Below are 105,639 nucleotides of genomic sequence, written 5' to 3'. Positions count from 1 at the left end.
CGGAGATCTTAATTAATGGTAAAGTTACTCACTATCAAACGCTTAAATATGAAAATTGCGTATAACAAGCCATTCAAGCAGGACAAATAACAGCTGGCTATTTGCTCCTTCGTCGCTTATTTTAGTCAACTATCATTTGCCTCTTAATGGGGCGTTATATTTTTTGGTCGCATCAGGTATATCTTACACATTTTTACATTTCCCCAACATTAATCGAACATTTTAAAGTTCAACTCTAGATATTATGCTCTAAGTTATTTAGTCAACAATTTTTAGCCGCTTAACAGGGGCGTTATATTTTAAATCATCATATGGAGTAATTATGAAAAAAAATAGTTTAATTTTAAGTGTACTTTTAGTGGGGATCACTGCTTGTTCAACGGTTACTATAAAACCGGAAGGGCAAAATAAACTTGTCAATAAACCCACATACCAAGATTCAAAACCATTTTATTTATGGGGGCTATCTGGAGAACATCGTGTTGATGTCCTGAAAGTTTGTAACAAAAATGAACCATTGCAAATGCAATCACAACAAACATTTTCTGATGGTGTTTTAGCATTAATTACACTAGGTATTTATGCACCACATACAGTGAAAGTTTGGTGTCCTAAGGAAGAATCATAATGAAAAACATACTGTTAGGCGTTTTATGTGTTACTTTGTTTTCCGGTTGTTCAACAATCCATTTTGATAAAGGTGATCAAGTTAAATCAAATCAAACCACTCAATTATGGCATCATAACTTCGCCCTTTCTTTATATGAGGGCTCGCCAGTTGTAGACCTCCAAAAAGAATGTGGTAACACGCCTTGGGCATCAGTAAAAACCGAATTAACTTTTATAAATGGTTTGGCTAGTGGTGCAGTAAATATGTTGGGACCAATTTGGTACCCAAAAACGGTTGAAGTATCGTGTAAATAAAATATAAAAAGCCATTCAATTAGGGCTTTGACAGTTGGTTAGGTTCCGCTTCGCTACACATTATAACCAACAATTAAAAGCCTCTTAATGGGGCGTTATAACTTTGGGATATCCAGTGTCTAATTTTAAAATTTGTTTTCTTTTGGTAATCATTATGGTTTATTCCTCACATGCACATGCACATGCACATGCTTATTCTGATTCTCAAGTAGTTGCTGATGGATTGGCAATCGATCTAATGGAAACTTTAGATCTAACTTTTCAGGTAATCCCAGAATATGATGAAACTGAAAATGTTTTAGCTGGTTGGAATGGAGATGAATTCCAGTACTTTGTCGCGTTTAGTAAATTACCGGCTGGTTGGCTTAATGCCGAAAAATGGATTTCTGGTTTTATTAGAGATATTCATGCTGCAAGTGAAACTGGTTCTTACAATCTATTAGATAAAGGTAACTACAAATCAAATGGGAAGTTTGATTTAAATTATATTGAAATTTCATTTATACCAAAGGGTGAACAAGAAACAAGGAAACAACTGGTTCATTTTATTACAGACCACAAAAATTCCTATTTAGCCTTTGCAACACCAACTTCGGATAACGGAGCGAACGTTCTTCAGTCGGAAGTCATTAGCATACTTAAAACATCACATTTACCTACTTCAAATATAATCCCTTTAGTTATTAAAAATGAAGATAAATACATTGGAATATGGAATGGGCAATATGTAGACAAAGACGATAAAGTTGTTCAAGTCATTTTTGAGTTAAAGGCAGATTTAACGTTTGCCCGTAAAGATTCAATAGAGGGCAAACAAGATAGCGTAAACTCAGGGGGGTTCTTTATTTCAAATAACAAAATTAGTTGGACGTACCTTTATGGTAAACCGACAAATCAAGAGAGCAGAACCAAAGAAACCAATACTATTTCTTCTTTCTCAGGAGATACTATGATATTAATCTTGGATAACTCAAATATTGAAATTGTGTTAAAGAAAGAAAGCTGATTGGTGTATAAAAGTTATAACAAGTTACTCAAACGGACGCTAAACAGTTGGCTAGCACTCGTTCCTCCTACATTTTAGCCAACTATTTCGCGCCGCTTAGCAGGGCGATATTTCAATAGGGACATTATGCGTATTCTGGTAGTTTTAATTTCATTACTCTTTCTTTCTGGTTGTATCGGTTTATCCGTTGGGTCATATGGAACATTCGAGTCTAAAAAAGAAAGTTTTAATCTTTCAGAGCAGCGTAACGAACAAGGATACGGTGAAAATAAATCATATTCTAAAGAGGAAGTAACATCTCTTTGGGGAAAACCAGATCAAATTAGTACCAATGGTTCTTGTGACGTACTCACATATCACGATGGTTATAATTGGTCTGGCGTTGGTGCTTTTGTTTTAATTGTACCAATTCCATTGGCGTTACCTACTGGAAATGACGAAACTAAAATTTACTTTCAAAACAACCAAAGCATAAAGTTAACTTCAGAATATGGGGAAATAACTGGGATGTTTGGTTATATGTGCGGCAGTAATAAGTGTGGTTTTCATGCAGGTGCTGTTAATACGGATAAAACTCGTATAATCCCTGTAACCTGGTGTAAGTAATTGAAATATAACAAGCCATTCAAGCAGGACTTTTAATGGGGCGTTAAATTTTTCTAGATAGCAGAGTTAACATCCATACTTTTATGCAGCACACGTACAATTAATATTTGATTTACTTTATGTTCTTTGTAATAAATTACGTGGCTAGCTTGAGGATATTTACTGTAACCCTCTCTGATGTAATCACAGTCTATTCCTAACTCTGGCTCCTCAGCCAATAATCGAAATGTGCTATCTAATATTTTTAAATAATCATTTCGTTGCGTGGTTCCCCATGTAAGTTGAGTGTATCGAGCTGTTTTAATTAAATCTGATTTCGCTTTAGCGGATAATACTAATTTTTCCATTAGTTATTTTCGTTATCTAATTCTGTTAATAAAGAATCATAACTGTAATCAGCTATACCGCTTTGTTCACCTTGAATAAGCATATTGCGTAAATTTAATAGTTTAGTTTCTTGATCTTCTAAAGCTCTTAACCCAGCTCGAACAATTTCACTCGCTGAACCGTAACGACCTGTGTTAAGTTGTTGGTTAATAAACTGATCAAAATGATCGCCTAGTGTGACGCTAGTATTTTTAGCCATAATAAAACCCTTGTTTGTACCAATATATATTAGATTATGGTATAAAAAATATAACAAGGCAATTAAACGGACAAAAAACAGCTGGCTGTTTCACTTCGTTCACATTATAGCCAAACATTTTTATCCTATTATTTGGGTGTTATACACATATGGAGTTAGCAGATGAATTCAAAGTTTAATATATTATATTTAGTTATCGCTTTAGTTGTTATGAATGGATGTAGCATTTATAGTGAAGATGATTATGGTGAAGCAGAAACAAATAAAATAGAATCATCATGCATCAATATGGAACCAGCTCAAGAAGCTAAATGTAAGGAAAGAGAGCAGACGTTAATAATCAGTTTAGGTGCTGATGAAAACTGTAATCATCCCTATGAATATGAAAGAAACAAATGTAAAAATGAAAAAGTAAAACAGAAAAAGCAACTTGATGAGTCACTTAATAAGCATGTGAAATAATAGGTATAACAAAGCATTCAAAAGGATTTGAGTATGTTGAATTAAAGGTGTTTATAAAGCGATTTATTGCTTTAGCTGTTCTATTTAATTTACCGCCAGTGATTACCCCACTTTTTGTATCTATTGTCACTTTTTGGGTCATATGTGCTGCATTTCTAGCTGGTATTAGCTTAATATTTTCACACCGTGGCAAAAATGCCTAACAATAAAATCATCAAGGACAAAAAACAGTTGGTTTTTTCTCCTTCGTCGCTTATTTTAACCAACTATTATTTGCCTCTTAATGAGGCGTTAGCTATACAGATCATATTTTGTGGCACTAGCTAAAATTTACAAAGGACAGCATGAACAATGAATACGAAAAATAAAAGTACAAAATTACCTCTAAATATTCGGCTTCTACTAGGTGCTTTTGCTGTTCCTTCATTATTTTTAGCGTATATGATTGGCACAATGGCATTGAAAGGTAATTACCAAGAGGTTGATTATTTCGAATGGATATATTCATTGCTTGGTTTTGTTGCCATTTATATCGCAATATCTGGAAAACGAGTGTTTTAGTTTTCGTCAATTGGAATGTGTAAATAGTGTATAGCTAAGAAGGCTTTCAAACGGACAAAAAACAGTTAGCTGTTTTAACTCCGTTCAACATTTTCGCCAACAATTTTTGCCCATTAACAGGGCGTTATGTGTTTAATGTGTATCGACTATGGATTGTCCAAATTGCAACGAAAGAGCTATCAATTTTACAGCTTGGATCAGAGCTAGAAATGCATTCTCAACAAGGTGTATCAACTGTAATGTTCATCTGAAAGCTAATGCTTTTGTATATTTCAATTTTATAATTACTCTACTCGTTATGTTTTCATTATTTCCATATGTTAACGATGCATTAAATTATTTTGATTTACACATTGAAGTTTCAAAATTTAAAATTGTTGTTTTGCTACCTGTTATCTTTATAGGTACTGCTTTATGTTGGTTTTTTGGCGGTTACAAGGTCAAAGTAAACACATAATAAGCAACTCAATACGGACACAAACAGTTGGTTTTGCTCGTACCTTGCAAACTATAGCCAACTATTTTTAGCCGCTTAGTAGGGCGTTATGTAATTAGAAGAGTATCGTGATGGAATTAAAATTTGTTTCAGAAAAAACTATTAACGGGCTTAGTATCCGAACTGATAACGCAACAGAGATGGATCCTAATAAAGGTAAAATAGGAGCTTTGTGGCAAGCTTTTGATGAATTGGTTCCAGTGGATTATAAAAGTGGCGAAAGAGTATACGGTGTATATTCTAACTATGAATCAGACCACACAGGAAAGTTTACTGTTCTTGCTGGTTTTGACGGAACGTCTTTTCCATCGAATATAAATATGGAAAAGATAACTATTCCTGAAGCAAAATATCTTGTGTTTACGCATAAAGGCGAAATGCCTCAAATAGCTATTGATGCTTGGACAGAAGTTTGGAATTATTTTTCTAACGTTAAAGAAGAACATATAAGGCTTTATACAACGGATTTCGAGTATTACCCAAACGGAAATGAAATAGAAGTCCATGTAGCGGTTAAATAGTTACATAGTAAGCCATTTAACAAGGACAAAAAACAGCGGGTTTTTGTCACTTCGTTCGTATTTTAGCTCGCTATTTTTTGCCCGTTAATTGGGTGTTATGTGCCAAAAAGGATTTAGGTTATGCCTGTAAATTTAAAGTTAAATTATGTAGAGTTTCCTGCTACAGATATTCCAGCTACAAAAAAGTTTTTTGAGGATGCCTTTGGTTGGAGTTTTATCGATTACGGTCCCGATTATACTGCTTTTGCAGATGAAGGATTGGACGGTGGTTTTTATAAATCGGACTTATCATCAGTAACCTCAAACGGTTCTGCCTTGCTCGTATTGAAAACGAATGATTTGGAGCAAGCTCAATCAATTGTAGAGTCTTTTGGTGGCAAAATATCTACTCCAATTTTCTCATTCCCTGGTGGTAGTCGTTTTCACTTTATTGAACCTAGTGGTAATGAATTTGCTGTTTGGTGTTTATCTGGCACATAACAGGCGATTTAAGCAGGAATTTTATCAGTTGGCTAGGTTCCGCTTCGCTTCACATTTTAACCCACAATTAGAAGCCTCTTAATGGGGCGTTATGTTTACATTCAATTACCATCATAGTTAAATAATAAGGATATTATGAATCATTTAAATAAATTACACATATCATTGCTATTAGGCATGACAATCTCAACTTTATCTTCCCAATCATTTGCTAACAATAATATTGTAAAGTTCATTGATGAATTACCTCAAGAAATAGAGAACTTTACACCTGATAAATTGGAAGAAATGGGAAGCCCTTACGACAGAGATATTTTAGTTTTATCTACAAAATATTCGTACCAGCAGGATAAGTGGCCTAGTGATGCAATAAAGGTAGCCTCAAAGCATATTAGGTTTAATATTTGTAAAGAAAAAGCAGGGCATTATGTTGACTTTCTAAAGGATACAATTAGAGCTAAAGAGTTCGGAGAACCATTTACTTTCAAGGATATTGTTAATTCAAATAATGGTTCTTATTTTATTTCAATCCCACTAACAGATATACAACGAGAACATCCAATTAAAGGACCAATACAATTAGCTTTTGAACATGGGTGGAAAGATCAAGGTACATATAAAATAAATGATTATTTCAGCGCTTGTTTATCTATTCCTCTATCAGGATATATAAATGCTTTCAAACAACATGGTTTTTTTGTTGGTGCTTATTATAATTTGTAGATAGTGCTGTAAACATAACAAGTCGTTAAAACAGGACAAATGATAGTTGGCTTTTCACTTCGTTTAACATTATAGCCAACTATTTTGACCCGTTAATGGGGCGTTAGTTGCACAGGACGTGAGGCGTATTCATCATGAATCGTATATTGATTCCAATAGTTATTCTTTTTGTTTGGCTTAGTCAAGCAGGCTCAAGTAGTTTAAAGAACATTGAATATGCAGAAATAGTTTCTGAACTATCGCGTACCTCGGAGCTTGGAGAATGCAAAATATCTGTAGATATCACCAGATCTTGGCCGTTCTCTTGGACAGCAAGGTCTGCGAGTATAAATGTAAAGAGTCAGGATGTGGCTTTAACTTCTTTTACTAGTAAGTTTAACGCGCCAGACAGATCATTCCTAAAATCCCATAATACCAATTATCATTTTACTTGGAGTCGTCAATTAAGAGACAGGCTTGTTGCATCTTTTGTCGATGTAGAGATACAACCAAATGGTAGCGTTTATGCTGTTACTATTGGTAATTGTCCTAACTATGCAGATAATAACGAATTAATAGGGAAATTAGAGTATTGTAATTCCCCCGTACAGGTAATAAAGTGCACATAAAAGCTGTTTAAGCGGGACAAATTACAGTTGGTTGGTTCCGCTCCGCTTCACACTTTTGCCGCTTAACGAGGCGTTATGTGAATCTCATACTAAGGAGCACAAATGAATAAATTTATATCAATCGTAGCTGTTTTAATTACTTGTCTTTCAACAAATGTGGTAGCCAATGAAGATATGGTTGATTACGATAAATTTTTTCAAGCATACTATAAAGCAAAGGTAAAAACTCAACAGCCTAATGCTTCTAAAGAAGATTTAGAACATTACTTATCATTCTTAACTGATGATGTAGGCAATCAGCATTTCCCTAATGCTCCCGATGATTCTAGAGAACCGGATGGGAAAGAAATGATGCGCAAAGGGATGACTCGTTATCTGGGTGTCCATACTAGTTATGATTCAAAATTAATAGCGTATATTGTTGGTTACAACTCAATTGCATTTAAGCATAAATTTTCTGCTAAAGGTCTACGCTCAGATGGTTCAGAATTTAGTTATAGCAAAGTGGTACTGGATGTTATTGAGTTAGAAAATGGTCAGGTATCCGTTATTCGCAGGTACGGTAAATAATTCACCTAACAAATTATTCAAACGGACAAAACACACTTGGCTCTTAATGGGGCATTTTATGTTTAAACTTTTATGAAATTACTTGCAGGTTTTTGGTACACACTTGTTGTCGTTGTAATTCTTATTGCAGCTCTAATGGGGTATTTAGATGAATATACATATGTTAATTGGAATAAAGCCCATTTAGTTGAGAAAATCGGTATCCCTATATTATTTATTACTGTTATTGGCTTTTGGACGTTAATGTTAGAAGACTTTATTGAAAATGATGATACTGATCATCGGATGCTAATTGGTTTTCTTTTGTATTTTCTAAATTTAATTGCCATATTAGTATACTTTTGGGTTGTAGTTTATCGCCGAAAAAACATATAACAAAGCATTAAAACGGACAAAAAACAGTTGGCTGTTTCACTGCGTTCACAATTTTAGCCGCTTAATGCGGCGTTATTTTTATTAATCAAGGATGGTGTTATGTTCAAAAAATCACTGCTTATTTTATTATCTTATCTCCCTATTTCTGCTTTTGGAGCTGAATTTGAGTTTTCACTTGGGGCAGGTTTTCAATATAGTGGAATTATTGGGACTCAGTTTTCAGTAAAACATCAAGATAGTAAATATTTCATGTCAGTTGGGTTACCTGGATATTCAGTAGGAATGCAAACAATTGTTTCAGATGATGAATATCATTCTGTTGGTTTTTCACTTGGTGAAATTCAAGGTATCTTTGATGGAGATAGCCGATATGGTTTTATAACTTATAATTATCATTTGGAAGGCTTTAAAGACAGTGGCTGGGTTTTAGGAGCTGGAGTGGGTGTCTATGATGAAGAATCATATACACCATTATTTAGTAATCAGCGTATCAACCCTTCAAGAAAGGCTATGTTTACATTAGATGTTGGTTATAAATTCTAAATATAACAAATCACTTAAAAGGACAAGTTACTGTTGGTGGTCTCGCTCCGCTCACAGTACGCCAACCAAAGTTAGCCCCTGAACAGGGCCTTATACGTTATCGAAAATATGGAGTTTTGAATGAGTACAGTTAAAAATAATACGGAAGTTTATGAAGATTTTAAAATTAATGTAAAATTAAAGATTTCTGCGCTTTGGGTAGCGGTAATGTTTTGTTATGTTTACGGTGACTATATACAGATTTATGTACCTGGAATATTAGCAGATGCTATGGCAGTAAAAGTAACAGCTGAAACTCAATTAGAGTTTTTTGCAGTTGCTTTATTAATGGCAATGCCAAGTGTGATGATATTTTTTACCTTAGTGGTGCAACCTAAGATAAATCGTTGGTTGAATATAATATTGAGCACGCTTTATATAGTTATTCTTATTGCAACTAATTTGACAGAAACCTGGGTGTTTTACTTATTTTTAACAGCGATAGAGGTTTTAATCTCATTGGCGATTATTTGGTACGCGTGGAAATGGCCTAAAGCCGAAATACCACTAGCAAGTAATGCTTAGTTTCAAGTTTGAAGTGCGACAAAAGTAATTATTCATTAAAGCATTCCTCCGGTGTTTTATATCCCAATCTCTTTCTTGGTCTTGTATTTAATTTAGCTGCGATGGCATTACATCGTCGCTGAGTTAAGCCCTTCATTGAGGTTCCTTTAACTAAATATTGTCTGATTAAACCGTTAGTGTTTTCGTTCGTTCCACGCTCCCAGGAGTGGTGTGGGTTAGCAAAATAATAAGGGCAATTAGTGGCTTCTTCTACTTTCTTATATTGATGGAACTCGGTGCCGTTATCAGAAGTAATTGTCTTAAATTGCCTGGGCATTTTATTCATGAGTTTAATCGTTCTCGTGTTCGTTGATTTAGTCGTCCTATCATTTAATTGACCTATCAATGTGTAACCCGTTTTCCGTTCAACTAAAGTCACAATACAGTGCTTAGAGCCTTTTCCCATCACGGTATCTATTTCCCAATGACCTTGTGTTTTTCGTGTTTCAACTTCCGCTGGCCGGTCAGCTATATTTCGTTTACCGGCAAGCCTGCCGCGGCTATCGTAAGCCTTATACCGTTTACGTCTTTGCTTATTAGCACATCGCAATTGCTTCCATAACTTACCGCCACTTTTCTTATCTCGTCAAATATAACGATAAATAGTTTCATGACTGAAGCAGCGAAGACCTTGCTGCTTGAGGTGCCCCGTTATTTGCTCAGGGCTCCATTGTTTATGCAATAACCGCCGAACAATGGCGTAATCTTTCTGAGTAAAGTGCTGATTTCGTCTAGAGCGACTACGCCGAGCTTTTGTCCGTCGCTGTGCTTTACTTGGTCTATATGAGTCATCAATAATCCAACAACTATTACGATTTACCTCTCGATAAATAGTACTTCTGTCTCTATTCATTGCTTTTGCAATATTAGTAAAGCTTAAGCCTTGCCTTTTTAAGGCGGCTAAAGTATATCTATCACCCTCGGTGAGCTGCTTGTATTTCATAGTGTTTTACTTCTTGGCGGGAGCAAAAAACTAAGGATATCGCAGTTCATCGTTTTTATTAACTTGGGTGTCGCACTTAGTATATGAATTCGGCATGTATAACAAGCTAATCCACAGGACTGAAAAGTGCAGGCTGTTCGCTTCGCGTCATTTTAACCAACAATTTTATTGTCCGTTATTAGGGCGCTAGGTGAAATGGAGTTTACATGAAACTACTGGTAATATTATCGATTTTTGCATCATCAACATTCGCATCAAAATTTGACGTAGATACTTATTCTACTTCTTTGGATTTTGCTCAGGTTACACAGGTTCTCGCTACTAAGAAATCAAACGGTAGTTGGTGCTTTGCCACCTCAGTTCGGCACAATGACCAAGGGTGGGGGCATTACGCAGATGGTTGGGAAGTTATAGATTTAGACGGTAATAAACTTGGATACCGTCAACTTGCTCATCCTCATGATAATGAGCAACCATTTACTCGTAGCCAGTGTGATATAAAAATTCCATCAGAAATATCTAAGGTAATAGTAAGAGCCAAATGTAATGAACATGGTTTTGGCGGTAAGCCAATGGTTGTAGAATTGAGTGAAAATTAAGGTATTAACCTAGAAAGTGACTCAAACGGACGCTAAACAGTTGGCTAGCGCTCGTTCCTCGCGAATATAGCCAACAATTTTTAGCCTCTTAATGGGGCGCTATATTTTAAGGATAAAATCTACCATGAGAGTATTAATCACAATTTTGTTAACTATGTTTTCTTTCTATACTTTTGCAGAGGAGCAAGGTGAAAAAGGTTTTAAAATGGATGTAAATGTATCTGGATTTTTTAGTCCTGAAGTAACTAAAGCTACTATCAAATCAGTTGTTGAAGGTTCTTCCGCTGAAAAAGAAGGGCTTAACGTTGGCGATGACGTAGTTGCAATTGATGGCTGTAAAATTCCTGGCTGTCCAGCTTCAACAGCTAAGAGCTCTTTACAAAAGAAAGTTGGTGATAATGTCGTTTTGAGTATGTTGAAGCCTAACGGTGAAACATATGAAGCCAATATCACTCTGCAATAAAAATATAACAAGTCGTTAAAGCAGGACAAATAATTGTTGGCTTTTGCTCCTGCGTCGCTTATTTTAGCCAACATATTATTTGCCTCTAAAAGTAGGCAATAGGTTTAACCATACATTGGAGTTCTTTTTAAATTATGGAAGAAGTAATAGTAGAAAAAAATATCGAAGTCGAATCAGTCGGTACAAATAAAGCGAAGAATGAAACATTGACAACAGAGCTTCATTTTGAATTATTAAAACAATATGCGTGGCTTTCATCTGCTGTCATTGGTGCAATAATAATTCTTATACAATTAAACGTTGTTGTAATTGGAAATGGTATCTATGTTTCATTAGCTTTTTTAGCTCTATCAATATTTTTTTCTTTGGTTGGGCAAGACCATATTGTTGATTCACTGCTCAAAGGTAAAAACATATATGAAATGTCTAAAATTTTAAAGGTTATTCGTGGAGCTTCTATGGGGTTTTTGGGGCTTGGTGCAGGTATTTTTTCTGCAGGATTTCTTTAAACCTAACAGAACTTCAAACGGAAAAATTACAGTTGGCAGTTTCACTCCGTTCACATTTTAGCCAATTATTATTTGCCACTTAATATGGCCGCAAGGCATTTCGATAATTTTGGAGCAGTCAAATGGATGAAATCAACAATTTTATATCGTGCATTGAAAATGAGACCAGAAAATCGGATTCATTTGCGTTGTTATCTTTTTTGGAAAGAGTATCTGGGTATAAGCCTTATTTAAGTGGCAGCATAATTGGCTTCGGTAAATATCACTATAAATACGATAGCGGTCGTGAAGGAGATTCCGCAGTAATCTCGTTCTCTCCTAGAAAACAAAACTTAGTGGTTTATATAATGCCTGGTTTTGACAAAATCGAAGACTTATTACAGGAACTAGGTAAACATAAACTGGGCAAATCTTGTTTGTATATTAATAAATTATCCGATATCAAACTGGATGTTCTCGAAAAAATAGCTAAGTTATCCGTTCAGTATATGCAGCAAAAATATAGGTGTAAAAATGCCTAAGAAATTAAACAAGGACAAAAAAAATTGGCTATTTCACTCCTTTCGCAACATTAACCAACAATCTTTTGTCGCTTAACGTGGCGTTTGGAGTGTCTGGATGGTTCTAATCTACATGTTCTTTGTTTTCTTGTATCTTGCACCAATTGTAATATTTGTTTATCTTAAATTATCAAGAAAAAAATTAGCGTTTCCATCGAAAATCAGTCTTTATATTTTTGCCATTTCATACGGCTTAATAATATATTCAGTCTTTGGATATGAAGTTTACTTAGAATTTCAATTAAATAAGTTCGATCTTAATAATGACGGTATGTTTAATGGTTTAGAAATTACCGCATCTCAAGAGCTAGCGATGAGTAAGGTCATATCCGATACGGGAAGAACATTTGCTCCGCTTACAGGCTTTATATGTTCTGGTCTTATTAGTTTATTATCACTTTTAATACTTAAGTCGCTTGGTTTGGGTAAAAGCACCTAATAAAAAAATCAACAAGGACTAAAACAGCAGGCCGTTCTCTTGGCTCCATTTTAGCCCACTATTTTTAGCCTGTTATTTGGGCGTTATATTTACAAGGACGAGCATGGCACTTTTTAAACTATTTAAAGGCAAAGAAATTGGCGCATTAGGTCAAGTAGATGCGTTAGCTAAAACTTTAATAAAAACTAAGGTTAATGTACATAAGCTAGGCTTAGAAGACGGTTCCGTTGGTGTTGGTCTAAACATAGTATCTAAAGGTTTTTTGTCTTATTCTTCTTTACCTATTTCACTTAATGAAGCTCAAGCTAAAGAATTGGTTAATAAAATTAATGAAGCATTCAGTTTGAAGTCACTATAAGCCATTCAAGCAGGTCTTTTTAACAGTTGGTTAGGCTCTGCTCGCTTCACGTTATAACCAACAATTAAATTTCCCCTTAGCGGGACGTTAGGTGTACCTAAAATTGAAAGCAATAATAGAGTTAACGTTTCTGCGTGATGACACAGCAAAGGTTTGGATTACTGCCAGTAATGGACGTTTTTCGGGGGAAACTGAACAGTATATAAATGCGGATGTTTTACAAACACTATCTGAACAACTAGTTGGATTCCCGAAATCAAATTCTGATGAAGTGATATTTGAAATTGGAGAGAAAGGCTCAATTTATGGACATTGTAAATTTAAATTTTATTGTTTTGATTCCGCTGGTCACACAGCAGTTATAGTGTCAGTATCAAACGAAATAGCTGGTAATGAATCTGCTGATAACATTTGCTTTGCCAAATTTAAGATCCAGTTTGAGGCATCATCATTGGACAAATTTAGTTCTTCCATAAAGCGTGCTCTAAATTCTGGTGAAGGTAAGTCAGTATTATTGGGTATCAATACTTACACACAAAACATACCGAGCCATTACTCCTAACAATGCGATCAAGAGTGAAAACTTACAGTTTGCTGTTTTCTACTCCTTTCAACATTTTAGCAAACTATAAATTTCCCTTAGCGGGAGGTTAGGGAGCAGAGATAGTCTCTGCGAATTATCAAGGAGTTGCGAAATGATTAAGTTTTTATTTTTGTGTTTGTGCATAATACCTACTGTTGTATTAGCTGCTAGTGATGAATTTTATGACACAAGTACGATTCAAGAAGTAGAAACTATTTATTGGCTAAATCAAAAGCAAGATAGTGCAATTATTTATGCTAGATGGGCAAACTTTAAATTAATAAAAAATTTTATTGATACCGTAGTATTAACGGCTACAACAACCAAAAATCCAGTCAACCTAGAAAGTGCTGACATATTGTTGTTAATGTCTCCAAATCAGAATGAATTGTTTAAAGTGTACTTTACTGATGGCTTCATCACTATAAATGGACAATCATATACTGCAGATTCAGCAGTAATATCTAAGTTTAGAAGAATTAATAATAGTAGGATTGTTAAGGGGGATTCAATAATTCCCAAGGCATTAAAACGCGTTTTTAAATCAAATAGTTAGAGGTGAATGGTGTTAACTGCTCTCTGACAAGCGCTCAAGCGAGTGTTAAATGTATAGGATAGTCATGTTCAAACTGATAGTTTTAAGCTCAATCTTTATAGTCTCAATATTTTCACCTAAGGCGAAAAGTGATGAGTGTAATCTTACTGGTATTTGGGATCACTCAGCTAAACCGGCAAAACTTTTTATTGATTTAACTAAAGGTGAAATCTCAGTTTATTCTCATAACTTAAACCCTGAGTCCATTGGTTTAGTTGTATTAAAAAGTCTTAAGATAGACTCAACGAAATCTTCTTGGGATGCAAAAATGTATAGTGCAGCTGAAGGTTCATTTGTCGATGTCCAAATAACGGCAAAAAGCTGTAATCAATTAAGTGTTGGGTTTCAAGGCGAAGAAGTATTAGGACTAGTTAGGTAATTTACATATAACAAGCTATTTAAGCGGGAAAAATTGTAGTTGGCTGGTTCCGCTTCGCATCATATTTTAGCCAACTATTATTTGCCCGTTAATATGGGCGTTAGTTGCTTAGGAGATTTCTGTGTATTTCATCACTGCGTTTGGTTTAATAATGATCTGTCTAAGTATCGTCATGATTGTTAATCCAAATTATTGGTCAGATGGGATCGTAAGTTTCAGTAATAGAAGTTATTTCCATTGGTTCGAAGTTATTAGTCGGTTAGTTGCAGGGGTTGTCTTTGTACTTTTTAATCAATCTACACTGTATCCTCAATTAATACTTAGTATTGGCTATTTACTAATCGCTGTTGGTATTGGGCTTGTAATCATGGGTTCTGATAAGCATCGTAAATTTGCTGTTTGGTCAGCTCATAAATTTAAAAGCACATTCAGGCCTGCGGGGGTTGCTTCTCTTATATTTGGTATCTTTCTGATTTATGTATCAACTATTGGTGTGATCAGCAACTAAAAACACGTTCAAACGGACAAAAACAGTTGGCTGCTGTTTGTTGCTCACCTATAGTCAACTATTATTTGCCGCTTAATATGGGCGTTATAAGTTACAAGGATTGTATGAAGATCGTTTTAAAGTTTTTAGGGTTTATTTGGACAATTGCCTTCGTTTCATTTTTTGTACTTTCTCTTTACTCTGGATCTGGAGGTGAAATCCCACCTATAGCGAAAGAGTATATTGTTAGTTTCCAGCACCTATCAGAACAGTTTTTAACATCTTATTGGTTTTCTGTTGTTTTTGTTACCGGATGGTTTGGGGTTTCATATACGTTAGGAAAACAGAGTGGTTGGCAAAAACTAGCTAAAGAATATGGTAATAATCAACAGAAAAACTCAGTTGTAAAATTCCACACAGGAAATGGTTATGTGGGTAAAATTAGGCACAATGGTATTTTAAGAGTTGCCGGAAATAAAAGTGGGCTTTACTTAAGCGTTATTTTTCCTTTTAAGTTTGGTCATAAAAACCTGTTTATTCCTTGGGCTGATATTTCGGTCATTACATTAGAAAGTGGCTTATTTGCAGACAAAACTCCTGATGTTCTTAAGAAATTTGGTAAGTTGCTAACTAAGAATGAATATTTAAATATTAAATTTCATAAATTTCCAGAGCAACGTCTTATGATTCAAAGCTTTCAAGAGCTGACAGGTTTAATACCAAATTACTTAGAAAGATAGGTTTAGAGTTAAGTAGCTTATAACAAGCTATTCAGAGGCAACACAATTTCTTAACTATTATCGGTGTGTTTGTCCCTTAACATCAAAGGATTAGTGTTTGCTTCCTTCCTTTTTTGTTGTAATTATTTTGTTTATAATTTGTTAAGCATTCTGTGTTATTGTTTAACTATTAAGTTTTGTGGCTAAGTGATGCGGTAATTTATGCTTATCACTTCCATCAGTACAGTGCAAAAGCTTGTTTTTTAACTAAATTGTTTGCTAACAAGACATTCAAACTACAAACAACAGTTGACTGTTATCTCTGCGTTGTCAATTTTGGCCAACAATATTTTTACCGCTTAACGGGCGTTAGACATTTAAGGATAAATCATAGTATGGAGTTTCTAAAAAAGTTAATGATGTGGCTTGGTGGTCTATTTACGCTGATTGTAATCTTAATTATATTTTTAGCGGCAGGTTCATCTAGCTTTAAGGACGAACAAGAGCCATTTGTGCAACAGTTTATGGCTGATTTCAGTGAGCGCTGGGAAACACAGGACATATATGCTCGTTTGAGTAATGAATTTATTGAACAAATCAATACTCAAGAGAGTAAAATAATACTGGCCCAATTCAAAACGATGGGAAAAATTAAAAGTATTTCAGATTTTGAAATTGGTAATTACAATGCTCACACGTCTGGTACAACAGGCGAGTTTTCGTTCAAAGGCACTTTCGAAAACGGTGATGCTTTAATAAATATTACCATTAAAACTTCAGACATTGGTGTTCGTGTAGTATTTTTTAGGTTAACACCTTCAACACCATTTATTGATGTTGAGCCAATAAATCAAAAAGCTTAACAATAACTTCAAACGGATAAAAACAGGTGACTGTTTAACTTCGTTCAACATTTTCGCGAACTAAATTTTGCCTCTTAATTAGGCGTTATGCTCAAGGATTATTATGAAGTTTCTGCCCTTAATTTTACTTACCCTTATTAGTTTAAATTCATATGCCAAAAAGAGCTTTGAAGGTGTTATCACTTATTCTATTTCGGCAATCTCTCTGAATAAGAGCGTCTCAGACTCTGAAGTCCAAAATATTTATGGATATGAAATGAAGACTTATTACAAAGAGGGTTTTACAAAAATTGAAAAGAGTAATGACAATGTATGGGAAGTTTATATTTCAAAAGAAAACAAACAATACGTACGCTTTCGGAATTCGAATAAAGTAGAGACTTTCGATGGTTCAGATGAAACCAGAACTTTAGCCAGTATCAAGATCAAATCGTCCGATCTAACTATATTAGGATATAAAACTCAACTATTAACCATTCAGTATCAAGATGGAAGTATTTCTAAATATTGGTATTCATCGGACATTTACGTAGAGCCTGAGCAATTTAAAAAATTAAAGTTTGCCTTTCTTAATAAGTATTGGGAGAAGGCTCAATCTCCTTACCTGAAACATGAGCGTATTTCAGATGTTTCTAAAGTTGTTTATTTGGCAACAAATGTTAAAGAACAAGCTATTTCTAACGAAAAATTCAGAGTGTTTTGAGCATAAAAAGTCAATTAAGCAGGACTAATTACAGTGAACTGTTCGCTCTGTTCTATTATATCCCACAATTTTTAGCCCGTTAATAGGGCGTTATATTACAAGGAAAGTTTGTGCGCAAAATAACATTATTAACTTTAGTACTTATTTCTATTTGTGGCTGTTCTACAAAGCAGATAAATCTGGAACCTTCACCATTTAATTACCTTAAAGCTGATCAAAGTTTAATTGAGTTGCTCATTCAGAAAGGATCTAATGCTAAGAAAGTACACTGGGTAAGTTTTATGGTTGACTGCAAAAGTCAGCAACAAGTTGCTGAAATAATATCAAGAGCAAAAGTTGTTGGCTTTGACGATGATTACATATTCTATTCTGAAAAAAGGAAACTTTGGTCTTCATCTTTAAGCGCTTATATGAAGTTGAATTTAAGTGAGATTTCTTCATTTAGAGCTAAATTAATGCCCTTAATTCCATCAAACTCATGCGAAACAGTAGGTTGGGGCGCATCGGTAGAAATGTAATATAAGCTATACAAGCAGGAAAAATAACAGTTGGCTATCTGCTCTTTCGTCGCTTATTTTAGTCAACGATCATTTTCCACTTAATGGGGTGTTAAACGCACTGGGTTATCTAATATGGTTTGGAAGAAGCATCTCAAAAAAATACTATTTTTTCTATTGGCACTAAATATAAGCAGAATGGCATACAATGATTTAATGCAACCATCTCAGGAAGAATTAAAGACATCGTTTGAACAATATTTTACTGAAAATGATAATCGTATAAAAATGACATATTTTCACGTAGATAAAAATACTGTAGGTTTAGCATTAGAATTAAGTGGTATAGGTGAAAATCTTGATTCAAATGATAAAACTAAAATAAAAACGAACTCTGGTAAGTACATAAAAGATAAAGTTTGTAGGGACGCACAGCTTGTAGAATATATAAACGCTGGCAACTATGTTTCTATAGATATTAGGAATGGAGATAGTGATCGATTAGAGAATATTATGAATTTAAGCTTTTCAAAAGGTTCGTGCGTATAAGCCATTCAAGCAGGGCGTTAGGCTTTTATTGATGTTTAGAAATTAATTAAAATTCATCACAATTAAAGGAAAAAATAGATGAGTGAAGTAACAGTGGAAAATAGACCTACAACGAAAGGGTCTGCCAAAATAGTTTACATACTTTATATGGTCGGCTTAATCTTTGGTATAACTGGGATTATTGGCGTTGTAATGGCCTATATCAATAGGGACGAAGCACCTGAATGGTTAAAAACACATTATCAATTCCAAATTAGAACTTTTTGGATTGGTGCTCTTTTTATCTTTTTAGGTTCAGTTTTATCTGTGATCTTAATTGGTTGGTTTGTGCTGCTGTTTTGGATGGTTTGGCTAATAATTCGTTCGGTTAAAGGCATGAAAGCGCTTGATCAGGAAAAGGCTATTGATAATCCAACGGGTTGGTTTTTTTAAACGCCTCACAAGCTGTTAAAGCAAGACAAATAACAGTTGGCTCTTAATAGGGCGTTAGGTATCAAATATATACAAGGACAGTGTATGAAATCATATTTAGCATTTATATTTCTCTTGGTAAACTTTAGCAGTACAGCCAACGATGAAACTCTATTACCAACAAAGAAAGGACTTTATGATGTTGGTGGTTTTAAACTTTATTTAGAATGTTATGAAAACGATAAACCTAAGCTTATTTTAGAGCAAGGTTATAGCAGAGCAGGCTCGGATGGAGCTTGGATGAATAATGTTAAGCGGTTAAATAAAACTTTCAGTATTTGTTTATACGATCGTTTAGGGTTGGGGAAAAGTGAGAAAGGGCCTGTACCTTTTACCGTTTTTGATACGGCAAACTGGTTACATGAATTATTATCTGTCGCCAATGTTAAACCTCCATATTATTTTGCTGGTGGTTCCTATGCATCCTACATTATTCGAGCTTACAATCATTTATATACCAGTGATGTTTTAGGTGCTGTATTCATTGACCCAGGTATTTATGGGTATTTTCATACAATGGCTACAAGATGGCCTGATGGCTTTGAAACAGAAAATAAAGATTTGCAAGATATAATGGAATTTGAGTTAGGTGTAAAAGACCCTATGTTTAAAAACATGGCTGAAAAAGTAGATCACCTTAAAAGTTATGAGTTAATCACAGCTTCCAAAACTTTTGAAGGTAAGCCTCTTATTGTTCTTTTTTCAAAAACAAGTAAAGATTATATTAACCAAACACCTAGATATGATGAACCTTTTGTTCCCGACAGTATTGCTAAGCCTATGAATGATTTATATGCTAATGCAATTAACAGTTTTAAAGCTTTATCGACTGATACTAAAATTATTTTTTCTGAATCAAAAAGACATCATCTACATATAGCAGATCCTGATCTAGTTGTTAGTAATATTGAATCATTGATTGGTGGTAATTGATTCATAGCAAGGCATTCAAGCAGGCATTTAAACCATTGGTTAAGTGGCGTTAACATTGTAATCAACAATTAAAAGCCTCTTGATGGGGCATTAGCTGTATTTGTAGTATCCAGCTATTTTTTTGAATATTTCTGTTATTTCAGGAGATTGCTCAATTTTTCTTAACTCCAATATTTTATTTTGAGCCTTAAGATATGCTTGTTCAAAGGTTTTATTATCAATTGTGATATCAGTTTTTTTCTGTTTGCCATTTACGATAATTTGAATATGTAAAATTTGCTTTATTGAACCACTTTTATTTTTTAATGTTCGTTTTAGTCCAATAACGGTTCCATCAGGATGAAATATCTTATTTATATCTAACTGCATACGTATTTGACGATATAGTCTTTTTTGAGAGATTTCTTTTTGTCTTTTCTCTGCTAAAATTTTAGCTTTGTCACCATGCTTGGCAATAGAAAAGTATTCTTGAATACCAAAAACCTTATCTTGAACTCTATATCGCTTAACATTTTGTAAATTTGGGTGTGCCATGACAGTCATAATTGTAATATTTACCTGCGTTTAATGGAGTTAATTATAAATCGTTCATTCCTTAAACTTATTAGCCAGCAGGATTATAGATATTTTAATGTAATATTCAAGCTTAAATAGAAGACAAAAATGTAGTTTTTTTCTATGTAACAAGTAGGTAACATAAGGCTAACAAGCCATTTAACAAGGACAAGTAAGAGTTCGCTATTTGCTCCCTCGTCACTTTTTTAACCAACAATTAAAACCTCTTAATGGGGTGTTAGGAAGCTAAATGAAGGTTCAGCATATCATCGACGATTTAGAGTCTGTCTTTAGCAAGCAGCCTGAAACAAAAGACTATGATGTCGCCTTTGCATGTTACTCAGAAGATGGGTCAGGAAGTATAGAAATTGACTACGTGGAAGCCTTTGATTGGGATGAAGATGAAGAATTTTTTCTTATTCCTGAAAACTGTGCGAAACACTATGAGCGAGAAGCCGTTAAGTATAAAGCAGCGCACTTTGTAGAAGAATTAAAAAACATTAAAATTGAGAACTTTTCAGAATTTGAAACTTATGTAAGAGAAAAGATTAAAATAGCAAAGGACGGTTCTGTTATTTCATTAAACTCACCTATGTGGGGAACAGGCGTTCACGATATTGAGAAGTTTGTATATTTCTATCACGGTAAAGAGAGAGCATAGCTAAAGTAATACTGTGATCTCTTTTATCCATTATCTTTTCTTGGTGTCATTTGTAAGCCTAAAGTATCAGTAAAATTATAATTTTTGTCTTTTGCGGCCTTAACTTAAATATTGCCTAATGGTTATGCTATTTTGCTATGACACATCAATATTATAATAATTAAACAATCAGGTCTTTCTAAATAACATCATAATCATGAGTAATAGATAGTGTTACTTAGAGTGTTAATTAGCGGTGGGATTTCATAACACAATATAGGTCTGTAAAAAGCGTTATAATTTTGCTGATTAGTCGTTTAGATTGGTCTTTAGGCATAAAAAAAGACGTCCTAGGACGTCTTGATTCATTAATATGGTCGGAGTAGCAAGATTCGAACTTGCGACCTCACGTCCCCCAGACGCACGCGCTACCAAGCTGCGCTATACCCCGAATCAGTAAACATTAAGAGGGTTAATCTGTTTACTGCCTGTATAATAATGGTTTAAATACTGATTGCAATATAAAATATAGAAAATCAATCTGTTAGTTTATTTATTGTTCAATTTCTCTGCCTGCTTACTAAACTGCTTAATAAAGTTAACCCCATCAATCATTAATGGAAAATCAGAGTTTACCATTATGGGAGCCGCTAATTGTCGAGAGTAGCTTTGGAAATTACCGTTTTGATCAATAAACACCGATTTGTCTTTACTAAATACCATCATGCCATCGTCCATGGTATTGGCAATAATACGGTCTTTGGATAACCGCAGAACATTTTTACCATTACTATAGGTTGTTTCATTAATGTCACAGTTTAACCATTCCTGTATAAGGGTTGGTTGAATATCCATGTGACTGGTTAAATGGCTCACTGTTTTACTTTTACTTTCAGGTAAAATAAGTAACGAAGGTTTAATAGATAAACTGGTCGCCTTGGTCTTATTGCCAACGGAAGTGATCCAAATAATATCTTTAGTTTGTTTTGTTTTTTGTGCTAGTAGCAAAGCATCCATAAACAATTCAAATTGGTAAGTATTACTGTCAGCAAAATAAAATAAATGTAAGCCTACAGGTAAGCTATTAAGCTTATCAGCAAAGACTAGTGATGAAATATTATCAAGTGTCGTTTGCTGGCTAAATAAATGTTCAAAACCTTGTGATTCTGAAACTAGTTCTTTATTTATCTTGTCATGGATCATTGTGTAAGAACTTGCCAACTTATTTCTGTCTAATAATTGAAAGAGTAAAGGGATCGCCTTTTGTTCTTCCAAGCCTTCTTGGTAAATACTAGGCAAGCTGTAAAACAAGTTAAACCACGCGTTTTTGTGTAAGGCGTTATCTATATGATGTTCGAGCGTTAACTGGTTTTGGGTGTTTCTCTGCTTGAATTGCTTGATCTGCTTATCTGTTAAGCTTACATCGTTAACCACCATAAATACTGATTTTTGTATTGGTGTTTGTGATACACACGCTTCATTGAGCAGCGGGTATTGAGGAATAGCATTGGTAAAGGCTAGTGGGCTTGTTGTTCTTTCTATGTATGCTTCACGGTCAAACATACCGTATTTGGTGAGTAATGTTTTTGCCGTCGAAGGGTATGACAAAGGTAATACTGTGTCTTGCCTTAAAATATCATATTCTAAGTTCGCATCAGCCCAAATATGTAATAAGTGGCTAAAGAAAAAAGAACAGACTAAACCAATAACAACAAATTTTGCGAAGACGACTTTCTGTAAGTCTCTTAAATGTTTCCACGCATAATTACTCAGAATTAATTCAAAGGCTAAAATAAACAAGGTTAATACGATACTAACAAACCAAAACATACGGCTGTTATGTTGTATTTGCGTGCTAATTAGATCAACAATTTGTGCGCTTGAAGAAGCATTTAGATGGTAACCCAAACTGTTATATATATAAGCATCTAGCAGTAATATTAACAATTGCAGGGTAAAGACCACAGAGGCTGTTGCTCGAATAAAACGGGTATGTGGAAATATTAAGGTGATCGGGAATAGTATTAAAACAAAAGTCATAAAGGTTAAAAAACCCATATGACTAAACCACGTGGTGATTAAATAAAATTGTCCAAGGAATGTCTCGGGACCTCCTTCACTAAAAATATAAAAGGATGATAATCCAATGGCGGCAATTATATTAAAAAAAGTGAACCAATGGCTCCAACTGATCAGGTGTAACAGGCGCTTGCTATACGTTTTTGAATCAAATGCAACCATAGTTAATTATCATTCTCTTATTATTGTAGTTTATCAGTTCTATATTTTATGAATATAGTGGTAATTATAGGACTGACTTTTTTAAAGCATTAGTGAAATTGGTTACAATATCAGCTCTTTTTGCTTCAGGAATATTTTTATTAATAATTTCTGTTAAGGTATTTCCTAAGCACATTAGCGCTAGATCAGGGGTTGCAGACTCATTAACTAAAACATTATGTAAATCTTGGATAATTTTTTCTACACGTTCATTCGAATACTTGGATACAATAGGCATCTTAAATACTTAATAGGTTATTTGATAGATTGGTACAAGTTTATCAAATGCCTGAACAATATAAAACTGGCCTTTAACTATGAGCTTAATTATTTCAAACATTGCCCTACATTTTTTAACCAAAAAAGAAGAAACCGGTGAAGTTGTGCTGCGTTTAGGGCCAGAATCTATCGAAATCAGCAATAAGATTGAAAATTTTGTTGATGGACTTCATAAAATCTATAATGCTAAAGCGAGTAAAGCCTACGGACATTTTACCACTATGCCTGCAGCAGGAGATACTGCTCGTTTTGTTGATATTATGGAAAGCTATTTAGGTGAATCACAAAGTTTTTATGCTTTTAGTAGTCAGGCGGCTAATTTATTAAAAAATGAATTGGAAAAATATAACCTGGCAGAAACAGGCTACTTAGTTGTTTGTCACTATGAGTACATGGGCGGTCGTTATTTACTTGCTACAGTGATCCCCGTTTCTGAACATTATTCTGTCGATGGCGAATTAAATATTTCTGCTGACAAACACCTTGATACCGCGCGTATGCAATTAGCAGCGCGTATCGATTTATTTGATTATAAAGAAAACCAGCAAGGTAATAAGTATGTTTCGTTTATCAAAGGTAGAGCGGGTCGTGTTGTTTCTGATTTCTTTTTAGACTTTTTAGGTTGTGAAGAAGGCTTAAATTCCAAAGAACAAACACAAACGTTAGTGCAGGCCGTTGAAGATTATGTTGCTGTTAATCAACTTGATGCGACAGAAAAACAGAATACTCGCAAAGAATTATTGAGTTACTGTAAAGAACAAAAAAGTGCTGCTCAGGATGTCTCCATTCAAGAAATAGGGCAAGTGATCAAGCAAGAGGGCGCCACTCAAGATTTTCACCAATTTTGCCAAGAGCAATCTTATCCGTTGGAAGAATCTTTTCCACATGATCAAACGGTTGTTAATAAAGTCACTAAGTACTCAGGGTATGGTAACGGGATCAGCTTGAGCTTTGAACGCAGTCACTTTGGCGAAGACGTTGTTTACAATGCGGCAAATGAAAGTATTACTATTTATAAAGTACCACCAAATTTAAAAGATCAATTATTAGCGTTATTGCAAACGGCTGATAAGAAAGAGCAAGACGCTCATCAATCTGAAAATACAGAATTTTAAACTTAGTTAACTAATTTATAGGTATAAAAATGACAACATTAACCATTACTCGCCCAGACGATTGGCATGTACATTTACGCGATGGCGATGCTTTAACGACCACAGTTCCAGATACTAGCCGTTACTTTGGCCGCGCTATTATTATGCCAAACTTAGTTCCTCCAGTTACCAATGCTGAATTAGCGACGCAATATCATCAACGCATTATGGCTGCTAATATAAACGGCTCAAAACAAAGTACGCCATTTCAACCATTAATGGTGCTTTATTTAACTGATAAAACCACCGTACAAGAAATATACGACGCTAAAGCAACGGGTCTTGTTTTTGCGGCTAAGTTGTATCCTGCTGGGGCAACGACAAACTCTTCTTCTGGTGTGACGAGTGTTGATAACATCGCTGATGTACTTACAGCAATGCAAGAAGTGGGCATGCTTTTATTGATCCACGGCGAAGTGACTGACAGCCATATTGATATATTTGATCGTGAAGCGATATTTATTGAAACTATTTTAACGCCCTTAGTAGCAAAATATACGGAATTAAAAATAGTTTTAGAACATATAACCACTAAAAATGCGGTCGAATTTGTTGAACAAGCAGGTGATAACGTTGCGGCGACAATTACCGTTCACCATTTATTATTTAATCGTAACGATATGTTAGTTGGCGGAATTAAACCTCATTACTACTGTCTACCTATTTTGAAACGTAACATTCATCAACAAGCATTAATTGCTGCAGCAACTGGAGGCAGTCGTAAATTTTTCTTAGGAACTGATTCTGCTCCTCACCCACAACATGCCAAAGAATCTGCTTGTGGCTGTGCGGGATCTTATACGGCACATGCTGCAATTGAGCTTTATGCTGAAGCATTTGAAGCAGCAGGGGCCTTGGATAAATTAGAGGGCTTTGCGAGTTTACATGGGCCAGCATTTTATAATTTACCCGTTAATAACGATAAAATAACTTTAGAAAAAGCCCAATGGCATGTACCAGCGACGATGTCGTTTGGTCATGATGTTGTTGTGCCAATCCGTGCTAACGATACTATTGCTTGGCAAGTAAAAGACTAGATTTAAATAGGAAGTAATAATGCAATTATTTGTAAATGATTTAACGGTCATTGATTTTTCATACTGTTGCCAGGAACGTGGCATTGTCGGCGAGAGTTGGATCGTTGATGTACTCCTTGATGGTGCTCTCAATGAAATGAGCATGGTGCTTGACTTTGCTGTGGTTAAAAAGCAAATTAAAGCAATTATAGATGATGCTGTTGATCATAAATTATTATTACCGATGAAAAACGAATGTATTACTGTTACTGATTCATTACATCAGGAAAACCATGAATACGTTGATTTTATTAGTGAGCGAGCCAGTTACTATTTACAGTCACCAAAATGTGCTTTTGCTAAAATTACTAGCGATACGATTGATGTAGCATCTGTTACTGAGCATTTAACCGCAATAATTCTTGAGCAATTACCACAAAATGTTCAAGGTCTTAAGCTAACCCTTCGACCAGAGAATATAAGTGGCGATTTTTACCACTACACCCATGGTTTAAAATTACATGACGGAAATTGTCAGCGTATTGCCCATGGTCACCGTTCTACTATTCATATCTTACAAAAAGGTCAACGGGTAGCTGCATTAGAAAAAGCTTGGTGCTTACGTTGGCAAGATATTTATATTGCTTCAGATGTTGACCGTGTTGCAAAAGCAGATATTGAACTGTCAAATTTTGCTCAACATAATTTGACGCCCGATCACCATTTCTTTTCTTATACCGCGCCACAAGGTCGCTTTGACATCGCGGTTGAGAATAAGGTATTAGACGTTGTCGATTGTGACTCAACCGTTGAGCTTTTAGCCGACTTTATTGCCAGACAATTAGTTGCTGATAATCAAAGTGATGTAACGGTTGTTGCCTTTGAAGGTGTTGGTAAAGGCGCTATTGCAAATGCTTAATACTAAAAACATTAAGCTTATAACCTTTTGTTTAGCCAGTGTTTTTTTTAGTCCGTACACGTTTGCTGATATTAAGCTTTCGGGAGAAATAAAGCAGGGCGCTTTAGTCATAGGTAAAACAGCTAATAATAATGTCGTTACTTTTAATGGGAAAGTGCTACCTTTATCTGCATATGGCGATTACGTTTTTGGATTTAGCCGCGATGATGAGAAAACGCATCAATTAGTGATCACTCAACCAAATGGTGAAAAAGAATTAAAGTCTTTAACACCGGCAAAGCGTCAATACGATATACAGCGTATTGAAGGTATTGCCAAAAAAATAATGAACCCAAATCCAAAAGCTATTACTCGTTCTAAGCAAGACGGCGCGCAAGTGAGTGCAGCCAGAAAAACCTTAAGTAATAAAACTGATTTTGCTAAAGGATTTATTGCACCAATAACAGGTATTATTACGGGTGTTTATGGTAGCCAACGGGTTTTTAATGGTGTGCCTAAACGTCCACATTATGGTTTAGATTACGCAGGAAAAACCGGCGATCCAGTCAAAGCTCCCGCAGCGGGCACTGTGGTAATGTTCGTACCTGATATGTTTTATTCAGGTGGCACTATGATAATTGATCACGGTCATGGTATTACTTCTAGTTTTTTACATTTAAGTAAATCTTACGTTAAAACCGGTGACGAAGTTAAAAAAGGACAAGTTGTTGCTGCCGTTGGCTCTAGTGGCAGAACTACAGGTCCTCATTTAGATTGGCGTATTAATTGGTTTAATATGCGCTTAGATCCCGCATTAGCGTTAAGAGCTGTTGCCATTAAATAGAAAATATTAACGCTATATATTAAGGTCTACATTCATTTATTAAATCGGTAGTAAGTTATACAAATGAATGAGTGTAGGATTAATTAACCCGTCGTTTTTTACCACTTTCAGCACGTTTCTTATTTTCACTTTGAACATATACCGTATCGGTTGTTGCCATGCTTGCATGACCCAGATCTTCTGAAATATCTTTAAGAGGGCGCCCACGTTCAATTTCCATACTTGCACCGGTATGCCTTAACCAATGGGCAGAAGCTTCTTTCAATTTTAATGCCTTATTTTCACCTTCGGATCTACGCATATTTTCATGTGCTTGATCAAAAACACTTTGAACTAAACGGCGTAAATGTCGAGATGTCATACCACCTTGGCCACGAACTTTCTCAACAAGAATTGAATTTTCATTACTTGATGGCAAACCTAATAAACCTCGGGAAGAGCGGTAACGCTCTAAAAAAGGTAAGAAATCAAGAGGAACCGTGATGTCACGCAATTTACGGCTTTTTCCAAAGACTTTAAGCCACCAATTTTCATCATCATCTTGCCAAAAGTGTCCCATTGTAGGTGACCAATTTTCACGTTCCGATAGTTCAGAAATTCTTAAAAAAAGGGTTTTTAATGCGGATATAACAAATAAATTTCGTTCAAATAGTGGGTTTTCATCAGCCATTTCAATGGCTGTATCTAAAACATATTGCCATTGGCTAGCGGTTAGACGTTTAACTTCTTTAACTTGAGAGTCTATTATAAAATGTCGGCAATCTTTTTTAGCTATTTGTGCAGGATTACCAATGCAAAAATCCTCAGCCATTAAATAGTTGTAGAAAACGATAATTGCGGTAAACATTGATGAAAGTGTTTGTTGTGATGGACGATATTTTTTCTTATCGATGATGTATTCAGATTTTAGACTTTTAGGTGCTTGGATTTTATATGGGAACCAAAGCTCATTAGCTAAGGAATAACCATTGGATATTTTGAAACGTTCTTGATTTGATGTACCAATCCAAGTAACTGGTGGCTGCCAACAAAAGTCAGCATATTCAAGTAAGTCTGATTTACGTAATTGGTCTATTGGTTTTTTCTTTTCAATAAATGACCACAGAAGAAAACGTTCAACGTCATTTCTAAATCGGTCATAAGTGTGAGTAGATTTATTTCTACCTATATAAGTAAGGAAGATTTTCCCCCAATCAAATTGTTCAAGCCACCAAGGTTCATTTGATGAGAATATTTTATCTAACTCTGGGTAGTCATCAAAATCAAAATCACACAAATCAATGTATGGTGGATATAAAGGAACAGGTTTATTTAACAACATTATTTTGAAAACCAAGTAGATAGTACGTATAAATGCAGTCTAAACCATTATACTCACTATGTCCAATACTGAAGAGTATCGGACATAGTGAGCTATATGGAATCTAGGGAAGTGCTCCCCGTAATTACTCGTAGATTAAAAAGCTTCTGATCTGCTATTTTAGTCTTAATTTACTTTAATTTCTTTCATAAACTTGTCGTCTAGCAACGCGATAAATTACGAACGTTGTTTATCGCGTCAAGTGTTAAGGCGCTAACCCTAGTCGTTGAAATGCAAAAGCACCAATACCTACTAGCACTAATAATAAAACAAGCTTACTTTTAACGGCTGAAGTATTTCTGTAAATACGAGGTTTATGTTCTTGTATCACTTTAGCTTCAACACCTTCAATACGACAATTAACGGCTTTGCTTTTACCGTTAGTTTGCTTTTCTACTTCAAAGTAAATTAAATCACCTACTTTAGGTTTTCTGCTCATCTCTTTTAATGATGATATATGAATAAAGGTATCTTTAGTCAGTTCACTCGATTGAATGAAGCCAAAACCTTTATTATCTTTCCAACTTGTTAATTGTCCTTTGTGCATCACGATTCCATTACAGCGTTTGGTTATAAACTATTAAAGCTTGTTCTAGGGTAAATATCATAATAATTATCATTAAAAAAGACCAGTCGAATTTGGTTCGACTGATCCTCTTTACTATAATTTAATGACGTTAATATTACATATGGTCAATAATACAATCACCAAACTCTGAACATGTAACGAGTGTTGCACCATCCATCAAACGTTCAAAATCGTAAGTGACTGTTTTAGCGTTAATGGCACCTGACATACCTTTAAGTAATAAATCAGCAGCTTCAACCCAACCCATATGTCTCAACATCATTTCTGCTGACAAAATAACAGAGCCTGGATTAACTTTGTTCAAACCCGCATATTTTGGTGCTGTGCCATGTGTTGCTTCAAAAATGGCAATATCATCATTCATGTTCGCGCCTGGTGCAATACCAATGCCGCCAACTTGTGCTGCTAATGCGTCAGATATATAGTCACCGTTTAAATTTAATGTTGCGATAACACTGTATTCTGCGGGTCTTAATAAAATTTGCTGTAGCATTGCATCAGCAATAACATCTTTAATGATGATCTCTTTACCCGTTTTTGGGTTTAAAAATGAACACCAAGGACCACCCGCAATAAAGTCAGCACCAAATTCATCACGTGCTAATTGGTAACCCCATTCTTTAAAGGCACCCTCGGTATACTTCATGATATTACCTTTGTGTACTAAAGTTACCGACTCTCTGTCGTGATCAATAGCATACTGAATGGCTTTTCTCACTAAGCGTTCGGTACCTTCCTTAGATACTGGCTTAATACCTATACCACAGTTCTCGGTGAAACGAATTTTTGTTGCGCCCATTTCATCGATTAAAAACTTAATCATTTTCTTCGCTTGATCAGATCCCGCTTTATACTCAATACCAGCATAGATATCTTCTGAATTTTCTCGAAAAATAACCATATCTACTTCGCTTGGTTTTTTAACCGGGCTTGGTACACCGGTGAACCATTGTACTGGGCGTTGGCAAACATATAGATCTAATATTTGTCTAAGTGCAACGTTTAATGAACGCATGCCACCACCTACAGGCGTAGTTAACGGCCCTTTTATACCCACTTTAAACTGCTTAAACATTTCTAATGTTTCATCAGGTAACCATGTTTCTGAATCGTAAACTTGGGTTGCCTTTTCACCGGCATAAACTTCCATCCAGTGAATCTTACGATCACTGTTATAAGCTTTTTCAACAGCAGCGTTAACAACTTTTATCATTGGCGGTGTTACATCGATGCCAATACCGTCACCTTCAATAAAAGGGATTATCGGATTATTCGGGACACATAGCTGCCCGTTTTCACAGGTAATGGCTTGACCTTCAGTCGGGATTGTTACGTTCGTAGACATATATGATTCCTCTTCTTTAGCACAATAACGTTAACAGGTATTAACTTTAAAGCTATATTGTTTGAATTATGGATAAAACTGCTTATTTTAGTATAGGTTATCTTTACTTGAATGTTAAAAATAAATGAAAAAGACCTGCAACACTAATACAGAATAGGTGATATTGACTATAACCGAGGTGAATAATTTAAACAACCGTTTAAATTATGTGTTTGAAAGCTATTAATAACCGCTAATGAAATAAAATAGCTTGGTGAAAGTAAACTATCTTGAGATAATTACTTTTAATATTATTTTTTAGGATTGTTGATGAAACTATTAGTACGTAACTTATCTCGCTCTACAACCGAACAAGAAATTCGGATTTTATTTTCAGCTCATGGTGGTGTCACCGAATGTACTTTAGTTTTAGACCAAGAAACGGGAAAATCTAAAGGTTTCGCGTTTGTGGCAATGCCTAATGAAGCAGAAGCTAAAAAAGCGATTAAAGCACTGCACGAAACTAGAATTGGTAGTAATAGAATTAGAGTGAAAATATCTAAGTAAGACTAATTATCATTATTAGCATTCAATAAAAAGGCTGAGTATCAATTAAGATACTCAGCCTTTTTTATCTTTATAACTTAACGAATGTTACGTTACAGTAAGCTAGACAATATAGTATTAAACGTTTCGCTTGGACGCATCGCTTTACGCGCTAGGTCAACATCAGCATAATAATAACCGTTGATGTTCATTGAAGGACCTTGAGCGGCATTTAACTCAGCAATAATTTTAGCTTCTTGCTTAGTTAATGCTTGAGCAATAGCAGTAAAACTCGCTTTTAACTCTTCATCATTTGTTTGTTCAGCAAGTGCTTGTGCCCAGTACATAGCAAGATAAAAATGGCTACCACGGTTATCTAATTCACCCACTCTACGTGAAGGCGATTTGTTTTCATCGAGGAACTTACCTGTTGCTGAATCTAGCGTATCAGCAAGTACTTGCGCTTTGTTATTCTTGGTATGAACGCTTACATGTTCCAAAGAAGCAGCAAGGGCTAAAAATTCACCCAAAGAATCCCAACGTAAATGGTTTTCTTTTTCAAATTGTTGAACATGCTTAGGTGCTGAACCACCCGCGCCTGTTTCAAATAATCCGCCGCCATTCATTAGTGGCACAATTGAAAGCATTTTAGCGCTGGTGCCCAATTCTAAAATTGGAAATAAATCAGTTAAGTAATCACGTAAAACGTTACCGGTTACTGAAATAGTATCTTCACTCTTAGCGGTACGCGCTAAAGTAAACTCACAGGCTTTAACGGGTTCTAAAATCTGAATATCTAAACCTGTTGTATCATGGTCAGCTAGGTAGGTATTTACCTTTTTAATCATCTCTGCATCATGGCCACGATTTTCATCTAACCAAAATACTGTCGGTACGTTAGTTGCTTTAGCACGTGTAACAGCAAGCTTAACCCAATCTTGAATAGGCGCATCTTTAACCTGACACATTCTCCAAATATCACCTTGAGCAACGTTATGTTCTAACAAGGTTTCGCCGTTGTCATTAACTACTCGAACCGTACCTTTACCTGTCATGGTAAATGTTTTGTCATGTGAACCGTATTCTTCAGCTTTTTGCGCCATTAGACCTACGTTCGGCACTGTACCCATTGTTGTTGGGTTGAATGCACCATTTTCACGACAAAAATCGACAACCGCTGAAAAAACACCGGCGTAGTTACGATCAGGGATCATAAACTTAGTATCTTTTTGATTGCCATCACGATCCCACATCATACCAGAAGCTCTTAAAGCCGCAGGCATTGAAGCATCAATAATTACATCGCTTGGTACATGAAAATTAGTAATACCTTTGTCTGAATCAACCATCGCAACTTCTGGACGTGTGGTATAAACAGCGGCTAAATCGGCTTCAATTTCTTTTTGTTTTTCGCTTGGTAAACGAGATATTTTTGCATAAACATCGCCAATACCATTATCGGCATCTACACCAAGTTGTTCGAAAATAGCAGCATGTTTGTCAAAAACATCTTTATAGAAAACTTTTACTGCATAGCCAAACATGATTGGATCTGAAACTTTCATCATGGTTGCTTTTAAGTGAAGAGAAAGTAAAACGCCCTCTTCTTTAGCTTTAGCTGTTTGTGTTTCATAGAATTCAATTAATGCCGCTTTGCTCATTACTGCCGCATCAATAATTTCTTTGTCTAATAACGGTAAGTGCTCTTTTAATAAAGTGACCGCACCATTTTCGCTAACGAATTCAATCTTTACATTGGTTTCGCCATTAATAGTGGTTGATTTTTCACTACCGTAAAAGTCACCCGCTGACATATGAGCAACGTGTGATTTAGAATCTTTTGACCAAGCACCCATAGAATGTGGATTTTTGCGTGCATATTGTTTAACCGAGCTAGGCGCACGACGGTCTGAGTTACCTTCACGTAGAACAGGATTAACCGCAGAGCCTAAAACTTTTGCGTAAGTAAGCTTAATAGATTGCTCAGCTTCATTTTGTGGTTCAGCTGGGTAGTTTGGTAAGTTATAACCTTTAGCTTGAAGCTCTTTAATAACGGCTTCTAGCTGTGGTATTGAAGCTGAAACATTAGGTAATTTAATGATGTTAGCTTCTGGTGTTTTAGCTAACATGCCTAATTCGGATAAAGCATCACTAACACGTTGTTCTGCTGTTAAGTATTTTGGAAAGTTTGCTAATACACGTGCCGCAAGTGAAATATCACGCGTTTCAACGTTAATACCAGAAGAAGCCGTAAATGCCTGAATAATTGGTAATAAAGAGTGAGTCGCCAATGCAGGCGCTTCATCGGTAATCGTATAAATTATTTTTGTTGAATCTGAGCTCATTTACTTTCCTATTGCTAATTGCCTAATAAAGTGAAAATACCACCTATTGGCGTTATTCATCACTCTATTACTATTAATTATTCCGCGAGAACGCTAAAGCGTATTAAAAATTTATGACTATTTATTCGCGATCTATGTGCCTGAGTAAGTACAGACATAAAAAACCAGTGGCTGTACCACTGGTTAACCTGAGTATTATAAACCTCCAAGTAAGCTTCGTAAACAATATGGCTATAATTACAAATAACTATGTTGTATATATAGCCATTATTTATTCTAACCAACCTTTGTCAATTGTTAATGAAAACAATAAAGGCGAAAAAGATTTGTATTTTTCATCATTTGACGGACACTTTGCATTCTCTATATAATGCGCTTTCCATGGATCATTGATTAGCCAAATTTTATTTTTCGCTACTGCAACGCCTTCTAATGAGGTGTTACCGATAGGCTCCCAATCACTGCATTCATTATTTTCAGCACTCACTGGCGCTAAAAAATTCATCGCAATAATTTTTGTTGGTTGTTTCTTTGCCAAATCGATAATCCATAATTGATCATCATTCCTAGCTGCAGCAACGATATAACCAGGGTGATTATCCTTCGATAGATAGTCCATACCATTTATAGGGTGCCCACCCTGACTAAATGTCGGTAATAGAACTTCGGTATCAATTACCGGAGCAAATTCATCAGTCGCCCAAAAATTTTCGCCTAACACCAACGAAAAAATACGCGCCAAACCCTGACTGTCTTTTTCTAAACCAAGGTATAAAGTGTTGTCCTGACCAAAAGCTAGTCCCTCGATACCATCATTAGAAAAGTCACCCACGTTATAACTTGCGTCAAATTGTAAGGGTCTAACATGCGTCATTGATAATATATTATTATCATCAAGCGCTAATCTCACAATAAGTGTGGGGTATGTTGTCGAACCGGTATTTTGAAAACGCTGCTGACATGCCGATGAAAGTTCATCGCCATTACGGGCGTCTTCGGTCACTATAATGAAAACTTTATCATTGTTAGGGTCAACCGCTAAAGCTTCAAAATCAGGCTCACCTGCTAGATACGAGGAAAAGCAGCTGGACTTTACCTGGCTAGACATGGTCATGAGCATTGATTTTTCTTCTACTAATCCACTCGTGGGCTCAATAATATGTAATTGTTTCTGCTGAGACTTATCAGCTGAACCATCAGAGAGCGTCAGTAACTTGCCGCGCCATAGCTTTAACGCGGAGGTTTGTGGATCGAACATAACTTGCTGATCAGCTTCTACCAGCCACTTTCCCTTTAAAGTCACTTGCTGATGAATGTTATCATCAGCAAGTACAGTAAAAGCAGAGAGATAGATAGCTATAAAGGGTAGCAGCTTCATTAACAACTCAACCTGTAATTATTTTAAAAGGTGTAATATATTGGTAAGGTCAGATTTGCCTTCAGCAATTTCTTCTTGTGTTAATCCTGACAATTCATGTGGAAATACCAACCATTCATCAGACTCGTGAACATAGTAGTCTGGTTTGATATCAACCACGTTATTGGTTGGCTTATACCAAGGACAAGCAATGCGAACATCTGTTGGCATATTATTACGCGCTAATTTTTTAAGTTGTTTTATTAATGCATCAATACTGCGGCCTGAATCAAAAACATCATCAACAATTAATAAGCCATCAGTTGCATTGGCATTTTCGATAATGTAATGCAAACCATGCACTTTGATTTCTTTACTTTGTTGGTTAATGCCGTAGTAAGAAGAAGTACGGACAGCGATATGATCTGTTTCAATATTTTTAAAATCAAAATACTCCTGAACAGCAATACCAACAGGTGCTCCACCACGCCATATGCCTATGATAAATTGTGGACGAAAACCATCTTCAAAGACTTTTGCGGCCAGTCTAAAAGAATCTTCTAGTAATTCTTGTGCGGTGATAAATTTTTTATTCATAGTGGTTGTTTCTTACTGTAAAAGTAGTGTAATGTGGCGAATTATATCAATTCTTGACCGAATGGTTAAGTAAATTATTCAGTGAATTAACGTTTATTATTTACCTGTACTCAAAAAACTTGAGTTTAACTAAGAGAAGTATTAATGCAAAAAACAATATTAACAACTGCTAGTTTACTATTTAGCTTAATGTATGTTTCACCAAGTTACTCTCAAGAACTAAAAGTAGCTTCATGGAATATCGCTTGGTTAGGTTCTCATGAGTATAATAAACGAAAATCAGATGATTATCAGCAATTAGCCGTCTATGCTAAACAACTTGATGCCGATGTGATTGCTTTACAAGAAGTTGAAGATGAAAATTGGGCAAAAATGGTCTTCGGTAACGAATACGATTTTTATTTTTCAACTAAAGATTGGGTACAGCGTGTTGGTGTTGCCGTTAAAAAATCAGCGGGCTTAACAGTGGTTGCCAAAGAATATAAAGCATTAAATGTTACCCGTGTCAGACATGGTATGGACTTAACCTTATCTCGAGATGGTAAACAAATCAGGTTACTTGCCGTACATTTAAAGTCTGGTTGTTTTGCTTTGCCACTTGATAGCAAATATCTTGCAGCGATGCCAAGTAGTACAGATAAAGAATTAAGACTAAAAGAAGCCTGCACTACATTAAGTATGCAAATAGACCCACTTGAACGTTGGGTAGATGAACGAGCTAAAGATAATGAAGCCTTTATTGTACTTGGCGATTTTAACCGCAGGTTCTCACAAGATGTAAGTCATCAATATGCCGAAGACCAAGGTTTATGGCAAGCACTTGACGATGAAGGCAATGAAGCACTTTGGACACCAACAATGACTAAAGAGTCTGCTTGTTGGGGCGGCTACTACAAAGATTATATCGACCATATTGTTTTTAACCCTAGCGCTAAAAACATGTATATTGAAAACTCTTTTGAACAATTAGTTTTCAAAGAAAAATATACTCGTGAGCTTGCTAATACATTAACAGACCATTGCCCTATTTCGGTTAAAGTACAGCTTTAAACATTTAATAAGGATTTTGAGCTAGAATAGACGACAGACATAAACCGTTGCTAGTGATAACTAGCAACACTTTATATTATCAGGACAATAGACCCACATGTATAACAAGCAACTGCCACTTATAGACCTTCACCGACATTTAGACGGAAACATTCGACCTAAAACTGTTTGGCAATTAGCTCAGAAAAATAATATTGATTTACCTGAAACTAATTTCGAAGACTTTTTACCTCATATTAAAATTACTGATAATGAAGCCGACCTGCTCGCTTTTTTAAAGAAGTTAGATTGGGGCGTGCAAGTACTCTCTTCATTAGATGATGTTATTCGCATCGGTTATGAAAATGTTGAAGATGCTTATCTGGCTAATATTGATTATGCCGAATTACGTTTTTCACCTTTTTATATGGCAATGACCCATAAACTTCCTATTGAAGGTGTTGTGGAAGCGATTATTGAAGGCGTTAACCAAGGCCGTAAAAAGTATCCGACCAAAATAAATTTAATTGGTATTTTGAGCCGTACTTTTGGAGTAGACAATTGTGAAACTGAGCTCAACGCCCTTTTAGCCCATAAAGATAATATTGTTGCACTTGATTTAGCGGGAGACGAATATAATTTTCCTGGTAGCCTTTTTGAAAGTCACTTTAAGAAAGCATCACATGCGGGTTTGCAAGTAACCGTGCATGCGGGTGAAGCAGCTGGACCAGAAAGCGTTTGGCATGCTATAGAAAAATTGGGAGCGACTAGAATTGGTCATGGTGTCGCTTGTGTAAAAGATCAAAAGCTAATGGACTACATGCTTAAACATAACATTGGTCTTGAGTCTTGCCTGACGTCAAATTATCAAACAGGTACGATAAAAGATTTAAGTCAGCACCCAGTAAAAACTTTTTTAGCAAATGGCCTTAATGTTTGTTTAAATACCGATGATCCTGCAGTTGAGAATATTGAGCTTGAAGATGAATTTAACCTTGCCAGTAACTTACTTAAACTCAGTGAAGCACAAATAACGCAATTACAAAGCAATGCCATTGAAATGAGTTTTTTAAGCCATGATGAAAAACAAACATTACGCCAATTAAAACTATAGCGTAAAGATAATATTGCTATCAATCACACTGCGATTATAAATTTTATGGGTTGTTGTTAACCTTAATGATTAATAGGTAATTGATCGTTACAGTACTTAGTATTATTATACCCATATTAACTTTTAGGCGACTTTTAAATAGTCGCCATAAACATTTTTTTCAGTAAAAAACCCTTGATAGCAGTTTGATCCCATCAGGTCTGGCTAGAAACTTACTGAGTTACACTTAAAAACTAAAGGATAACTCTTATGCCAACTCCACATATTGAAGCTCAAGCAGGCGACTTTGCAAAAACTGTATTAATGCCGGGCGACCCACTTCGCGCTAAATATATTGCCGATAATTTCTTAGAAAATGTTAAATGCGTTACACGTGTTCGAAACATGTTTGGCTACACGGGCACCTATAAAGGCAAGCCTATCTCAGTAATGGGTTCTGGAATGGGGATCCCTAGCGTTTCAATATACGCGACTGAATTATACAAAGACTACGGCGTTGAAAGTATTATTCGTATTGGTTCTTGTGGCGCTGTTCGTGATGACATTAAAGTACGTGATATTGTTATTGGTATGGCAGCAAGTACCGACTCTAACGTTAACAGACAGCGTTTTCATGGCGTTGATTTTGCCGCATGTGCAGACTTTTCATTGTTAAAGAGTGTTGTAGATACGGCTGAACGTTTAAATAAACCTGTGCGCGTTGGTAATATTTTTACGGCGGATTTATTTTATACTCCGCAGCCTGAAATGTTTGCCACCATGGAAAAGTATGGAATTTTAGCGGTAGAAATGGAAGCTGCTGGCCTTTATGGCGTTGCAGCAGAATACGGTAAAAAAGCTTTAACGGTATTAACCGTGAGCGATCATATTAAAACTGGTGAACAAACTACCGCAGATGAGCGCGAAACCACCTTTAAAGACATGATGGAATTAACCTTAGAAAGTATTCTATAACGTTATATTCGTTCATTCTGAATATAAAAAAGGGGTTAGCATTTTTGCTAACCCCTTTTTTTATAATCATTATTTACACGAATAACAGCTTTTTAATCAAAGCCACATCGCTACTTATTGTTAAAGTTAAGCTCAGTCAGAAAGCTGGTGCCGTAATCCATTTTATCAACATTAAACATTTCAGCTATGGTTTGCCCTAAATCAGCAAAAGTTGTTCGTTTACCTAAATTTACCGAAGCAATATTGTGATGATAAGCCAATACTGGCACATACTCACGGGTATGGTCGCTACCTGGCCACGTTGGGTCACATCCGTGGTCAGCGGTTAAAAACAGCACATCATTATCGGTCATCGCATTGAGAACTTCAGGGATGCGCAGATCGAAGGCTTCAAGTTCTTGTGCATAGCCAACCGGGTTACGTCTATGGCCAAAATCTTGGTCGAAATTAACCAAATTAGTAAATATTAACGAATTATCTGCTGCACTATTAAGATGTTTAATACTGGCATCGAGCAAAGCATCTAAGCCCGTCGCTTTGGTTTTTTCGCTAATACCTTGATGGGCAAAAATGTCAGCAATTTTACCAACACTGATCACATGCGTACCGGCATCAAAAATTTTATCTAGCACGGTTGGTGCTGGTGGTAATACCGAATAATCGCGGCGGTTACCTGTTCGAGAAAAATTGTCTGGGTTGTCACCGATAAAAGGTCTGGCAATAACTCGCCCTATATTAAGGCCTTCAAGTTCTGTTCTTACTGTTTCGCAATACTTATAAAGATTGTCTAGACCAAAATGTTCTTCATGTGCGGCAACCTGAAAAACACTATCTGCTGAGGTATAACAAATAGGTAAGCCAGTTTTGATATGCTCTTGTCCTAACTTTTCTAAGATAACCGTACCTGAGGCATGACAATTGCCTAGCATATCGCTAAAGCCAGTGGCTTTGTTAACTTTATCTATTAGGTCAACCGGAAAGGCTTCTTCTTTATTGGTGAAATATCCCCAGTCAAAGAGAACCGGCACACCTGCCATTTCCCAATGACCACTTGGGGTATCTTTACCTGTGCTTATCTCTTGTGCGTAGCCATAAGCCCCTTTTTGAGGTTCACCGCCTTGCTGTGGAAAATCGGTATTTGACGCCTCATGGCAAGCTTGAAATAAGCCTAAACTTGCCAAATTAGGTAAGTTTATCGCTTTGCCTGTCTCTGCATAATATGCTTTAGCGAGGTTAGCAAGGGTATTTGCACCTACATCACCAAACTCAGCTGCATCAGCAGAGTAACCGATACCAAAACTGTCTATTACTAAAACTATTGCGCGGGCCATACCATTTCCTTTATGATCTTTTTTCAATATATATTCATAAATAGCAGAATAAAACATGACCACATGGTCAAGTTGTGCTAATTTACCATCTTTTGAAAATGGGGTAAATGATGCTTTAAAATATACGCGAATAAAGTAACGTATTTTTGATCATTTAACCGTAAAAGTATAAAATTAGCGTTAATTACTATCACTTTATCACTAATGATAGGATTAAAACCATTTCTGAAGCTGAATTATCGACAGGCATAAACAATTGAACGCAAATAAACCGACAATCATTACAATCACAGGTCCTTCTGCATCGGGTAAAACCCTTTTTGCGCATACTATTCACGACGAACTTATCGATGAATTAGGTGAAGACGGTATTTCTATTCTAAGTGAAGACGCCTACTATCGCGATCAATCTCATTTGTCGATGTCTGAACGTGAACAAACAAACTATGATAATCCCAGTGCCTTTGAACATGACTTGTTAACTGAGCACTTAAAAAATATCACTGAAAATAAATCTATCGACGTGCCTATTTACTGTTATAAAACGCATACACGTTTAAATGAAACACGGGTATTTACACCAACGAAGATTGTGCTTGTTGAAGGTATTTTACTGCTTTCAAACAAAGCACTTAGAGATCAGTTTGATATAAAAGTCTACATGGACACGCCACTTGATATTTGTTTAGTTCGACGAATTAAACGTGATTTAACCGAGCGAAATAGAAGTGTTGAGTCTGTAACAAATCAATACTTAGAAACGGTTAGACCTATGTATTATCAATTTATTGAACCCTCTAAAGCTTGGGCTGATATAGTGATCACACGAGGCGGAAAAAACAGAATGGCGATTGAAGTACTTAAAGCAAAAATTCGTCAACTGTCAAAATTACCACTACAAAAATAACAATAACAATAACAATAAAAAATATTAAGGGGTATGTATGGATTTTGCCGCATTTAGAGGGGTAATAGGCATATTTGTTTTATTAGCCATTGCCTATGGAATTTCTAAAAGTAGAAAAGACATTAATTTTCGTACGGTAGGTTTTGCATTTTTACTGCAACTATTACTTGGTGCGTTTGTTTTATATGTCCCCTTTGGCAAAGACGTATTGACCACGATTACTTCAAGTGTTCAAAGTGTTATTGATAGTGCCAAGGTCGGTATTAACTTCCTCTTTGGTGGCTTAGGCACAGACGCTATGTACGAGAATGGTGTTGGTTTTGTCTTTGCTGTACGTGTTTTACCTAATATTATTTTCTTTTCTTCATTAATCGCCGTACTTTATTATCTTGGCATTATGCAGTGGGTTATTAAAATTATTGGTGGTAGTTTACAAAAACTGTTAAAAACCAGTAAACCCGAGTCACTATCAGCGACTGCCAATATCTTTGTTGGTCAAACAGAAGCCCCCTTAGTTGTTCGACCTTACATTGCTAAAATGACTCAGTCTGAACTATTTGCCATTATGGTTGGTGGCTTAGCCTCTGTTGCTGGTTCTATTATGGCGGGTTATGCGGGTTTAGGCATAGAGCTTAAATACCTAATAGCGGCGTCGTTTATGGCGGCACCGGGTGGCTTACTGATGGCTAAAATTATTTGCCCTGAAACAGAGCCTGAAAAAATTGTTCAAGACTCGATAGACTTTGATGAAGGCGATGAAAAGCCTGCTAATGTTATTGATGCTGCTGCATCTGGCGCGGCATCTGGATTAAAACTAGCGGTGAATGTGGGTGCGATGCTATTAGCTTTTATTGCTTTAATTGCTCTCCTCAATACCATTGTTGGCGGTATTAGTGGTTTATTCGGCTACGATAATATTACCATCGAACTTATTTTAGGCTACGTGTTTGCTCCCTTCGCTTTCATTATTGGTGTACCGGTTAATGAAATGCTACAAGCAGGTAGTTTTATCGGCCAAAAAGTTGTGGTCAATGAATTTTTTGCTTATGTTAATTTTGTTGAAATTAAAGATACACTTTCTCCGGTAACCCAAGCCATCGTCACCTTTGCATTGTGCGGCTTTGCTAACTTATCTTCCATCGCAATTTTGTTAGGTGGTATTGGTTCAATGGCGCCTAGTCGCCGACGTGATATCGCACGACTTGGTATGCACGCAATGTTAGCGGCAACCTTAGCTAATTTAATGAGCGCAGCTATTGCTGGCGTATTCATTTCTTTATAAATAATTGATAGGAAAATAAACGTTATGTCTGACCTTAAAGCCATCGCTCAACGCGCACTTTCGTTAATTGATTTGACAAGTTTAACCGATAGCGAAACAGAAGAAGAAATTATAGCCTTGTGTCAACAAGCAAATTCTATCGGTGGCGTCACTGCTGCTATCTGTATTTTTCCTCGCTTTGTGCCTTTGGCAAAAAAGACGTTAAAAGCGCAACAAACACCACAGATAAAAATTGCTACCGTCACTAACTTCCCGCACGGTAATGATGATATAGATATCGCATTAGCTGAAACACAAGCCGCTGTCGCATACGGCGCCGACGAAGTCGATTTAGTTTTTCCTTACCGAGCACTAATGGAAGGTAATGAAGCGATTGGTTTTGATATGGTCAAAGTGTGTAAACAAGCTTGTGGTGAATTTGCTAAGTTGAAGGTGATTATTGAAACGGGTGAGCTTAAATCACCTGCGTTGATTGAACATGCCAGTGAAATTGCTATTAATGCCGGTGCTGACTTTATCAAAACCTCAACGGGGAAAGTTGCGGTAAATGCAACACCAGAAGCCGCAAAAATAATGCTTGAAGTGATAAAAAACAAAAATATCAATGTCGGTTTTAAACCCGCAGGTGGTGTTAAAAACGCAGAAGATGCAGCCGTTTATCTTGCTTTAGCCGATAGTATCTTAGGCAGTGAGTGGGCTGATAATAACCACTTTCGCTTTGGTGCAAGTAGCTTACTTAACAGTTTACTTGACACACTAGGACACAGCACAGAAAATACCTCAGCAACTAACTACTGATCTCCTTTGATAAAGAAGTAACTCATGGCACAACTGTATTTTTATTATTCATCAATGAATGCGGGTAAATCTACTCATTTGCTGCAATCGTCTTATAATTATCGAGAGCGCGGCTTAACTACCGCAATTTATACGGCGCAAATTGATGACAGATTCGCCAAAGGCAAAGTCGCTTCGCGCTTAGGTATAGACGCAGATGCTTTCTTATTTGATGATAGCATCAATATGTTTACTGAAATAAAAGATAAACATCAAGCCGCTAAAATAGATTGCGTACTGATTGATGAAGCACAGTTTTTGTCAACTGAACAAGTTAAGCAGTTAACGGATGTTGTCGATCTCTTACATATTCCCGTGTTAGCCTACGGAATAAGAACTGACTTTCTTGGTGAAACTTTTTCAGGCAGCGCTGCCCTTCTTGCTTGGGCCGATAAGTTAGTCGAATTAAAAACAATTTGCCATTGTGGCCGCAAAGCTAATTTTGTTATCAGACAAGATGAAAATGGTGTACCTGTAAAAGTAGGTCAACAAGTAGAAGTTGGCGGCAATGAACGTTATGAGCCATTATGCAGAGCCCATTTTAAACAGTTGGTCTGGTAAACATCTAGATTAAAGCACTTATTGCTAACAATATATTCAGCTAAATTTCCTCTATACCTTTAAAAAACAAGGAATATTCCATGTCAGTTTTTGAAAGCTCTCATCCTCTGGTTAAACACAAAGTCAGTTTACTACGCGATAATAATATTTCAGTTAAAGCCTTTCGAGAATTAACCAAAGAGATATCAATGTTATTAACGGTTGAGGCCACTCAACACCTTAGTATTAAAAATATCCCATTAACTTGTTGGTCTGGCGAAATTTCAGTGCCAACTCTTGCTGATAAACAACCCACACTGGTACCCATTCTACGTGCCGGTTTAGGTATGCTTGAAGGCTCACTGTCAATACTGCCATGTGCAAAAATAAGTGTTGTCGGTATACAACGTAATGAAGACACATTAGCGCCAGAAAGTTATTACGAGAATATTATCTCTGATATAGAAAGTCGAACAGCGATTATTATTGATCCTATGCTAGCGACTGGCGGCACAGCATTAGCAACCATAGATCTATTAAAGGCATCGGGATGTAAAACAATCATTGCACTATTTTTGGTCGCTGCCCCTGAAGGTATAAAATTGCTTGAGGATGCTCATCCGGATGTCACGTTAACGATTGGTGTGATAGATGAGAAACTTAACGAACAAGGTTATATTTTACCGGGTCTGGGCGATGCCGGTGATAAAATCTTTGGTACGCTGTAATTAATGCGACTTGCTTAAACTAATCACTTTTTTAATAAGTGATTAGTTAGCAAGATATTACCTATATCGGCATTGTTTATAACGGCCTTATTTAATAAATAACCGGTGGTAATTCAGGACTTTCTTCAGAATAAGTGATCGCTTGTTTAAATTGCTCTGCGGCTAACAGCGCTGAATTTTCGTCTTTGGCGTGTACACGAGCGATGACTTCACCACTATTAACCTGAACCCCAAGCGGTAAAATTCTATCGAAGCCAACACTGTGATTAACTTTTTGTTTTGGCGCAGTTCTTCCGCCGCCTAATCCCACCACTGACATACCAATATCTCGAGTGTTCATTTGAGCTAAATAGCCATGTTGACTGGCTTTAACTTCCATAATAATGGCCGCTTTATTCATTGAGCCCCATGGGTTTTCAACAAAATCTTTTGGCCCGCCTAACGCCGCTATCATCCGCTCAAATATTTCAGCTGCTTGACCTGAATGAAGGGCTTTGTCAATTTTAAGGTAAGCGGTTTGCTCATCGCTGGCTAAGCCCGAATTCACAAGCATCGCACAGGCTAATGTTTTAACGACTTTATGTAAACGAGGTTCGCGTTGTTTACCCGTCAGATATTTAGCGGTTTCATACATTTCAATGGCATTACCGGCACTGGTGCCTAATACCTGATTCATGTCAGTAATGATCGCTTGAGTATTAACCCCTGCACCATTGGCGACACTAGAAATACTATCGGCAAGCGCTTTAGCATCTTCAAGAGATGACATCATCGCGCCATTACCCACTTTGACATCCATCACTAAAGTATCAAGACCTGCCGCAAGTTTTTTAGATAAAATTGAAGCGGTTATCAGTGGAATAGATTCAACCGTCGCGGTCACATCACGAATACCATAAAGGCGTTTATCTGCTGGCGCTAAATTATCTGTTTGAGAAATAATGGCTACGCCCACGTCTTTAACAATACGCTTAAACTCGCTAATTGTTGGTTCTACATTAAAACCGGCAATACTTTCTAATTTATCTGATGTACCTCCGGTATGCCCTAACCCTCTACCTGAGATCATTGGCACATAAGCGCCACACGCAGAAACAATAGCAGCTAACATAAAGCTGACTTTATCACCTACGCCACCCGTAGAGTGTTTATCAACGATAGGGGCATCATAGCCCTCCCAAGAGAGCACATCACCCGAGTTCATCATGGCGGTGGTGAGCGTTACTTTTTCTTCAACCGATAATCCTTGCTGAAAAATTGCCATCGCCATTGCACCGACTTGGCTGTCAGAAAAGCTACCATCAACTAAACCATTAACAAAATCGTGAATTTGGCTTTGATTGAGAATTTTACCATCGCGCTTAGTGCGAATAATTTCTTGGGGTAATATCATTGATGGATATCCTTAAATGTCCAATAAATATTTTGGCGTAAAAGCATCAGGTAAAAGCTCAGCGACACTCCACACTTGTTGTTTGTCTTTGTGATTAAACGCTATCACAGGTGCTGATTGTTCAAAAAATTCAGCAATAACCTGTCGGCAAGCGCCACACGGAGGTGTCATTTTTTCTTGCTCGGTATATATAACGATCATTTGAAAACTTTGCTCACCCTTTATCACGGCATGGCTTATGCAATTTCGTTCTGCACAGACAGTTAAACCGTAAGAGGCATTTTCAACATTACACCCTTGGACAATCGTACCGGAAGTGGTTAAAGCCGCAGCACCGACATGAAACTTACTATAAGGCGCATAAGCTTTTAAATAAGCTTCTTTAGCGGCTACTTTTAATTCTGCAGGTATTTCTATGGTATTTTTATTCATTATTGTAAAAATTCAAGAGTAATGTAGACCTGTGAGAATACCATAGCTGACCAAGTGGTCAAGTAATGCATTTAAGGTATCACTTATCAGGCTAATTTTTTTGTAAAAAAAAACCCTTTAGTAAACTAAAGGGTTTTTATTTCAATAGATTACAGTGTGGTTAGAACTTGTAGCTAACACCCACTTTTATACGCCATGCAGAATCAGTCGTATAAAATTTATTGTCTGCGTAACTACCATCATCATTTTGTGAGATAGAACGGCCATATACATATTGTCTTGTTGCTGGGTCAACAGTAAATTCAACTAACTCTTGAGTACCGAAGTCGCTTCCGTATACTTTACCTTTGCTGCTATCTACAAGATTTAATAGATTATCAACTGTTAAGTAAACCATACCCTTGTGGCCTTCTTTAAACCCTGGGATTTCTTGACGAATGCTTAAATCAAGTGTTGTTACCCATGGAGTAGTTATTACGCCTTTTGGTAAGTAACCACCAGCATATTTATCTAAACCTAAGTCGTTAATCGCTTCAAAGAAGTTAGCTTCATTTTCCGCTGAACTGAAAACAACGTTAGTATCACCTGGTGTAGGAATATAAGGTAAGAACGAATCGCTAGTAGTACCTGGGCTTAATAAGCCATAAGGGTCGCTACCTGGGCCACTTCTTCCATCTACGTCAGTACCGTCAGCATAGAAAGTAACTGGCTTGCCTGAACGGCGTTCGAAGAACAAGTTGATATTAGTTTTGTAACCGGCAACAAATTCAGTTTCATAACCTAAGTTAACAACAAATCTGTGTTCTGTTTCAAAACCAGAACGACCTACTACAGCGTCATTACGGTTAATCGTCGTATTAAAACCATAGTTACTGCCTGCTGTTGCACTTGCACTTGTGTGTGCATCAGTCACGTCTTGGTTAGTGTATGATGTTGTTAATCTAACACCACTGTCCCAATCTTTGTTTAAAACAACGCTAAAGATTTTAGAACGACCATCTTTACCGGCGTTTGTTAACATTAAGTCACTAATTGAACCATCCGCATCATCATAGATAGTACGACCGCCATCTGCTGTCGTGCCATCTTCGTCACCGAACAAACTTGCGTCTTGCCAGAATGCAGTATTCTCAGACTTTTTGTATAAATATTCTGTGGTTAATAAAAAGTCTTCACCTAATACCGGAATATCAAAGCGGTAATCAAGAGCTATCTGGTAGCGCCAATCAGAAGGTAAATCAAAGTTTGGATCAACAAAGTTTGTGCCAGCAAATGTGGTTGAATTAGCTACTGCGTCTTTATCTTCTTGACGAGGACCACTAATATCTACATTTTCAAAGCTACCGTTTGCAAAAACTTCACCAATTCCAACGCCAGGGTTTGAATATGAGTTAGATACCCAAACTGTTGGTTGACCACCAGAATAACGACCAACACCACCGCGAACGATAAGGTCATCACTTGCATCCCACTTAATACCAAAGCGTGGTAAGAAAATACCCGTGCCGTCTAAGTTGTCAGTATTGTCAAAACCTGTACGTGCTTGAGATTGTTCGTTATAGGTAGGTTTGTCGCTAGACGCTAACATTTCGTATCTTAAACCCATGTCGATAGTAATATCGTCATTGAACATCCATTCATCTTGAATATAAAAAGCATGTTCGTCACGAACAAATGAAGCAGCAGCGTCATTTGGATCTAAGCTGGTTGCATTTTGGTAGATAACTCTGTTTGCAACTCTATTCTCGAAGTCTTCAATACTACCAAAACGGTAATCGCCTTTGGTGTTTTGTAAAAACAAGTTAAAAATGTCTAAACGCTTAAACTGGTAACCAAAACTTAAACTGTGATCGCCCACTAGGTAATCACCGTCTAAAGCCATGATAAAAGTCTTTTTACGTAAATCGTTAGAATGGCGAGAATGATCTGCACCAATTGCGATATCACCAGATTCAGCTTGAATAACGGTGTCAGAATAATCACCTAATGAAGCTTGAGTGGTTGGGTTATCAAGGTAAGTAAGGCTAAGTTGTGTTGAAAAATCGTCATTCCAATCAGAATAAAGTTTAAACGCGTAGTTGTTTAATTCTTCAGTTCTGTCATACCAATGTGATGATAAACGTAATTCGCCACCATAAGTAGACTGGTTACGTGTACTGTTACCTTTAGTATATTGGTAAGTAAACGCTGAACGATGATCATCGTTAATGTTCCAATCGAGTTTCAACAATAATTTTTCATCGTCTACTTTAGGAGATAAATCCCATTCGCCTGGCTCTACGCCGTAGACTTCACGAGCAATTCTTTGTACTTCTAAAACATCAGCAACGCTGGCATCAGCAGAGTTAGGTACGTTAGCGCCATCTGGTCCCCACTCAACAGTTGATGTTGCTTCGTAATATTCGTATGAAGCGAAGAAAAACAATTCATCTTCAATAATAGCGCCACCAAGGGTTGCACCAAAAGTTGTTTCATCAAAATCTAATGGTGCTTCGTCTGTACCATTTTTAGGTGTGCCGGCCATGCCGTCATTTTGAGTTTCATAAAAGAATGAACCTGATAACTCGTTGGTACCTGATTTTGTTACTGCGTTAATCTTAGCGCCTTGGAAGCCGCTGTCTTTTGCATTGAAAGGAGTAACATCGATAGTTACCTGTTCAATCGCGTCAAGAGAAATAGGTGAGCGCGTTGTAGGGTAACCATTGGCATTCAGACCAAAGTCATCATTTTGGCTAATACCGTCAACACTGATGCTGTTAAATCTTGGGTTAGTACCGGCAACACTTAACTCGCCATCTTTAGAAGATAAAACGGCTAGAGGGTTGTTACGAACGATATCTTTGATATCACGGTCGAAACTTGGAGCATTAACAATATCATCAGCACCAAAATAACTGTTGCTACCAATATTATTAGAAAAAATCTTGCTACCTGTTACAGAAATACGTTCAACATCGTCTGCAGCTTCAAGTTTTGCATTTAAACGAAAGGTATCACCTAGTGTTAAAAAGATATCTCTGTAAACAGTAACACCTTTTTCACCAGTGATTTTAATCGTGTAAGGACCGCCTACGCGAAGACCTTTACTTGAAAAGTTACCAGCGTCGTTAGAAGTGGTAAGCGTTTTTGTGCCTGAAGGTTCGTGGATAATTTCAATTTTTGCGTTAACTGAAATAGCACCCGCTGAATTTTCAATACTACCTCGAATAGCGGAGGAGGTATCGTTTGCCATAGCAGAAGTCGATAAGCCAAGTGCAAAAATAACTGCACTTGAAATAAGTGAGAGACGTTGAGTGTTCATCGGTTATTCCTTGATTACGTTTTTAAGTGTTTACGAATTATTTTTTTTTAGCAACCAAAAAACTTAACCAGTTGCTCTGTTTTTAATTTCGGATGAAATTAGACCAGATTTTTATTACACTTTCATTACATATTTTCAGAGTTTTTGAAATTCAAATAGTATCTGTTAGTGATTAAAAAAAAATCAACCAGAAAAGCATTTTAAAAAGCCTTAATAAACAACGGGATGCATCTTAAGCTTATGACTATCATTTATATTAATAACGAAGATGGCCTTTATATAAGATATTGTTATCTATAAACAGGTTTAAGGCTTTTTAGTTATAAGCTTAGTGAGCCAATTTAGATAAAAAACAAACCATAATAAACAATTAGCCATATATACATGGCCTTAAGCCAATTAATACTCATTATTTAACTAAATGTTTTTATATAGAGAAATTAAAAACATCAACTAAAGCACTAAAGTTCCCTTTCATATAAATGGCTAAACATTTATAGTAGAATTTCATTGAAAAATGGCATTTAGTGATTTAAATCAATGATAAAATAAAGATAAGTATAACAAACCATAAAAGTTAACTATTTGGTCAACAGATAGTATTAAAGTAAAATTATAATAACAATTTAACTTAAAAATGTTTTATTTATGCATTTTAAATATTGAGCAACTTAATGAAAAATAACAAAGAAATAAAAAAAACAGGGAATATTCGCGCACTAAGCCAGCACAAGATTTTAATAGCGGCTAGTACAGAATTTGTTTTACAAGGGTATAAAGGCGCTACGGTACAATCCATTGCCGATAGAGCAAGCCTACCTAAGGCTAATATACTTTATTATTTCAAGAATAAAGAAAATATATACCATGCCGTACTAGAACATACCCTACAAATGTGGGACGAAGGCATAGGTGATATAAATCCTGAAGACGGTCCTAAAGCAGCTATTGAAAAATTTATTGAAGCAAAAGTAAGGATGTCTTTTAAACACCCTGAATCTTCAAAGATATATGCCATGGAGATTATTCAAGGTGCACAACATTTGAAAGATTTTGCTCGTACCTATCAAAGAAAATGGGTGAGAGAGAAAGCACAACTATTCCAGCAATGGATAGATAATGGCGAAATGCGCGATGTTAACCCTACTCATCTAATTTTTCTTATTTGGTCAGCAACTCAACACTATGCCGATTTTGAAACACAAATTTTAACGATTATGAATAGAGCGGATTACGAAGATGAAGATGTTGAAGATGTCATCGCTTTTCTAACTGACATGATTTTACGTGGCTGCGGTTTGCACTAAGGTTGATATAATCATCGACACTTAACCTATTACTTAACATTAGCACTAACTTATATGAGTAGAACACAAGCACAGTCTCTTAAAATAGCAACATTTAATGTAAGTATGGAGGCTTTAAACTATCAGTCTGCGCTGAGTTCTGAGGCTCCTAATATTTCAAATAACACCCTGCAAATAGCCATAGACAGTGATCATCAACAAATTAAAAATATTGCAGAAATTATTCAGCGTAATAACCCAGATATTCTGTTACTGAATGAATTTGATAATCAAGATAATAGCAATAATAACCAACACCACGCCCTAAAGACTTTCATTAAACGTTATTTGAACAAAAGCCAAAATGGACAAAAAGAAATTGATTTTCCTTATTTTTATCAAGGACCCGTTAATACGGGTGTCAATTCAGGCTATGATCTAGATGGCGACGGTAAACAAGGTGTTTTGCCGGGTGATGGTTTTGGTTACGGACATTTTTCAGGTCACTTTGGTTTGGTACTCTTGTCAAAGCACCCGATTAATAGTAACGCTATTCGTACCTTCCAGTACTTTAAGTGGCGAGATATGCCTAACGCCCTTCAACCTTTAGATCCTAAAACCTCGACATCTTGGTTTAGTGATGAAGCTTGGCAAAACATGCGTTTATCTTCTAAATCTCATTGGGATATTCCGGTTGAGGTTAATGGGCAAGTCGTTCATATTTTAGCAAGCCACCCTACACCGCCGATATTTGATGGTCCAGAAAATAGAAATGGTAACCGTAATCATGATGAAATTCGTTTTTGGGATGATTACATTTCGCCAGAAAAATCAGCATACATTTACGATGACAAGGGTCAAAAAGGAGGTTTAAAATCCCTTGAACCTTTTGTTATTTTGGGTGATCTTAATGCATCTAATGTTGAGGGTGATGCGTTGAATTCGGCCATATCAAGCTTACTAAATAATGATAAAATTCAAGATGCATTACCCCAAAGTGAAGGGGGAAAACAGCACAGTAAAAATAACGAACATGCAAATTACCATACGGCCTCCTGGCGAATGAGAGCCGATTACGCGTTACCATCGAAATATGGATTAGTTATTGAAAAATCAGGCGTTTACTGGCCAACAGAAAATGAAGAAACTTTTAGGTTAATAAAAAACAGAGCAGCATCTTCCGATCACCGTATGGTATGGATTGACCTGTTACTGAAGACTAAAGAGTCATCTGAAATAATCACCAACCCTTATTAATTATTAACACTTATATAAGAAGATAAAAATGAAAAAACTCCTATCTGCTGTTAGCATTATACTTGCATTAACAGCCTGTCAAACGATTGATAATGACTCAACAGCAATGCTTTTAAATACAGAGACTGCTAAGAATATTCCTTCACCAAAAAATATCATTATGGTGATAGCTGATGGCATGGGTCCCGCTTATACAACATCGTACCGATACTTTAACGACGACCCAACAACTGACATTGTAGAAGAAACAGTATTTGACCGTTTACTTGTTGGCTCAGCTAGTACTTATCCGGCAAGTGTTTCTGGTGTTGTCACTGATTCCGCCGCTGGTGCTACTGCACTTGCCACGGGTTATAAAACTTACAACGGCGCAATTGCTTTAGACGTGAATAAAAATAGCGTTGAAACTGTACTTGAATTTGCCAGAAAACAAGGCAAAAAAACAGGTGTTGTCGTAACATCACAAATAAATCATGCGACCCCTGCTGGATATTTAACACATAATGAAAGCAGAAATAATTATAATGCTATTGCCGATAGCTATATAGATAACGGTATAAAAGCAGATGTCTATTTTGGGGGAGGCTGGAAATACTTTATACGTGAAGATAGAAATTTAATTGAAGAATTTAAAGCGTCAGGATTTCAGTATATTGATAACTACAACGCCTTAAACACGCTTAAAGCAGATATGCCTGTTATTGGTCTTTTTGATGATACTGGTTTACCGTCAGCCTTAGATGATAGTGACCCATATCGTTTATCCGCCATGACTAAAGTTGCAATTAAACAACTAGAAAATAGTAAAGGTTATTTTATGCTCGTTGAAGCTAGTCAAGTAGATTGGGCTGGTCACTCTAATGATATAGCAACGGCGATGGCTGAAATGTCAGATTTAGCTAAAACGATGGAGTACTTAGAAGAGTACGTAAAACAAAACCCTGATACGTTAGTTATATTAACAGCTGATCATAGTACGGGTGGTTTAACCGTTGGTGCACGTGGCAAGTATGAGTGGCACCCTGAAGTTTTACGCACAATGAAAAGTTCGCCAAGCACAATAGCTAAACAGTTAGCTAACAGCCAAATAACACAACAAGAATTAAGTAAATTGCTTAACTTCGATGTAACAAATAACGAAGTTGAACAAATTGAAGCGGCGAAAATATTTGCAGTTGAGGAAATTGCTACTTACAAATCACTTGATGAACAAGAAAAACTAAAGACTAAAGAGCCCACCATGAATAACATCATATCAAGTGCAATTAAAAACATTATAGATATTAGAACAAACACTGGCTGGACATCAGGCGGCCACACCGCAATTGATGTTCCTTTACATACACTAGGTAAAAGCAGTGAAGTCTTAAAGGGCAAGGTTGATAATACCGACGTAGCTAAACAAATATTTTTATTACTCGGTAAAAAGTAACCTCCACGTTAATAATATAACAACGGCTAATGAAAATTAGCCGTTTTTTTTGTGTTCAAAAACTACACTCCCTGCTATAAAACCTCTTTATCTCATCAATAAATATTTTATTGATTAAACGTTTATCCATGCCATTGCTACCTTATTTTATGTGAATAACTCAGCTAGAAAGAGTCGCTAAAAATCCTTTGTTGTTTGTTAATCTCCCTCAAACAACTTAATCAAAGTAACCCCAACCCCCCTGTATTAGCTTCGTTAAAGCATTCTTGCCTATCTATAACGATAAAGTTTAACTCGTTATTACTTTTATTATTTATAAAGAGTCTAGTGCTAAGTGACCATTCACTTCGCAACACGTGCAGGGTTATTAGAGTTACCCTTGCGGCTAATCAAGGGGTTACCGGGGTTATCAAATAACTAAGCAAGGAGTTATCAGGGTTGTCATGCTATTGCTATCCGGGGTTGCTGGAGTTACACTTAAGGGCGTTAATTAAAGAGGCAAAAACAATGAAATACCCTATCGCATTAAAGAAAATAATTGGCGTTGAAAGCTACAAAACATACGTCCCTGACTTACCCGGTTGTGTAGGTAATGGTGAGAGTATTGATGTCTCTTTAAACAATATTAATGACAGCATCGCTGCACATCTTTCTATATTGGCCGAATATGGTGAAGCCATCCCACACGCTACAACGATTGAAAATCATCTGACAGCCTATCCAAATGTTATTTGGTGTATTCTTGATATCGATATAACACCCTATTTAGGGAAAAGTCATAAAATCAATGTCACCTTACCGGAGTTGTTGATTAAACAAATTGATAACCGAGTCAGTAAGTCTTCCACTTATAAAACACGTTCCGGCTTTATCGCAAGCGCGTGTATCAGTGAGTTAAATAAATAAGAGTTTTCCCTGAATTATTATTTATAAATTATGGAAAAATAAGAAAGAGTAAGACTTAACAAGGTTCATGGTGATAAACACTGCAAGATTAGTTGTGAGGATTGTTAAAGGGAGTGCATTAAATTCATAATAGTCTTTTATCGTTAGACTTTTTTCGTAAGGATAAAAGCCTGATAATTATCTATTAATAAACCAAGCAATAAATCAGTTAAGGCACTCACTTATTGCTTGTTCTATCTATAATTTAAAATAAAACTGGTCGCTAAAGCCGTGCCGTTATCGACGATACATTAACGTTTGAACTGGCTTTATTGATATTTGTTTCAAAACCGAGTTGAGCAATCATTGGAATTGGAATAAGTGTTTTGAGTTCAGCTATATTTTCAGCGAGATAATTCATTGGCTCAACGCAGTTTGCTACCCAACCAATACAATCAAGACCATCGGCAACTATCGCTTCATAGGTGAGAACCGCATGATTTAAACACCCTAGTTTCATATTCACCACCAATATTACCTGCTGTTTTGTCTGCTGTACGAACTCAGATAAAAACCTACCTTTACCTAAAGGTAGTCGCCATCCCCCTGCACCTTCAGTGATAACAATATCGCAAGCCCTAGTAATAATTCGCTCGTAACCCGCATTTATATCAGCGAGTTTAATGTCAACATTCATTAAATTAGCGGCGATGTGTGGCGCTATTGCCGGTTCAAATGCAATAGGGTTAATTTCACTAATACCTTGTCCACAGTTTGCTTGCTGCAACAATAATTGTGCATCTTCATTGACCAGTATTTCACCCTGCGCTGTATGCTTAAGCTCACACCCTGCAGATATAGGTTTAAATACAGCAACTTGATAATCTTTTTTAACTAAGGCTGCGGTGAGTATTTGCGCAAAATAGGTTTTTCCAGCATCAGTATCTGTGGCAGTAATAAAAATTTTAAGCATTTAATTTTACCATAATTGCAGAATACACCTTATAAGTCGCCGGATAAATACCACTAGGCTCTTGAAAGTCTTGATAGCAATTAGTCATCTTTTGCCATTTATCTTTACCCGCTAAACCCTTGCCTTGCTGTTTAGGGACATGGTTTGCGCCTAGCCCTTTCAACTCTCGCGCTAGATGTATAACATTTTGATATTCTAATACTAAGTCTTGAGTTTTTTGTTCAAGTAATTTACATGAGGCCTTATCAAAAATAGCTTTTAGGTTTGCATCTGTTTTAAAGTCAATCACGTGCTGTTCATCATCGACTTGTGCCCAAGATGATTTTAACTCATGTAATGTGCCATCGAGTAAGGTGGAAAATATAAACAATCCTCCTGGTTTGAGCACGCGTAAAATTTCTTCAATAATATCATCGAGTGGATCACACCACTGAATAACCAAATTAGAATAAATAACATCAATTGTGTTGGCTTTAAAAGGCAGGTAATACGCATCAGCTTCTAACCAGCAGATTTCCTTACTGCGGTTTTCTTGAGCAAAAGACAGCATTTTAGCGGAGATATCAACGCCAATAGTTTGTTGAAATTTACTGGCAAGAATGTCAGTAAAAAAACCGGTACCTGAGCCTAAGTCGACGACAGTTAGATCTGAACGGTTGGGTAATAAAGACATTAAGTGCTTACCCGTATAGCGTTGTAATCGAGATGAAATATCATACGACTGACTCGCTAAGCCAAATGACTTAGCTATTTTAATTCTGTTTAACACTTCAGGCATTAACGTAAAACCTCATTCAAACAATTAGCTAAGTAATTGATATCGCATTCTTTATGGTTAGCTGTAATGGTAACGCGTAACCTCGAGCTGTTTTTAGCAACCGTTGGTGGGCGTATCGCGGTTAGCCAAATACCTCTGTTTTTCAAATGTTGACATATTTCTAGTGTTCTTTTTTCGCTGCCAATAACAATAGCGTGAATAGAAGAGGATGACGGAATTATTGTTATTTGACTATCAAGTTTATTTGATAAAAGCGCGCTCAATTCAAAAATATTATCTCTGCGCCAAGTCTCTTTTTGAGCAAGCTTGATACTAGTTTTTGTCGCCCAAGCAACGGCGGGGGAAATTGCGGTTGAATAAATATAATGACGAGAAAAATTGACTAAGTAATCATAAACATCTTCATCACAAGCGATAAATGCACCACTAGTGGCTAAAGCTTTGCCAAAAGTTGCCATTACTATATCGACCTGACCAAAGCTACTACTGCCCTGACCGGCATGACCAATAATTCCAATACTGTGTGCATCATCCATGTAAAGCATAGCTTGTTGCTGCTGAGCAATCATAATTAACTGGCTAACGTCTGCGCGATCGCCATCCATGCTAAAAATACCTTCAGAAATAATCAGTTTATTGTCAACAGGACTTTTCGCTAAATATTGTTCAAGTTGCTGATGATTATTGTGTAAATATCGCTTCACTGAAGCTTCACTAGCCAGAGCACCATCAATTAAAGAGGCGTGACTTAACTTGTCTAGAAAAAATTGGCAGTCTTTTTTACCCAAGGCTTGTAATACACCGGAATTAGCTGCAAAACCACTGCTATAAAGTAAGCACCGTGGTTTATTTAACCACTGACAAACTTCATCTTCTAAAGCTTGGTGTGCATAATGAAAACCGGTAATTAAACTGGAAGCACTTGCGCAACTGCCGTATTTATCGACACCTTCTTGCCAGGCTTTATTTATTGAAGGGTGATGATTTAAGCCGAGATAATCATTAGAAGAAAAATTTAAATAGCGTTTTCCTGCAACAACCACCTCTCGGCCATTTTGCTCGCTTATACATTGGCGTTGGCGATATTGTGATTTTTCTTTTTGCTGAGCGACTTGCTCAGCAATAAAGTTAAAAGACATAAATTTCAGCTTGGCTCTTGATCAGTAAATAAACGTTAAAGCGCAGCGTCGTAAAAAAGTTCTTTATTTTGCTGATTGACAACGGCAGTCGTTATTTTTTGCTCAGTCTCAATATCATCGGTGGCCACTGTTTCAGTGTTAATGCCCAATTTTGCAAATAACTGCATATCTTTATTGGCTTCAGGGTTGCCTGTTGTTAACAACTTACAACCGTAGAATATTGAGTTGGCACCGGCTAAGAAACACATTGCTTGCATTTGTTCGTTCATTGCATCGCGCCCAGCTGATAAACGCACATGGCTTTTAGGCATCATAATACGTGCAACCGCTATACAACGAACAAAATCAAAAGCTTCTAAATCGTCAACATCTGCGAGTGGTGTTCCGGCAATTTTTACCAGCATATTAATTGGAACACTTTCAGGGTGTTTAGGTAAGTTAGCCAATTGTGCTAAAAATGACGCTCTGTCTTGAGCATTTTCGCCTAAACCAACAATACCACCACTACAAACTTTCATTCCAGAATCACGGACGTTTTGCAGTGTATCTAATCGGTCTTGATAGCTGCGTGTGGTAATAATAGAGTTATAATGTTCAGGAGAAGTATCTAAGTTGTGGTTATAATAATCTAACCCAGCTTCTTGTAATTCATCGGCTTGACCTCCGTTAATCATGCCTAATGTCATACAGGTTTCTAAGCCAAGTGCTTTAACACCTTTGACCATCTCTAACACAAAGGGCATATCACGAGCTTTTGGATTTCTCCAACCTGCCCCCATACAAAAACGCGTTGACCCTTGGTCTTTCGCTACCTTTGCTGCTTCTAATACTTTTTCAACTTCCATCAAACGTTCTTTTTGAACATCAGTATTATAGCGTGCACTTTGCGAGCAATATTTACAATCTTCAGGACAAGCACCTGTTTTGATTGACAATAAGGTACTAACTTGTACTTCATTAGGATTAAAGTGTTCACGATGAACGGTTTGAGCTTGAAACATAAGGTCACTAAAAGGTCGAGCAAACAATGCTTCCACTTCTGCTATTGACCAATCATGACGAGGTATATTCGTTTGTGACATGTGAAACCTTTACTGTAAAATGTAAATGTGAAATTGCATCGCTAAATATTAGCAGGTAATCTATACGCCAGTCATTAATTGTCAACATAAAAAACATTGCAAGCTTTACATATGAATAAAAAACACACAGATTTAATCGATTTTGATAAGAAACATGTTTGGCATCCCTACACATCGATGTCAAACCCTCTGCCCTCATACTTAGTTGAATCGGCCAAGGGCGTTTATATAAAGTTAGCTACGGGTGAAGAACTTGTTGATGGTATGTCGTCCTGGTGGTCTGTTTTACACGGCTACAATCATCCAAAGTTAAATCAGGCGCTTGTTGATCAAACACAAAAGATGGCACATGTTATGTTTGGGGGCCTAACGCATGAACCCGCTATTAACTTGTGTAAGAAGCTCATTGAGATCACACCAGAGCCGCTACAAAAAGTTTTTTTATCAGACTCTGGCTCTGTATCGGTAGAAGTTGCCATAAAAATGTCATTACAGTATTGGCACAGTCAGGGCAAAAGTGAGAAGCATAAATTATTGACCGTTAAAAATGGTTATCATGGTGATACTTTTGCCGCAATGTCGGTATGCGATCCTGTTAATGGTATGCACCAAATTTTTGAAAGTGTATTAATGAAAAACATTTTCGCTCCTGCGCCACAGTGTGATTTTTATCAACCTTGGGATAACGCTGAGTTAGCGCCCTTAAAAGCCTTATTTTCACAACACCATAATGATATTGCCGCCTTTATTATTGAACCTATTGTCCAAGGTGCTGGTGGTATGCGCTTTTATCATCCTGAGTATTTAAAAGCTTGTCGCGCCTTATGTACCCAATATCAGGTGTTATTTATTGTTGATGAAATTGCTACGGGTTTAGGCCGTACAGGAAAATTGTTTGCTTGTCATTGGGCGGATATAAGTCCTGACATTATGTGTTTAGGAAAAACCCTGACCGGCGGTTATATGACCCTGGCAGCAACTTTGTGTACGCAAGAAATTGCAAAGACCATCAGTGATGGAGAAGCCGGATGTTTTATGCACGGCCCAACGTTTATGGCTAATCCGCTGGCTTGTGCGGTAGCAAATGCAAGTCTAGAGCTTTTGGCAACAGGAGAATGGCAACAGCAAGTGAGTTTTATTGAAGATTATTTAACGCGACACTTATTAGTGTTAAATCAACATTCAAGAGTAAAAAATGCCCGCGTCTTAGGGGGTATAGGTGTGGTAGAAACAAGGGTTGCGGTTAATATGGCAAAGATACAAAAAAGATTTGTTGAATTGGGTGTCTGGATCAGACCGTTTGGCAAGCTTATTTATATTATGCCGCCCTTTATTAGTGATGAACGGGCTTTAGCGAAACTTGTTAAGGCGATAAGCACGGTACTCGATGAGCAGCAGTGTTTTGAAGATTAACCGACACAGATTTGCTGTTAGGTAAAACGGCGTAGAATTATTAATAATCTTACGCCAAGTTAAGTTTCACTAATATATAGATGACCCAAGCAACCGTTATCGTTAGTAGCAGAACGATATTAAAATGCTTACTGTCTTGTTCTCTTCTAGTGCGATAGTGATCGACAACCAAACAAAGGTAACTACAAAGTGCACTTACCCAAAGCACGATATATAAATAGCCCGTTAATGGCGTTAACCAAAATTGCCTTATTTCGATATTTCTAAAGCGCAATAAACCATAATCTTGCTCTGGTGCAGCATAATAAGACATAACAATAGCAAAAATGAATAATATCCATCCGCTTAATGCCAAAGTTCGGCTTAAGAGAACCCAAAAATCTGTTGAATGTCGCCTGTTTTTTAATCCCAATATCATTGATTCAAACCCTCTAAAGTCAATATTACTGTTTTTTGTTTTTATATAGACCGGATCAGCAACTTTTACTTGTTAAACACCGCAGTAAAGGTAACATATCACACCTTAAAGTTAGTGCAAATAAATTCAGTATTCTACACTGGGTCTGTGCACCGACAAAATCTATGACAATAATTAAATAAAGAAAAGAGGTTGATAATGTCAGTTATCTCAATCACTGATGTACTTGCTGGTAAGTACCCAGTAAGTGAAGCAGTTACAGTACACGGATGGATCCGCACTCGCCGTGATTCTAAAGCAGGTATTTCATTCCTAGCGGTTCATGATGGATCATGTTTTGATGCGATTCAAGCTATCGCACCCAGTGATCTCGATAATTATCAATCAGAAATATTAAAATTGACTACGGGTGCTTCAGTTAAAGTCACCGGTATTTTGGTTGAGTCTCCGGGCCAAGGCCAATCTTTTGAAATTCAAGCAACTAAAGTAGAGATACTTGGTTTGGTTGATGATCCTGATACCTATCCTATGGCAGCAAAACGTCACAGCATTGAATTTTTACGAGAGCAAGCACATCTTCGTGCTCGTACTAATATGGGCGGAGCTGTTGCTCGTGTTCGTAATACGTTAGCTCAAGCGGTACATCGCTTTTTACACAGTAAAGGTTACTTTTGGATCAGCACGCCGTTAATTACTGGCTCAGATTGTGAAGGCGCTGGCGAAATGTTCCGTGTTAGTACGCTTGATATGGAAAACTTACCTCGCACCGATAAAGGTAATGTTGACTACGCTAAAGATTTTTTTGGTAAAGAAACTTTCTTAACCGTTTCAGGTCAATTGAACGTTGAGACTTATGCATGTGCCCTTTCAAAAGTTTATACTTTTGGACCGACCTTCCGTGCTGAAAATTCTAACACAACACGTCATCTTGCAGAATTTTGGATGATTGAACCAGAAATCGCTTTCGCTGATTTGTCTGATGCTGCTGACCTCGCAGAAGAAATGCTGAAATATGTCTTCCAAGCTGTGCTTGATGAACGTAGTGATGACATGAATTTCTTCCAACAACGCATTGATAAAACAGTTATTGACCGTATGAATTCTGTTATTAATAATGATTTTGTCCGTTTAGATTACACTGACGCTATTACAATATTAGAAAATTGTGATAAGAAATTTGAAAACAAAGTGTCTTGGGGTGTTGATCTTAATTCAGAGCACGAGCGTTACTTAGCCGAAGAACATTTTAATGGCCCAGTCGTGTTACAAAATTACCCTAAAGATATTAAATCATTTTACATGCGCTTAAATGATGATGGCAAAACCGTTGCTGCTATGGATATCTTAGCACCAGGCATTGGCGAAATCATTGGTGGTAGCCAACGTGAAGAACGTCTTGATGTACTTGATGCGCGTTTAGCCGAAATGAATTTAAACCAAGATGATTACAGTTGGTATCGCGATTTACGTCGTTACGGCACTGTTCCTCATTCAGGTTTTGGTTTAGGTTTTGAACGTTTAGTGGCTTATGCTACCGGTATGCAAAACGTTCGTGACGTAATTCCTTTCCCAAGAACCCCAAACAACGCTGCGTTCTAGGCTAAGAATAATAATCCCATAAAAAAACCTCATTATTGAGGTTTTTTTATGGGTGAAATATCTGGTTTACTCAGTAAGTTCTTTTACCATAAAATATTTACAGCCTGTTTTTGGATAATTTTCTTGTACCCATTTTGTTTGATAACCTTGCTTTTCATAAAACGGCATTGCTTGAAAGTTCAGAGTATCAAGCATACTTAACGTACATCCCCTCGCCACTGCTGCAGTTTCAAGTTGTGCTAATATTTTAACACCCATTTTTTTACCACGAAGTGACTCGTCAACCCACAGCGTATTAATTAACAGCCAATTACCAAAGGTGCGTGCGGATGAACCAGCAATAATGTTACCTAGTTCGTCCTTTATTTGAATAGCTAATGGCTTTCGTTCGCTTACTTCCCAGTGAGCCCAATTGAAATCTGCAATTTTTTTATCTAAAAAATCTATTAGTGCTTGCTCAGGCGCATCCAAAATTTCAATATTCATCGCTCCCCCCCCTTTATTTTACAAATATGAAACATGAGACGTTAAGCTTTTAGCGGGTTTAATAGGACGATCGTTTTCGGCGGTGCCTATGTAAATAAATCCAATAATATCATTGTCTTGGTCTATTCCTAAACCACGTTTTACTGAAGGATCGTAGCTAAAGTCACCCGTTCGCCACACAGCGCCATAACCTAAACTAAAGGCAGCCATTTGCATAGCATGGGCACAACAACCTGCTGCGATTGCTTGTTCAAATTTAGGCACTTTGTCGTGCGCTTGATACCGCGTGCTAACAACGATAATTAACGGTGCACGATACGGCATATTTTTGGCTTTTTGTATTTTAGCTTCAGTAAACTGATGAACTTTAGCGACATCTTCAAATATCTGGCTTAACTTATCTAACCCTTGTTCTTTAACAAGGGTAAAAAACCATGGTGATAAACAACCGTGATCAGGAACACGCATTCCAGCGTTCAATATAAATTCAACATCGCTAGCAACAGGGGCTGGTGATATTAACCTAGGATTAGATTGTCGTTTTAATAATAATTCTTTGGCATTCATTAATTATAAAGACTCATGGGTAGTTTCAATACTAAGGATTATATACCCGTTATCCTTCAAAGTGCACGCGGATCCCTACATCTTGTTTAATAAACAACATAGATAATAATCAATACGGGTCAACAGACCTGCACAAAAAATCAAAGGCGTAACATATAATGAAAAAAGTTCGCTAATAACACATTTATTTACTAATCAGACTACATAAGTGATCAATAATTAAGTAGCATAGCCAGTAATTACAATTACATACTAACTGTGCCGGATATTATGACAGAACCCACATCGTTACCTAATGCTCCTGTAAAGCAAAGTGCTTTAAAACGAGTTACTTTAAAATTTTTTAGTTTATTAAATTCATTTAGAAAAATAATTATTAATGTTGTTTTTTTTCTGGTTTTATTTTTATTTATCGCGGCACTTGGCAGCGATGATGACAAGATCGTTGTTCCTAACAATACAGCCTTAGTGTTAAATCTTACTGGAGATATTGTTGAACAAAAGAATGCGATTGACCCGATGGATGCTTTAATATCAGAAGCCTTAGAAGAAAAAGAAAAAAACCCAGAAGTTTTACTTAGCGACTTATTGAATGTCATTGAAAGAGCAAAAAATGACAGCCGTATAGAAATGATCGTATTACAGCTTCAAGGACTTAACAGCACGGGTTTAAGTAAATTACAAGACATTGCCCAAGCTTTAGAGACGTTTAAAGCTGCTGGTAAAAAAATAATTGCTGTTGGCGATCAATATTCTCAAGACCAATATTACTTGGCAAGCTCTGCTGATGAAGTATGGCTCAACCCTCGTGGTTGGTTGTTACTTGACGGTTATGGCCGTTATCAACTTTATTTTAAATCTGCATTAGATAAGCTCTCTATTAGCCAACATATATTTCGAGTCGGTACCTATAAATCTGCTGTAGAACCATACATGCGCGACGATATGTCAGCGGCGGCTAAAGAAGCCAACAAATTATGGTTAACTGATTTATGGTCACAATATAAAAGTGATGTCGCAAGCAACCGAAAATTTTCGATTGATAACTTTGATGAAAATGCTGATGTTTTAGTGGCAAAACTTGAGCAAGCTGATGGTAATATTGCGCAGTATGCTTTAGATAATCTTTGGGTTGACGCGTTAAAAAATCGTCAAGAGATGAAGCTGTCTTTGATTAAACTTGTTGGAAAAAATTCAGCCGGTGATAGCTATAATCATATTAGTTTCAAACATTATTTGTCTGCCACTAAACCTATGTATCCAATGGTTAACCCAAATACCGATAAAGTCGCCGTTATTGTTGCTAAGGGGACTATTTTAGATGGTCGCCAAAAGCCAGGAACCATTGGCGGGGATAGTACAGCATCACTATTAAGAGAAGCGCGTTTAAACAATAAGGTGAAAGCGGTAGTTCTTCGTGTCGATAGCCCGGGTGGAAGTGCTTATGCCTCTGAAATTATTCGTCAAGAAATTGAACTGATCAAGTTAGCAGGAAAACCTGTTGTTGCTTCAATGGGAACTTATGCCGCTTCTGGGGGCTATTGGATATCGGCACCTGCTGATAAAATAATAGCTTCTCCAGCAACGATCACCGGCTCAATTGGTATTTATGGATTTTTCATGACCTTTGAGAATTCATTAAGCAAACTAGGTGTTTACACTGATGGCGTTGGTACCACTGATATAGCCGGATTTGGTGTAACCCGCCCACTGACTGATGGCATGGCAAGAGTATTTCAATTAAATATTAATAGAGGCTATCAAGACTTCATTGGCCTTGTCGCCGAAAATAGAAATATGAGCCTTGAGCAAGTTGATAGTATAGCCCAAGGACGTGTCTGGTCAGGTGCAAAAGCGAAAGAGTTAGGGCTTGTTGATGAGTTAGGCAACTTAACGACCGCTATTAATGCAGCAGCAGAATTAGCCGAGTTAGCAACGTTTGAAACCTTATTGATTGAAATAGAACAAACGCAAAAAGATCTTTTCCTGCAAGGATTATTAGGTCAAGCAAAGACTTTCTTTCCTGAAACTGAAATAATGACTCTAAGTAATACGGATAAATTATTTTTAGAAATGAAAGCACAGCTATCTCACCTCAACATACTTAATGATCCGCAAGGGGTTTACTCCTTATGTATGACCTGTGAAATTAATTAGTTCGCAGTGACCTAAATCGCTTTGTTATATTCACATGGAAGTGAATAGAGAACAATATTTAACAAGCGCACGTGATTATCAGACCAAACGACAAGACAGTAATAATTCTAAGGTAACAGTATGAAAAAACGCATTTATATCGCCTACACTGGCGGTACCATCGGCATGAAAAACAGCGGCCAAGGTTGTGTTCCGGTAAAAGGACATTTAACCGAGTCAATTAATGGTACGCCTGATTTTCATCGACAAGAGATGCCTGACTTTACCATTAATGAATATTCACCATTAATTGATTCATCAAACATGACGCCGCAAGATTGGCAACGTATTGCCGATGATATAAAAGCTAATTACGATAATTATGATGGCTTTGTTGTTCTTCATGGTACAGATACCATGGCTTATACCAGCTCTGCGCTTTCGTTTATGTTTGAAAACTTATCTAAACCTGTCATTGTTACCGGCTCACAAATTCCGTTAAGCCAATTACGCTCAGACGGACAAGTAAATCTGTTAAATTCACTTTATATTGCGGCAAACTACCCCATCAATGAAGTGGGCTTATATTTTAATAATAAATTATACCGGGGTAACCGTTGCATTAAAGCCTACGCTGATGGTTTTAACGCTTTTGATTCCCCCAATATGTCGCCACTTCTAGAAGCTGGAATTAATATTAAGCTCCTTGAAGGTAAACTCAACGTTGCTGTTACCCAACCATTCTCGGTCGCACAAATAACACCACAACCGATAGGTGTTGTTCATTTGTACCCAGGGATTTCTAGTGAATTAGTCGCCAATATTATCAAGCAACCGGTAAAAGCGTTAATTATTCGCAGTTATGGCGTCGGTAATGCGCCACAAGATGAACAGTTACTTGCTTGTTTAACGCAAGCTTATCATCAAGGAATTGTGGTGGTAAATTGTAGCCAATGTATAAAAGGGACTGTGAATATGGAAGGTTATGCAACGGGCGTCGCATTAAGTAAATGTGGTGTTGTCGGTGGTGGTGATATGACGCTAGAAGCAACATTAACTAAACTACATTACTTACTCAGTAAAGAATTACCTCAAGCTGAAATTTGTCGTCTTTTACAAGAAAATCTCCGTGGTGAACTCACGACTCATTAAACCATTACGCTCTGGTTGCTATGATTAAGAAACATGGCAGCCTTATTTATCTCTCCTATACTGCCATATCACCCCTAGCCAAAGCAAAGAATATAAAGCACTTAAAATCAACAACTTAGAACAATACCGGTACTTATACCCGTCGATTTACAAGGATTATCCTTTAAATAAATAGTTACGCGTTACCAGTGATCGGGATAAAATCAACATTAAATATAATAGTAGCCCGCTTTTACTCTCCTTAAAAAACTGGCAATATTTAGTAAACACCAGAAAAGAAAAAGCCACTAAATAATCAGTGGCTTTGGGGTATTGTTAAGTATAATTAATGAAATAAACTCACATTCAACTCATATAAAACTTAAGTTACCTTAACAGTAAATAGGTTTAACTCTGGCCAGTAATGGTAAATCATTTGCAGATAACGCCCCTAATTTTAACCATTCAATAAGCGATTTAGTTAAATCGATAGATTGCCCTGACAACATTTGATTTTGTAATAATTGTACCTGTACTTGCATCCGCTCGGCTTTAAATTCTGCAGGCGACTCTTTACTTGCCAAAATTTCGAGTTCAAGGGTTTTGTTACTTCGGTCAATCAGTTTGCTGTTTTGATAACACTCTTGTAAACGTTTCTGCCAAACATTGGGTAAATCTACCAGTGTTTCAGAAAAATCTGCTGCCGTTTCCGGTTTATTAGTAGCTAAACTTTCTAAGCAATCGAAAACAAGTTGCCAAGTCTTGGCCTTTTTGTTTTCTGTCATTTGCATGAGTCGTTGAGATATTTGCGCAAGTAATTTTTCAGCTAAGGTTACGGCACTTCTTATTACCGGACGTTGACTGGTAATTTTTACTCGTAATTCTTCAATACTTACTTGTAAGCTTAATAATGCTGTTTCTGATATATCCGCGACTAGTTGTTGCTGATAGCTTTGTAATTGTTGTGATAATTCAATTTGTTGATTTTCACGGTTCGATTGTTCAAGCAACTTAGCTTCATCACGCTTTGAAAATAGCTGGTCATTCACTTTTCTAAATTTTTGCCAAAGCTGATTCTCTTCACGTTGACCGCTGTAGCCAATGGCTTGCCATTGTGTTTGCAGTTTTTTAACACTCTCAATTGCAGAGAAAACGTCATCGTCGTTCAATGCTTGAGTAACTTGAGCGATCAATAGGTTTTTGCTATCACTGTTACGTTGATGATAATTTCTTAATTCAGCTTTAACGGGTTGTAAGCTCGCCGTAAACGATTGACTAAGTAAGTTGAATTTAGTTTTATCAACCTGCCCCGCGTTTTGCCATTGCTGTATTAATTTATTGAGTGTTGCATCAGTAAACTTCCAATCGATGGCTTCATTATCAATGCCTTCATTGAGTTTTGCAGAAAAGTCGTCGGCAAAACTTTGGGCTTTACTAATAAGTTGCTGGCGAGATTCAAGATGTAGTTCACGTAACTTTTCTTGTTCTGCATAAAATAACCGACATGGAGCAAAAGCTTGTTCGCAAAGTGCGTTGAATTGATAATTTAACTCTTTTTCAATTGACTCTTCAGCATGTCCAAGTGAATTCCACGTAACACGAAATTGTTTAACTTTTGCTGCTTGCTCATTGGGGTTATCAATTGGCTGATCAACGAGTAACTTAATATCCACAAGTAACTGCTGTTTTCTAGGCGTAGCAATAGATTGCTCTAAATCACTTAACTCGGCTATTTTATCTGCTATATCATCAAAGTCACGTTGAACTCGTGACTTTTGCTCTTCGGATAAACCATCAAAATGTTTTTTAGCTTTTTTGAAAACACCAAAAGCCGCATTGTACTTACCTGTCATTATTAAGCGCTTTACATCAGCAACTTTTTTCTGGCATTGTGATAAAAGTAAGCCTTGTTCTTTAATTAACGATTTTAGGCCTTGCTGCCATTGTTGTCTTATTTCTTTAAAGGCGTCAACAATAGATTGTGGTAATACCCCCGCCGCTTTTAGCTCAACAGTTTTCCATTCTTGTAACCACTGATCGAACAGAGGTTTACGAAGATTCAATTCTTCAATGTTTTTAGGTAAAGCTACTTGTGATATTTTTGAAATTAGATGGGTTGCATCACTCACCGATTGTGCAATCTCAGGCAATTGAGCCAGTTTTTTTGCTTGGGCTTTTACTAAAGCAATAAAGTGTTGTTGTTCTTTACTGTTTAATATTGAAGAGGTTATTTCTCCACGTAATTGTTCAAGTTTATCTTGATACTCAGCTTCATCAAGATCACCACTTTCAAAAATTGTTGTGGTAAGCTTTTTACTCATTTCATTAAGAGCACTATTAAAATGCTCATTAGCCAAACGTTTGTCTGCCACTAATTTTTCAGCAATGATTTCTTGTTGATGGGCTTCATGTAACGGAGAAAAATGTTTAATGAGTTGGCTATTAATTATTTTATACTTTTCTGTAAAGTTCTGAGCTTCCGGCGAAGAGAGACAAGAGAAATCTTGATAATAGTTTTGCCACTGCGTTTCTAATTCAGCTTGTTTTTCTTTGAGTTGCAGATAATCATTGACCTCTTTCAAAGCAAGTAACTTTGCTAAAACTAACTGAACACCTTTTTTAATTTTGTCAGGTTGTTCTGCCAACTCGTGTAAATGTTGTAACTGTTGCTCAATATTAGTTTTTATTTTTTCATTACATGATTTTTTAAGTAATTTATCTAGTACATCAAGAGGCAATACTTGTTTGAGTAAATAAGCTTGTACGACTTCATCTTGCTTATGGGTAAATATTGAATGGGTTAACGATGGTTTATTAATTTTTTCAAATAAAGCGATAACAACATCGGCTTGTGTTTCATTTTGTAACCATAGTTCCAATGACGGTAACTTATCAATGCTTTTCAATAAGATTAATTTGTCTTGATTACTGATCGTTATTTCGTGCTGGCCAAGCAGAATCTTTTCTACTTGCTTAAGACAATATTCACGGACTTTTTTATTATCGTTGTCGATACTGTTTCTATGCCAAACAGTAAAGTCAGCCATTTTAATGAGAGCAGCGCGGCGCACTAATTCGTTAGGGTCTGTTTGTGCAAGATTTGTTAATATAACTAAGTCATCGGGATTGCTAAGTAATAAATCTTCACTGATTGCCGTTAACCGAACATTGTGTTCTTTACTTTGCCATTTTGCTTTGAAAAATTTAGAAAAAATCATAAATCGGAAAACCTTGCAATATTATTGTCTGGGTTGTTTTTAAGATCAGCGAACTCGCTTTTCAACTGGCGTTTAGTTTTATCTACGATAAGTCCATCTGCGCCAACGCTTAAGATTTGATCTGAATTTAAATGTCTTGATTGATAAGCCATGGTAATTTGCAGCGCTGATGTTTTTTGTGCTGTATCAACTATAGTTCCCTCTGGCCATTTGCCCGTTTCAGCGGCACACTTTAAGCGCAAGTACATTTCTTCTGACATATCGTCTACTAATGAAATAATATCCATTGTTATATTTACAGCCTTTGTTTCTTAATTCTTACGAGAAAAGTTAATGTTAATTTCGGTATTTAAGCATCAGCAAACGAATGCGAGTTGCAATATACCAAATAAAGCCAACCACTGCCGCACCAATACTTATAAAATATTGCCATGTGCCCTGCTGTGCGTCTTGCCAATACAAAAATAGAAAACCACCACAAAAAAGTAACATAGCGATAAATGAGTGATTCATCAGTTTTTGGGATTGATCTATTTTGCTCAATTTTTTCATTGATGCTATTTGACTGGCATCAACTTTGGTCAAATCGATTTCACAATGAGAGCAAGACTTCGCTTTGTCAGATATCTTTTTCTTACAGTTTGGGCAATTAATTACAGCCATAGGAAGATAACGCTCCATAAAATAATTAGTGTTAATATTCTACCTAAATTTAAGCAAAAAAAAACGTCCTATTGGACGTTTTTTAAAGTAATTTTACTTTTATTGCAAATTAATAAAAGTAAATCAATTATAAATAAAATTACTTGTTTTTATTAAAACGATCTTCCCAGAATTTAGCTTTTTCAATACCAAGCTTTTTAGGGTCAAAGGTAAATTTTGTCACCCCTAGTTTCTGCTGACGTTCATAATCTTTTAGTGCTTTAATCGCGGGCTTAGCCATAAAGAAGATGGCGATAAGTGCAAAAATATTCAACCAAGCCATTAACCCAACACCAATATCACCAAGACTCCAGGCGGCACTCGGTTCTGCAACTGTCCCATAAAAGACTGCTGACATTAGCACCACTTTAAGGAGGAATCTAAGTGCCGGCATTTTAATTGTTTTATTAATATAAGAAACATTATTTTCCGCGATAAAGTAATAAGCTAGTACCGTTGTAAAGGCAAAGAAAAACAAAGCAATAGCAATAAAGGGTTTACCAAAACCGGTTAAAACACTATCGACCGCAATTTGCGTAAAAGCAGGACCACTAATAACAACGTCACTGGCTAAGTTACTAACAACAAAACTAGTCGCGCCTTCTGGCATAACATTATACGACTGTGTGATTAAGATCATAAACGCAGTAGCAGAACAAACAAATAAGGTGTCAATATAAACTGAGAAGGCTTGCACTAATCCTTGTTGCGCTGGATGTTCAACTTCTGCAGCAGCAGCAGCATGTGGTCCAGTACCTTGTCCGGCTTCATTTGAATAAACTCCGCGTTTAACACCCCAACCAATTGCTGCACCAAACCCCGCCATTGGCGTAAAAGCATCGGTAATAATTAGCATAAAGACACCAGGTAGCTGATCAATATGCAATGCTATGATAGTACACGCAATGATAATGTAAGCAAGCGCCATAAAAGGCACCACAATTTGGGTAAAGTTAGCAATACGCTTAACACCACCAAAAATGATAAAACCAAGTAATAAAACAATAAATACCGCGGTATATACTTTCGTTAAAGGTAAGTCGCCCATAAAAGAGCTAACTGAACCACCGGCGCCAAACACATTGACCATAGCATCACCGATGCCGTTTGATTGCACAACAGGTAATAAAACACCACAGGCAAGAATAGTTGATAAAGCAAATATCCAAGCATACCATTTTTGACCTAAGGCTTTTTCAATGTAGTAAGCTGGGCCACCACGGTACTGACCGTCCTCTTCTTCTTTATAAATTTGAGCATTAGTTGATTCGATATAAGCCGTTGCTGCGCCTAAAAAGGCAACCACCCACATCCAAAATACCGCGCCAGGTCCACCAAAACCAATGGCAGCGGCAACCCCTGCAATATTACCAGTACCAACACGTCCAGATAAAGACACCGCTAATGCTTGAAAAGATGAGATACCCTTTTCTGAGCTTTTACCCGAAAGCAATAGGCGAAACATTTCTCTAAAATGACGTACTTGCGCAAATCGCGTTAAAACAGAGAAAAAGACCCCCGTTCCTAAACAGAGATAAATTAAGTACGGGCTCCAAATATAGCCGTTAATGGTATTTACAATCGCTTCCACATGACACTCCAGATTTATTATTATTATTATTTAATTTGTTGTTCGACGCTAATCGTTTAAGTGCAACTTGATATAGCACTTAAACGATCATCGAACTTCAATTATTGATTTTAGATAGGTTTAGCGTAAATCATCAACAACATGATAAATAGCCGTTAAAAAGTCACGACCAAATAAGCTACTACGCGTGTCTGACCAACCGACACTGCGGTCTGGTAATAAGTCATTATCTTTAAAAGGCATTTCTACGGTATAAGACAAACATTTGAAGTTATTACCAACCCAATTAGCACCCACAGTTAAGTTAGCTTGGCCGGGCTCATCTTTATCATATCCTTTGTCATCTTGAAACTCAGGAGTTATCGCTAGAAGAATGGCTTTGAATTTTTCTTCTAAGGCTTGATGTTTAGCGTCATATGCGGGGACACCTTCACAGCCAGCAACAAAGTTAAACGGTAGAGCTTCATCGCCATGAATATCAAGAAACATGTCAACACCGGTAGCTAACATTTTCTCACGCACCAAGAAAACTTCTGGACTACGTGACATTGAAGGCTCTAACCACTCACGATTTAAATTAGTACCGATAGCATTTGTTCTTAAATGTCCTCGAACTGAACCATCAGGATTCATATTAGGCACTAAATAAAACACCGAACTGTCTAAGAGTGAGCGAGCAACGCCATCGTCTTCATCGAGCAAACGGTCAATAAAACCTTCCATAAACCATTCAGCCATACTTTCGCCAGGATGTTGACGAGCAGTAACCCAAATAACTTTCTTGTTGGGACCTTCTTCTCCAACTTTTAATACTGACACATCGCGTCCATCAAGGGTTTGTCCTAAAACTTGCAACTGGCAATCAATATCTAATTGCGCTTGATGCAGTAAGTCTTGATGACGTTCGTAGCTATACGGAGCAAAATAAGCAAAATAAACTGAATCATATTCTGGGGTTAAAGTAATACTCAGTTTTTCTCCATCAAATTCAGTTGGTACACGAAACCAATGCTCACGGTCGTAGGAAGCCACTGCTTGATAATCGGTCCATCCTTCTGTGTAAGCAGAAGTTCCAGCATTCATTAAATGAAGGGTATGTTCACAACGATCGGTATTATTAAGTTTAAAATGAAACCACTGATAAAAATCAGATTGGTTGTCTTTAACAATTTCAAGTTGAATATTATCGGCTTGGCTTGCATCAATAACGCGGATATTTCCACTATCAAAGTTAGAGGTAATTTGCATGACAGGATCTGCTATTTTTATTATGAATAGCCACAGTGTACACAAACAATGAAAAGATCAGAAGTAATATGCGTTAAAGTGTTCTAAGAAACAGCCCAATTTCAGAAGAATAGCCCATTGATTTTGCAATAACGGTATTTTTATCATCAATGACATAATAACTTGGATAACCTTCTATCTTGAATTGATGCTTGATTTGCTCTGTACCTAAGGCAATAGGGAAAGTTAATTGATGCTGGCTAGAAAAATCAAAGACCTCTTTTTTATCAACATAATCTAATGCAATGGCGATAACATTTATCTGTTGGTTCTTTTCATATGTCTCTTGAAGATTACTGATACTGATATGACATATTTGACACCAAGGAGCAAAAAAATAAATAATGGTAGTTTTCTTAAAATTGGCAAGTTCAATGGTTTTATCATCGAGCGTTTTTAATGAAACAGTTTGTGGCGTTATCTGTTCTCCCGTTGATAGCATGTCTGATTCTCTGAACATTGTCAGTGCTTGAAAGATGGCTAAAAACACCACAGCTTGAATAAATAAACTCTTCAACACAACTCACCTTTATAAATAATATAATAACGAAATAGTTATATTTATAGACCCGATCACCCGATTAAAAATTCAAATTAAAACAAAAAAAATCCAATACCTAGGTATTGGATCTTTATTGCTATTAATAGAGGAAGGTTAACAAGTAGCGTTAGCCTATCTGTGTTAAACCATTCATGTAAGGTTGTAATGCTGTTGGAATTTTTACACTGCCGTCAGCTTGTTGGTAATTTTCTAAAATAGCGACTAATGTACGACCAACCGCTAAGCCAGAGCCATTTAAGGTGTGCAATAATTCAGGTCTCTTCGTTTCACTGCTTCTAAAGCGTGCTTGCATGCGGCGAGCTTGAAAGTCGCCCATGTTAGAACAAGAAGAGATTTCACGGTAAGTATTTTGTGCAGGCAACCATACTTCGATATCGAATGTTTTAGTTGCACTAAAACCAATATCCCCCGTACATAAAATAACGGTACGGTAAGGTAATTCTAATCTTTCAAGAATTTTTTCAGCATGACCTGTTAAGGCTTCTAACGCGGTAAATGAATCTTCTGGCTTAACAATCTGCACCATTTCAACTTTATCAAACTGATGCTGGCGAATTAGACCGCGAATATCACGACCACCTGAACCGGCTTCACTTCTAAAACATGGGGTATGCGCGCACATCTTAATAGGTAACTCGGCCTCTTCTACAATTTCATTTCTTAATAAATTTGTTAAAGGGACTTCAGCCGTTGGGATCAAAGAGAATTTTTTATTACTTAAATCAGTGTGAAATAAATCTTCACCAAATTTAGGTAACTGTCCTGTGCCATAAAGTGAATCTTGATTCACTAAATAAGGCACGTACATTTCTTGATAACCATGCTCTTCGGTATGAACATCAAGCATTAACTGTGCAAGCGCACGGTGCATTTTAGCAATTTGGCCACGTAAAACCGCAAAACGTGTTCCCGCAAGTTTAGCACCACTTTCAAAATCTAAACCGTTGCCAATACCAGCACCAACATCAACATGATCTTTAACTTCGAAATCAAAGACACGAGGTGTTCCCCAGCGTTTAATTTCAACATTATCATCTTCACTTGCCCCGTCTGGGACTGAATGATCGATTAAATTTGGTACCGCCGAAAGAATATCATCAATTTTAGCAAGCACATCATCTTGTTCAATTTTGGCAGCATCTAGATCAGCACCTAATTGACTCACTTCAGCTAATAATGGCTGAATATCTTCTCCACGCGCTTTAGCTTGGCCAATAGATTTTGAACGGGTATTGCGTTGATTTTGTAATTCTTGGGTTTTGATCTGAAAAGCTTTTCGTTGCTCTTCTAGATCGATTAATAACGCAGTATCTAAAGAAAAGCCACGTTTCGCTAATTGTGCCGCAGTGGCTTCGATATCATTTCTAAATAATTTTGGATCAAGCATTTTATTCACATCTACAAGTTAAGTGGTTGTTTATTTATTTTAGCTTTGCTTACTTAGTCGCATAAGTTACTAAGTACATCCCAATACCAGCAGCAAAAACACATAAGCTGACATTAAGTAATATATTTATCATGCCTTTTAGGAATTCACCTTGTTGCATTAACAAAAGTGTATCCAATGAAAAGGTTGAAAATGTGGTGAAAGCTCCTAGAAACCCGATACCTATTAGGGTTCGGTAGACACTTACTTCAATTACACCATTTTCAATAAGACCATATAAGGTGCCCATGATCAATGAACCGGAAATATTAACCGCCAATGTCGCAAAAGGGAAACCTTTTCCGAGCCAATTCAATATTAATTGCGAAAAATAAAAGCGTAGACTTGCCCCACACGCTCCGCCAAGTGCTACAAATAGATATAATGAAAAGGTACTAATGGTATTAGTCATAACGTTTATTATTACTTTGGTTATTTAATTCATTGAGAAAATTTTGTTTATCTTTTAACTGTTTTTCCAAGCCACGGTCTGTTGGTTGATAAAGCAAGGTATGTTGCAAGGATTCAGGAAAATAATTTTCCCCTGCAGCAAAGCCATTATCTTCATTATGAGCGTACCTATACTCGCTGCCATGACCGAGTTCTTTAGTAATACTACTGGTGGCATTTTTTAAATGAAAGGGGACGTCGAGCTCTGCAGTATTTTTAGCAAGCTCTTTGGCCTGGTTAAAAGCCATATATACGGCATTACTTTTCGGTGCTAAAGCCATGTATACAGTTGCTTGAGCTATAGCTCGCTCACCTTCACTAGGTCCGACACGCTGAAAAGTATCCCAAGCATTAATAGCGAGTTGCATTGCTCTGGGGTCGGCATTACCAATGTCTTCACTGGCGATCGCTAACAGCCGACGGGCGACGTAAAGTGCATCTCCGCCCCCTGCTAATATTCTCGCGTACCAATAAAGTGCGGCATCAGGAGAGCTACCGCGCACAGATTTATGAAAAGCACTGATCAAATCATAAAAGGCATCACCACCTTTATCGTATAAAGCAATTTTATTGCCCGCTACTTGCACAACAGTTTCTAAAGTAATAGTGATTTTGGATCCTGACAGAATATCAACGCAGTTTTCAAAGACATTCAATAGACGTCGTGCATCGCCATTCGCCAAGGTTAATAATTGCTGCTGGGCATTATCGGCAATAGATATCTTAATGTTTTTGCTGTTTTGCTGATTCTCACAAGCGCGCGTTAAAATAATTGATAGATCATCACGCGTTAACTTTTTTAAAGTATAAACACGTGCACGTGATAAAACTGCTTGGTTAAGTTCAAAAGCGGGATTTTCAGTGGTCGCGCCAATAAAAATAATGGTGCCATCTTCAATAAAAGGCAAAAAAGCGTCTTGCTGTCCTTTATTAAAACGGTGAACTTCGTCAACAAATAATACGGTGCGTTTTTTATGGCGAAGTAAACGTTGCTTAGCATTATCTATTGCTTGACGTATATCTTTAATACCCGAGGTTACCGCCGATAAGCGTTCAACCTCGGCATTTGCATGACTAGCGATAATTTCTGCTAAGGTGGTTTTGCCTGTACCCGGCGGCCCCCAAAAGATAACAGAATGACACTTCCCCTGCTCAATCGCGATCGTTAACGGCATACCTGGCGATAAGATATGTTGTTGACCTTGATAATCGGCTAATGTTTTAGGGCGAAGTTTGGCCGCTAATGGTTGAAACTGATCATCGTCATTGTCAGTTTCAATCATTCCTTCATCAGCGAAATCTAAAGGTAAAGAGCCATTAGCGTCGTCGTTAGCGTTGATCATCTAACTCAACACCTTCGGGTATTTTAAAGGTAAATAGTGCACTTTCGGGAACAGTTACTTGGTCAAACTGTGAAAGCTTAAACAGGCTTAACTGCCCTGTTGCGTCTAAAATAGTAAAGCTAGTAAGCATATTACTATTTTTCTTAAAACGTAATTCTAACGTCTTCACTTGGGCATTATTATCATTGGCATGAATGAGGTAATTGTTTTCATCCGTCGAGCTAACACTATAATGTTGCCATAGTGTTGGATCGCTGCTTGTTAATAATAAAATGGGGGTATTGAGTAGCGCTTTTTCTAAAAGATAAGCACTAACCTGCTCTACAAACGGGTCAAAAAACCATAAGGTATCACCATCTGAAACGATTAATGACTCATCTGGTTCTGCCGTTTTCCAGTGTACTAAGTTAGGTTTTTTAACCGCTAGAGTACCCAAAGCGTTTTGTAACTCATTACCTTCAGCATCCAGAACTTGCTGGTTAAAATTTGCCGTAAAATATTCAAGTTTTGCTAATTTTTGTATTAAATTACTTTTAATGATTAGAGCATCGTTGCTTGGCTTTTCTATAACATTGGTCGGTTCATTGAACGGCAAAGCAAAAACGGAGGTACTTTCACTGCTTAATACAACAACAGAAAAAAATGATAAAAGTGCTGTTTTTTTTAGGGAAAAATTCATTCAGTTATCCTTATAACTTGACTACATAAGTCGGGAAAAATAACACCTACAAATCTCTTACAGGTGGTGGTGCCAATACTTCACGGGCACCGTTATGGCCTGGTGAACTTACCACACTTTGGTTTTCCATATCTTCAACAATACGTGCTGCACGGTTATAACCAATTCTAAATTTACGTTGCACACTTGATATGGAGACACGTCGACCTTTAGTGACAAATTCAACCGCCTCGTCATACAAGGTATCAAGTTCAACCGCTTCATCGGCTTCGGCTTGCTCTCCGGGTAATAAAATTTCATTATCAGTATCACCTGACAATATTTCTTCAACATAATTAGGTTCGCCACGAGACTTCCAGTCGGCAACAACAGCATGTACTTCGTCATCGTTAACAAAAGCGCCGTGAACACGCACAGAAACAGCCTCGCCAGGTGGTAAATAAAACATATCTCCCATGCCTAACAGCTGTTCAGCACCTTGTTGGTCAAGAATAATACGTGACTCCATTCTTGATTGTACTCGCAGTGCCATACGGGTTGGAATATTAGCTTTAATTAAACCGGTAATTACATCCGCTGAGGGGCGTTGAGTCGCTAAAATTAAGTGCATACCCGCCGCTCGGGCTTTTTGAGCAATACGCGCAATAAGTTCTTCGACTTTTTTACCTGCAACCATCATCATATCGGCAAATTCGTCAACGAGTATAACAATCGCAGGCAATTTTTCTAACAAAGGCGGCGTTTGCGTAAAAGCATCATTAGGCTGCCAAGTAGGATCGATTAACGGCTCTCCAGCTTCAATAGCATTAAGCACTTTTTCATTGTAGCCTTTAAGGTTACGTACACCCAGAGACGACATAAGTTTATAGCGACGTTCCATTTCACCGACACACCAGCGCAGCGCGTTAGCCGCTTCTTTCATGTCGGTAACCACTTCAGCTAACAAATGTGGAATACCGTTATAAACAGAGAGTTCAACTTGTTTGGGGTCGATCATTATCATCCGCACATCTTCAGGTGTGGATTTATACAATATACTGACAATCATGGTATTAACCGCAACTGACTTACCTGAGCCTGTTGTTCCTGCCACTAATAAATGTGGCATCTTGGCTAGATCGGCTATCACGGGTTTACCTGAAATATCGCTACCAATCGCCATGGCTAAGTGGGATCTTGATGCAGCAAATGCCGGGGCAGAAATGACATCAGTAAAATAAACCGTTTCTCTATATTTATTGGGTAACTCAACACCAATGACAGATTTACCTTCAATAACTTCAACGACACGGACACTTTTAGCAGATAAGGAACGGGCAATATCTTGCGACAAACCGCTTACTTTACTGGCTTTAACACCTGGCGCTAAATTTAACTCGAAACGGGTAATAACAGGTCCGGGATAAACACCAACGACTTCAGCTTTCACACCAAACTCTAAGAGTTTTTCCTCAACTAGTCGACTGACTAATTCAAGCTCTTTCTCGTCAATAGGGTTTTCAGTCCGGTTGGGGCGATCTAATAAATCAAGCCCCGGTAGTCCTTGATAAGTTGCGCTATCTCTTTTTACCGCGACCTTTATCGGTTCTTCAACATTGATTGGATCAACTTTCTCAAAGGCAGCCGTTATTTCATCATCGCTAACATGTTCTTGAACATTAAAAGCGAGTGGTTCACCGATTAGGTCATCTATTGCGACAAAATGCTCGATGTCCTCTTCGAGATCAAAAGAAAGATCTTTTTTACTCGGTGCAATAATGTCTTCATATTCTTGTTCATTTATTGCATCAAAAGCATGATGTAGCTCTTCGTTTTCATCCTCTAGATTTTCATCTACTTGAAAACTTGCCGGTTGTTTTTCAGTTAGCTCAGGTAAAGCCACTGGCTGTTCTTTTTTCTCAACAGTACTAACCAATACTTGTTTTTTTACTTTTTCAGTCTTCAATGCAGTGAAGTAGGCTTGTAGTTTTTGAGGTATTGTTAATAAATATTGGGCGAATAGTATTGTATAAGCACCGGTTTTATCAATAAAGGCGATCAATGAGAAACCGGTTAGTAGCACAAAACCAGAGAGGAGAAAGGTCAAGAATAATAAAGTACTACCGACAAAAGAAAAATAAGGCAGCACCGTTTGACTTAACGCGTCACCAATAATACCACCAGCTGAAAAGTAAAAGACATCATCAAAATTCATACTGGCAATTGATGTTATACCAATATAAAAAAGAATAAAGCCAATACACTTTAACCCTAAGGTTAAGTAATCTAATTGAATTAAGCGATGATATTTTTGAAACAATAACCACCCTGTTATTGCAGTAACAAAGGGTAGACTATAAGAAATAAAACCAAATAAGTTTAACAGTAGGTCAGAAATATAAGCGCCAACAGCACCGCCTAAATTACGAATAGGTGTTTGATAACCACTTTGAGACCAACCAGGATCAGCGGGGTTAAAGCTAAATAGCGCTAACATAATAAACATGGCAAAAAGAAAAGAAACCAACAAACCAGCTTCTAGTAATCGTTGCACACCATTTAATTTACTTTGAGTAGGAGATTCTGTAGACAATATAATAAACCGAGTTAATAACTATTTTATAGCCATACCACTCAAGTTGCAGTAATACGGGTATGTTTATATACAGTAAAATAACAAACTATTGTAAGGAGTTAAATGTTTAAATCACTTACTTGAGCTCAATGATGCGATTAACGTTTAATCGGTAGAAAATTAGTCGATTTAACCTCTTCCATAACAACATAACTTCTACTTTCGCTTACAGAGGGCAAACGAAGTAAAGTATCACCTAGTAATTCTCGATAGGCGACCATGTCTGCAACGCGGGTTTTAAGTAAAAAGTCAAAGTTTCCAGACACTAAATGACACTCTTGTATAACATCAAGGTCATGGACCGCCCTAGAAAAATCATCAAAAACATCAGGACTGGTTTTGGTTAAGGTTATTTCCACTAATACAAGTAATGCAGCTTCAAGCTTTTGGGGGTTTAATATCGCTTGGTAGCCTTTAATATACTTCTCTTTTTCTAATCGCTTAACCCTTTCTAAACAAGGTGTTGGACTTAGCCCTACCCTTTTAGACAACTCTATATTGGATATACGAGCATTTTTTTGTAGCTCAACGAGAATATTACGATCGATGCGATCAATACTTTTGCTTTGAGACGACGACATTATATAAAACACTACATTTTCGAGTTATAACAGGATTATATATCGATTTATAAAATATTACGATAGGTTAATTCGAGAATAACGCATTATAATAGCCGCAAATAATATAAAAACATTTAACAGGTGAGACGATTATGATTATTGGTGTTCCTAAAGAAATTAAAAACCATGAGTACCGTATAGGCTTAACTCCAGCAGGCGTTAATGAGCTAACGGTTAATGGTCATGAAGTGATTGTTGAAAATAACGGCGGCGAATCTATTGGTTTTGAAAACGAGCAATATATAGCAGCCGGTGCCAAAATTATAAACACGGCGGCAGAAATTTTTGCAACCGCTGACATGATAATAAAAGTAAAAGAGCCACAACCTGACGAGTGTAAAATGCTACGCCCAGGTCAAATACTTTTTACTTACCTACATTTAGCACCCGATGCTAAGCAAACTGAATTATTAGTTGCTTCTGGCGCAACCTGTATTGCCTACGAAACGGTAACCTCTGCTCAAGGTGGTTTACCTTTATTAGCGCCAATGTCTGAAGTCGCTGGACGTATGTCTATTCAAGCAGGTGCTCATGCGCTTGAAAAAGCACAAGGCGGTTTAGGTGCTTTATTAGGTGGTGTTCCGGGTGTTGCTCCTGCGAAAGTATTAATTATAGGTGGCGGTGTTGTTGGTACTCAAGCTGCTCGTATGGCAATAGGTATGGGCGCTGATGTAACGATATTAGATCGTTCATTACCCCGTCTACGTCAATTAGATACTGAATTTGATGGCCGTTTAAAAACAGTTTACTCTACTGCCGATGCGATGGACCAATTAATTGTTGAAGCTGACTTAGTCATAGGCGCGGTCTTAATTCCAGGTGCAGCTGCACCTAAATTGGTAACAAGAGCCCACATCAAAATGATGAAAAAAGGTGCTGTTGTTGTTGATGTGGCGATTGACCAAGGTGGTTGTTTTGAAACATCAAAAGCAACAACTCATCAAGACCCAACGTATGTTGTTGACGACGTAGTACATTACTGTGTAGCTAACATGCCAGGTGGCGTAGCACGCACATCAACAATGGCATTAACTAATGCAACCATGCCATTTGCGGTAATGCTTGCCAATAAGGGTGCAAAACAAGCCATGCTTGACAACGTACACTTAATGAATGGTTTAAACGTATTAGGCGGAAAAATCACTTACCAACCTGTTGCTGAAGTTTTAGGCTACGACTACATACCACCTGAAGTGGCTATAGCGACTTTATAACGACTGAAAATAATACTTTGTGAGTTCTTCATAAAAACAACAAACCTCTGTTATATATTTAATAGAGGTTTTTTTTACGATGAATCTTAAACCTGACCATTTGGTTAGCTTGTGTTATATTTCAATAAATATCACTAAAATTAGAGTTAGGGAATCAATCATGGAAATTCAGGTTGTTGACTATCAAGATAAAAATGCTGGAAAATTATTTGTTCAAAGCTTAAGAGAAACAGGTTTCGGTGTATTAATTAATCACCCTATTGAGCAACAGCTTGTTGAATCTATTTATAAAAATTGGTATGAATTTTTTAGCGGTGAAGAAAAGCATAACTTAAGTTTTGATCCAAAGAAACAAGATGGCTACTTTTCAACCGAGATATCTGAGACGGCTAAGGGTCATGCAAATAAAGATATAAAAGAATATTTTCATGTTTATCCTTGGGGCAGGATCCCTGATCAACTTAAAGATGAAATACTTACTTATTACCAAAAAGCCTCTGAACTTGCTGCAGAATTACTTGATTGGGTAGAAAAATATAGTCCGGTCGACGTCTCAGAAAAATATTCAGAACAACTAGCGAATATGATCAAAGATACGCCAAATACTTTATTACGTATTTTACATTATCCGCCACTAAGTGGAGATGAAGAACCGGGCGCAGTGAGAGCCGCTGCGCACGAAGATATTAATTTATTAACCATATTACCGGCAGCAAATGAACCCGGTCTGCAAGTACAAAAGCAAGACGGGTCTTGGATTGACGTTCCCAGTGATTTTGGCAGTTTAATTATTAATATTGGTGATATGTTGCAAGAAGCCTCAGGTGGATATTTCCCATCTACCAGCCATCGGGTTATTAATCCTTCAGGTAAGGCCAGTAAAAAGTCTAGAATATCATTGCCGTTGTTTCTTCATCCACGAGACGAAGTCGTCTTGTCTGAACGACATACTCAAAAAAGCTACTTATTAGAAAGATTAAAAGAGCTTGGCGTAAAATAGCGATGAGTGGTGGTGTATAAGGGTTTATATGCCATCACTGTACATTTAACATTGCACTCATAGAAATTTTTATCAAAAAATTAATTTACCCTCTTGAGTTCTTTGCTTAAACTCCCAACTAATACCTTATAATTATACTTTTTATCAATCTTTGGAGTCATTCATGAGCGAAGCAAGACATTGCCCGTTACTCATTTTAGGATCAGGTCCAGCTGGTTACACGGCTGCAGTTTATGCCGCACGCGCAAATTTAAAACCAGTGATGATCACTGGCATGCAGCAAGGGGGTCAATTAACAACGACCACTGAAGTTGAAAACTGGCCTGGTGATGCCGATGACCTTACGGGTCCAGCATTAATGGATCGTATGCAAAAGCATGCAGAAAAGTTTGATACCGAGATTATTTTTGACCATATCAATGAAGTTGACTTTTCGAAACGCCCTTTTACCTTAAAAGGCGATAGCATGAGCTATACTTGTGATGCACTTATCATTTGTACGGGTGCTTCTGCACAATACCTAGGTTTACCTTCAGAAGAAGCATTTATGGGTAAAGGCGTTTCAGCCTGTGCTACCTGTGATGGTTTCTTTTACCGCAACCAAAAAGTTGCTGTTGTTGGCGGTGGTAATACCGCTGTTGAAGAAGCGTTATATTTATCAAATATTGCCTCTGAAGTTCACTTAGTGCATCGTCGTGAAACTTTTCGCTCTGAAAAGATTTTAACTGACCGTTTATACGAAAAAGTTAAAAACGGCAATATTACCTTACACTTAAATCAAACCTTAGATGAAGTGTTAGGCGATAAAATGGGTGTTACTGGTGTACGTTTAAAAGAAACGCAATCTGACACGACTAAAGATATTGACGTTATGGGTTGTTTTATTGCGATTGGTCATAAGCCAAACACTGATATTTTCAACGACCAATTAGCGATGAAAGATGGCTACTTAACGATACAAAGTGGCACTAACGGTAATGCAACACAGACCAGTGTCGAAGGTGTTTTTGCCGCGGGTGATGTAGCTGACCATATTTATCGTCAAGCAATTACCTCTGCTGGAGCTGGTTGTATGGCAGCCCTTGATGCAGAACGTTACTTAGACGCTAAAGGCTCTTAGTCATTAAAAACCAGATTGTCGCATTACTCGATGTCGATGATCTGGCATTTCCACCCTTAAAGCATGCGTTGATTGAACCTAATGGCTTACTGGCTTTTGGTGGTGATTTATCTGTAGCGCGATTAAAGTCGGCCTATCGAAGTGGTGTCTTTCCTTGGTACAGTGCTGGCGAAGCCATTATGTGGTGGAGCCCAGATCCGCGTGGTATTATCCTAACCGACCAATTACGTATTAATCGCACCTTGCGAAAAGTATTAAAACAACAGAACTTCACCGTAACCTTAAATCAAGCCTTTGACCGTGTTATTCATTATTGTGCCGACGCTCCCTTTCGTAAGGAAGATACTTGGATAGTTGATGATATGTTAGCGGCTTATCAACAAATGCATGACAATGGTGTCGCACATTCGATAGAAGTGTGGATGGATGGTGAATTGGCCGGCGGTTTATATGGCGTGGCAATTAATGGCAGCTTTTCTGGAGAATCAATGTTTTATCGAAAAAGCAATGGTTCTAAAATCGCATTAGTTTATTTAAATGCTTTATTAAAAGGCCAAAACATTCCATTAATTGACTGCCAAATGCTCAACCCTTTTTTAGAAGACATGGGCTGTATTGAGGTTTCACGCTCGCAGTTTATGACATTGAAAGCACAAGCATTAACGGTTTCATTACCACCGGATTTTTGGCTACCCCGCCAACTGACAGAAGAGCCTTAGTATGAGTACAAATTTTCAGTTAGGCATTACCGGTTCGTTTCCTTGTAACTACTTGCCCAACCAAGAAGAACGTTTACTGATTGCAACCGATGAACGTTTACATAACAGTGAACATTATGGTTGGTTAATGTCACAAGGCTTTAGACGCAGTGGTGATCAGATATACCGACCTCATTGTGAACTTTGCTCTGCATGCAAATCTCTGCGGGTCTTAGTTAAGGAATTTTTGTTATCTAAAAGTCAAAAACGAAATATAAAGAAAAATAACCTATTTACTATTAACATTTCAACTGAAAAAAAAGCTATTTATTACCCGCTGTACGAAAATTACATCAATACTTTACATACCGATGGCTCAATGTTCCCCGCGACAAACGATCAATACAATAGTTTTATCCGTTGTAATGTCACAGAGCAGCTCTACCTTGAAATTTGGCATGATAATCAACTTATTAGTGTTGCAGTAACCGATGTACTAAAAGATGCTCTATCAGCCGTATATACCTTTTATCATCCGGATTATAATAAGCACGGCTTAGGCGTGTTTTCTATTTTGCAGCAAGTGTATTTAGCAAAAGATAGGCAGAAGAACTTTCTTTATCTGGGTTACCAAATTGATGACTGCAAAAAGATGAACTACAAGGATCGTTATTACCCACATCAAGTATTGATAGAAAACAGATGGCAAACAGTAAATAAATAACACTATAGCTTTACATTCCGGCCTGTTTTCGGCATCATCTGCCCAGATTTTTGTTTATGCACAACTTTAGAGGTTTAGCGCCCAATGGCGAAAGAAGAAAATATTGAAATGCAAGGTACGGTTCTTGATACCTTACCAAATACTATGTTCCGCGTTGAACTAGAAAATGGTCATGTTGTTACGGCACATATTTCAGGAAAAATGCGTAAGAACTACATTCGCATATTAACGGGTGATAAAGTAACGGTTGAATTGACACCGTATGATTTATCTAAAGGCCGTATTATTTTCCGTGCTAGATAATTAAGACCCTATAAAGCTAAAAGCCCTGTGAATAATATTCACAGGGCTTTTTTATTGCTTTAGTTTTAGATCCTTAAACCTAACATTCAATCATTGACGATTAAGCCAGCTTTTTTAATAAGCCGTCGCTAGCATCTTCAACTAAATCTAAGACAAACTTAAATCCCCTCGCCCCACCATAATATGGATCAGGTACTTCTCGTTCTTCAAAATTATCTGCATATTCCAAAAACAATTGAATTTTTGCATGTAAGTGCTCTGGTGCTAACTTTTTTAGCTCTTTAACATTATGCTCGTCCATCGCTAAGACTAAATCAAATTTGGTGAAATCTTCAACAATAACTTTACGTGCTTTAATTTTGTCAAATGAGTAGCCACGTTCAGTACCTATCTTTTGTGCACGATGATCGGGCTTTTCACGCGCATGAGAGCCCGTTGTACCCGCAGAATCTATAATTAAAGAAATACCCTTTTCTTTAACTTTATGACGAAAGACCGCCTCAGCACTTGGCGAACGACAAATATTGCCCATACAGACAAACAGAATGCTATTTATTTCTTTATAATTCATAAGTTTAGTTACCAATCTCCATGTATTTGACATCTGATCACTAGTGTTTTCATACTAGTAAAATCAATGACTTATGTATTGTCAGTGTATTTAACGAAACTATCTTGAGCTATTTTTATAAGAAGGTAAAGGATAATTCTCGATAGAAAGTTACTTTACATCAAACTAAATTTAATTAGCAAAATAATGAAGAAAAAATATTTAATGGTGTAATAAATCATATCAACACCGCAGATTAAAATAATAGAAATTAACGGTGCCGATAAGCTAAAGACTTAAATAACGCCACTATGACTTTTTCGTGTCTGAGTCGTTATCTCCATCATCTTTCTCAGTATCTTCAATTTTTGGTGTACCGTTAGCATTAAATTCAGCTATCGCTTCACCAGAAGATTCCCAATGTTCTCTTTCTTCTTCTGTTGCTTTGGGCGAGAATAGCCCAGTAAAAGCATAGAAGATCCCAATAAGTGGTGCCATCCAGCAAGCAAAAGCAAGGGGGATATACAAAAGGTTTTCTATATTGCCATCAGCAATACCAAGACCTAGCGCTGAAATTACAAATGCACCACCCGCATTCCATGGAATAAGGGGAGACATTAATGTTCCACCTTCTTCGATTCCACGTGATAGATTTAAGGTTGAATAGCCCATACCACGATAAACAGGCGAGTACATTCGTCCCGGTAAAGCAATCGATAAATAAGGGTCTCCGGCAACTAAGTTAGTCGCAAAGGCAGTACCAATCGCCGCGGTTTGAATACCGGCAAAACTACTCACCTTACTCTTAATAGCATTAATAATTGACTTCAAACAACCTGTTTTTTCGAGTGCACCGCCAAAGCCTAGTGCAATTAATATCAAGGAAATGGTCCACATCATCGATTGTATGCCGCCCCTATTTAACAGGCTGTCAATTTCTTCAATTCCCGTACTTATCGAGTAGCCATTATTGGCAAAATCAAAAATTGATTGCAGACTCTGCCCCTGTACAACCATTGCCGTTGCACCACCCGCAACAACGCCAGCGAATAATGATGGCATAGGGGGATATTTTTTTATCGCTAAACCCATGACAACCAAAGCAGGTAATAATACCCATCCTGAAATATAAAAGTTTTCGTCTAGGGTGTTAGTGATAGCGTCAATTTCTTCAAATGAAATGCTTTGAGTGTCGATGACGAAAAATCCAACCAACAAATAAATGATAAGAGCGATGAGCATAGCTGGGATGGTCGTTGCCATCATATTTTTTATATGAGAAAAAACATCGGTTCCAGTCACTGCAGGGGCCAAATTAGTTGTGTCGGAAAGTGGTGAAATTTTATCACCAAAAAAAGCACCAGAAACTACAGCGCCAGCTGTCCAATATGCAGGAATGTTAAAACCTTCGCCAATGCCCATTAAGGCCAAACCAACCGTACCGACACTGGCCCAACTAGTACCAAGAGAAAGTGAAACAACAGCACAAATGACCATACCAGCAGCTAGAAAGATTTCAGGCGAAAGGACCTTTAAACCATAATAAATAATGCTGGGTACTGTACCGCTAGCAATCCAGACCCCAATAATCATCCCAACCGTTATTAAAACAGACACTGAAGGTAATGCGACGTGAATAACGTGAAAAATTCCTCTTTCAATATCTTTCCATTTCAGCCCTAACTTAATGCCAACAATACTGGTAATGGCTAAACCAATGGCAAGAGGAATGTGTGGCTCAAAAACCCCAAAGTAAAATATTTGTGTCCCAAGAATAAGTAGAGTTAATACGACAGGCGTCAAGGCAAGTAATAAACCCGGATTGGCATTTTTTGTCCGTTTCATTTAAATACCTCATGTTTTGTTATTCATAGATTAGGTGAAGAACAGTCATCGTGATGGGTAAAGCAATAGGCTAATTTAACTTGTTACGGCTTTGAAAGCATCACTACATCGTCGATATAAAGGATAACAAAGCTAGGGTCACACATCATTCATCCTTTGAAGGCCATGCATTATTTGCTGATTTTTTTGATGTAAATTATTGATCAAATCCAGAAGATACTCTTTACTATAATTGTTGATTATCAAGGGTAAAATAGATCTTAACCACATTTCTATCTTCTCATTTACCTCTAGCATTACAGTGGTTATTTTTCCACTGTTTGCATTAGGAGCTAACGCTAGTGTTTCTATATAAACTAATAACTGCTCGTCAATATCGTCATCGAACCACATTTCAAATGTTTTAATAGGCGCCTCTGTCAATGAGGTGATTAAATATTGGTTTCTGACTTTTTGCTTGTCTGTTAAATAATGTAAAAACATTCGAGCGCGCTCTTGCTCTGTCACTTTAAGACTTCTCTCATAAAACGCTAGCGTTGCGGTATTCAATGTTATTAGGTGTTCAAATACTTCACTTAACTGGTGATAACGCATAACTTTCCTTCCTATTCTAAATTTTTGTGAGCCTATTTTCGAAGAACCTAACGATCAACTTATAAATTAAACAACGCCACTTGAATTTTCTGCTTATGAATAATTTAGTCATGTAGGATTTATTTTTACAACTCAAAGTAACAAAATATCAGCCTGCTAGATGTGCGCTAGCGCACATACTTAATTGATGTAGCAGAACAAAAATCAATTTTTAGCATTATAAAAAGCCTAAAGGGGGAGATGTTACTTATACCGCCAATATACATATTTAGATATAACCTAAACTACTGAAAATATTACAATATAGTGGCTATAAGCTTTGTAAATAAAAAAGCTGTTAAGTTTTGTGTGATGGCGTACATATTTATTGTCACATTCCGTGCAAAATAATAGCCGTAACCTAAAACTTAACTAATTTAACTGAACGTAACTATTGGGATTTAATATGAGCAATGAAAACGAACACAGTATCGCGACTTTTGCGGCTTTAAAAACTTGCATAGCAAATGGTGAAGTACAATCAGTAAAAGAATTATTAGCAAAGCAGCCAATACAAGCACTTGAGAAAAGCTATCTTATTGATTTAGCGTTGTTAAATAACAACCCTACTATAATAGAACTGATTAAAGAGAGTCCAATAAGAAAATAAATGTATTAAAAAATTAACATCACAACTTAACGAGTGCCAAATACAAACACCAATGCATTCAATGGAATTACTTTTAACTTACAGGGCTGGGAAGGAACAAGAAAGGCTAGTCTCTATTTTATTGATTACCTAATTCTATTGATAACAATGCGCCTATAGGCAACGAAGTTAAGCGGCACGAAACAGCTTTATGGTCTGAAATAGTCGCGCAACTTAACCTGTTACTACGTTAGAATTTAACGAAAATTTCTAGCTTAAGAATGGAGAAGGTATCGTAATATATTATCCATTTTTGTTAGCCAACGCTTATTTACCTTGGCTAACGGTAACCCTTAACAAAGTTTAATAACTTTTAATAACTTTTAATAATACTTACGGAGCTCGTTTTCATATTCTGGATCAATAAACCGCTCTTGATCGAATGGTGGATTTTCCATTATTTTCTCAGCGTTTACATTAACGGTAATATAACAGTCAGTCCAATTAACTGCCTCAATACATTTATGACTAATCAAAACCTTGCGACCACCGGGAGCCCAATTACGCGTGTCTATGACGATATATGAAATAGTCCAATTATCATCATTTAAAATGAAGTCTTTAATATGGCCAATTTTTTGATCTTTCGCGTAGATTTTAAATTTCTTAACGTCATTGGTTGAATGTAAATGCCAATCTTCTGATTTTATTTGAGTATTATCCTTAGATAATTTTGTATCAACTAGGGGTTTGGGACTAGGAGAAGTTCTCCATAATCCTTCATTCATCCAATAGTAAGCATAACCGTAGAATTGAAATAATTCAGTTTCATATTGATGAGATATTTGTTGGTGTTCCTCAAGTGGAGGACTATTTTTAATTTTTTGTTGGCTTAAATCAACAGGGAATTTGTACTGTTCCCACTGAGGTTTTTGCAGTGAGATTGTGCTGATTAATATTTTTCGTTCTCCACAGAGCCACTTTTTAGTATCAGGAACTATGTAACGTATTACCCATAATTTATCGTCAAAGAGGAAATCTTTACAAAGACCTATTTTTTTGTCGATACCTTGTAATTGAAAACGCATAAGTTCATTGAGACTTCGTAACATTGTCCTACCCTTCTATATTAATTAAGCTTTAATTGTCGAAAGTGATGACTTCTATCATACTCGGTCAGTTATTTTTCGTATGTACGTCAACACACTTAGCAGTGATATTTTCACTCCGAAACATGGAGATAATATTTATATCTGTTATCGTTCAAGCACCTGATACCGGCACTTTGATTGGTAGCGGGTCCATACCCTTGTACTACTCGACCCTTGTGCTACTCGACCCTTGTGCTACTCGATTTAAATAATGGCAAATTCAATCAACGTGAACTTTCATATAAAGAAAGTTCACTCATAGATGATGATAGCTTTATTGTAGGAGGTGCTTATGCTTCATGATTTGACGTCTTAATTTTCTTTGCTAGCACAATGTAGAACGCTGGCAACACGTACAGTGTTAATATCGTACCAATACCAAGCCCCGCAACAATAGTAATACCAATCGCAAAACGCGACTGTGCGCCTGGACCCACTGCAATTAACAGCGGGATCATAGCCACAATAAGTGCCAGCGACGTCATAATAATGGGTCTCAAGCGAATCGCAGCCGCTTCAATGACTGCGTCGCGTCTATTGCGGCCTCGCTGTTGTAGAGTATTCGCAAATTCCACGATGAGAATACCATTTTTTGCAACTACACCAATTAGAGTGATCAGGCCCACTTGCGTATAAATATTCATTGAAGCAAAACCAAGCATAATAAAAGCCATAGCGCCGGCAATAGACATAGGTACAGACACCAGTATAATAAGTGGATCGCGCCAACTCTCAAATTGCGCCGCCAGCACAAGGTAGATAACGAGTAACGATATAAAGAAGGTAACGATTAGTGCACTACCAGAATTTTCGAATTGCCTAGACTCGCCCTTAAAATCGTAGCTAAAGCCGCGTGGCAAGATATCAGCAGCCTTGGCTTTCATAAAACCAACAGCATCTCCCATGGGTACTGATGGCACGGGAATACCTTCAATTGTTATCGAATTTAGCTGATTAAATTGTGTCCTTGACGAGGGTTCAAAATCATGTTCGAAATTAACGACCGAGCCAAGTGGAACCAACTCGCCAGAATCAGCGCGGATGTAATAATCGTTTATTGCCAGTTCACTATCTCTAGCATAACGCTCAACCTGAGGAATAACTTCGTAAGAGCGCCCTTCCATATTAAAACGATTAATATAGCCACCACCAAGCATACTACTGAGCTCCTGACCGATTTCTTCCATCGACAAACCTAAATCTGCAGCGCGATCTCTGTCAACCTTTACCCGAGTAACAGGCTTATCGATATCGATTGATTTTTGCACGAAGGTAAAGTTGCCACTTTGCATGGCGGCAACAACCAATTCATCAGCCACCTGGTTAAGCTGATTAAAGTCACTCCCTGAAGTCACTACAAACTGAAAAGGTAAACCACCACTGGAACCAGGCAAGGAGGGGATCGGGAATAATGCTGTTTTTAAACCGGTAATATTTGCCACCGAAGACTGTAGTTGAGGCATTATGTCAAACTGCGATATATCACGTTCACTCCAGGGTTTCATTTTAAAACCGCCAAATACAGCATCGGAACTTGTCATACCCACCAGCATAAATGTCTCGTCGTAGCCTGGCACCTGCTCAAACGCTGTCTGCATTTCCGCGCCATACTTTTGCAAGTATTCAAGGGTAGCAGTCTGTGATCCTTTGCCCTGAAATAGAATAATGCCACGGTCTTCAGTGGGCGCCAGCTCTTTTTCACTTAACATGACCATAAAAAATATCGACACGAGAACAACCAATGCAAACATGATCACAGGTGACACTGCCTTAACAACGATAGTCAATGAGCGCTGATAAACGTTGGCGAGCTTTTCAAACAAGCCTTCTACAGCACTTTCAAAACGCGACGACTCGCCATGAGGTTTCAGTACCTTGCTAGCTAGCATAGGCGATAAGGTCAAGGCGATGATCCCTGAAATAACGACCGCTCCTGCAAGCGTGAACGCAAACTCAGTAAATAGCGAGCCAACTAGCCCTCCCATAAAGCCAATAGGCGCATAAACAGCCACCAACGTGATTGTCATCGCAATAATTGGACTTGCCATTTCACGGGCGCCAATGATCGCAGCTTCCTTCTTTGACTTACCATTAACGATGTGACGATGGATATTTTCGACAATAATAATCGCATCGTCGACGACTAAACCAATGGCCAAAACAAGTGAAAGTAATGTCAGTAAATTGAGTGAGAAACCCAGTACAAGCATTATAAAGGCACCACCAATCAGTGAGAGTGGTACCGCTAGTGATGGAATGATGGCAGCGCGAAGGGAACCAAGACACAAAAACACAATAACAAGCACAATACCTATTGCCTCGATCAACGTTTTAATGACCTCATTAATTGAATCGTCGATAAATTCTGATGCATCGTAAGGCAGCTCAACCTGCAAACCAGACGGTAGCTGAGACTTAATATCAGGAAGAAGTTCTTTTACCCGTTCTGCCACAGACAGCGGATTTGAGCCAGGAGAGAGGCTAATAGCCACGTAGGTCGATGGTTTTCCTTTGTATAATGCAATGTTCTCGTAGGTTTGCGATCCAAGTTCCACCCTCGCAACATCCTTGAGACGAATAATCGTGTCTTCAGTTGATTTGATAACAAGATTCTTGAACTGTTCAGTGTTAGAAACGTCAGTGTTACTGGTAAGACTAATCTTTATTAACTCTCCTTTTGTTTGTCCAACACCAGAGAGATAATTGTTTTCGCGCAGGGTCTGAACAATCTCGGTGGAGGTAAGATTAACCGCAGCAAGTCTTTGGGGGTCTAACCAAACTCTCAGAGCAAAACGCCGTCCTAAAAGTTCAGCTTTACCCACACCCGATAGTGCCTGTAGTTTTGGCTGTACTTCACGAGCAAGATAATCGGTGATTTCTGGAACCCGCATAGTCTCACTGAAGAAAGCAATGTACATAAGCGCGCGACCTTCACCTGTTGTCGAATTAATAACAGGGTCTTGAGCGTTTACAGGTAATGCGTTCCGCTGACTAGCGACTTTAGATTGGATTTCGGCTAACGCGTCATTAGCATCGTAATTAAGTTCCATCTGTGCTTCGATAGTTGAAAACCCTTGCGTGCTCGAAGAGCTTAAGAAGTCGATGCCTTTAGCTTCGGCGATGGCCTGCTGCAAAGGTTGGGTGATAAACCCCTGAATTAGTTCGCTGCTAGCACCTGGATATGCAGTCGTAACCGTGACTTTAGTGCTTTCTAGTAAAGGATATTCGCGGATCTCCATTTCCATGATGGACCGTACACCAACCAGTAATATCAGCAAGCTTACTACCGTGGATAAAACGGGCCGTTTTATGAATATGTCTGTAAAACGCATGGCTATTTTACTCCTGTGCTAACAGAAGCAGTGTCGCGTGAGGAGTCGTTCTGCTTGATTTTTACTTGCTGGCCAGCCCTGAGGCGCAAGAGGCCTGAGCCAATAATACGCTCTCCAGCTTCAAGTCCTTGCTTAACTTCTGTCATACTTCCTCGTTTAAAACCTGTTTCTAATGTTCGCCGTTCAGTAACCAGTTGACCCGCTGAATTTTCTGTTAATACATAGGCAAAGTTACCGTAGGTGTTGAATGATATTGACGTGTTTGGGATCGCTACCACTTGTCGAGGACCTTCTGCGAAGGTTCTGACCGTAGCAAACATTCCAGGTTTGAGTCCTTGTTGTAAATTAAGAAGCTGAGCACGTAATTTAACGGTGCGTGTTTCAGGTGTGACCGAACTGTTAATAGCGGTAACGGACCCCTTAAATACCTCGGAACCTTTTGCCGCAACAGTGACTTCAACAGGGTCTCCGATATCAACACTTCGCAGCTCTTTTTCAGAAAGTGTATATTCAACAAGAATTGGGTTAAGCATATTGATTTCAACGATAGGCGTACCTACGAATAGATATTGGCCAATGTCGGCTAGACGGAGCCCGAGAACACCATTGAAAGGTGCTGTAATGACTTTTTTGCCAAGCTGAGCCTCTGCCTCTTGCACTCTTGCTCTGGCAGAATCTTCCGCAGCCTTAGCTTTATCATAGGCTAACTGTGAAACAGCTCGTTTGGAAATCAGATCGACGTTATGTTGAAACTCCTTCGATGCAAGCTGTTCCTCAGCCCTACTTTTTTTAAGTATGGCTTGCTCTATTTCGCTGTTTAGGCGAATAAGGATATCACCTTTTTCAACACGCTGACCCGATTCGAATAAGACCTCAGTTACAACGCCTGACATCTCATTAGCGATCCGAACACCATTTATAGCTCTAATACTACCAATTGATTGAATGCTCGTTTGCCAGGTAGCCATAACAACCTCTGTGGCATCAACAACCGCAGGTGGTCGTGGCTGCGAGAACTTCGCCTTTATTTGCTCTAGTTGATAGAACTTGTAGCTGAATACGCCACCAAGCAAAACAAGCAGTAAAACAATAGCCATTGCAAAGCGAGAAAAAGTGCCCATGCTGGTGATCCTTTTAAATAAAATAGGTGAATAACGTTGAAATATATAGCGAATTTAATTTCAGAACATTGAAAGGTAATTACTCAAGCTACTTATTTGAAGCTCTTAGCATCCATGATATTTTTTCATGAGTTCGCATTCGGTCAGAGACAAGAGATACCGTTGATTCATCGTCTAATTGATGAGCCACTTTTAAAACGTCACGTGCGGTCTTTATAAGAGTTTCATGCCCAACAGTTAATACTGCAATCATTTCTGTGGCATTAGGAACACCATCGACCTCGTGGATTGAGCTTAATCTGGAAAATTCTTTATAAGTGCCTGGCGCGGCAACATCAAGCGTTCTAATACGTTCAGCAATGTCGTCTACAGCAATTGCCAATTCTGTATATTGATCCTCAAACATTAAGTGTAATTCTCTAAACCTCAACCCCGTAACATTCCAGTGAAAGTTATGTGTTTGTAAATAAAGCGTATAAGAGTCTGCTAGTAATTTTTTTAATCCTTCAGCGATTTTACTTCTATCTTTTTCATCAATACCAATATCAATGATGCTCATAATTACTTTTCCTTTTTTCATTAAAAAAATCAGTATAGGGAGGCGATTTTTACCGCTCCACCAAAAACATAGTGTACGACTTTATCGATTTAGGCTCTGTGCGATATCGAACCAAAAAACGTTTGGCTGATGAGTATACGGGGAATAACTCTATTGGCTTTAGGTTGCCTGCCGATAGTTATTGTAGATTTATAACAATATCTAACGGCTAACAATGGATTATTAACTAATATTCTTCCTCTAAAGTCATAAGCGATGTGTTACCACCAGCAGCGGTAGTATCAATGCTAACTGATTTTTCTGTTAATAAACGCTGAATTAAATTATCCAAATATTCTGAACTGATCACCGGTAATATTGCGCCTTGACGCTCAGCTAACTTCTCACTGATATAATGTTTTCGGTCGCAATGACTATCAACAACAACACCTGACAAAGCAGGATGCGCTAACAGCGCTGATAAATGACATAACTTGGCAACTTGAAAAACATTTTCATCTTCGCCTGTTGCAACAAACTTATCTCTAAAGGCTAAAGCTTCCTGATAAAATAAATCAGAGACAACCGTAATAACCGTATTACCCGTTGCCAAAGCCGTTATAATAGACATCAACAAAAACTGAAAGCTGACATTTTTATCCGCAAAGCAAATAATATTACCGCGGTTTTCTAAATACAACATATTAGACTCACCTGTTGGCCCAGGCAGAGTTAGTGGTTTTTTCAGGTGCTTTTCAATACGTATTAATTGTTCACGAGCCGCTGTTAACGTAAGATTTAGGTCATCAAATAAATCATCAACAATATCAACATCAGCAATTTTGGCTAACAATTGACGCACGCAAGAAATACGGGTATTTAACTCAGTTAAACGCCAGCATTTTTGCGCAACATCGGCCTTATCCATAAGTAAAACCGCCTCTTTTTCAGCTTTTTCATCTCCCTCTAACACTTCCTCTTGTGATGGCGATACATTAAGTTTCGCCGCATCAGGGGTAGATTTTTCTTTAACTAAGCGCGTTAAATAATTGGGACCCCCTGCTTTTGGCCCCGTCCCCGAAAGACCTCGACCACCAAAAGGTTGGACACCAACAATGGCGCCAATTATGTTACGGTTGATATAAACATTACCGGCACGTGACCGCTTAGCTAAATCAAAGGCACGGTCTTCAATACGCGTATGAATACCCATGGTTAAACCAAAACCTGTACCATTAATTTTATCGATAACCGCTTCTATTTCATTACCTTTAAAACGTACAATGTGCACACAAGGACCAAAGACTTCTTTTTCTAACACGCTAATATCTTCAATTTCATAAAGACGCGGGGCAAAAAAGAAATGCTCATTATTCTCTACCTCGGCAGATATTTCACATTGGTATAATAACTGACCATGTGTTTTCATATAATCGCTGTGTGCATTTAAAACGCCGAGTGCTTTTTTATCTATAACGGGCCCTATGTCAGTGCTTAAGTACGCTGGATTACCGACATGTAATTCTGCTAAGGCGCCTTTAAGCATAGTAATAACATTATCAGCAATATCTTCTTGTAAAAATAATACCCGAAGCGCAGAACAGCGTTGACCTGCCGATTGAAATCCTGAAGAAATAACATCGTCAACAACTTGCTCAGGCAAGGCTGTTGAGTCAACTATCATACAATTTTGTCCACCCGTTTCAGCGATAAAAGGCACCTGATCCCCTCCTCTATCAGCCAAGGTTTGCGAAATTATTGTCGCTGTGTCACTAGAGCCAGTAAAAATAACGGTTTTAATACGATCATCTGGAATAATCACACTACCCACTTTACTACCACGGGCAATAACCTCTTGCACAACGCCTTCAGGTAGTCCAACAGATTTCATCAGTTCAATGGTGCGCAGCGCAATCAAACTGGTTTGTTCAGCGGGTTTTGCCAATACAGTATTACCCGTAACAATGGCTGCAGCGATCTGCCCTAAAAATATCGCTAATGGGAAATTCCATGGGCTGATACAGAGCACTACACCACGAGCGTCGAAACGTTCGTCTTCTGCAAGAATAATAGCTTTTTCAGCATAATAACGACAAAAATCAACCGCTTCACGTACTTCATCGATGCCATCTTGAGCTGTTTTACCCGCTTCTTTAATACATAAGGCGATAAGCTCGTCCATATGATGTTCAAGAATATCGGCAACGCGGCACAATAACGCTGCGCGTTCAGATACTGGTGTTTGTGACCATGATGAAAATGCTGTTTTAGCCAACGTTATCATTGCCAGCATTTCATCTTCGTTGTGATGACGATAAAAGCCTATTATTTCAGTTTGGTTAGCAGGATTTTTAACGGCTACAGCGCCTTCTGGAACGTTACTTTCAGAGAGTAGATGATCAGTAAACCAGCTATCTAAAAACGACTTTAAGGGTGTGATTGTATTAATATCAGCTAAATCGACACCTTTAGAATTATCACGACCGAGACCTTTTTCATCATGGTATAAGGCTATGGGTTTAGTGATTTGGGTATTATATTTATCTTTTAAACGCTGCGTTTTTTCAACGGGATCTCTCAGTAAAGATTCAACAGGTTGAGTCTCATCAACAATGGCATTAACAAAAGAAGAGTTAGCACCATTTTCTAGCAAACGCCGCACTAAATAAGCTAATAGCTCTTCATGATGACCAACTGGGGCGTAGATGCGACATTGAATATTTTCACTAGAAACTATTTGATCATACAAAGAGTTCCCCATGCCATGTAAACATTGAAATTCAAACCCCTCTTTATTGCCATCAACGAGTTCAAGAATGGCGGCAACAGTGTATGCATTATGCGTAGCAAACTGTGGATAAATGGTATCTCTATAGGCTAATAATTTTTTTGCACAAGCGCGGAATGAAACATCAGTAGAAGATTTTCGCGTAAATACAGTGAAATGCTGATGGCCATCTTTTTGAGCATTTTTAATTTCAGTATCCCAATAAGCCCCTTTTACCAAGCGGACCATCATTTTTCGGTCAACTCGCACCGTTAATTCACGTAACCAATCAACGACAAAAATAGCCCGCTTTTGATAAGCTTGTAATGCCATACCAAAGCCAGTCCAATTTTCTAAATCACTATCACTAAAAACCGCTTCAATAATATCAAGTGATATATCTAAGCGTTCAGACTCTTCGGCATCAACGGTTAAACCAATATTGTAGCTTTTAGCTTGTAAACAGAGCGCCTTAAGTTTTGGCACAATTTCAGCCATAACGCGTTCTTTGTGGTTAAATTCATAACGAGGGTGAATAGCAGAAAGTTTCACTGAAATACCCGGAACTTTACGAGGATCATCTTTACCCGAAGCACGCGCTACATTCCCAATCGCGTCTATTGCCTCTTGATAAGCTTTAAAATACTTATCAGCATCATTCATCGTACGGGCACCTTCACCGAGCATGTCAAATGAATAGACATAGCCTTGCTGCTCTTTATCGGCAGCACGCTCAGTTGCGGCAATGATTGTATCGCCCATCACAAACTGCTTACCCATAATTTTCATGGCGTAGTTCATTGATTTACGAATAACAGGTTCACCTAAACGACCGACAATCTTTTTCAATAAACCAAAGCTTTCCTTTTTGCGTTTATCGGCATAATTAACCATAGTGCCGGTAATTAACAAGCCCCATGACGAGGCATTAACGAACAATGAATCGCTGCTGCCTAAATGACTGTTCCATTGTCCTTGAGAAATTTTGTCACGAATTAAAGCATCTTGAGTATGTTTGTCTGGTACTCGTAACAAGGCTTCGGCCAAACACATTAAAACCACACCTTCTTCACTTGAGAGCGTGTATTCTTTTAATAAGGCGTCTATTGCACCATTACCTGACTCGACTTTACGAATTTGAACAGCCATTTTACGCGCTCTTTCCCACGCTCGACTTCTGGCTCCAACATTTACTTCTGCCAATGGTAAGATATGATCTACCGCGATTTTTTCATCGATACGGTAAAACTCACGAATTTTCTGACGAAGAGGACAGTCTGTATTTAACGAACCATTGAAAAGCATATAGTTATCCTTAAAAAATTATTAAATAGTCTTTTGTAATCACTTAAGTGATTACAATTTAATTTATGCTACGAATGCTTTGTTAGCTCTTTGTCAATCATCGCCGACAAGATAGGTAACAAAGTCTGTCCTTTTAATTTAAAAACTCTTTAGCTTTAGCAATCGAATAATTTACTGCTTGTGTCAGTTCAAGTTTGGGCGGCATAACCAATTCATTTGGATCGACATGGACATCAAGCACACAGGCCTCAGTACTAGTAAATGCCTCTTTCAATGCGTCGACTAGCATTTCAGGGCGTTCTACACTCCAACCCTCACCACCACATAATCGAGCAAATTCAGCAAAATCTGGATTTTTTAATGCCGTTTTATAATTGGGGTAACCGCTGCTTTCTTGTTCCAGTTGAATTAGTCCCAATTTGGCATTGTTAAAAATAATAACCTTTATCGGTAATTTCCGATTGACCACGGTAATAAATTCTTGCATTAACATACTAAAACCACCATCCCCGATAAGTACTATTACCTGGCGATCAGGAAATTTTAATTGTGCGCCTATCGCACCAGCCATGCTAAATGCCATCGTGGCCAAGTTACCTGAAAGGGTAAATAGTTGGTGTTCAGTTACGGGTAAATGACGTGCGGCCCACGCAGTCACCGTGCCAGTATCACAAAGAAAAATCGCATCTTTGTTGACAAGTTCGCCGATTGTTCGTGCTAGAAACTGCGGTTTTATTGGCGCTACTTGCGAGCTTTCTTTTTCGCCTTGTTCTCTTGACCATTTCATTTTCTGGTGACGACATTCATCAAGAAAATTTTTGTCATCTTTTTGGGGTAAATCAATAATTAATTGCTCTAGCACGTCACTTACCTCTCCAACTATCGATACATCGACAGGGCAACGTCGACCTATGTGTCGAATATCCTTGTCCACTTGAATGACTTTGGCTTTTCCTGGGTAATATTCTTTGTAGGGAAAATCAGTACCGAGCATAATAAGTAAATCACAATTATTTATTGCCTCAATTGATGGTCGCGTACCAAGTAAGCCAAGTCCTCCTAAGGAATATTCATGCTCATCTGGCAGTAATACTTTTGCTTTTAATGTTCTAATAAGTGGTGCATTGCATTTTTTCAACAAAGTAAGTAGCTGTTGACGCGCTGGAATAGCCCCTACACCCGCAAGAACTACAATTTTATTAGCTTGCTCAATTAGGCTAAGTGTATTGTTTAATGCTGATGCTAAAGGTTTTGTACTACCCGTTTCAGTGCCCGCGATTGGATGACAAGTAATACCTGCTTCTATTTGCTCCGTGGCTACATCTACAGGTAGGGCAATATGAGCAACTCCGCTTTCAGTAATCGCACTGTTACACGCTTGCTGGATGATCTCAGGGACACGATCAGCAGCAAACAAGGTTTGATTAAACACAGCGACATCAGAAAAAAGAGCGGATGAATTGATTTCTTGATGTGAGTTATTACCTATTTCAGAACGCGGTAACTGCCCCGTTATCGCTAGGACAGGTGCATGGTCGAGCTTAGCGTCGTACAACCCATTGAGTAAATGTATGGCTCCACCTCCAGCAGTACCGACACAAACGGCAAGCTTTCCGGTTAATTTTGCTTGGGCTGATGCGGCAAACGCCCCACTTTCTTCATGACGGACCTGTATGAATTCTATCTTTCCATTGCGGCGTATAGCATCCATCAAATCATTAATCGCATCACCTGGAATACCAAAGACATGGCGGACACCATATTTGTAAAGTGTCTCTACAATGTGGTCGACAACTTTACGTTTTTTGATTGTAGACATGTATTCCCCTTTCAATTTCAAATAAGTTCATCGATATTTACTTTAATTAAGCACAACGCTCATAGCGTTATGAATTTAACTATTATATTTACTCACTATTAACTACTTTCATCAGGCTCAATTGATTCATGAACATTATTTACTGCTGAAACTCCCGGAGTAAATAGTTGTCTGATGCTGTTCAACATCGTGTTATGTTTCCAATGCTCTGCTCGCACTAAACTCACTTTCAATAAAGCAATGTCTGGGTTATCCAATCCATCTTGAATCCAGGTTTCATAACGTGACTCCCATAATTTAATCAACATAGCTTTACTTTTAATTACCTGAGTGATCCCAGATACCGAAATAAAATTGTTATCTTCTTTGATAAAACTAAGATTAACGAAGCTGTTTTCAGTCAATTCACCAATCAACTCTGAAGATAGCGTTGTAAAAAAGAAGAGTTCTCCTTCAGCACTAACTTCAACGGTTTCCATCGGTCGACTTTTCATTACTCCATCAGCAGACCTAGAAACGAGCATTGCTACATCACCTATATTAATGAGCTTTTGAATATGTGATATATCTCTCTGTAAATGCTTTTCACTTTGCATGTTAATTTCTCCGATTAAATGTATTCAACGGTGTTATCTGTTTTTAGAGACGGCTAAGACAGTTAACATAAAAACAGTTAGAGTTGATTTATTAAGCTAAATCTAAAAATATTATACGGTGACAAGGGGGGAAGGCTCTGTACGTTAGCGTACTGTCTAAAAAATGGCTTTTACCTAAACGGCTTAAAACTAATGCTGGTAAGTTGAAACAGAGGGTTTTTAAAGTGGTCTTAGCGCTGATTAACAGACTAAAAATAGTATAAAATACTGTTTGAGGTTATAAAAAAAGTCTTTATTAACGCTTATTTAAAACAAACGAATAGCTAAAGTGGTCTAGTTTAACCTATGGGTATAATTACCTTTCATCAGCTGATAACACTCACAAGCTTCCCGCTCTAAGCCCTTACGATTAAGTATCTGAATGGTACCTCGTGTATAGCTAATTAACTTTTTATCTTTTAATAAGCAAGCGGCTACTGTTATACCGCTTCTTCGAACGCCAAGCATATCAGCAAGAAATTGATGTGTTAGATTTAAATGAGTAGAATGTGCCCTATCATCAGTCATGAGTAACCAACGAGCAAGACGAGATGCTATGGGATGAAATCGCATGCAGACTAATGATTGAGAACCTTGCACAAACAAAATATAAAGGTAATCATTCAATCTTTTTAACAGTAATGGAAAGTTTTTCAGTTGATACTGAAATTGCTTAACAGATAAGCGCAGCGCCGTTCCAGACCCCTGAACAACAGCTCTATCAGGAGCCGATTGTACCCCTGAAATATTGGAAATACCCAACATACCTTCATTACCAATAATACCCAATTCAAGCGGTGGGTGTCTCGTACCTGTAGTGACCAGTGAAATATACCCTGTTAAAGGGTAAAATATGTACTCAATGCCTTGCCCACGCTCATGCAATATATCACCGGAGGTTAAATGAACCTGCTCGCATTGCGCTAGAATAGTTTTTCTGAGTTTATTTGGTAGCCCATCTAACAACTCATTGGTGACTTCTTGCTTTTCTTTTGATCGCATATGTTTGCTCTCTGATACAGAAAAATGATATTGCCTTAAATAATTAAAAGTTAATTTATAGCAGCAATAGTCAAGTGTAAGCTTTATAAAATAGAGGATCTGTGCGCTGGCAAACATTACTTACTTATATGACTTTATAACTTACATATTTAAAATGATTAGTTCACTAAGCAATAGCGGTGTCTATAATGTCGCGAGGTTTTCTTCAATGCCAGCGCTAAAGTCTTAACGTTTTGATGCGGATATTGCAGGAAAATTTTTGATAAAAGTCAATGGCGTGACCGCCTTATTTAGCGCAATAGCTGATATTGTGCTAAATATCATAAATTGATTAAAACTGAACTTTAATACTTATAAAAATCAAATATTTACAGAGTAAAAGCCAGCATTAATCACTAGAACAAATAACCTTGATTAAAGATTAATAACGTTTTTTGATTGATAATAAACTTTTTCGTTTTCATGAGGGAGTAATCGGTCGGTTTCTTTTTTTACAACCGCGTAGCATTCACAACTTAAGCTTTCAAGTTTCTGCCTATTTAACACGGTAATATGACCGCGATGATAATCAATGACACCCAACTTCTGCAGTTTTCCCGCAGCTTCTGTCACCCCTTCTCGGCGAACCCCTAACATATTACCAATAAGTTCCTGAGTCATCACTAGGGTATTATCGGGTAAACGGTCAAGCGACAGTAAAAGAAAACGGCATAATTGCTGATCAATCGTATGGTGGCGATTACATACTGCAGTCTGTGACATTTGAGTAATAAGGGATTGGGTATAACGAAGCATTACACCTAACAATTTTCCATGACGATGGAACTCTTGGGTTAAGCGTTTTCCTTTAAGCCGATAAGCATAACCTGCACTTTGAACCACAGCTCGGCTAGATGTACTTTCTCCGCCCATAAACAACGCAATACCAACAACGCCTTCGTTACCTACCACAGAAATTTCTGCCGAAGCGCCACTCTCCATTACGTATAATAAAGAAACAATAGAATCAACGGGAAAGTATACATTAGCGAGCTTATCACCGGCTTCGTACATCACCTCGCCTAACTCTAGCTTTACTAATTCAACAAAAGGAAATAGTCGTTCTTTTACTTCATCAGGCAAGACAGCTAATAAGTGATTTTGTAAGGGGGAAATTTGAGTGTCGATTATTTTTTGCATCGTGTGCGTCCCTTCTTAAGAATTAAATCAAGCTACTAGATATTATTGTACCTTAACAAAAAAAATTTCGCTGTTCGGTTCGATACCGTACACAACACTCTTTTTTAGATGACCATTTTATTTTAGGTTTTTATTTTAGGTAATAAGTAAACAAAAAGTATATATCGCACTAATCAAAATTTAGACCACCCGAAGTAGATGCGCTTACATTGAGATAACAACATAGCAAACAACAATAACATTTAAAGACAAAAACTTAAACTTTCCACTACGGTAAAGTCTAACGAAGAAATAGCCTACTGCTCTAGTGGCTTTCGCATAAAAAATAGTACGATAATTATTAGGTTATGTGTGACAGCGTACAGATATATCTTTACGTAAAGTACAAGGTGTTATTTAGAGCTTAGCGTTATAAAATTTTATTCATTAATGGAATAGACAAGACCATAAAAGTTTTACTTCAGTAAAAGAAGTAGCACACTTTAAAACAGGTAAAACAACAAGTTAATGCTTTGCCAGCCACCAATAAAACCCTTATCATTTAATAGAGGAAAACGTTATGTATAAACATATTTTATTTGCCACAGAACTTCATGATTCAAAAAACTATATTGAAGATAAAGTCGCTCAATTACAAAAGTTCACCGACGCTAAACTCAGTATTATTCATGTGGTAGAGCCGATACCTAATTATGGTGGAGCACTCGGTGTTGTTCCGAGTCCAGACCCAGTTGGCAGTTTTGGTAATACAGAAAAACTAAAAGAACAAGCCAAAGAGATACTTCAACCATTAGCTAAAAGGCTAAATATCACCGAACAACACTTGTGTATATCGGTCGGATATATTAGCGAAGAAATATTGGCTTTCGCAGAACACGAAAATGTCGATTTAATTATAACAGGTAGCCATGGCGTACATGGTTTACGCTTATTATTAGGCTCTACCGCAAATGCCATTTTACACGGCGCAAAATGTGATGTATTGGCAGTACGTTATAAAGAGCAATAAGCATTGATTTAAGCAATAAATATATTGCTTTGAATATTATGATGGTAACGAACCTGCTGTGAACGAGCCAATCAATTAAGTCGGTAATTAATATAATATCGTCAATTATCTATCGGTTGCAGCAAGACTTACCTTTCCATAACAGGTGTTCATCGAGGGTCGTATCACTAATTTATCCTCTCTTATCAAATCGACTTATCATGATAAATTATTTGACTCGAGTCTCATTTGTAATAAACACCCTACTGATTGTTATATAACTATACATGTTACCAGCCCTTTATTTTGGCTGCCACATTATGTTTTCGTCCATGTATGCTAGGGTATATTAACTACGTTTATCATAATGCGTATACCAATCAGATTAATACTTTTAATGGAGATAACGACAATGGCCAACTCTATACAACGTTTGAAGCAAATTGAAATTAATGGTGAAATTTGCCACTACCACAGTTTTGATGGTTTAGCGGATAAGTATGACCTTTCACGTTTGCCTTTTGCCGCTAAAATCCTTTTAGAAAACTTATTACGACATGCAGATAGTGATTTTGTCCAACAAGGGGATATTGAAACCTTAGCCAATTGGGATGTAGACAACTGGCAGGATACTGAAATTGCCTTTGTACCTGCTCGCGTAATTTTGCAAGACTTTACTGGGGTACCTGCCGTAGTTGATTTA

107 protein-coding genes, 1 tRNA gene and 2 pseudogenes (1 of these 110 cut by a window edge) are annotated in these 105,639 nt (G+C 37.4%); 62 read left to right on the top strand and 48 right to left on the bottom strand.

Going from position 1 to position 105,639, the window contains the following annotated elements:
• The first annotated feature begins 322 nt into the window (after nucleotides 1-322).
• From H4J75_RS09435 to H4J75_RS09420, 4 genes are all read left to right on the top strand, one after another.
• On the top strand, nucleotides 323-628 hold the full coding sequence (locus tag H4J75_RS09435; RefSeq protein WP_182218464.1) for a Bor family protein: 306 nt from the start codon (nucleotides 323-325) through the stop codon (nucleotides 626-628).
• Complete coding sequence (locus H4J75_RS09430; protein WP_182221973.1) at nucleotides 628-924, top strand: Bor/Iss family lipoprotein; 297 nt, start codon at nucleotides 628-630, stop codon at nucleotides 922-924. The genes H4J75_RS09435 and H4J75_RS09430 overlap by 1 nt, the downstream gene beginning before the upstream one ends.
• Nucleotides 925-1,039: 115 nt before the next feature.
• Nucleotides 1,040-1,930 carry a hypothetical protein gene (locus H4J75_RS09425; RefSeq protein ID WP_182221972.1) on the top strand — a complete coding sequence of 297 codons (891 nt, stop codon included), beginning with the start codon at nucleotides 1,040-1,042 and terminating at the stop codon, nucleotides 1,928-1,930.
• Between the two features lie 126 nt (nucleotides 1,931-2,056).
• Entirely contained in the window at nucleotides 2,057-2,536 is a 480-nt protein-coding gene (locus H4J75_RS09420) for a hypothetical protein (RefSeq protein ID WP_182218469.1), read from the top strand.
• Nucleotides 2,537-2,589: 53 nt separating this feature from the next.
• On the opposite strand, the gene H4J75_RS09415 is transcribed toward H4J75_RS09420, so the two are convergent.
• Together H4J75_RS09415 and H4J75_RS09410 are read right to left on the bottom strand one after the other, a co-directional pair.
• Nucleotides 2,590-2,883 (bottom strand): type II toxin-antitoxin system RelE/ParE family toxin, encoded by a 294-nt coding sequence (locus H4J75_RS09415; protein WP_182218471.1) that lies wholly within the window; start codon nucleotides 2,881-2,883, stop codon nucleotides 2,590-2,592.
• Complete coding sequence (locus H4J75_RS09410; protein WP_182218473.1) at nucleotides 2,883-3,122, bottom strand: type II toxin-antitoxin system ParD family antitoxin; 240 nt, start codon at nucleotides 3,120-3,122, stop codon at nucleotides 2,883-2,885. Before H4J75_RS09410 ends, H4J75_RS09415 begins: the two co-directional genes overlap by 1 nt.
• A 162-nt stretch (nucleotides 3,123-3,284) precedes the next feature.
• Here H4J75_RS09410 and H4J75_RS09405 point away from each other — a divergent pair, with 162 nt between their 5' ends.
• The 10 genes from H4J75_RS09405 (at nucleotide 3,285) to H4J75_RS09360 (ending at nucleotide 9,025) form a co-directional block, all read left to right on the top strand.
• Nucleotides 3,285-3,584, top strand: coding sequence for a hypothetical protein (locus H4J75_RS09405; RefSeq protein ID WP_182221971.1), 300 nt, complete (start codon nucleotides 3,285-3,287; stop codon nucleotides 3,582-3,584).
• Nucleotides 3,585-3,935: 351 nt separating this feature from the next.
• Nucleotides 3,936-4,145: a hypothetical protein gene (locus H4J75_RS09400; protein ID WP_182218477.1), complete on the top strand. Its 210-nt coding sequence runs from the start codon at nucleotides 3,936-3,938 to the stop codon at nucleotides 4,143-4,145.
• Between the two features lie 567 nt (nucleotides 4,146-4,712).
• A complete protein-coding gene (locus tag H4J75_RS09395; RefSeq protein ID WP_182221970.1) occupies nucleotides 4,713-5,162 on the top strand; it encodes a GyrI-like domain-containing protein in 450 nt (149 codons plus the stop codon).
• A gap of 120 nt (nucleotides 5,163-5,282) precedes the next feature.
• Nucleotides 5,283-5,642 (top strand): VOC family protein, encoded by a 360-nt coding sequence (locus H4J75_RS09390; protein WP_182221969.1) that lies wholly within the window; start codon nucleotides 5,283-5,285, stop codon nucleotides 5,640-5,642.
• 135 nt (nucleotides 5,643-5,777) lie between these two features.
• Nucleotides 5,778-6,365: a hypothetical protein gene (locus H4J75_RS09385; protein WP_182221968.1), complete on the top strand. Its 588-nt coding sequence runs from the start codon at nucleotides 5,778-5,780 to the stop codon at nucleotides 6,363-6,365.
• Between the two features lie 134 nt (nucleotides 6,366-6,499).
• The gene (locus tag H4J75_RS09380) at nucleotides 6,500-6,973 is read left to right on the top strand and encodes a hypothetical protein (RefSeq protein WP_182221967.1); all 474 of its coding nucleotides are present in this window, start codon (nucleotides 6,500-6,502) and stop codon (nucleotides 6,971-6,973) included.
• Nucleotides 6,974-7,075: 102 nt separating this feature from the next.
• Nucleotides 7,076-7,543 carry a nuclear transport factor 2 family protein gene (locus H4J75_RS09375; protein WP_182215124.1) on the top strand — a complete coding sequence of 156 codons (468 nt, stop codon included), beginning with the start codon at nucleotides 7,076-7,078 and terminating at the stop codon, nucleotides 7,541-7,543.
• Between the two features lie 72 nt (nucleotides 7,544-7,615).
• Nucleotides 7,616-7,918, top strand: coding sequence for a hypothetical protein (locus H4J75_RS09370; protein ID WP_182221966.1), 303 nt, complete (start codon nucleotides 7,616-7,618; stop codon nucleotides 7,916-7,918).
• 99 nt (nucleotides 7,919-8,017) lie between these two features.
• Nucleotides 8,018-8,461 (top strand): hypothetical protein, encoded by a 444-nt coding sequence (locus tag H4J75_RS09365; protein ID WP_182221965.1) that lies wholly within the window; start codon nucleotides 8,018-8,020, stop codon nucleotides 8,459-8,461.
• Nucleotides 8,462-8,581: 120 nt separating this feature from the next.
• Entirely contained in the window at nucleotides 8,582-9,025 is a 444-nt protein-coding gene (locus H4J75_RS09360; protein WP_182221964.1) for a DUF6326 family protein, read from the top strand.
• A 28-nt stretch (nucleotides 9,026-9,053) separates the two neighbouring features.
• On the opposite strand, the pseudogene H4J75_RS09355 reads toward H4J75_RS09360, so the two are convergent.
• A pseudogene (locus H4J75_RS09355) lies at nucleotides 9,054-10,007 on the bottom strand (IS30 family transposase).
• A 206-nt stretch (nucleotides 10,008-10,213) separates the two neighbouring features.
• Between H4J75_RS09355 and H4J75_RS09350 the strand changes: the two are divergent.
• The 17 genes from H4J75_RS09350 to H4J75_RS09270 all read left to right on the top strand — a co-directional run bounded on the left by H4J75_RS09350 (nucleotide 10,214) and on the right by H4J75_RS09270 (nucleotide 19,714).
• Nucleotides 10,214-10,606 carry a hypothetical protein gene (locus tag H4J75_RS09350; protein ID WP_182221963.1) on the top strand — a complete coding sequence of 131 codons (393 nt, stop codon included), beginning with the start codon at nucleotides 10,214-10,216 and terminating at the stop codon, nucleotides 10,604-10,606.
• A gap of 124 nt (nucleotides 10,607-10,730) precedes the next feature.
• Entirely contained in the window at nucleotides 10,731-11,069 is a 339-nt protein-coding gene (locus tag H4J75_RS09345; RefSeq protein ID WP_182221962.1) for a PDZ domain-containing protein, read from the top strand.
• A 134-nt stretch (nucleotides 11,070-11,203) separates the two neighbouring features.
• Complete coding sequence (locus tag H4J75_RS09340; RefSeq protein WP_182215136.1) at nucleotides 11,204-11,578, top strand: hypothetical protein; 375 nt, start codon at nucleotides 11,204-11,206, stop codon at nucleotides 11,576-11,578.
• 122 nt (nucleotides 11,579-11,700) lie between these two features.
• Nucleotides 11,701-12,099 (top strand): DUF1801 domain-containing protein, encoded by a 399-nt coding sequence (locus tag H4J75_RS09335; protein ID WP_182221961.1) that lies wholly within the window; start codon nucleotides 11,701-11,703, stop codon nucleotides 12,097-12,099.
• A gap of 97 nt (nucleotides 12,100-12,196) precedes the next feature.
• Nucleotides 12,197-12,577, top strand: coding sequence for a hypothetical protein (locus tag H4J75_RS09330; RefSeq protein WP_182221960.1), 381 nt, complete (start codon nucleotides 12,197-12,199; stop codon nucleotides 12,575-12,577).
• Nucleotides 12,578-12,680: 103 nt separating this feature from the next.
• Entirely contained in the window at nucleotides 12,681-12,935 is a 255-nt protein-coding gene (locus H4J75_RS09325; protein ID WP_182215141.1) for a hypothetical protein, read from the top strand.
• A gap of 103 nt (nucleotides 12,936-13,038) precedes the next feature.
• A complete protein-coding gene (locus tag H4J75_RS09320; protein ID WP_182221959.1) occupies nucleotides 13,039-13,497 on the top strand; it encodes a hypothetical protein in 459 nt (152 codons plus the stop codon).
• A 133-nt stretch (nucleotides 13,498-13,630) separates the two neighbouring features.
• Nucleotides 13,631-14,074 carry a hypothetical protein gene (locus tag H4J75_RS09315; protein WP_182221958.1) on the top strand — a complete coding sequence of 148 codons (444 nt, stop codon included), beginning with the start codon at nucleotides 13,631-13,633 and terminating at the stop codon, nucleotides 14,072-14,074.
• Nucleotides 14,075-14,138: 64 nt separating this feature from the next.
• Entirely contained in the window at nucleotides 14,139-14,492 is a 354-nt protein-coding gene (locus H4J75_RS09310) for a hypothetical protein (protein WP_182221957.1), read from the top strand.
• Nucleotides 14,493-14,613: 121 nt separating this feature from the next.
• The gene (locus H4J75_RS09305) at nucleotides 14,614-15,000 is read left to right on the top strand and encodes a hypothetical protein (protein ID WP_182221956.1); all 387 of its coding nucleotides are present in this window, start codon (nucleotides 14,614-14,616) and stop codon (nucleotides 14,998-15,000) included.
• A gap of 104 nt (nucleotides 15,001-15,104) precedes the next feature.
• Nucleotides 15,105-15,719, top strand: a complete 615-nt coding sequence (locus H4J75_RS09300) for a hypothetical protein (RefSeq protein WP_182221955.1) — start codon at nucleotides 15,105-15,107, stop codon at nucleotides 15,717-15,719.
• A gap of 374 nt (nucleotides 15,720-16,093) precedes the next feature.
• Nucleotides 16,094-16,561: a hypothetical protein gene (locus H4J75_RS09295; protein WP_182221954.1), complete on the top strand. Its 468-nt coding sequence runs from the start codon at nucleotides 16,094-16,096 to the stop codon at nucleotides 16,559-16,561.
• Nucleotides 16,562-16,664: 103 nt separating this feature from the next.
• A complete protein-coding gene (locus H4J75_RS09290) occupies nucleotides 16,665-17,264 on the top strand; it encodes a hypothetical protein (RefSeq protein ID WP_182221953.1) in 600 nt (199 codons plus the stop codon).
• Between the two features lie 110 nt (nucleotides 17,265-17,374).
• Nucleotides 17,375-17,782 (top strand): ribonuclease E inhibitor RraB, encoded by a 408-nt coding sequence (locus H4J75_RS09285; protein ID WP_182221952.1) that lies wholly within the window; start codon nucleotides 17,375-17,377, stop codon nucleotides 17,780-17,782.
• A gap of 114 nt (nucleotides 17,783-17,896) precedes the next feature.
• Nucleotides 17,897-18,310: a hypothetical protein gene (locus H4J75_RS09280; protein ID WP_182221951.1), complete on the top strand. Its 414-nt coding sequence runs from the start codon at nucleotides 17,897-17,899 to the stop codon at nucleotides 18,308-18,310.
• A gap of 78 nt (nucleotides 18,311-18,388) precedes the next feature.
• Nucleotides 18,389-18,742 (top strand): hypothetical protein, encoded by a 354-nt coding sequence (locus H4J75_RS09275; protein ID WP_182221950.1) that lies wholly within the window; start codon nucleotides 18,389-18,391, stop codon nucleotides 18,740-18,742.
• Nucleotides 18,743-18,826: 84 nt separating this feature from the next.
• Nucleotides 18,827-19,714 (top strand): alpha/beta fold hydrolase, encoded by an 888-nt coding sequence (locus tag H4J75_RS09270; RefSeq protein WP_182221949.1) that lies wholly within the window; start codon nucleotides 18,827-18,829, stop codon nucleotides 19,712-19,714.
• 90 nt (nucleotides 19,715-19,804) lie between these two features.
• Here H4J75_RS09270 and H4J75_RS09265 read toward each other — a convergent pair whose 3' ends face one another.
• Nucleotides 19,805-20,248, bottom strand: coding sequence for a hypothetical protein (locus tag H4J75_RS09265; RefSeq protein WP_182221948.1), 444 nt, complete (start codon nucleotides 20,246-20,248; stop codon nucleotides 19,805-19,807).
• A 271-nt stretch (nucleotides 20,249-20,519) separates the two neighbouring features.
• Between H4J75_RS09265 and H4J75_RS09260 the strand changes: the two genes are divergently transcribed.
• Entirely contained in the window at nucleotides 20,520-20,930 is a 411-nt protein-coding gene (locus H4J75_RS09260) for a hypothetical protein (protein ID WP_182215160.1), read from the top strand.
• Nucleotides 20,931-21,283: 353 nt separating this feature from the next.
• Here the strand turns inward: H4J75_RS09260 and H4J75_RS09255 are convergent.
• From H4J75_RS09255 to H4J75_RS09245, 3 genes are all read right to left on the bottom strand, one after another.
• Nucleotides 21,284-21,360: transfer RNA gene (locus tag H4J75_RS09255), tRNA-Pro, on the bottom strand.
• A 98-nt stretch (nucleotides 21,361-21,458) separates the two neighbouring features.
• Nucleotides 21,459-23,150, bottom strand: coding sequence for a DUF3413 domain-containing protein (locus H4J75_RS09250; protein WP_182221947.1), 1,692 nt, complete (start codon nucleotides 23,148-23,150; stop codon nucleotides 21,459-21,461).
• Between the two features lie 64 nt (nucleotides 23,151-23,214).
• Entirely contained in the window at nucleotides 23,215-23,427 is a 213-nt protein-coding gene (locus H4J75_RS09245; RefSeq protein ID WP_070373583.1) for a DUF1414 domain-containing protein, read from the bottom strand.
• Nucleotides 23,428-23,506: 79 nt separating this feature from the next.
• On the opposite strand from H4J75_RS09245, the gene yejK reads away from it, so the two are divergent.
• The 4 genes from yejK to H4J75_RS09225 are packed head-to-tail and all read left to right on the top strand — an operon-like array spanning nucleotide 23,507 to nucleotide 27,380.
• A complete protein-coding gene (yejK, locus tag H4J75_RS09240) occupies nucleotides 23,507-24,583 on the top strand; it encodes a nucleoid-associated protein YejK (RefSeq protein ID WP_070373582.1) in 1,077 nt (358 codons plus the stop codon).
• Between the two features lie 29 nt (nucleotides 24,584-24,612).
• Nucleotides 24,613-25,659: a dihydroorotase gene (gene pyrC, locus H4J75_RS09235; RefSeq protein ID WP_182221946.1), complete on the top strand. Its 1,047-nt coding sequence runs from the start codon at nucleotides 24,613-24,615 to the stop codon at nucleotides 25,657-25,659.
• A gap of 19 nt (nucleotides 25,660-25,678) precedes the next feature.
• Complete coding sequence (locus tag H4J75_RS09230) at nucleotides 25,679-26,557, top strand: 6-carboxytetrahydropterin synthase (protein WP_182221945.1); 879 nt, start codon at nucleotides 25,679-25,681, stop codon at nucleotides 26,555-26,557.
• A complete protein-coding gene (locus tag H4J75_RS09225; protein WP_182221944.1) occupies nucleotides 26,550-27,380 on the top strand; it encodes a M23 family metallopeptidase in 831 nt (276 codons plus the stop codon). Before H4J75_RS09230 ends, H4J75_RS09225 begins: the two co-directional genes overlap by 8 nt.
• Before the next feature lie 79 nt (nucleotides 27,381-27,459).
• Here the strand turns inward: H4J75_RS09225 and H4J75_RS09220 are convergent, their stop codons facing one another.
• The 3 genes and pseudogenes from H4J75_RS09220 to icd all read right to left on the bottom strand — a co-directional run bounded on the left by H4J75_RS09220 (nucleotide 27,460) and on the right by icd (nucleotide 30,674).
• Complete coding sequence (locus H4J75_RS09220) at nucleotides 27,460-28,701, bottom strand: tyrosine-type recombinase/integrase (protein ID WP_182215169.1); 1,242 nt, start codon at nucleotides 28,699-28,701, stop codon at nucleotides 27,460-27,462.
• A 372-nt stretch (nucleotides 28,702-29,073) separates the two neighbouring features.
• Nucleotides 29,074-29,287, bottom strand: a pseudogene (locus tag H4J75_RS09215) (cold shock domain-containing protein); the annotation flags it as partial.
• A 136-nt stretch (nucleotides 29,288-29,423) separates the two neighbouring features.
• Nucleotides 29,424-30,674 (bottom strand): NADP-dependent isocitrate dehydrogenase, encoded by a 1,251-nt coding sequence (gene icd / locus H4J75_RS09210; protein ID WP_182221942.1) that lies wholly within the window; start codon nucleotides 30,672-30,674, stop codon nucleotides 29,424-29,426.
• Between the two features lie 309 nt (nucleotides 30,675-30,983).
• Here icd and H4J75_RS09205 point away from each other — a divergent pair, with 309 nt between their 5' ends.
• Nucleotides 30,984-31,220 (top strand): RNA-binding protein, encoded by a 237-nt coding sequence (locus tag H4J75_RS09205; RefSeq protein ID WP_070373576.1) that lies wholly within the window; start codon nucleotides 30,984-30,986, stop codon nucleotides 31,218-31,220.
• Between the two features lie 92 nt (nucleotides 31,221-31,312).
• Here H4J75_RS09205 and H4J75_RS09200 read toward each other — a convergent pair whose 3' ends face one another.
• The 3 genes from H4J75_RS09200 to H4J75_RS09190 all read right to left on the bottom strand — a co-directional run bounded on the left by H4J75_RS09200 (nucleotide 31,313) and on the right by H4J75_RS09190 (nucleotide 35,498).
• Nucleotides 31,313-33,544, bottom strand: a complete 2,232-nt coding sequence (locus H4J75_RS09200) for an NADP-dependent isocitrate dehydrogenase (protein ID WP_070373575.1) — start codon at nucleotides 33,542-33,544, stop codon at nucleotides 31,313-31,315.
• A gap of 271 nt (nucleotides 33,545-33,815) precedes the next feature.
• Nucleotides 33,816-34,922, bottom strand: coding sequence for a hypothetical protein (locus tag H4J75_RS09195; RefSeq protein WP_182221941.1), 1,107 nt, complete (start codon nucleotides 34,920-34,922; stop codon nucleotides 33,816-33,818).
• Nucleotides 34,923-34,940: 18 nt separating this feature from the next.
• On the bottom strand, nucleotides 34,941-35,498 hold the full coding sequence (locus tag H4J75_RS09190; RefSeq protein ID WP_146800083.1) for a phosphoribosyltransferase: 558 nt from the start codon (nucleotides 35,496-35,498) through the stop codon (nucleotides 34,941-34,943).
• Nucleotides 35,499-35,642: 144 nt separating this feature from the next.
• Here H4J75_RS09190 and H4J75_RS09185 point away from each other — a divergent pair, with 144 nt between their 5' ends.
• From H4J75_RS09185 to deoD, 3 genes are all read left to right on the top strand, one after another.
• A complete protein-coding gene (locus tag H4J75_RS09185; protein WP_182221940.1) occupies nucleotides 35,643-36,548 on the top strand; it encodes an endonuclease/exonuclease/phosphatase family protein in 906 nt (301 codons plus the stop codon).
• Between the two features lie 97 nt (nucleotides 36,549-36,645).
• Nucleotides 36,646-37,641, top strand: coding sequence for an adenosine deaminase (gene add, locus H4J75_RS09180; protein WP_182221939.1), 996 nt, complete (start codon nucleotides 36,646-36,648; stop codon nucleotides 37,639-37,641).
• A 249-nt stretch (nucleotides 37,642-37,890) separates the two neighbouring features.
• Nucleotides 37,891-38,595, top strand: coding sequence for a purine-nucleoside phosphorylase (gene deoD / locus H4J75_RS09175; protein WP_146800086.1), 705 nt, complete (start codon nucleotides 37,891-37,893; stop codon nucleotides 38,593-38,595).
• Between the two features lie 110 nt (nucleotides 38,596-38,705).
• Here the strand turns inward: deoD and H4J75_RS09170 are convergent, their stop codons facing one another.
• On the bottom strand, nucleotides 38,706-39,926 hold the full coding sequence (locus tag H4J75_RS09170) for a phosphopentomutase (protein ID WP_182221938.1): 1,221 nt from the start codon (nucleotides 39,924-39,926) through the stop codon (nucleotides 38,706-38,708).
• A gap of 256 nt (nucleotides 39,927-40,182) precedes the next feature.
• On the opposite strand from H4J75_RS09170, the gene udk reads away from it, so the two are divergent.
• From udk to upp, 5 genes are all read left to right on the top strand, one after another.
• A complete protein-coding gene (gene udk / locus H4J75_RS09165) occupies nucleotides 40,183-40,833 on the top strand; it encodes a uridine kinase (protein ID WP_070373568.1) in 651 nt (216 codons plus the stop codon).
• A 37-nt stretch (nucleotides 40,834-40,870) separates the two neighbouring features.
• The gene (locus H4J75_RS09160) at nucleotides 40,871-42,115 is read left to right on the top strand and encodes a NupC/NupG family nucleoside CNT transporter (protein ID WP_182215181.1); all 1,245 of its coding nucleotides are present in this window, start codon (nucleotides 40,871-40,873) and stop codon (nucleotides 42,113-42,115) included.
• A 24-nt stretch (nucleotides 42,116-42,139) separates the two neighbouring features.
• Entirely contained in the window at nucleotides 42,140-42,913 is a 774-nt protein-coding gene (deoC, locus tag H4J75_RS09155) for a deoxyribose-phosphate aldolase (protein ID WP_182215182.1), read from the top strand.
• A gap of 24 nt (nucleotides 42,914-42,937) precedes the next feature.
• Nucleotides 42,938-43,513: a thymidine kinase gene (locus tag H4J75_RS09150; RefSeq protein ID WP_070373565.1), complete on the top strand. Its 576-nt coding sequence runs from the start codon at nucleotides 42,938-42,940 to the stop codon at nucleotides 43,511-43,513.
• An 80-nt stretch (nucleotides 43,514-43,593) separates the two neighbouring features.
• On the top strand, nucleotides 43,594-44,220 hold the full coding sequence (gene upp / locus H4J75_RS09145; RefSeq protein ID WP_182221937.1) for a uracil phosphoribosyltransferase: 627 nt from the start codon (nucleotides 43,594-43,596) through the stop codon (nucleotides 44,218-44,220).
• Nucleotides 44,221-44,311: 91 nt separating this feature from the next.
• On the opposite strand, the gene deoA is transcribed toward upp, so the two are convergent.
• The 3 genes from deoA to H4J75_RS09130 all read right to left on the bottom strand — a co-directional run bounded on the left by deoA (nucleotide 44,312) and on the right by H4J75_RS09130 (nucleotide 49,346).
• Nucleotides 44,312-45,613 (bottom strand): thymidine phosphorylase, encoded by a 1,302-nt coding sequence (gene deoA, locus H4J75_RS09140; RefSeq protein WP_182221936.1) that lies wholly within the window; start codon nucleotides 45,611-45,613, stop codon nucleotides 44,312-44,314.
• A gap of 12 nt (nucleotides 45,614-45,625) precedes the next feature.
• Nucleotides 45,626-46,045: a cytidine deaminase gene (locus H4J75_RS09135; RefSeq protein ID WP_070373562.1), complete on the bottom strand. Its 420-nt coding sequence runs from the start codon at nucleotides 46,043-46,045 to the stop codon at nucleotides 45,626-45,628.
• A 160-nt stretch (nucleotides 46,046-46,205) separates the two neighbouring features.
• Nucleotides 46,206-49,346: a TonB-dependent receptor gene (locus tag H4J75_RS09130; protein ID WP_182221935.1), complete on the bottom strand. Its 3,141-nt coding sequence runs from the start codon at nucleotides 49,344-49,346 to the stop codon at nucleotides 46,206-46,208.
• 674 nt (nucleotides 49,347-50,020) lie between these two features.
• On the opposite strand from H4J75_RS09130, the gene H4J75_RS09125 reads away from it, so the two are divergent.
• The 4 genes from H4J75_RS09125 to H4J75_RS09110 all read left to right on the top strand — a co-directional run bounded on the left by H4J75_RS09125 (nucleotide 50,021) and on the right by H4J75_RS09110 (nucleotide 54,227).
• Nucleotides 50,021-50,653, top strand: a complete 633-nt coding sequence (locus H4J75_RS09125) for a TetR/AcrR family transcriptional regulator (protein WP_070373560.1) — start codon at nucleotides 50,021-50,023, stop codon at nucleotides 50,651-50,653.
• Nucleotides 50,654-50,707: 54 nt separating this feature from the next.
• A complete protein-coding gene (locus H4J75_RS09120; protein ID WP_182221934.1) occupies nucleotides 50,708-51,889 on the top strand; it encodes an endonuclease/exonuclease/phosphatase family protein in 1,182 nt (393 codons plus the stop codon).
• Between the two features lie 28 nt (nucleotides 51,890-51,917).
• Nucleotides 51,918-53,321, top strand: a complete 1,404-nt coding sequence (locus H4J75_RS09115) for an alkaline phosphatase (protein ID WP_182221933.1) — start codon at nucleotides 51,918-51,920, stop codon at nucleotides 53,319-53,321.
• Nucleotides 53,322-53,828: 507 nt separating this feature from the next.
• The gene (locus H4J75_RS09110; protein WP_182221932.1) at nucleotides 53,829-54,227 is read left to right on the top strand and encodes a type II toxin-antitoxin system HicB family antitoxin; all 399 of its coding nucleotides are present in this window, start codon (nucleotides 53,829-53,831) and stop codon (nucleotides 54,225-54,227) included.
• A gap of 262 nt (nucleotides 54,228-54,489) precedes the next feature.
• Here H4J75_RS09110 and bioD read toward each other — a convergent pair whose 3' ends face one another.
• Genes bioD through bioB form a run of 4 tightly spaced genes read right to left on the bottom strand, consistent with a single transcriptional unit; the run spans nucleotide 54,490 to nucleotide 58,178 of the window.
• A complete protein-coding gene (bioD, locus tag H4J75_RS09105) occupies nucleotides 54,490-55,179 on the bottom strand; it encodes a dethiobiotin synthase (RefSeq protein ID WP_182221931.1) in 690 nt (229 codons plus the stop codon).
• Nucleotides 55,172-55,957, bottom strand: a complete 786-nt coding sequence (gene bioC / locus H4J75_RS09100) for a malonyl-ACP O-methyltransferase BioC (RefSeq protein WP_182215194.1) — start codon at nucleotides 55,955-55,957, stop codon at nucleotides 55,172-55,174. Before bioC ends, bioD begins: the two co-directional genes overlap by 8 nt.
• Entirely contained in the window at nucleotides 55,957-57,096 is a 1,140-nt protein-coding gene (locus tag H4J75_RS09095; protein WP_182221930.1) for an 8-amino-7-oxononanoate synthase, read from the bottom strand. The genes bioC and H4J75_RS09095 overlap by 1 nt, the downstream gene beginning before the upstream one ends.
• Before the next feature lie 35 nt (nucleotides 57,097-57,131).
• Nucleotides 57,132-58,178 (bottom strand): biotin synthase BioB, encoded by a 1,047-nt coding sequence (gene bioB / locus H4J75_RS09090; RefSeq protein ID WP_070373554.1) that lies wholly within the window; start codon nucleotides 58,176-58,178, stop codon nucleotides 57,132-57,134.
• Nucleotides 58,179-58,289: 111 nt separating this feature from the next.
• Here bioB and bioA point away from each other — a divergent pair, with 111 nt between their 5' ends.
• On the top strand, nucleotides 58,290-59,591 hold the full coding sequence (gene bioA / locus H4J75_RS09085; protein WP_182221929.1) for an adenosylmethionine--8-amino-7-oxononanoate transaminase: 1,302 nt from the start codon (nucleotides 58,290-58,292) through the stop codon (nucleotides 59,589-59,591).
• A gap of 49 nt (nucleotides 59,592-59,640) precedes the next feature.
• Here the strand turns inward: bioA and H4J75_RS09080 are convergent, their stop codons facing one another.
• Complete coding sequence (locus H4J75_RS09080; RefSeq protein WP_259364644.1) at nucleotides 59,641-59,904, bottom strand: hypothetical protein; 264 nt, start codon at nucleotides 59,902-59,904, stop codon at nucleotides 59,641-59,643.
• A 303-nt stretch (nucleotides 59,905-60,207) separates the two neighbouring features.
• Here H4J75_RS09080 and asnS point away from each other — a divergent pair, with 303 nt between their 5' ends.
• Nucleotides 60,208-61,608, top strand: a complete 1,401-nt coding sequence (gene asnS, locus H4J75_RS09075) for an asparagine--tRNA ligase (RefSeq protein ID WP_182221928.1) — start codon at nucleotides 60,208-60,210, stop codon at nucleotides 61,606-61,608.
• A 66-nt stretch (nucleotides 61,609-61,674) separates the two neighbouring features.
• On the opposite strand, the gene H4J75_RS09070 is transcribed toward asnS, so the two are convergent.
• The gene (locus H4J75_RS09070; protein WP_182204314.1) at nucleotides 61,675-62,094 is read right to left on the bottom strand and encodes an N-acetyltransferase; all 420 of its coding nucleotides are present in this window, start codon (nucleotides 62,092-62,094) and stop codon (nucleotides 61,675-61,677) included.
• A gap of 18 nt (nucleotides 62,095-62,112) precedes the next feature.
• Nucleotides 62,113-62,661, bottom strand: a complete 549-nt coding sequence (locus H4J75_RS09065; RefSeq protein WP_182221927.1) for an NAD(P)H nitroreductase — start codon at nucleotides 62,659-62,661, stop codon at nucleotides 62,113-62,115.
• A gap of 270 nt (nucleotides 62,662-62,931) precedes the next feature.
• Here H4J75_RS09065 and sppA point away from each other — a divergent pair, with 270 nt between their 5' ends.
• Nucleotides 62,932-64,818, top strand: coding sequence for a signal peptide peptidase SppA (sppA, locus tag H4J75_RS09060; RefSeq protein WP_182221926.1), 1,887 nt, complete (start codon nucleotides 62,932-62,934; stop codon nucleotides 64,816-64,818).
• 120 nt (nucleotides 64,819-64,938) lie between these two features.
• A complete protein-coding gene (ansA, locus tag H4J75_RS09055) occupies nucleotides 64,939-65,949 on the top strand; it encodes an asparaginase (RefSeq protein ID WP_182215212.1) in 1,011 nt (336 codons plus the stop codon).
• 371 nt (nucleotides 65,950-66,320) lie between these two features.
• Here the strand turns inward: ansA and H4J75_RS09050 are convergent, their stop codons facing one another.
• The 12 genes from H4J75_RS09050 to lrp all read right to left on the bottom strand — a co-directional run bounded on the left by H4J75_RS09050 (nucleotide 66,321) and on the right by lrp (nucleotide 80,381).
• Nucleotides 66,321-69,146 carry a DUF349 domain-containing protein gene (locus tag H4J75_RS09050; protein WP_182221925.1) on the bottom strand — a complete coding sequence of 942 codons (2,826 nt, stop codon included), beginning with the start codon at nucleotides 69,144-69,146 and terminating at the stop codon, nucleotides 66,321-66,323.
• Entirely contained in the window at nucleotides 69,143-69,433 is a 291-nt protein-coding gene (locus tag H4J75_RS09045) for a YeaC family protein (protein ID WP_070373547.1), read from the bottom strand. Before H4J75_RS09045 ends, H4J75_RS09050 begins: the two co-directional genes overlap by 4 nt.
• 49 nt (nucleotides 69,434-69,482) lie before the next feature.
• Nucleotides 69,483-69,809, bottom strand: a complete 327-nt coding sequence (locus H4J75_RS09040) for a hypothetical protein (protein ID WP_182173780.1) — start codon at nucleotides 69,807-69,809, stop codon at nucleotides 69,483-69,485.
• Nucleotides 69,810-69,948: 139 nt separating this feature from the next.
• Nucleotides 69,949-71,439: a sodium:alanine symporter family protein gene (locus tag H4J75_RS09035; RefSeq protein WP_182215215.1), complete on the bottom strand. Its 1,491-nt coding sequence runs from the start codon at nucleotides 71,437-71,439 to the stop codon at nucleotides 69,949-69,951.
• Between the two features lie 120 nt (nucleotides 71,440-71,559).
• A complete protein-coding gene (locus H4J75_RS09030; RefSeq protein WP_182221924.1) occupies nucleotides 71,560-72,687 on the bottom strand; it encodes a carboxypeptidase family protein in 1,128 nt (375 codons plus the stop codon).
• Nucleotides 72,688-72,760: 73 nt separating this feature from the next.
• Nucleotides 72,761-73,246, bottom strand: a complete 486-nt coding sequence (locus tag H4J75_RS09025) for a TlpA disulfide reductase family protein (protein ID WP_310733757.1) — start codon at nucleotides 73,244-73,246, stop codon at nucleotides 72,761-72,763.
• Between the two features lie 148 nt (nucleotides 73,247-73,394).
• Complete coding sequence (serS, locus tag H4J75_RS09020; protein ID WP_070373544.1) at nucleotides 73,395-74,675, bottom strand: serine--tRNA ligase; 1,281 nt, start codon at nucleotides 74,673-74,675, stop codon at nucleotides 73,395-73,397.
• Nucleotides 74,676-74,724: 49 nt separating this feature from the next.
• A complete protein-coding gene (gene crcB / locus H4J75_RS09015; protein ID WP_070373543.1) occupies nucleotides 74,725-75,126 on the bottom strand; it encodes a fluoride efflux transporter CrcB in 402 nt (133 codons plus the stop codon).
• The gene (locus tag H4J75_RS09010; protein WP_182221977.1) at nucleotides 75,119-76,447 is read right to left on the bottom strand and encodes a replication-associated recombination protein A; all 1,329 of its coding nucleotides are present in this window, start codon (nucleotides 76,445-76,447) and stop codon (nucleotides 75,119-75,121) included. Before H4J75_RS09010 ends, crcB begins: the two co-directional genes overlap by 8 nt.
• A 46-nt stretch (nucleotides 76,448-76,493) precedes the next feature.
• Complete coding sequence (gene lolA, locus H4J75_RS09005) at nucleotides 76,494-77,186, bottom strand: outer membrane lipoprotein chaperone LolA (RefSeq protein WP_182221923.1); 693 nt, start codon at nucleotides 77,184-77,186, stop codon at nucleotides 76,494-76,496.
• Nucleotides 77,187-77,232: 46 nt separating this feature from the next.
• Nucleotides 77,233-79,758: a DNA translocase FtsK gene (locus H4J75_RS09000; RefSeq protein ID WP_220465277.1), complete on the bottom strand. Its 2,526-nt coding sequence runs from the start codon at nucleotides 79,756-79,758 to the stop codon at nucleotides 77,233-77,235.
• A gap of 140 nt (nucleotides 79,759-79,898) precedes the next feature.
• The gene (lrp, locus tag H4J75_RS08995) at nucleotides 79,899-80,381 is read right to left on the bottom strand and encodes a leucine-responsive transcriptional regulator Lrp (RefSeq protein ID WP_182215220.1); all 483 of its coding nucleotides are present in this window, start codon (nucleotides 80,379-80,381) and stop codon (nucleotides 79,899-79,901) included.
• Nucleotides 80,382-80,515: 134 nt separating this feature from the next.
• Between lrp and ald the strand changes: the two genes are divergently transcribed.
• The 6 genes from ald to infA all read left to right on the top strand — a co-directional run bounded on the left by ald (nucleotide 80,516) and on the right by infA (nucleotide 85,482).
• Nucleotides 80,516-81,637, top strand: coding sequence for an alanine dehydrogenase (gene ald / locus H4J75_RS08990; protein WP_070373540.1), 1,122 nt, complete (start codon nucleotides 80,516-80,518; stop codon nucleotides 81,635-81,637).
• A gap of 160 nt (nucleotides 81,638-81,797) precedes the next feature.
• Nucleotides 81,798-82,637, top strand: a complete 840-nt coding sequence (locus H4J75_RS08985; RefSeq protein ID WP_070373539.1) for an isopenicillin N synthase family oxygenase — start codon at nucleotides 81,798-81,800, stop codon at nucleotides 82,635-82,637.
• 163 nt (nucleotides 82,638-82,800) lie between these two features.
• Nucleotides 82,801-83,757: a thioredoxin-disulfide reductase gene (gene trxB, locus H4J75_RS08980; protein ID WP_070373538.1), complete on the top strand. Its 957-nt coding sequence runs from the start codon at nucleotides 82,801-82,803 to the stop codon at nucleotides 83,755-83,757.
• A gap of 68 nt (nucleotides 83,758-83,825) precedes the next feature.
• Nucleotides 83,826-84,476: a leucyl/phenylalanyl-tRNA--protein transferase gene (gene aat / locus H4J75_RS08975; protein WP_259364871.1), complete on the top strand. Its 651-nt coding sequence runs from the start codon at nucleotides 83,826-83,828 to the stop codon at nucleotides 84,474-84,476.
• Between the two features lies 1 nt (nucleotide 84,477).
• Nucleotides 84,478-85,179: an arginyltransferase gene (locus H4J75_RS08970; RefSeq protein ID WP_182215222.1), complete on the top strand. Its 702-nt coding sequence runs from the start codon at nucleotides 84,478-84,480 to the stop codon at nucleotides 85,177-85,179.
• An 84-nt stretch (nucleotides 85,180-85,263) separates the two neighbouring features.
• Nucleotides 85,264-85,482, top strand: a complete 219-nt coding sequence (infA, locus tag H4J75_RS08965; RefSeq protein ID WP_011043571.1) for a translation initiation factor IF-1 — start codon at nucleotides 85,264-85,266, stop codon at nucleotides 85,480-85,482.
• 100 nt (nucleotides 85,483-85,582) lie between these two features.
• Here infA and H4J75_RS08960 read toward each other — a convergent pair whose 3' ends face one another.
• The 3 genes from H4J75_RS08960 to H4J75_RS08950 form a co-directional block, all read right to left on the bottom strand.
• Nucleotides 85,583-86,053 (bottom strand): low molecular weight protein-tyrosine-phosphatase, encoded by a 471-nt coding sequence (locus tag H4J75_RS08960; protein ID WP_182221922.1) that lies wholly within the window; start codon nucleotides 86,051-86,053, stop codon nucleotides 85,583-85,585.
• A gap of 288 nt (nucleotides 86,054-86,341) precedes the next feature.
• Entirely contained in the window at nucleotides 86,342-87,877 is a 1,536-nt protein-coding gene (nhaC, locus tag H4J75_RS08955; RefSeq protein ID WP_182221921.1) for a Na+/H+ antiporter NhaC, read from the bottom strand.
• 138 nt (nucleotides 87,878-88,015) lie between these two features.
• Complete coding sequence (locus H4J75_RS08950) at nucleotides 88,016-88,471, bottom strand: hypothetical protein (protein WP_070373533.1); 456 nt, start codon at nucleotides 88,469-88,471, stop codon at nucleotides 88,016-88,018.
• Between the two features lie 445 nt (nucleotides 88,472-88,916).
• Between H4J75_RS08950 and H4J75_RS08945 the strand changes: the two genes are divergently transcribed.
• Nucleotides 88,917-89,120 carry a hypothetical protein gene (locus H4J75_RS08945; RefSeq protein WP_182173342.1) on the top strand — a complete coding sequence of 68 codons (204 nt, stop codon included), beginning with the start codon at nucleotides 88,917-88,919 and terminating at the stop codon, nucleotides 89,118-89,120.
• Nucleotides 89,121-89,482: 362 nt separating this feature from the next.
• Here H4J75_RS08945 and H4J75_RS08940 read toward each other — a convergent pair whose 3' ends face one another.
• The 9 genes from H4J75_RS08940 to H4J75_RS08900 form a co-directional block, all read right to left on the bottom strand.
• Nucleotides 89,483-90,211 carry a PRC-barrel domain-containing protein gene (locus tag H4J75_RS08940; protein ID WP_182221920.1) on the bottom strand — a complete coding sequence of 243 codons (729 nt, stop codon included), beginning with the start codon at nucleotides 90,209-90,211 and terminating at the stop codon, nucleotides 89,483-89,485.
• Nucleotides 90,212-90,540: 329 nt separating this feature from the next.
• The gene (locus tag H4J75_RS08935) at nucleotides 90,541-93,582 is read right to left on the bottom strand and encodes an efflux RND transporter permease subunit (protein WP_182221919.1); all 3,042 of its coding nucleotides are present in this window, start codon (nucleotides 93,580-93,582) and stop codon (nucleotides 90,541-90,543) included.
• Nucleotides 93,583-93,584: 2 nt separating this feature from the next.
• Complete coding sequence (locus tag H4J75_RS08930) at nucleotides 93,585-94,703, bottom strand: efflux RND transporter periplasmic adaptor subunit (RefSeq protein ID WP_182221918.1); 1,119 nt, start codon at nucleotides 94,701-94,703, stop codon at nucleotides 93,585-93,587.
• Between the two features lie 88 nt (nucleotides 94,704-94,791).
• On the bottom strand, nucleotides 94,792-95,262 hold the full coding sequence (locus H4J75_RS08925) for a Dps family protein (RefSeq protein ID WP_182221917.1): 471 nt from the start codon (nucleotides 95,260-95,262) through the stop codon (nucleotides 94,792-94,794).
• Nucleotides 95,263-95,488: 226 nt separating this feature from the next.
• A complete protein-coding gene (gene putA / locus H4J75_RS08920) occupies nucleotides 95,489-99,313 on the bottom strand; it encodes a bifunctional proline dehydrogenase/L-glutamate gamma-semialdehyde dehydrogenase PutA (protein ID WP_182221916.1) in 3,825 nt (1,274 codons plus the stop codon).
• A 133-nt stretch (nucleotides 99,314-99,446) separates the two neighbouring features.
• On the bottom strand, nucleotides 99,447-101,132 hold the full coding sequence (locus H4J75_RS08915) for a thiamine pyrophosphate-dependent enzyme (RefSeq protein ID WP_182221915.1): 1,686 nt from the start codon (nucleotides 101,130-101,132) through the stop codon (nucleotides 99,447-99,449).
• Between the two features lie 98 nt (nucleotides 101,133-101,230).
• Entirely contained in the window at nucleotides 101,231-101,728 is a 498-nt protein-coding gene (locus H4J75_RS08910; protein WP_182221914.1) for a pyridoxamine 5'-phosphate oxidase family protein, read from the bottom strand.
• 333 nt (nucleotides 101,729-102,061) lie between these two features.
• Nucleotides 102,062-102,769, bottom strand: a complete 708-nt coding sequence (locus H4J75_RS08905) for a Crp/Fnr family transcriptional regulator (RefSeq protein ID WP_182221913.1) — start codon at nucleotides 102,767-102,769, stop codon at nucleotides 102,062-102,064.
• Nucleotides 102,770-103,183: 414 nt separating this feature from the next.
• Entirely contained in the window at nucleotides 103,184-103,948 is a 765-nt protein-coding gene (locus tag H4J75_RS08900) for a Crp/Fnr family transcriptional regulator (RefSeq protein WP_070373529.1), read from the bottom strand.
• Between the two features lie 559 nt (nucleotides 103,949-104,507).
• Here H4J75_RS08900 and H4J75_RS08895 point away from each other — a divergent pair.
• Together H4J75_RS08895 and acnA are read left to right on the top strand one after the other, a co-directional pair.
• The gene (locus H4J75_RS08895) at nucleotides 104,508-104,957 is read left to right on the top strand and encodes a universal stress protein (protein WP_070373528.1); all 450 of its coding nucleotides are present in this window, start codon (nucleotides 104,508-104,510) and stop codon (nucleotides 104,955-104,957) included.
• 391 nt (nucleotides 104,958-105,348) lie between these two features.
• Nucleotides 105,349-105,639, top strand: the beginning of a protein-coding gene (gene acnA, locus H4J75_RS08890; protein WP_182221912.1) for an aconitate hydratase AcnA. It continues 2,448 nt past the right edge of the window; 291 of the gene's 2,739 nt are visible here — the first part of the coding sequence; it begins with the start codon at nucleotides 105,349-105,351; the stop codon falls past the right edge of the window.

It is taken from the genome of Colwellia sp. BRX10-1, from assembly GCF_014077545.1.
In the GTDB taxonomy this organism is placed as follows: domain Bacteria; phylum Pseudomonadota; class Gammaproteobacteria; order Enterobacterales; family Alteromonadaceae; genus Colwellia_A.
This window is presented reverse-complemented; position numbering and strand designations above follow the sequence as displayed.

Bases quoted from the DNA above. Each gene is read 5' to 3' on its own strand.
- upp (WP_182221937.1), top strand. From the start codon at position 43,594: ATGTCAGTTTTTGAAAGCTCTCATCCTCTGGTTAAACACAAAGTCAGT.
- H4J75_RS09230 (WP_182221945.1), top strand. From the start codon at position 25,679: ATGCAATTATTTGTAAATGATTTAACGGTCATTGATTTTTCATACTGT.
- H4J75_RS09430 (WP_182221973.1), top strand. From the start codon at position 628: ATGAAAAACATACTGTTAGGCGTTTTATGTGTTACTTTGTTTTCCGGT.
- H4J75_RS09120 (WP_182221934.1), top strand. From the start codon at position 50,708: ATGAGTAGAACACAAGCACAGTCTCTTAAAATAGCAACATTTAATGTA.
- H4J75_RS09270 (WP_182221949.1), top strand. From the start codon at position 18,827: ATGAAATCATATTTAGCATTTATATTTCTCTTGGTAAACTTTAGCAGT.
- bioA (WP_182221929.1), top strand. From the start codon at position 58,290: ATGAATAAAAAACACACAGATTTAATCGATTTTGATAAGAAACATGTT.
- H4J75_RS09190 (WP_146800083.1), bottom strand. From the start codon at position 35,498: ATGAATAAAAAATTTATCACCGCACAAGAATTACTAGAAGATTCTTTT.
- H4J75_RS09050 (WP_182221925.1), bottom strand. From the start codon at position 69,146: ATGATTTTTTCTAAATTTTTCAAAGCAAAATGGCAAAGTAAAGAACAC.
- H4J75_RS08985 (WP_070373539.1), top strand. From the start codon at position 81,798: ATGGAAATTCAGGTTGTTGACTATCAAGATAAAAATGCTGGAAAATTA.
- H4J75_RS08915 (WP_182221915.1), bottom strand. From the start codon at position 101,132: ATGTCTACAATCAAAAAACGTAAAGTTGTCGACCACATTGTAGAGACA.
- bioC (WP_182215194.1), bottom strand. From the start codon at position 55,957: ATGCCTGAAGTGTTAAACAGAATTAAAATAGCTAAGTCATTTGGCTTA.
- bioB (WP_070373554.1), bottom strand. From the start codon at position 58,178: ATGTCACAAACGAATATACCTCGTCATGATTGGTCAATAGCAGAAGTG.
- H4J75_RS08900 (WP_070373529.1), bottom strand. From the start codon at position 103,948: ATGCAAAAAATAATCGACACTCAAATTTCCCCCTTACAAAATCACTTA.
- add (WP_182221939.1), top strand. From the start codon at position 36,646: ATGTATAACAAGCAACTGCCACTTATAGACCTTCACCGACATTTAGAC.
- H4J75_RS09045 (WP_070373547.1), bottom strand. From the start codon at position 69,433: ATGGATATTATTTCATTAGTAGACGATATGTCAGAAGAAATGTACTTG.
- H4J75_RS08925 (WP_182221917.1), bottom strand. From the start codon at position 95,262: ATGAGCATCATTGATATTGGTATTGATGAAAAAGATAGAAGTAAAATC.
- H4J75_RS09115 (WP_182221933.1), top strand. From the start codon at position 51,918: ATGAAAAAACTCCTATCTGCTGTTAGCATTATACTTGCATTAACAGCC.
- H4J75_RS09110 (WP_182221932.1), top strand. From the start codon at position 53,829: ATGAAATACCCTATCGCATTAAAGAAAATAATTGGCGTTGAAAGCTAC.
- lrp (WP_182215220.1), bottom strand. From the start codon at position 80,381: ATGTCGTCGTCTCAAAGCAAAAGTATTGATCGCATCGATCGTAATATT.
- H4J75_RS08905 (WP_182221913.1), bottom strand. From the start codon at position 102,769: ATGCGATCAAAAGAAAAGCAAGAAGTCACCAATGAGTTGTTAGATGGG.
- H4J75_RS09200 (WP_070373575.1), bottom strand. From the start codon at position 33,544: ATGAGCTCAGATTCAACAAAAATAATTTATACGATTACCGATGAAGCG.
- H4J75_RS09225 (WP_182221944.1), top strand. From the start codon at position 26,550: ATGCTTAATACTAAAAACATTAAGCTTATAACCTTTTGTTTAGCCAGT.
- H4J75_RS08945 (WP_182173342.1), top strand. From the start codon at position 88,917: ATGAGCAATGAAAACGAACACAGTATCGCGACTTTTGCGGCTTTAAAA.
- H4J75_RS09030 (WP_182221924.1), bottom strand. From the start codon at position 72,687: ATGCAAATTACCTCTAACTTTGATAGTGGAAATATCCGCGTTATTGAT.
- H4J75_RS09245 (WP_070373583.1), bottom strand. From the start codon at position 23,427: ATGCCTATTGTATCCAAGTATTCGAATGAACGTGTAGAAAAAATTATC.
- H4J75_RS09415 (WP_182218471.1), bottom strand. From the start codon at position 2,883: ATGGAAAAATTAGTATTATCCGCTAAAGCGAAATCAGATTTAATTAAA.
- deoA (WP_182221936.1), bottom strand. From the start codon at position 45,613: ATGATATTACCCCAAGAAATTATTCGCACTAAGCGCGATGGTAAAATT.
- H4J75_RS09265 (WP_182221948.1), bottom strand. From the start codon at position 20,248: ATGGCACACCCAAATTTACAAAATGTTAAGCGATATAGAGTTCAAGAT.
- H4J75_RS09300 (WP_182221955.1), top strand. From the start codon at position 15,105: ATGAAGATCGTTTTAAAGTTTTTAGGGTTTATTTGGACAATTGCCTTC.
- H4J75_RS09340 (WP_182215136.1), top strand. From the start codon at position 11,204: ATGGAAGAAGTAATAGTAGAAAAAAATATCGAAGTCGAATCAGTCGGT.
- H4J75_RS09395 (WP_182221970.1), top strand. From the start codon at position 4,713: ATGGAATTAAAATTTGTTTCAGAAAAAACTATTAACGGGCTTAGTATC.
- H4J75_RS09260 (WP_182215160.1), top strand. From the start codon at position 20,520: ATGAAGGTTCAGCATATCATCGACGATTTAGAGTCTGTCTTTAGCAAG.
- H4J75_RS09185 (WP_182221940.1), top strand. From the start codon at position 35,643: ATGCAAAAAACAATATTAACAACTGCTAGTTTACTATTTAGCTTAATG.
- bioD (WP_182221931.1), bottom strand. From the start codon at position 55,179: ATGCTTAAAATTTTTATTACTGCCACAGATACTGATGCTGGAAAAACC.
- H4J75_RS08960 (WP_182221922.1), bottom strand. From the start codon at position 86,053: ATGAATTATAAAGAAATAAATAGCATTCTGTTTGTCTGTATGGGCAAT.
- trxB (WP_070373538.1), top strand. From the start codon at position 82,801: ATGAGCGAAGCAAGACATTGCCCGTTACTCATTTTAGGATCAGGTCCA.
- ald (WP_070373540.1), top strand. From the start codon at position 80,516: ATGATTATTGGTGTTCCTAAAGAAATTAAAAACCATGAGTACCGTATA.
- H4J75_RS09390 (WP_182221969.1), top strand. From the start codon at position 5,283: ATGCCTGTAAATTTAAAGTTAAATTATGTAGAGTTTCCTGCTACAGAT.
- nhaC (WP_182221921.1), bottom strand. From the start codon at position 87,877: ATGAAACGGACAAAAAATGCCAATCCGGGTTTATTACTTGCCTTGACG.
- H4J75_RS09135 (WP_070373562.1), bottom strand. From the start codon at position 46,045: ATGAATAAAAATACCATAGAAATACCTGCAGAATTAAAAGTAGCCGCT.
- H4J75_RS09065 (WP_182221927.1), bottom strand. From the start codon at position 62,661: ATGAATGCCAAAGAATTATTATTAAAACGACAATCTAATCCTAGGTTA.
- deoD (WP_146800086.1), top strand. From the start codon at position 37,891: ATGCCAACTCCACATATTGAAGCTCAAGCAGGCGACTTTGCAAAAACT.
- H4J75_RS09375 (WP_182215124.1), top strand. From the start codon at position 7,076: ATGAATAAATTTATATCAATCGTAGCTGTTTTAATTACTTGTCTTTCA.
- H4J75_RS08930 (WP_182221918.1), bottom strand. From the start codon at position 94,703: ATGGGCACTTTTTCTCGCTTTGCAATGGCTATTGTTTTACTGCTTGTT.
- H4J75_RS09130 (WP_182221935.1), bottom strand. From the start codon at position 49,346: ATGAACACTCAACGTCTCTCACTTATTTCAAGTGCAGTTATTTTTGCA.
- H4J75_RS09290 (WP_182221953.1), top strand. From the start codon at position 16,665: ATGAAGTTTCTGCCCTTAATTTTACTTACCCTTATTAGTTTAAATTCA.
- H4J75_RS09010 (WP_182221977.1), bottom strand. From the start codon at position 76,447: ATGATTGAAACTGACAATGACGATGATCAGTTTCAACCATTAGCGGCC.
- H4J75_RS09330 (WP_182221960.1), top strand. From the start codon at position 12,197: ATGGTTCTAATCTACATGTTCTTTGTTTTCTTGTATCTTGCACCAATT.
- H4J75_RS09195 (WP_182221941.1), bottom strand. From the start codon at position 34,922: ATGAAGCTGCTACCCTTTATAGCTATCTATCTCTCTGCTTTTACTGTA.
- icd (WP_182221942.1), bottom strand. From the start codon at position 30,674: ATGTCTACGAACGTAACAATCCCGACTGAAGGTCAAGCCATTACCTGT.
- H4J75_RS09315 (WP_182221958.1), top strand. From the start codon at position 13,631: ATGATTAAGTTTTTATTTTTGTGTTTGTGCATAATACCTACTGTTGTA.
- H4J75_RS08950 (WP_070373533.1), bottom strand. From the start codon at position 88,471: ATGCGTTATCACCAGTTAAGTGAAGTATTTGAACACCTAATAACATTG.
- H4J75_RS09160 (WP_182215181.1), top strand. From the start codon at position 40,871: ATGGATTTTGCCGCATTTAGAGGGGTAATAGGCATATTTGTTTTATTA.
- H4J75_RS09400 (WP_182218477.1), top strand. From the start codon at position 3,936: ATGAATACGAAAAATAAAAGTACAAAATTACCTCTAAATATTCGGCTT.
- asnS (WP_182221928.1), top strand. From the start codon at position 60,208: ATGTCAGTTATCTCAATCACTGATGTACTTGCTGGTAAGTACCCAGTA.
- H4J75_RS09095 (WP_182221930.1), bottom strand. From the start codon at position 57,096: ATGTCTTTTAACTTTATTGCTGAGCAAGTCGCTCAGCAAAAAGAAAAA.
- H4J75_RS08940 (WP_182221920.1), bottom strand. From the start codon at position 90,211: ATGTTACGAAGTCTCAATGAACTTATGCGTTTTCAATTACAAGGTATC.
- H4J75_RS09345 (WP_182221962.1), top strand. From the start codon at position 10,731: ATGAGAGTATTAATCACAATTTTGTTAACTATGTTTTCTTTCTATACT.
- H4J75_RS09435 (WP_182218464.1), top strand. From the start codon at position 323: ATGAAAAAAAATAGTTTAATTTTAAGTGTACTTTTAGTGGGGATCACT.
- lolA (WP_182221923.1), bottom strand. From the start codon at position 77,186: ATGAATTTTTCCCTAAAAAAAACAGCACTTTTATCATTTTTTTCTGTT.
- H4J75_RS09080 (WP_259364644.1), bottom strand. From the start codon at position 59,904: ATGTCTTATTATGCTGCACCAGAGCAAGATTATGGTTTATTGCGCTTT.
- H4J75_RS09205 (WP_070373576.1), top strand. From the start codon at position 30,984: ATGAAACTATTAGTACGTAACTTATCTCGCTCTACAACCGAACAAGAA.
- H4J75_RS09070 (WP_182204314.1), bottom strand. From the start codon at position 62,094: ATGAATATTGAAATTTTGGATGCGCCTGAGCAAGCACTAATAGATTTT.
- H4J75_RS09275 (WP_182221950.1), top strand. From the start codon at position 18,389: ATGAGTGAAGTAACAGTGGAAAATAGACCTACAACGAAAGGGTCTGCC.
- H4J75_RS09405 (WP_182221971.1), top strand. From the start codon at position 3,285: ATGAATTCAAAGTTTAATATATTATATTTAGTTATCGCTTTAGTTGTT.
- serS (WP_070373544.1), bottom strand. From the start codon at position 74,675: ATGCTTGATCCAAAATTATTTAGAAATGATATCGAAGCCACTGCGGCA.
- H4J75_RS09150 (WP_070373565.1), top strand. From the start codon at position 42,938: ATGGCACAACTGTATTTTTATTATTCATCAATGAATGCGGGTAAATCT.
- H4J75_RS09295 (WP_182221954.1), top strand. From the start codon at position 16,094: ATGGAGTTTCTAAAAAAGTTAATGATGTGGCTTGGTGGTCTATTTACG.
- H4J75_RS09280 (WP_182221951.1), top strand. From the start codon at position 17,897: ATGGTTTGGAAGAAGCATCTCAAAAAAATACTATTTTTTCTATTGGCA.
- H4J75_RS09325 (WP_182215141.1), top strand. From the start codon at position 12,681: ATGGCACTTTTTAAACTATTTAAAGGCAAAGAAATTGGCGCATTAGGT.
- infA (WP_011043571.1), top strand. From the start codon at position 85,264: ATGGCGAAAGAAGAAAATATTGAAATGCAAGGTACGGTTCTTGATACC.
- H4J75_RS09360 (WP_182221964.1), top strand. From the start codon at position 8,582: ATGAGTACAGTTAAAAATAATACGGAAGTTTATGAAGATTTTAAAATT.
- H4J75_RS09335 (WP_182221961.1), top strand. From the start codon at position 11,701: ATGGATGAAATCAACAATTTTATATCGTGCATTGAAAATGAGACCAGA.
- H4J75_RS09350 (WP_182221963.1), top strand. From the start codon at position 10,214: ATGAAACTACTGGTAATATTATCGATTTTTGCATCATCAACATTCGCA.
- H4J75_RS08970 (WP_182215222.1), top strand. From the start codon at position 84,478: ATGAGTACAAATTTTCAGTTAGGCATTACCGGTTCGTTTCCTTGTAAC.
- yejK (WP_070373582.1), top strand. From the start codon at position 23,507: ATGAGCTTAATTATTTCAAACATTGCCCTACATTTTTTAACCAAAAAA.
- H4J75_RS08895 (WP_070373528.1), top strand. From the start codon at position 104,508: ATGTATAAACATATTTTATTTGCCACAGAACTTCATGATTCAAAAAAC.
- crcB (WP_070373543.1), bottom strand. From the start codon at position 75,126: ATGACTAATACCATTAGTACCTTTTCATTATATCTATTTGTAGCACTT.
- H4J75_RS09040 (WP_182173780.1), bottom strand. From the start codon at position 69,809: ATGGCTGTAATTAATTGCCCAAACTGTAAGAAAAAGATATCTGACAAA.
- sppA (WP_182221926.1), top strand. From the start codon at position 62,932: ATGACAGAACCCACATCGTTACCTAATGCTCCTGTAAAGCAAAGTGCT.
- H4J75_RS09420 (WP_182218469.1), top strand. From the start codon at position 2,057: ATGCGTATTCTGGTAGTTTTAATTTCATTACTCTTTCTTTCTGGTTGT.
- H4J75_RS09310 (WP_182221957.1), top strand. From the start codon at position 14,139: ATGTTCAAACTGATAGTTTTAAGCTCAATCTTTATAGTCTCAATATTT.
- H4J75_RS09220 (WP_182215169.1), bottom strand. From the start codon at position 28,701: ATGTTGTTAAATAAACCTGTTCCTTTATATCCACCATACATTGATTTG.
- H4J75_RS08935 (WP_182221919.1), bottom strand. From the start codon at position 93,582: ATGCGTTTTACAGACATATTCATAAAACGGCCCGTTTTATCCACGGTA.
- H4J75_RS09370 (WP_182221966.1), top strand. From the start codon at position 7,616: ATGAAATTACTTGCAGGTTTTTGGTACACACTTGTTGTCGTTGTAATT.
- ansA (WP_182215212.1), top strand. From the start codon at position 64,939: ATGAAAAAACGCATTTATATCGCCTACACTGGCGGTACCATCGGCATG.
- H4J75_RS08910 (WP_182221914.1), bottom strand. From the start codon at position 101,728: ATGCAAAGTGAAAAGCATTTACAGAGAGATATATCACATATTCAAAAG.
- H4J75_RS09250 (WP_182221947.1), bottom strand. From the start codon at position 23,150: ATGGTTGCATTTGATTCAAAAACGTATAGCAAGCGCCTGTTACACCTG.
- H4J75_RS09385 (WP_182221968.1), top strand. From the start codon at position 5,778: ATGAATCATTTAAATAAATTACACATATCATTGCTATTAGGCATGACA.
- H4J75_RS09170 (WP_182221938.1), bottom strand. From the start codon at position 39,926: ATGGCCCGCGCAATAGTTTTAGTAATAGACAGTTTTGGTATCGGTTAC.
- putA (WP_182221916.1), bottom strand. From the start codon at position 99,313: ATGCTTTTCAATGGTTCGTTAAATACAGACTGTCCTCTTCGTCAGAAA.
- H4J75_RS09365 (WP_182221965.1), top strand. From the start codon at position 8,018: ATGTTCAAAAAATCACTGCTTATTTTATTATCTTATCTCCCTATTTCT.
- deoC (WP_182215182.1), top strand. From the start codon at position 42,140: ATGTCTGACCTTAAAGCCATCGCTCAACGCGCACTTTCGTTAATTGAT.
- pyrC (WP_182221946.1), top strand. From the start codon at position 24,613: ATGACAACATTAACCATTACTCGCCCAGACGATTGGCATGTACATTTA.
- H4J75_RS09380 (WP_182221967.1), top strand. From the start codon at position 6,500: ATGAATCGTATATTGATTCCAATAGTTATTCTTTTTGTTTGGCTTAGT.
- H4J75_RS09410 (WP_182218473.1), bottom strand. From the start codon at position 3,122: ATGGCTAAAAATACTAGCGTCACACTAGGCGATCATTTTGATCAGTTT.
- H4J75_RS09125 (WP_070373560.1), top strand. From the start codon at position 50,021: ATGAAAAATAACAAAGAAATAAAAAAAACAGGGAATATTCGCGCACTA.